Annotated in this window: 107 protein-coding genes, 2 tRNA genes and 4 pseudogenes (2 of these 113 cut by a window edge); 50 read left to right on the top strand and 63 right to left on the bottom strand. The window is 62.3% G+C overall.

The genetic code is table 11. From position 1 onward, the window contains the following. Positions 1 to 1551, bottom strand: the 5' portion of a protein-coding gene (locus tag FGD77_RS10990) for a lysine--tRNA ligase (protein ID WP_255009518.1). 24 nt of this gene lie to the left of the window's left edge; the window shows 1551 of its 1575 coding nt (coding positions 1-1551); the start codon lies at positions 1549 to 1551; its stop codon lies off the left edge, out of view. Between the two features lie 123 nt (positions 1552 to 1674). Between FGD77_RS10990 and FGD77_RS10985 the strand changes: the two genes are divergently transcribed. Genes FGD77_RS10985 through FGD77_RS10975 form a run of 3 tightly spaced genes read left to right on the top strand, consistent with a single transcriptional unit; the run spans position 1675 to position 3777 of the window. After that, a complete protein-coding gene (locus tag FGD77_RS10985; RefSeq protein ID WP_255009516.1) occupies positions 1675 to 2100 on the top strand; it encodes a tellurite resistance TerB family protein in 426 nt (141 codons plus the stop codon). Positions 2101 to 2130: 30 nt separating this feature from the next. Then, positions 2131 to 2367, top strand: coding sequence for an Lrp/AsnC ligand binding domain-containing protein (locus tag FGD77_RS10980; RefSeq protein WP_255009514.1), 237 nt, complete (start codon positions 2131 to 2133; stop codon positions 2365 to 2367). A gap of 3 nt (positions 2368 to 2370) precedes the next feature. Then, complete coding sequence (locus tag FGD77_RS10975) at positions 2371 to 3777, top strand: FAD-binding oxidoreductase (protein ID WP_255009511.1); 1407 nt, start codon at positions 2371 to 2373, stop codon at positions 3775 to 3777. Positions 3778 to 3847: 70 nt separating this feature from the next. Here FGD77_RS10975 and speB read toward each other — a convergent pair whose 3' ends face one another. The 4 genes from speB to FGD77_RS10955 all read right to left on the bottom strand — a co-directional run bounded on the left by speB (position 3848) and on the right by FGD77_RS10955 (position 7495). After that, positions 3848 to 4807 carry an agmatinase gene (gene speB, locus FGD77_RS10970; protein ID WP_255009509.1) on the bottom strand — a complete coding sequence of 320 codons (960 nt, stop codon included), beginning with the start codon at positions 4805 to 4807 and terminating at the stop codon, positions 3848 to 3850. Further along, positions 4804 to 5646, bottom strand: a complete 843-nt coding sequence (locus FGD77_RS10965) for an NlpC/P60 family protein (RefSeq protein ID WP_255009507.1) — start codon at positions 5644 to 5646, stop codon at positions 4804 to 4806. The genes speB and FGD77_RS10965 overlap by 4 nt, the downstream gene beginning before the upstream one ends. Continuing rightward, complete coding sequence (locus FGD77_RS10960; protein ID WP_255009505.1) at positions 5643 to 7046, bottom strand: M17 family metallopeptidase; 1404 nt, start codon at positions 7044 to 7046, stop codon at positions 5643 to 5645. Before FGD77_RS10960 ends, FGD77_RS10965 begins: the two co-directional genes overlap by 4 nt. An 83-nt stretch (positions 7047 to 7129) precedes the next feature. Beyond that, entirely contained in the window at positions 7130 to 7495 is a 366-nt protein-coding gene (locus FGD77_RS10955) for a hypothetical protein (RefSeq protein WP_255009503.1), read from the bottom strand. A gap of 188 nt (positions 7496 to 7683) precedes the next feature. Here FGD77_RS10955 and FGD77_RS10950 point away from each other — a divergent pair, with 188 nt between their 5' ends. Next, positions 7684 to 8334 carry a carbonic anhydrase gene (locus FGD77_RS10950; protein WP_255009501.1) on the top strand — a complete coding sequence of 217 codons (651 nt, stop codon included), beginning with the start codon at positions 7684 to 7686 and terminating at the stop codon, positions 8332 to 8334. 286 nt (positions 8335 to 8620) lie between these two features. Here the strand turns inward: FGD77_RS10950 and FGD77_RS10945 are convergent, their stop codons facing one another. The 5 genes from FGD77_RS10945 to FGD77_RS10925 form a co-directional block, all read right to left on the bottom strand. Further along, complete coding sequence (locus tag FGD77_RS10945; protein WP_255009498.1) at positions 8621 to 9496, bottom strand: 50S ribosomal protein L11 methyltransferase; 876 nt, start codon at positions 9494 to 9496, stop codon at positions 8621 to 8623. A 28-nt stretch (positions 9497 to 9524) separates the two neighbouring features. After that, entirely contained in the window at positions 9525 to 10757 is a 1233-nt protein-coding gene (locus tag FGD77_RS10940) for an MFS transporter (protein ID WP_255009495.1), read from the bottom strand. 350 nt (positions 10758 to 11107) lie between these two features. Continuing rightward, positions 11108 to 11374 carry a Hint domain-containing protein gene (locus FGD77_RS10935; RefSeq protein ID WP_255009492.1) on the bottom strand — a complete coding sequence of 89 codons (267 nt, stop codon included), beginning with the start codon at positions 11372 to 11374 and terminating at the stop codon, positions 11108 to 11110. A 30-nt stretch (positions 11375 to 11404) separates the two neighbouring features. Next, positions 11405 to 12655 carry an IS256 family transposase gene (locus FGD77_RS10930; protein WP_255009489.1) on the bottom strand — a complete coding sequence of 417 codons (1251 nt, stop codon included), beginning with the start codon at positions 12653 to 12655 and terminating at the stop codon, positions 11405 to 11407. Continuing rightward, positions 12562 to 13524: a Hint domain-containing protein gene (locus FGD77_RS10925; protein WP_255009487.1), complete on the bottom strand. Its 963-nt coding sequence runs from the start codon at positions 13522 to 13524 to the stop codon at positions 12562 to 12564. Before FGD77_RS10925 ends, FGD77_RS10930 begins: the two co-directional genes overlap by 94 nt. 123 nt (positions 13525 to 13647) lie before the next feature. On the opposite strand from FGD77_RS10925, the pseudogene FGD77_RS10920 reads away from it, so the two are divergent. Continuing rightward, a pseudogene (locus tag FGD77_RS10920) lies at positions 13648 to 14776 on the top strand (IS3 family transposase). A 345-nt stretch (positions 14777 to 15121) separates the two neighbouring features. Here FGD77_RS10920 and FGD77_RS10915 read toward each other — a convergent pair. Beyond that, a complete protein-coding gene (locus FGD77_RS10915) occupies positions 15122 to 17320 on the bottom strand; it encodes a primosomal protein N' (RefSeq protein WP_255009484.1) in 2199 nt (732 codons plus the stop codon). Positions 17321 to 17411: 91 nt separating this feature from the next. Here FGD77_RS10915 and fsa point away from each other — a divergent pair, with 91 nt between their 5' ends. From fsa to FGD77_RS10900, 3 genes and pseudogenes are all read left to right on the top strand, one after another. Beyond that, the gene (gene fsa / locus FGD77_RS10910) at positions 17412 to 18065 is read left to right on the top strand and encodes a fructose-6-phosphate aldolase (protein WP_255009482.1); all 654 of its coding nucleotides are present in this window, start codon (positions 17412 to 17414) and stop codon (positions 18063 to 18065) included. Between the two features lie 418 nt (positions 18066 to 18483). Then, entirely contained in the window at positions 18484 to 18966 is a 483-nt protein-coding gene (locus FGD77_RS10905) for a tyrosine-type recombinase/integrase (RefSeq protein ID WP_369682762.1), read from the top strand. A 6-nt stretch (positions 18967 to 18972) separates the two neighbouring features. Beyond that, a pseudogene (locus FGD77_RS10900) lies at positions 18973 to 19897 on the top strand (transposase); the annotation flags it as partial. A gap of 23 nt (positions 19898 to 19920) precedes the next feature. Here FGD77_RS10900 and FGD77_RS10895 read toward each other — a convergent pair. Then, entirely contained in the window at positions 19921 to 21165 is a 1245-nt protein-coding gene (locus tag FGD77_RS10895; protein WP_255008566.1) for an IS3 family transposase, read from the bottom strand. A gap of 52 nt (positions 21166 to 21217) precedes the next feature. Here FGD77_RS10895 and FGD77_RS10890 point away from each other — a divergent pair. The 5 genes and pseudogenes from FGD77_RS10890 to FGD77_RS10870 all read left to right on the top strand — a co-directional run. Next, positions 21218 to 21546: pseudogene (locus FGD77_RS10890) on the top strand (transposase); the annotation flags it as partial. A 1234-nt stretch (positions 21547 to 22780) separates the two neighbouring features. Then, positions 22781 to 23485 (top strand): DUF484 family protein, encoded by a 705-nt coding sequence (locus FGD77_RS10885; RefSeq protein WP_255009479.1) that lies wholly within the window; start codon positions 22781 to 22783, stop codon positions 23483 to 23485. Continuing rightward, on the top strand, positions 23482 to 24396 hold the full coding sequence (locus FGD77_RS10880) for a tyrosine recombinase XerC (RefSeq protein ID WP_255009477.1): 915 nt from the start codon (positions 23482 to 23484) through the stop codon (positions 24394 to 24396). The genes FGD77_RS10885 and FGD77_RS10880 overlap by 4 nt, the downstream gene beginning before the upstream one ends. Before the next feature lie 35 nt (positions 24397 to 24431). Further along, the gene (locus tag FGD77_RS10875; RefSeq protein ID WP_255009475.1) at positions 24432 to 25133 is read left to right on the top strand and encodes a phosphatidylcholine/phosphatidylserine synthase; all 702 of its coding nucleotides are present in this window, start codon (positions 24432 to 24434) and stop codon (positions 25131 to 25133) included. A 34-nt stretch (positions 25134 to 25167) separates the two neighbouring features. After that, the gene (locus FGD77_RS10870; RefSeq protein ID WP_369682718.1) at positions 25168 to 25656 is read left to right on the top strand and encodes a GFA family protein; all 489 of its coding nucleotides are present in this window, start codon (positions 25168 to 25170) and stop codon (positions 25654 to 25656) included. Positions 25657 to 25696: 40 nt separating this feature from the next. On the opposite strand, the gene FGD77_RS10865 is transcribed toward FGD77_RS10870, so the two are convergent. Next, positions 25697 to 26152, bottom strand: a complete 456-nt coding sequence (locus tag FGD77_RS10865; protein ID WP_255009470.1) for a methylated-DNA--[protein]-cysteine S-methyltransferase — start codon at positions 26150 to 26152, stop codon at positions 25697 to 25699. A 1-nt stretch (position 26153) separates the two neighbouring features. Further along, positions 26154 to 26945 (bottom strand): tryptophan synthase subunit alpha, encoded by a 792-nt coding sequence (trpA, locus tag FGD77_RS10860; protein ID WP_255009467.1) that lies wholly within the window; start codon positions 26943 to 26945, stop codon positions 26154 to 26156. A 120-nt stretch (positions 26946 to 27065) separates the two neighbouring features. Between trpA and ychF the strand changes: the two genes are divergently transcribed. The 5 genes from ychF (at position 27066) to FGD77_RS10835 (ending at position 32315) form a co-directional block, all read left to right on the top strand. Further along, on the top strand, positions 27066 to 28163 hold the full coding sequence (gene ychF / locus FGD77_RS10855; protein WP_255009463.1) for a redox-regulated ATPase YchF: 1098 nt from the start codon (positions 27066 to 27068) through the stop codon (positions 28161 to 28163). A 24-nt stretch (positions 28164 to 28187) separates the two neighbouring features. Next, complete coding sequence (locus FGD77_RS10850; RefSeq protein ID WP_255009461.1) at positions 28188 to 29120, top strand: glutaminase; 933 nt, start codon at positions 28188 to 28190, stop codon at positions 29118 to 29120. A 58-nt stretch (positions 29121 to 29178) separates the two neighbouring features. After that, positions 29179 to 30387 carry a pyridoxal phosphate-dependent aminotransferase gene (locus FGD77_RS10845; RefSeq protein WP_255009457.1) on the top strand — a complete coding sequence of 403 codons (1209 nt, stop codon included), beginning with the start codon at positions 29179 to 29181 and terminating at the stop codon, positions 30385 to 30387. A 105-nt stretch (positions 30388 to 30492) separates the two neighbouring features. Beyond that, the gene (locus FGD77_RS10840) at positions 30493 to 31197 is read left to right on the top strand and encodes a GntR family transcriptional regulator (RefSeq protein WP_255009455.1); all 705 of its coding nucleotides are present in this window, start codon (positions 30493 to 30495) and stop codon (positions 31195 to 31197) included. Between the two features lie 155 nt (positions 31198 to 31352). After that, the gene (locus FGD77_RS10835; RefSeq protein ID WP_255009453.1) at positions 31353 to 32315 is read left to right on the top strand and encodes a dihydrodipicolinate synthase family protein; all 963 of its coding nucleotides are present in this window, start codon (positions 31353 to 31355) and stop codon (positions 32313 to 32315) included. Between the two features lie 111 nt (positions 32316 to 32426). On the opposite strand, the gene FGD77_RS10830 is transcribed toward FGD77_RS10835, so the two are convergent. Beyond that, complete coding sequence (locus FGD77_RS10830; protein WP_255009451.1) at positions 32427 to 33461, bottom strand: Ldh family oxidoreductase; 1035 nt, start codon at positions 33459 to 33461, stop codon at positions 32427 to 32429. 126 nt (positions 33462 to 33587) lie between these two features. Here FGD77_RS10830 and FGD77_RS10825 point away from each other — a divergent pair, with 126 nt between their 5' ends. From FGD77_RS10825 to FGD77_RS10770, 12 genes are all read left to right on the top strand, one after another. Beyond that, a complete protein-coding gene (locus FGD77_RS10825; protein ID WP_255009449.1) occupies positions 33588 to 35111 on the top strand; it encodes an aldehyde dehydrogenase (NADP(+)) in 1524 nt (507 codons plus the stop codon). Between the two features lie 215 nt (positions 35112 to 35326). Next, positions 35327 to 36388 carry a TRAP transporter substrate-binding protein DctP gene (gene dctP, locus FGD77_RS10820; protein ID WP_255009446.1) on the top strand — a complete coding sequence of 354 codons (1062 nt, stop codon included), beginning with the start codon at positions 35327 to 35329 and terminating at the stop codon, positions 36386 to 36388. A gap of 16 nt (positions 36389 to 36404) precedes the next feature. Beyond that, positions 36405 to 36926: a TRAP transporter small permease subunit gene (locus FGD77_RS10815; protein WP_255009444.1), complete on the top strand. Its 522-nt coding sequence runs from the start codon at positions 36405 to 36407 to the stop codon at positions 36924 to 36926. A gap of 1 nt (position 36927) precedes the next feature. Then, positions 36928 to 38241, top strand: coding sequence for a TRAP transporter large permease subunit (locus FGD77_RS10810; protein WP_255009441.1), 1314 nt, complete (start codon positions 36928 to 36930; stop codon positions 38239 to 38241). 165 nt (positions 38242 to 38406) lie between these two features. Then, entirely contained in the window at positions 38407 to 39216 is an 810-nt protein-coding gene (locus FGD77_RS10805) for a transporter substrate-binding domain-containing protein (protein WP_255009439.1), read from the top strand. 75 nt (positions 39217 to 39291) lie between these two features. After that, positions 39292 to 39957 carry an amino acid ABC transporter permease gene (locus tag FGD77_RS10800; protein WP_255009437.1) on the top strand — a complete coding sequence of 222 codons (666 nt, stop codon included), beginning with the start codon at positions 39292 to 39294 and terminating at the stop codon, positions 39955 to 39957. A gap of 13 nt (positions 39958 to 39970) precedes the next feature. After that, entirely contained in the window at positions 39971 to 40624 is a 654-nt protein-coding gene (locus FGD77_RS10795; RefSeq protein ID WP_255009435.1) for an amino acid ABC transporter permease, read from the top strand. Next, a complete protein-coding gene (locus FGD77_RS10790; RefSeq protein WP_255009433.1) occupies positions 40617 to 41339 on the top strand; it encodes an amino acid ABC transporter ATP-binding protein in 723 nt (240 codons plus the stop codon). Before FGD77_RS10795 ends, FGD77_RS10790 begins: the two co-directional genes overlap by 8 nt. Next, on the top strand, positions 41339 to 42574 hold the full coding sequence (locus FGD77_RS10785; RefSeq protein ID WP_255009430.1) for an FAD-binding oxidoreductase: 1236 nt from the start codon (positions 41339 to 41341) through the stop codon (positions 42572 to 42574). Before FGD77_RS10790 ends, FGD77_RS10785 begins: the two co-directional genes overlap by 1 nt. Beyond that, positions 42571 to 43572, top strand: coding sequence for a 4-hydroxyproline epimerase (locus tag FGD77_RS10780; RefSeq protein WP_255009428.1), 1002 nt, complete (start codon positions 42571 to 42573; stop codon positions 43570 to 43572). The genes FGD77_RS10785 and FGD77_RS10780 overlap by 4 nt, the downstream gene beginning before the upstream one ends. Before the next feature lie 10 nt (positions 43573 to 43582). Then, positions 43583 to 45259: an aconitase X gene (locus FGD77_RS10775; protein ID WP_255009425.1), complete on the top strand. Its 1677-nt coding sequence runs from the start codon at positions 43583 to 43585 to the stop codon at positions 45257 to 45259. Positions 45260 to 45272: 13 nt separating this feature from the next. Beyond that, a complete protein-coding gene (locus FGD77_RS10770) occupies positions 45273 to 46301 on the top strand; it encodes a proline racemase family protein (protein ID WP_255009421.1) in 1029 nt (342 codons plus the stop codon). An 86-nt stretch (positions 46302 to 46387) separates the two neighbouring features. Here the strand turns inward: FGD77_RS10770 and FGD77_RS10765 are convergent, their stop codons facing one another. The 8 genes from FGD77_RS10765 to FGD77_RS10730 all read right to left on the bottom strand — a co-directional run bounded on the left by FGD77_RS10765 (position 46388) and on the right by FGD77_RS10730 (position 51404). Further along, on the bottom strand, positions 46388 to 46639 hold the full coding sequence (locus FGD77_RS10765) for a zf-HC2 domain-containing protein (protein ID WP_255009420.1): 252 nt from the start codon (positions 46637 to 46639) through the stop codon (positions 46388 to 46390). Positions 46640 to 46737: 98 nt separating this feature from the next. After that, positions 46738 to 47373: an RNA polymerase sigma factor gene (locus FGD77_RS10760; RefSeq protein WP_255009418.1), complete on the bottom strand. Its 636-nt coding sequence runs from the start codon at positions 47371 to 47373 to the stop codon at positions 46738 to 46740. Between the two features lie 59 nt (positions 47374 to 47432). Continuing rightward, on the bottom strand, positions 47433 to 47912 hold the full coding sequence (locus tag FGD77_RS10755; RefSeq protein WP_255009414.1) for a DoxX family protein: 480 nt from the start codon (positions 47910 to 47912) through the stop codon (positions 47433 to 47435). Positions 47913 to 47915: 3 nt separating this feature from the next. Further along, entirely contained in the window at positions 47916 to 48671 is a 756-nt protein-coding gene (locus FGD77_RS10750) for a DUF2063 domain-containing protein (RefSeq protein ID WP_255009411.1), read from the bottom strand. Next, positions 48655 to 49506 (bottom strand): DUF692 domain-containing protein, encoded by an 852-nt coding sequence (locus FGD77_RS10745; protein WP_255009407.1) that lies wholly within the window; start codon positions 49504 to 49506, stop codon positions 48655 to 48657. The genes FGD77_RS10750 and FGD77_RS10745 overlap by 17 nt, the downstream gene beginning before the upstream one ends. Positions 49507 to 49580: 74 nt before the next feature. Then, the gene (locus FGD77_RS10740; RefSeq protein ID WP_255009406.1) at positions 49581 to 49886 is read right to left on the bottom strand and encodes a DUF2282 domain-containing protein; all 306 of its coding nucleotides are present in this window, start codon (positions 49884 to 49886) and stop codon (positions 49581 to 49583) included. Between the two features lie 235 nt (positions 49887 to 50121). After that, entirely contained in the window at positions 50122 to 50673 is a 552-nt protein-coding gene (locus tag FGD77_RS10735) for a hypothetical protein (RefSeq protein ID WP_255009403.1), read from the bottom strand. 2 nt (positions 50674 to 50675) lie between these two features. Then, positions 50676 to 51404 carry a lysozyme inhibitor LprI family protein gene (locus FGD77_RS10730; RefSeq protein ID WP_255009400.1) on the bottom strand — a complete coding sequence of 243 codons (729 nt, stop codon included), beginning with the start codon at positions 51402 to 51404 and terminating at the stop codon, positions 50676 to 50678. 193 nt (positions 51405 to 51597) lie between these two features. Between FGD77_RS10730 and FGD77_RS10725 the strand changes: the two genes are divergently transcribed. Next, positions 51598 to 53040 (top strand): amidase, encoded by a 1443-nt coding sequence (locus FGD77_RS10725; RefSeq protein WP_255009398.1) that lies wholly within the window; start codon positions 51598 to 51600, stop codon positions 53038 to 53040. A 47-nt stretch (positions 53041 to 53087) separates the two neighbouring features. On the opposite strand, the gene FGD77_RS10720 is transcribed toward FGD77_RS10725, so the two are convergent. From FGD77_RS10720 to FGD77_RS10700, 5 genes are all read right to left on the bottom strand, one after another. Next, the gene (locus tag FGD77_RS10720) at positions 53088 to 53669 is read right to left on the bottom strand and encodes an HD domain-containing protein (protein WP_255009395.1); all 582 of its coding nucleotides are present in this window, start codon (positions 53667 to 53669) and stop codon (positions 53088 to 53090) included. Next, positions 53666 to 54808: a TauD/TfdA family dioxygenase gene (locus tag FGD77_RS10715; RefSeq protein WP_255009393.1), complete on the bottom strand. Its 1143-nt coding sequence runs from the start codon at positions 54806 to 54808 to the stop codon at positions 53666 to 53668. The genes FGD77_RS10720 and FGD77_RS10715 overlap by 4 nt, the downstream gene beginning before the upstream one ends. 192 nt (positions 54809 to 55000) lie before the next feature. Next, positions 55001 to 56977 carry a proline/glycine betaine ABC transporter permease gene (locus FGD77_RS10710; RefSeq protein WP_255009390.1) on the bottom strand — a complete coding sequence of 659 codons (1977 nt, stop codon included), beginning with the start codon at positions 56975 to 56977 and terminating at the stop codon, positions 55001 to 55003. Beyond that, entirely contained in the window at positions 56977 to 57996 is a 1020-nt protein-coding gene (locus FGD77_RS10705) for a glycine betaine/L-proline ABC transporter ATP-binding protein (RefSeq protein WP_255009388.1), read from the bottom strand. Before FGD77_RS10705 ends, FGD77_RS10710 begins: the two co-directional genes overlap by 1 nt. A 77-nt stretch (positions 57997 to 58073) precedes the next feature. Next, entirely contained in the window at positions 58074 to 59015 is a 942-nt protein-coding gene (locus FGD77_RS10700; RefSeq protein WP_255009385.1) for an ABC transporter substrate-binding protein, read from the bottom strand. 398 nt (positions 59016 to 59413) lie between these two features. Between FGD77_RS10700 and FGD77_RS10695 the strand changes: the two genes are divergently transcribed. Further along, positions 59414 to 60070, top strand: a complete 657-nt coding sequence (locus tag FGD77_RS10695; protein WP_255009382.1) for an XRE family transcriptional regulator — start codon at positions 59414 to 59416, stop codon at positions 60068 to 60070. A gap of 92 nt (positions 60071 to 60162) precedes the next feature. Here FGD77_RS10695 and glnT read toward each other — a convergent pair whose 3' ends face one another. From glnT to FGD77_RS10670, 5 genes are all read right to left on the bottom strand, one after another. After that, complete coding sequence (gene glnT / locus FGD77_RS10690; RefSeq protein WP_255009380.1) at positions 60163 to 61518, bottom strand: type III glutamate--ammonia ligase; 1356 nt, start codon at positions 61516 to 61518, stop codon at positions 60163 to 60165. A gap of 87 nt (positions 61519 to 61605) precedes the next feature. Continuing rightward, complete coding sequence (locus FGD77_RS10685) at positions 61606 to 62949, bottom strand: FMN-binding glutamate synthase family protein (RefSeq protein WP_255009377.1); 1344 nt, start codon at positions 62947 to 62949, stop codon at positions 61606 to 61608. Between the two features lie 9 nt (positions 62950 to 62958). Further along, entirely contained in the window at positions 62959 to 63636 is a 678-nt protein-coding gene (locus FGD77_RS10680) for a GXGXG domain-containing protein (RefSeq protein ID WP_255009375.1), read from the bottom strand. Further along, positions 63636 to 64565, bottom strand: a complete 930-nt coding sequence (locus FGD77_RS10675; RefSeq protein ID WP_255009372.1) for a glutamine amidotransferase family protein — start codon at positions 64563 to 64565, stop codon at positions 63636 to 63638. Before FGD77_RS10675 ends, FGD77_RS10680 begins: the two co-directional genes overlap by 1 nt. 179 nt (positions 64566 to 64744) lie before the next feature. Then, positions 64745 to 66349 carry an APC family permease gene (locus tag FGD77_RS10670; protein ID WP_255009369.1) on the bottom strand — a complete coding sequence of 535 codons (1605 nt, stop codon included), beginning with the start codon at positions 66347 to 66349 and terminating at the stop codon, positions 64745 to 64747. Positions 66350 to 66657: 308 nt separating this feature from the next. Between FGD77_RS10670 and FGD77_RS10665 the strand changes: the two genes are divergently transcribed. The 7 genes from FGD77_RS10665 to FGD77_RS10635 all read left to right on the top strand — a co-directional run bounded on the left by FGD77_RS10665 (position 66658) and on the right by FGD77_RS10635 (position 73969). After that, positions 66658 to 67806 (top strand): aminomethyltransferase family protein, encoded by a 1149-nt coding sequence (locus FGD77_RS10665; RefSeq protein ID WP_255009366.1) that lies wholly within the window; start codon positions 66658 to 66660, stop codon positions 67804 to 67806. An 89-nt stretch (positions 67807 to 67895) separates the two neighbouring features. Further along, on the top strand, positions 67896 to 68492 hold the full coding sequence (locus tag FGD77_RS10660) for a dimethylamine monooxygenase subunit DmmA family protein (RefSeq protein ID WP_255009364.1): 597 nt from the start codon (positions 67896 to 67898) through the stop codon (positions 68490 to 68492). After that, complete coding sequence (locus FGD77_RS10655) at positions 68489 to 69451, top strand: PDR/VanB family oxidoreductase (RefSeq protein WP_255009361.1); 963 nt, start codon at positions 68489 to 68491, stop codon at positions 69449 to 69451. The genes FGD77_RS10660 and FGD77_RS10655 overlap by 4 nt, the downstream gene beginning before the upstream one ends. Before the next feature lie 62 nt (positions 69452 to 69513). Beyond that, on the top strand, positions 69514 to 70581 hold the full coding sequence (locus FGD77_RS10650) for a DUF3445 domain-containing protein (protein WP_255009359.1): 1068 nt from the start codon (positions 69514 to 69516) through the stop codon (positions 70579 to 70581). Positions 70582 to 70798: 217 nt separating this feature from the next. Next, a complete protein-coding gene (locus FGD77_RS10645; protein ID WP_255009356.1) occupies positions 70799 to 71521 on the top strand; it encodes a FadR/GntR family transcriptional regulator in 723 nt (240 codons plus the stop codon). A gap of 133 nt (positions 71522 to 71654) precedes the next feature. Continuing rightward, entirely contained in the window at positions 71655 to 72989 is a 1335-nt protein-coding gene (locus FGD77_RS10640) for an NAD(P)-binding domain-containing protein (protein WP_255009354.1), read from the top strand. Between the two features lie 455 nt (positions 72990 to 73444). Next, positions 73445 to 73969: a flavodoxin domain-containing protein gene (locus FGD77_RS10635; protein ID WP_255009352.1), complete on the top strand. Its 525-nt coding sequence runs from the start codon at positions 73445 to 73447 to the stop codon at positions 73967 to 73969. 9 nt (positions 73970 to 73978) lie between these two features. Here FGD77_RS10635 and FGD77_RS10630 read toward each other — a convergent pair whose 3' ends face one another. Both FGD77_RS10630 and FGD77_RS10625 read right to left on the bottom strand, forming a co-directional pair. Next, positions 73979 to 74404 carry a group II truncated hemoglobin gene (locus FGD77_RS10630; RefSeq protein ID WP_255009350.1) on the bottom strand — a complete coding sequence of 142 codons (426 nt, stop codon included), beginning with the start codon at positions 74402 to 74404 and terminating at the stop codon, positions 73979 to 73981. After that, positions 74401 to 76770, bottom strand: a complete 2370-nt coding sequence (locus tag FGD77_RS10625) for a DUF1989 domain-containing protein (RefSeq protein ID WP_255009348.1) — start codon at positions 76768 to 76770, stop codon at positions 74401 to 74403. Before FGD77_RS10625 ends, FGD77_RS10630 begins: the two co-directional genes overlap by 4 nt. Before the next feature lie 271 nt (positions 76771 to 77041). Between FGD77_RS10625 and FGD77_RS10620 the strand changes: the two genes are divergently transcribed. Beyond that, a complete protein-coding gene (locus tag FGD77_RS10620) occupies positions 77042 to 77881 on the top strand; it encodes a DMT family transporter (protein ID WP_255009345.1) in 840 nt (279 codons plus the stop codon). A 70-nt stretch (positions 77882 to 77951) separates the two neighbouring features. Here the strand turns inward: FGD77_RS10620 and FGD77_RS10615 are convergent, their stop codons facing one another. The 15 genes from FGD77_RS10615 to ruvC form a co-directional block, all read right to left on the bottom strand. Further along, positions 77952 to 78536, bottom strand: coding sequence for an MOSC domain-containing protein (locus FGD77_RS10615; RefSeq protein ID WP_255009342.1), 585 nt, complete (start codon positions 78534 to 78536; stop codon positions 77952 to 77954). Between the two features lie 111 nt (positions 78537 to 78647). Then, on the bottom strand, positions 78648 to 79433 hold the full coding sequence (locus FGD77_RS10610; protein ID WP_255014179.1) for a methyltransferase domain-containing protein: 786 nt from the start codon (positions 79431 to 79433) through the stop codon (positions 78648 to 78650). 2 nt (positions 79434 to 79435) lie between these two features. After that, on the bottom strand, positions 79436 to 81355 hold the full coding sequence (gene ftsH / locus FGD77_RS10605) for an ATP-dependent zinc metalloprotease FtsH (RefSeq protein ID WP_255009340.1): 1920 nt from the start codon (positions 81353 to 81355) through the stop codon (positions 79436 to 79438). A 77-nt stretch (positions 81356 to 81432) separates the two neighbouring features. Continuing rightward, positions 81433 to 82677 (bottom strand): tRNA lysidine(34) synthetase TilS, encoded by a 1245-nt coding sequence (gene tilS / locus FGD77_RS10600; RefSeq protein ID WP_255009337.1) that lies wholly within the window; start codon positions 82675 to 82677, stop codon positions 81433 to 81435. Further along, positions 82674 to 83519, bottom strand: coding sequence for a tol-pal system protein YbgF (ybgF, locus tag FGD77_RS10595; protein WP_255009334.1), 846 nt, complete (start codon positions 83517 to 83519; stop codon positions 82674 to 82676). The genes tilS and ybgF overlap by 4 nt, the downstream gene beginning before the upstream one ends. Positions 83520 to 83552: 33 nt before the next feature. Next, entirely contained in the window at positions 83553 to 84065 is a 513-nt protein-coding gene (gene pal, locus FGD77_RS10590; protein ID WP_255014178.1) for a peptidoglycan-associated lipoprotein Pal, read from the bottom strand. A 108-nt stretch (positions 84066 to 84173) separates the two neighbouring features. After that, complete coding sequence (gene tolB, locus FGD77_RS10585; RefSeq protein ID WP_255009332.1) at positions 84174 to 85508, bottom strand: Tol-Pal system beta propeller repeat protein TolB; 1335 nt, start codon at positions 85506 to 85508, stop codon at positions 84174 to 84176. Next, complete coding sequence (locus tag FGD77_RS10580) at positions 85508 to 86656, bottom strand: energy transducer TonB (RefSeq protein ID WP_255009330.1); 1149 nt, start codon at positions 86654 to 86656, stop codon at positions 85508 to 85510. Before FGD77_RS10580 ends, tolB begins: the two co-directional genes overlap by 1 nt. 13 nt (positions 86657 to 86669) lie before the next feature. Continuing rightward, positions 86670 to 87140: a protein TolR gene (gene tolR, locus FGD77_RS10575; protein WP_255009328.1), complete on the bottom strand. Its 471-nt coding sequence runs from the start codon at positions 87138 to 87140 to the stop codon at positions 86670 to 86672. A gap of 3 nt (positions 87141 to 87143) precedes the next feature. After that, positions 87144 to 87839 carry a protein TolQ gene (tolQ, locus tag FGD77_RS10570; protein ID WP_255009325.1) on the bottom strand — a complete coding sequence of 232 codons (696 nt, stop codon included), beginning with the start codon at positions 87837 to 87839 and terminating at the stop codon, positions 87144 to 87146. A 114-nt stretch (positions 87840 to 87953) separates the two neighbouring features. Beyond that, positions 87954 to 88343, bottom strand: a complete 390-nt coding sequence (gene ybgC, locus FGD77_RS10565; RefSeq protein ID WP_255009322.1) for a tol-pal system-associated acyl-CoA thioesterase — start codon at positions 88341 to 88343, stop codon at positions 87954 to 87956. 151 nt (positions 88344 to 88494) lie between these two features. Then, the gene (locus FGD77_RS10560; protein ID WP_255009319.1) at positions 88495 to 89121 is read right to left on the bottom strand and encodes a hypothetical protein; all 627 of its coding nucleotides are present in this window, start codon (positions 89119 to 89121) and stop codon (positions 88495 to 88497) included. 190 nt (positions 89122 to 89311) lie between these two features. Then, positions 89312 to 90343 carry a Holliday junction branch migration DNA helicase RuvB gene (gene ruvB, locus FGD77_RS10555; RefSeq protein ID WP_255009316.1) on the bottom strand — a complete coding sequence of 344 codons (1032 nt, stop codon included), beginning with the start codon at positions 90341 to 90343 and terminating at the stop codon, positions 89312 to 89314. A gap of 10 nt (positions 90344 to 90353) precedes the next feature. Continuing rightward, positions 90354 to 91019, bottom strand: a complete 666-nt coding sequence (gene ruvA, locus FGD77_RS10550; protein WP_255009314.1) for a Holliday junction branch migration protein RuvA — start codon at positions 91017 to 91019, stop codon at positions 90354 to 90356. Then, on the bottom strand, positions 91016 to 91510 hold the full coding sequence (ruvC, locus tag FGD77_RS10545; RefSeq protein WP_255009312.1) for a crossover junction endodeoxyribonuclease RuvC: 495 nt from the start codon (positions 91508 to 91510) through the stop codon (positions 91016 to 91018). Before ruvC ends, ruvA begins: the two co-directional genes overlap by 4 nt. Before the next feature lie 346 nt (positions 91511 to 91856). On the opposite strand from ruvC, the gene FGD77_RS10540 reads away from it, so the two are divergent. Continuing rightward, on the top strand, positions 91857 to 92057 hold the full coding sequence (locus FGD77_RS10540) for a DUF1127 domain-containing protein (protein ID WP_255009309.1): 201 nt from the start codon (positions 91857 to 91859) through the stop codon (positions 92055 to 92057). 89 nt (positions 92058 to 92146) lie between these two features. On the opposite strand, the gene ribD is transcribed toward FGD77_RS10540, so the two are convergent. Both ribD and nrdR read right to left on the bottom strand, forming a co-directional pair. After that, a complete protein-coding gene (gene ribD / locus FGD77_RS10535) occupies positions 92147 to 93217 on the bottom strand; it encodes a bifunctional diaminohydroxyphosphoribosylaminopyrimidine deaminase/5-amino-6-(5-phosphoribosylamino)uracil reductase RibD (RefSeq protein ID WP_255014177.1) in 1071 nt (356 codons plus the stop codon). A gap of 23 nt (positions 93218 to 93240) precedes the next feature. Continuing rightward, a complete protein-coding gene (gene nrdR / locus FGD77_RS10530) occupies positions 93241 to 93723 on the bottom strand; it encodes a transcriptional regulator NrdR (protein WP_255009307.1) in 483 nt (160 codons plus the stop codon). A gap of 183 nt (positions 93724 to 93906) precedes the next feature. On the opposite strand from nrdR, the gene FGD77_RS10525 reads away from it, so the two are divergent. Together FGD77_RS10525 and FGD77_RS10520 are read left to right on the top strand one after the other, a co-directional pair. After that, on the top strand, positions 93907 to 94581 hold the full coding sequence (locus tag FGD77_RS10525; protein ID WP_255009304.1) for an SDR family oxidoreductase: 675 nt from the start codon (positions 93907 to 93909) through the stop codon (positions 94579 to 94581). A gap of 20 nt (positions 94582 to 94601) precedes the next feature. Then, entirely contained in the window at positions 94602 to 95189 is a 588-nt protein-coding gene (locus FGD77_RS10520; protein WP_255009302.1) for a 5-formyltetrahydrofolate cyclo-ligase, read from the top strand. Between the two features lie 90 nt (positions 95190 to 95279). On the opposite strand, the gene FGD77_RS10515 is transcribed toward FGD77_RS10520, so the two are convergent. The 7 genes and pseudogenes from FGD77_RS10515 to FGD77_RS10485 all read right to left on the bottom strand — a co-directional run bounded on the left by FGD77_RS10515 (position 95280) and on the right by FGD77_RS10485 (position 104794). After that, positions 95280 to 95528 carry a hypothetical protein gene (locus tag FGD77_RS10515; RefSeq protein WP_255009300.1) on the bottom strand — a complete coding sequence of 83 codons (249 nt, stop codon included), beginning with the start codon at positions 95526 to 95528 and terminating at the stop codon, positions 95280 to 95282. A 110-nt stretch (positions 95529 to 95638) separates the two neighbouring features. Continuing rightward, entirely contained in the window at positions 95639 to 97618 is a 1980-nt protein-coding gene (gene rpoD / locus FGD77_RS10510; RefSeq protein ID WP_255009297.1) for an RNA polymerase sigma factor RpoD, read from the bottom strand. Positions 97619 to 97732: 114 nt separating this feature from the next. Continuing rightward, the gene (gene dnaG, locus FGD77_RS10505; RefSeq protein WP_255009293.1) at positions 97733 to 99694 is read right to left on the bottom strand and encodes a DNA primase; all 1962 of its coding nucleotides are present in this window, start codon (positions 99692 to 99694) and stop codon (positions 97733 to 97735) included. A 154-nt stretch (positions 99695 to 99848) separates the two neighbouring features. After that, positions 99849 to 101051: pseudogene (locus tag FGD77_RS10500) on the bottom strand (transposase). Between the two features lie 118 nt (positions 101052 to 101169). Beyond that, entirely contained in the window at positions 101170 to 101469 is a 300-nt protein-coding gene (locus tag FGD77_RS10495) for a hypothetical protein (protein WP_255009290.1), read from the bottom strand. 204 nt (positions 101470 to 101673) lie between these two features. Next, positions 101674 to 103104 carry a Glu/Leu/Phe/Val dehydrogenase gene (locus tag FGD77_RS10490; RefSeq protein ID WP_255009288.1) on the bottom strand — a complete coding sequence of 477 codons (1431 nt, stop codon included), beginning with the start codon at positions 103102 to 103104 and terminating at the stop codon, positions 101674 to 101676. Between the two features lie 745 nt (positions 103105 to 103849). Continuing rightward, positions 103850 to 104794 carry an NAD(P)-dependent oxidoreductase gene (locus FGD77_RS10485; protein ID WP_255009285.1) on the bottom strand — a complete coding sequence of 315 codons (945 nt, stop codon included), beginning with the start codon at positions 104792 to 104794 and terminating at the stop codon, positions 103850 to 103852. 185 nt (positions 104795 to 104979) lie between these two features. Between FGD77_RS10485 and FGD77_RS10480 the strand changes: the two genes are divergently transcribed. From FGD77_RS10480 to FGD77_RS10455, 6 genes are all read left to right on the top strand, one after another. After that, positions 104980 to 105294 carry a hypothetical protein gene (locus tag FGD77_RS10480; RefSeq protein WP_255009283.1) on the top strand — a complete coding sequence of 105 codons (315 nt, stop codon included), beginning with the start codon at positions 104980 to 104982 and terminating at the stop codon, positions 105292 to 105294. Between the two features lie 102 nt (positions 105295 to 105396). Next, the gene (locus FGD77_RS10475) at positions 105397 to 106683 is read left to right on the top strand and encodes a homoserine dehydrogenase (protein ID WP_255009282.1); all 1287 of its coding nucleotides are present in this window, start codon (positions 105397 to 105399) and stop codon (positions 106681 to 106683) included. 85 nt (positions 106684 to 106768) lie between these two features. Next, the gene (glpX, locus tag FGD77_RS10470; protein WP_255009281.1) at positions 106769 to 107734 is read left to right on the top strand and encodes a class II fructose-bisphosphatase; all 966 of its coding nucleotides are present in this window, start codon (positions 106769 to 106771) and stop codon (positions 107732 to 107734) included. A 217-nt stretch (positions 107735 to 107951) separates the two neighbouring features. Next, positions 107952 to 109220 carry an NAD(P)/FAD-dependent oxidoreductase gene (locus FGD77_RS10465; RefSeq protein ID WP_255009280.1) on the top strand — a complete coding sequence of 423 codons (1269 nt, stop codon included), beginning with the start codon at positions 107952 to 107954 and terminating at the stop codon, positions 109218 to 109220. An 88-nt stretch (positions 109221 to 109308) separates the two neighbouring features. After that, complete coding sequence (gene recJ / locus FGD77_RS10460; RefSeq protein WP_255009279.1) at positions 109309 to 111051, top strand: single-stranded-DNA-specific exonuclease RecJ; 1743 nt, start codon at positions 109309 to 109311, stop codon at positions 111049 to 111051. A 113-nt stretch (positions 111052 to 111164) separates the two neighbouring features. Beyond that, positions 111165 to 111239 (top strand) — tRNA-Glu (locus FGD77_RS10455). Positions 111240 to 111563: 324 nt separating this feature from the next. Here FGD77_RS10455 and FGD77_RS10450 read toward each other — a convergent pair. After that, complete coding sequence (locus tag FGD77_RS10450) at positions 111564 to 111701, bottom strand: carboxymuconolactone decarboxylase family protein (RefSeq protein ID WP_255009278.1); 138 nt, start codon at positions 111699 to 111701, stop codon at positions 111564 to 111566. 194 nt (positions 111702 to 111895) lie between these two features. Next, positions 111896 to 112879, bottom strand: a complete 984-nt coding sequence (locus FGD77_RS10445; RefSeq protein WP_255009275.1) for an aldo/keto reductase — start codon at positions 112877 to 112879, stop codon at positions 111896 to 111898. A 155-nt stretch (positions 112880 to 113034) separates the two neighbouring features. On the opposite strand from FGD77_RS10445, the gene FGD77_RS10440 reads away from it, so the two are divergent. Beyond that, positions 113035 to 113880, top strand: a complete 846-nt coding sequence (locus FGD77_RS10440; protein ID WP_255009273.1) for a LysR family transcriptional regulator — start codon at positions 113035 to 113037, stop codon at positions 113878 to 113880. A gap of 270 nt (positions 113881 to 114150) precedes the next feature. Here the strand turns inward: FGD77_RS10440 and FGD77_RS10435 are convergent. Together FGD77_RS10435 and FGD77_RS10430 are read right to left on the bottom strand one after the other, a co-directional pair. Beyond that, a tRNA-Leu gene (locus FGD77_RS10435) sits at positions 114151 to 114236 on the bottom strand. Between the two features lie 99 nt (positions 114237 to 114335). Continuing rightward, positions 114336 to 115343 carry the 3' portion of a peptidoglycan-binding protein gene (locus tag FGD77_RS10430; protein ID WP_255009271.1) on the bottom strand. 303 nt of this gene lie beyond the right edge of the window, so the window shows 1008 of its 1311 coding nt (coding positions 304-1311); its start codon lies off the right edge, out of view — the gene reads right to left on this strand; its stop codon occupies positions 114336 to 114338.

The raw sequence follows: 115343 nt of genomic DNA, 5'->3' as shown, positions 1-115343 counted from the left end.
GTCATCGATCAACTGCACAGTTTCATCCACCCCGTAAAGCGCGATAAACCCGCCGAAGCGCGGCCCTTGCGACGCGCCCAGAAGCACCTCGTAGAGGGCTTTGAACCAGTCGCGCAGCGGATCGAAACGGTCGCGCCCCACGCCATACACCACAGATTGCAGCGCCTCGTCATCGCGCCGGCCGTCATAGGCTGCCAACTGGTCGCGCAGTTCCATAAGCGCCTCACGCTCCAGATCAGTCGGGGCGCGGTATACCTTGGCCGGTTTCACGAAATCGGCGTAGTAGCGCAACGCATGGCCCACGGCCTGATCCATGTCGGGATTCGCCTCGGCGCTAGCATCGGGCGCGTAGCGCTGAATGAACCCCCACAACTGGTCCTTACGCTCGGCCCCGGCGACCGAGGCGAGGTTGAGCAACATCGAGAACGGCACGACCATGCGGCTTTCCGGCACGCCGTCCGGGTGGATATGAAACACCGGGTTATTGACCCGCGCCGCCGCATCCTGCCCCGCATGGGCGCGCAATTGCTGATGATATTCATCCACCGCCTTGGGGATCACGTCGAAATGCATCCGCTTGGCCGTTTTCGGCTTGGCATACATGAAATAGCTCAGCGACTCCGTCGAGGCATAGGTCAGCCATTCGTCGATGCTGATGCCATTGCCCGAAGTTTTCGAGATTTTCTGACCATTCTCGTCCAGAAACAGCTCATACGTAAAATGCTCGGGCTTCTTGCCGCCCAGGATTTCGCAAATTCTGTCATAGATCGGCGTGTTGGTGCTGTGATCCTTGCCATACATTTCGAAATCGACGTCCAGCGCGGCCCAGCGGGCGCCGAAATCGGGCTTCCACTGCAATTTCACGTTGCCCCCCGTGACCGGCAGCGTCATTTCCTGCCCGTCTTCGGTGTCGAACGTGATCGTGCCATTGGCGGCATCGACATGTTTGATCGGCACGTACAGAACGCGCCCCGTTTCGGGGTGGATCGGCAGGAAGATCGAATAGGTCTGGCGGCGCTCGTCCCGCAGGGATTTCAGCATGACCTTCATCACGTCGTCATAGCGTTCGGCAGCGCGCAGCAGCACCTCGTCAAACTGGCCGGAGCGGTAGAATTCAGTCGCTGAAATGAATTCGTATTCGAACCCGAACGTATCCAGAAACCGCCGCAACATCGCGTTGTTATGCGCGCCAAAGCTGTCATGCGTGCCGAACGGATCGGGCACGGAGGTCAGCGGCTTTTGCAGATGCTCGGCCAGCGCCTCGCTGTCCGGCACGTTGCCGGGCACCTTGCGCATGCCGTCCAGATCGTCGGAAAAACAAATCAGGCGCGTGGGAATATCACTGATCAATTCGAACGCACGGCGGATCATCGTAGTGCGCAGCACTTCGCCGAAGGTGCCGATATGCGGCAAACCAGAGGGGCCATAGCCCGTCTCGAACAGCACGTAACCCTTCTCGGGGGCCTTCTTCTCATACCGTTTCAGCAGCCGGCGCGCTTCTTCGAACGGCCAGGCTTTCGAGGTCATTGCAGCGTCGCGCAAATCGGACATGAGATTCTCCAGGTATCAGGCCCCCGCGCGGATACGCGGATGGCATCGCCGCTTCCTATTGCCGAGGGGGGCGAAGGTCAATAATCTGCGCCCGAAGACCCCGCATTGCAAAGGATTATCCCAATGAACGAGACCGTGACGCACCCGCTGAGCGCGCAGGACTGCCTGGTGGCCGTCATGATCGCGGTTTCCGCCTCGGATGAACAGATTCGCACCGCCGAACTGATCAAGATCGAAAGCGCCGTGAACAACCTGCCGATCTTTGGCGATTATGACGAGGATCGCGTCCATATCGTGGCGCAGACGGTGTTCGATCTGTTCTCGGACGAGGATGGGCTGGACGCCCTGTTTGGCCTGATCCGCGACAACCTGCCCGAACGCCTGTTCGAAACCGCCTACGCGCTGGCCTGCGACGTGGCCGCCGCCGATGGCACGCTGGCCGACAGCGAACTGCGCTTGCTGGAGGAAATCCGCTACGAGCTGAACCTCGACCGCCTTCATGCCGCCGCGATCGAGCGCGGCGCGCGTGCCCGCCACATGAGCCTGTGACAGGCCGCCAAAACCAAAAGGATACCCCCAATGCACTGCGTTTTCGTAAACATCCGCTGCAAGCCCGGCACCTCCTACAAGGTGGCTGAAGAAATCACCCTGCGCGAGGTCCATTCCGAGCTGTACTCGACCTCTGGCCCGTTCGATCTGCTGCTGAAACTCTACATCCCCGACGCCGAGGACGTGGGCATATTCATCAACGAGAACCTGCTGAATATCCCGAATATCGAGCGCACTGAAACCACCCTCACCTTCAAGGCGTTCTAGGCCATGCTGGAGAAACTCCGCGATCTCATCGGCGCCGCCAATGTCCTGACCGGCAGCGACATGGACAGCTATGCGCGCGATTGGTCGGGCGCCCCGCAGGGCACGCCGCTGGCCGTGGCCCGCCCCGCATCGACCGTCGAGGTGTCGGCCATCGTCAAGCTGGCGAATGAGACCGGCACGACGATCGTGCCTATCTCGGGCAATACCGGCCTGACCGGCGCTACGTCAGCCGATGGCGCGCTGCTGCTGTCACTGGGGCGCATGTCGAAGATCCGCGAAATCCGCCCCTCCAGCCGCCTTGCCATTGTCGAGGCCGGCGCGATCCTGGCCAGCATCCACGACGCGGTGGCCGAACACGGGCTGATCTTTCCACTGTTTTTCGGGGCGCGCGGATCGGCCATGATCGGTGGTGCACTGTCAACCAACGCGGGCGGCTCGAACGTGCTACGCTATGGCAACACCCGCGATCTGTGTCTGGGGATCGAGGCGGTGTTGCCCACGGGCGAGGTGATCGACCTGATGCGCCAGCTGCACAAGGACAATTCCGGCTATGACCTGCGCCATCTGCTGATCGGGGCCGAGGGCACGCTGGGCATCATCACCGCCGCAGTGATCAAGCTCTTCCCCGCGCCGCTTGCCAATGCCACCGCGATGGTCGCCGTGCCGCGCGTGGGCGATGCGCTGACCCTTTTGAACCGATTGCAGCAGGAAACGGGCGGCGCCGTGCAGGCGTTCGAATACATGCCGCGCGCCTATATCGAAACGCATCTCAAGCAATCTCCGGGCGCGCGGGCGCCTTTTGACGACCGCTATGACGTCAACATCATGGTCGAGGTCGGTGCTACCGCGCCGCGCGATGCAGAGCCGGACGAAAATGGGCAGATTCCCATTGCCACCCATCTGGAAAACGTCCTTGCGGCCCTCTTCGAAGAGGGCGCGATTCTGGATGCCGTGGTCGCCCAGAACGAGGCGCAACGCCGCGAGATGTGGGCCCGGCGCGAGGCCGCAGCCGAGGTGATCACCTATCAGACGCCGCATGTGGACCGCGACATCGCCGTGCCAGTCGACCGCATGCAGGAGTTTCTGGACCGCATAGCCGAGATGATTGCCGAGCTTGATCCCGGCGCGCAGGACGTATCTGTCGCGCATCTGGGCGATGGAAACCTGCATCTTGGCGTGTTCCCCACCCGCGATGACGACGATCTGTGCCAACAGATCGGCGATTTGGCAGAAGACGCGGCCGTTGCGATGGGCGGCAGTTTTTCGGCCGAGCATGGCATCGGGCTGAAAAAGCGCGCCGCGATGGCGCGTCACAAGAACCCGGCCGCGATGGCCGCGATGCGCACGATCAAGGCGGCGCTCGATCCGAATGGGATTCTGAACCCTGGCAAGGTCCTGCCTGACGTCTGAGCGTTTTTTGAGTATTTGGAGAACATTGAAAGGGCGGGTGCAGGTATGTGCACCCGCTCTTCCTGATGAATCAGCCGTTGTCGGCAGCCATGACGCAGAGCAGCTCGAACAGGATAGTGGCGCCCAGAAGCGCGGTGCCGCCGGACGCGTCGAAGGGCGGTGAAACCTCGACCATATCGGCGCCGACAATGTCGAGCCCGGCCAACCCGCGCACCACCTCCAGCGCCTGGTGGCTGTTCGGGCCGCCCACCTCGGGCGTGCCGGTGCCGGGCGCAAAGGCCGGATCGACGAAGTCGATGTCGTAGGTGATGTAGGTCGGGCCGCTCCCTGCGATCTGCCGCGCTTCGGCCATGACATTCGCGGGGCCGCGCGCGTGAAACTCCTCGACCGGGATCAGGCGAATACCGTTTGCATCGGCGAAATCGCGATCCTCTGTGTCGTACATCGTGCCCCGTATGCCGATCTGGACCATACGGCGCGGATCGATCAATCCTTCCTCGATCGCGCGGCGGAAGGGGGTCCCATGCGTGTATTTCTGCCCGCCGAAATAGCTGTCGGTCAGGTCGGTGTGACTGTCGAACTGGATCAGGCCAACCGGACGGCGCGCCGCTACTGCGCGCAGGATCGGCAGCGTCGACAGGTGGTCGCCGCCTGCGGTCAACGGGGTGATGCCAGCGTCCAGCGTTGCGATGTAAAAGTCGGTGATGCGGGTCATGCTGTCGTCCAGATCCACCGGGTTCGGTGGCACGTCGCCCAGATCGGCGCAATTCAGCGCCTCGAACGGGCGGATGCCGGTGGCGCCGTTCTGGGCGCGCATCATGGTCGACGCATCGCGTACCTGGCGCGGACCGTGGCGCGCGCCGGGCCGGTTGCTCGTGCCGCTATCCCACGGCACACCGATCAGGCCCACATCCACATCGCCAAAGCGCGCGTGACCCGGCGGCACATGCGGCAGACGCATGAAGGTCGCCACCCCGGCAAAACGGGGCAGATCGGAGGCAGGCGGCGGGTGAAAGAAACTGTCGCTCATGGCGTGGCTCCGGGCTGGGTCAGACGCTTGCGCGCCGTCACCGCGCCGCCGCCCTCGGCTGTGATGCGGTCAATCGCGGGCTTCAGGCCCTCAATGCCGACGGCCATGTGGTGCGCGTTGGCGTGCAGGATGCGGCCTGCATCCAGCACCCAGGCGACATGGCCGCGCCAGAACAGCAGATCGCCGCGACGCAGGTCGGCATCGCCAGCCAGCGCATGGCCCAGCGTCGCCTCTTGCATGTCGCTATCGCCGGGACAGGCGATTCCGCAGGCACGGCAGCCCGCCTGCACGAGGCCAGAGCAGTCGATGCCGAAGGCTGAATTGCCGCCCCAGAGGTAGGGCGCATCGATATATCGCTCGGCCACGGCGACGGGATCGGCCTCGGCCATGGGGAGGGCGGCGAGGTGCTGCAACGGAATATGGCCCAGCGGGGTTTCGGCCCATTTGGCGGTCTGTGACAGAACAGCAACGCGCGACAGGTGGCTGAGGGATATGCGCTCGGGCGATTTGAGGTCGGGCGCGGCGTAGACGTGTGTGGCGCGGGCAGCGATCCAGTGGGTCGGAGCCGGGCCATCATGCAGTGTCCCCTCCGGCAGATAGCCGACATAGCCATCCTCGGCCCGCACAAAGGCCCAGCCGTCATGCGTCTCGAAACAGGTGACCGGGGCGCCCGTCAGCAACTGGCGCAATCGCTTGCCGTGCGGCGCGGGCAGCAGGTCGGCCACCGGCGCAGACACCAGACGCGCCGCGCCCTCCGTATAGCGCGAGGCGGCGACCTGCCCGCGTAGCGCCGCATCCGCGACGCGGGCATTGGCCGGGGTCAGGCGCGGATCGCTCACAGGTTCAGCGCGGCGGGCAGCGCCGCCAACAGCGCACGCGCGCCCATGCCGACGCCACCCTTGGGGCGGGCGGGCGCGGCGGTGGGGTTCCAGCCATAGATGTCGAAATGCGCGTAGCGCGCGGCGCCCGCAAAGCGGCGCAGAAAGAGCGCGGCGGTGATCGAACCGGCGAAACCGCCCGATGGGGCATTGTCCAAATCAGCGATGCCCGGCTCGATCATCGTCTCATAGGGCGTGTGAAATGGCATGCGCCAGACCGGATCGCTGGCGGCAACCGCGCCCGCTTCGATCGCCGTGACCAAATCTGCGTCATCTGTATAATAGGGCGCAAGGTCCGGCCCGACCGCGACCCGCGCGGCGCCCGTCAGCGTCGCCATCGAAATCATCAGATCCGGTGCGCCCTCGGCGCCCAGTGTCAGCGCGTCGGCCAGCACCAGACGCCCTTCGGCGTCGGTATTGTTGATCTCGATGGTCTTGCCGCTGCGCGCGGTCAGGATGTCGCCGGGGCGCATGGCATTCGCGCTGACCGAATTTTCAACGGCCGGGATCAGAACACGCAAGCGTACCGGTAAATCAAGCGCCATGATCATATGCGCAAGCCCAAGGACCGTCGCCGCGCCGCCCATATCCTTTTTCATCAGCCCCATGCTGGAGCCGGGTTTCAGGTTCAGCCCGCCGGTGTCAAAACAGACCCCCTTGCCGACCAGCGTCAGCGCCGGGCCGTCTGCCCCCCACGACATGTCGATCAGGCGGGGGGCACAGTCCGATGCGCGCCCGACAGCGTGAATGAGTGGCAGGTTTTGCGCCAGCAGATCGGCGCCGGCGGTTACGGTAATGTCGGCGCCGTGCTGCACAGCGAGGTCCGTGCAGGCGGCCTCCAGCGTGTCCGGACCCATGTCATTGGCGGGCGTGTTGATCAGATCGCGGGTCAGCGCCTCGCCCGCCGCGATCACCTCCAGCCGGGCGGCATCGACGCCATCGGGCGCAACCAGTCGGGCCGTGGGGCCCTTCTGTATATGGTAGCGGTCAAAGACGTAGGCGGCCAGGAGCCAGCCCAGCGCCTCCTCCTGCGCGCGGGCCGGATCGAGGCCCTCAAGGCGATAGACGCCCTCGGGCAGCGCCGCAGCAGCGGCGGCCAGATGGAATCGCCCGCGCGCGCGCGTCTCGGCGGTGCCATATCCGACCAGCGCCATTTCCGGCGTGCCATCCGCGCCCGGCACCATCAGCACCTTGCCCTGCGCGGCGGCAAAGCCGGTCGCGCGAACCCAATTGCGCAGCCCCTCGGGGCGGGTCTTCAACCACCCCTCCAGCCCGCCTGCGTCGATCACATGCAGCGCCAGCGCATCGCCCGGATCGCGCGCAAAGACCAAGGAGTGCGCGGGGAATGTGGCGTTGGGCATGTGACAGGACCTTTCTGGACGTGGCGCAGCGGCGCCGGAGATTTCCGGAACAGCCTAATCGCCCTGCACGTGCCTGCAAGCCATCAATTGGTCACATCCTGAAGATCCCTAACCTCGCTCAGACTACGCTCGCCTATGCGCAAAAGCCGCGACAGGGTCGCCGCGGTCGCCACCAGATCGCTGCCACCTGCGCAGGCCGCAACATCGGCGGCCACCCGCGACAGCATGTGCATGCCGATCTGATCGGCGATGGCCACCATACTGCGGGCCGATTTTCGCATCTCGGCCAAGCGCCCGTCACTGTAGTACCGCTCGGTGTGGGACAGGCGCACGGCCAGTTCCTCCAGCGCGCGGCAGACGATATTCTCTGCCCCCGCTTCGCCCAGTTGCGAATATAGCTCTTCCAGACGGTTCGAGTTCAAGCGCACCACCTCATTCTGTTTCAGCATCGTTATCTGTTCCACGGTCTCACCCCGATTTCGTGACAATCCGCCCGGCGGCCCCACAGCTCGCCCGGCACGCACAACCTGAGCCAAAGATATTCCCAAATGGTTTCGAGTCGCGCATTTTATCACTCGAATTCGAGGCGAATACGGTCTATTCCATGTCGGGACATGTTCGCCGAGAGGACCGGAAATTGCATCAAGCGCGCCCCCTGCCGCCCTACCTGATTCAACGTTATCATGGGTGGAAAGCGACCTCATACACCGAAAACGAAAGCTGGTATCGCACCCTCGCCCAAGAGGGCCAGCACCCGCGCGCGATGATGATTTCGTGCTGCGACAGCCGGGTGCATGTCACATCGATATTCGGCGCCGATCAGGGCGAATTTTTCATCCACCGCAATATCGCCAACCTGGTGCCCCCCTACACCACGGATGGCGGGCAGCACGGCACCTCGGCCGCGCTGGAATATGCCGTCAGCGTGCTGCACGTGGCGCATGTGATCGTCATGGGGCATTCCGGGTGCGGGGGCATCAAGGGCTGCGATGAAATGTGTTCGGGTAACGCGCCGTTGCTGGATTCGCCCGGCAGCTTTGTCGGGCGCTGGATCGACATTCTGCGCCCCGGCTACGAGCGCGTGGCAGGTATTGTCGACGATGACGAACGCGCCCGCGCGCTGGAGAAAGAAGCCGTGCTGGTATCGTTGGAAAATCTGACCAGCTTTCCCTTCGTCACCGAGGCGATGCAACGGGGCGTTCTGACGCTGCATGGTTTGTGGCTGGATATCGGCGAGGGCCGGGTGGAGCAGTATAATGCCGCCGCCAAGGGGTTTGCCCCGATCTGACAATAGGCGCGTGCCCTGCCCTCGTAACAAAAAAGCCCCTGTGCCGGACGGCGCAGGGGTTTTTTCAGCACAGGCGCCCCAAGTCACGGCTTAAAACACTGAGAAGCGGACCCGAGGGGCAATCCGCGCAAGCGCAGATCGGGCCTTTCGACGCCTTGGCCGGAGCACGATCAAACCACCGCGCTCCAGCTTGGCATCACAGCCACGCGCCAGATCACTCGTAAAACTTAGGTTTGAACTATGTCAATTTGAGGCAGATGCCTCACCCGGACTGCCTTTAGCCGCTTTATTCGACAATTTTTCGCAATGTGAGCGTTGTCCAGTCACCAATCTCCTGCCGTTCAGTCAGGCTGTTTCCGGCGCTGAGATAAACCGCGACCACCTCATCGGCCTGCTCGTTCAGGATGCCGGACAGAATCACGTGACCGCCGGGTGCCAGCCGCTGGGTCAGCCCCGGCGCGAGGTCGATCAGCGGACCCTTGAGGATATTGGCAAAGATCAGATCGAAGGGCGCGGCGGCCTCCAGCGTGGGATGATCCAGGCCCGTCGCCTCGATGCACGATACCCTGCCGTCCAGATCGTTGGCGGCGACATTGACGCGGGCGACGTCCACCGCGACCGGATCGATGTCGCTGGCCAGCATCACACCCGGCCAGCTACGCGCGGCGGCCATTGCCAGAACGGCGGTACCGCAGCCGATATCGGCCACAGACTTGGCGGTGACACCGGAACTGGCCAGATGGTCCAGCGCGCGCAGACAGCCCTGCGTCGTGCCGTGATGGCCGGTCCCAAAGGCCATCGCCGCCTCGATCAGCAGCGGCACGGCATCATCCGGCACCTGATCCGCGTCATGGCTGCCGTAGACGAAAAACCGGCCCGCCACGACTGGCGTCAACTCACGCTTGACATGGGCGACCCAGTCGGCGTCGGGCACCTGTGACACCGCGAAGGCGCGGGCGCCGTGGATTTCGGCCAGCAGGGCAAGGCCCGCGATATCGGGGTGCTCCTCGAAATAGGCGCCGACCTCCCATGTGCCGCTGCCGTCTTCGACCTCGAACGTGCCGATTCCCGTCGGCTCGGGGGTGATATCGTCCAACGCGTCGGCCAGCGCCTCAGCGGCGGTTTGCCCGTGCAGGGTGGTGAGGGCGGTGTAGGTGGTCATGCGGCTGGGCCTTCTGGCTTGGCGCGCCCTATTCGGCCAGAACCGGGGCAGAGCGCGACAGGATGGTCTCATAGCCCGGCGCCGGATGGCGCGGGATCAACAGCGCCAATAGCAGCGATATGCCCGCCATGCCAGCCGCCAGAACGAAGACCGCAGCAGGCGACACCAGCCACAGATACCCCAAAAGCGCGGGCAGGAACACGGCGGCAATGTGGTTGATCGTGAACGCTACCGCAGCGGTGGGCGCGATATCACCGGGATCCGCGATCTTCTGGAAATAGGTCTTCAGCGCCAGCGCCAGAGCGAACAGCATGTGGTCCACGACATAGAGCGTCGCGGCCAACAGCACGCCCCAGCCGAACATGTAGATACCGCCATAGGCCAGAAACACGATCATCAGGCCCGCATATTCAAAGATCAGCGTGCTACGCTCGCCAAACCGCGCAACAGCGCCGCCCATCAACGGCGCAAAGATCATGTTGGCGACAAGGTTTATCATAAACAGCGCCGTTACCTCATGCACGGCAAAGCCGAACTTTTCGACCATCATGAAACCCGCAAACACGACAAAGATCTGCCGCCGCGCGCCGGCCATGAATTGCAGCAGGTAATACAGCCAATAGCGGCGGCGCAGGATCATCTTTTTCAGCTGCGGATTGGGCGCCTCGAACTGCGGGTAGGCAATGAGGGCAAAGATTGCGATGGCTGCCGTCGTCCCCCCTGAAAGCATGTAGACAATGGTGTATGTCAGGCCCAATGGTTCCCACAGCAGCACGATGAGGCCATAGCACACCAGCGTCGCGCCAGATCCGGCGGCCAGCAACCAGCCCAGCACCTGGGGCGCGCGGGCGCGGTCAAGCCATTGCAGTTGCAGGCTTTGGTTGACCGTCTCGTAATAGTGAAAGCCGATCGAGCTGAGCATCGTGATCGTCAGGATGCCGCCCATACTGGGAAAATACGCGGTGAATGCAGTGGCAACGCCCAGCAGGATCAACGACACCAGCGCCAGCACCTGCTCGCGCACAAATATGATGATCGCGATGACCCCGATGGCCAAAAACCCGGGAATTTCGCGCACGGTGTGCAGCCAGCCGATATCATGCCCGTCGAACTGCGCCACCTCGATGACGAAGTTGTTCAGCAGCGCTGACCATGTCGCAAAGGCGATGGGCATCGCCGCCGCCATCAAGAACAGCAGCGTACGGGGACGCCGCCACAGGGGCATCTGGCGCGCTTCGCCTATGGGGACCGTGCGTGTCATGGATTTTCTTTACGCCAGCCCAATGGGTTTGGCGAGAGGCATTGAGCTGGGTCTGCGTGTCAGGCTACGGAGCAGTCGATTGACGTTTTTCGGCAGCGAGATGGGCGTGCGGCCCGAAATTCCATCGAAAACGTTCGTCTGCCGGGCCAAACCGTATGACGGCACTGCACGACAAAGCTGACCTTGATCTCGGATGGGCCAATGCCTGCGTTTGGGAAACGGACATCGGACCAACAGCAATGCCGGCATTCAGAAAACGATCGTTTTTGAGCCCGAATTTACAAGCACTCAGGCCAGTCCTGGTAGGTTTCGCAATGAAACAAGGTGAGATTTATATTTCGCACTTCAGTTCATATCCGATAGTTTTCCAACAGTGGTCTCTCATTAGCGATATGTCGCGATACGAGTTTCTTTTGCTGCTTGAGGGAAAGAATTGGCAGGGCTGACTTTGGAACGTAGTCCATGCATTCCAGTTCAGGAAAAAGGCTCAGTATCTCGGTGCGCGCCTCTGGTGAGACTGCCTTGAGAGCTTCTGGGCCAGTGTAAAGGCTCTCGGATGGTGCACCGTCAGCGAAGACAACTTCGTGCTGATCGAACAGCATATGGAAATATTCCACGAGATATGGGCGAAAGTTGGTGACGCTTGATCAGGCGGCAGTTTGAAGTTGGCGGATCCCATCGCGGAACTCAATCCCCTGGATGATCTCGGGCAGGCGGTTTTGACCGTCGAGCTTGCGCCATTTCTTCTGCGCCGACATCATCAGCTTGAAGGCCATGGCCAGACCGGTCTTGCGGCTGAGGCACCCCTTGGTGCGCTTTGTGCGATGCCTGACGGTGGCGAAGGTGCTCTCGATCGGGTTTGATGTCCGGATGTGTTTCCAGTGTTCCGCCGGATAATCGTAGAAGGTCAGCAGCGCGTCCCTGTCTTTGACCAGTTTGGCCACCGCCTTGTCCCATTTCACACCGTAGTTTTCGACGAAGAAATCGAAGGCGAGGTTGGCCTTGGCTTTTGTCTCGGCCTGCCAGATGTCATGGAGATGGCCTTTTGCCTTGGCTTGGATGGATTTCGGCATCGCATTCAGCACATTCATGGTTTTATGGACCCAGCAACGCTGTTCTCTGGTCGTGGCAAATACCTCGCGCAGCGCGGTCCAGAACCCCAGGGCACCGTCGCCAATGGCAAGCTTGGGATCCTGTTTCAGGCCGCGCCGCTTGAGATCGAGCAGCACTTCGCGCCAGCTTTGGGTGCTTTCGCGAAAGCCGTCGGTCATGGCCAGCAGTTCCTTGCGGCCATATTCATCCGCCCCGACGATCACCAGAACGCATTGCTTTTCCTCAGCCATGCGCGGTTTGAAATAGACGCCATCCGCCCAAATATAGAGAAAGCGGCGGTTGCCGAGATCGCGTTTCTGCCAAGCCTCGTAGTTTTTCCACCAGTCGGCCTTCAGCCGCGTGATAGTCTTGGCGGACAGACCCTTGGCATTCGGACCCAGCAGCGCCTCCAGCGCCTCAGTGAAATCGCCCGTGGACACCCCCTTGAGGTAGAGCCACGGCAGCAGATCTTCGACCGATTTCGCTTTGCGCAGATACCGCGGCAGGATGCTGGGCGTGAAGGTGATCTTGTCTTCGCCAGCGCCCCGATCCCGCACGCGCGGCACTTTCACCGGCACTGGACCAATGCCGGTCATCACCTCGCGTTCGGGTAAGTGACCATGGCGCACCAAGCGGGCCCGTCCGTCCGTGAGCCTTTCCTCGGAAAAGGCGTTCAAGAGCGTCGCCAGTTCCGCGTGTATCGCCTGTTCGATCAGCTTGCGTGCGCCATCACGGAGGACGTCGGTGAACGGATCGGATGAAAAACCCAATGGATCGGGCAGTTGGGTGATGGTATTCTCTGGCACGTGGCATATCCCTTTCTCGGTTGAGAATTGACGGCGACTCGACACCGCCATGATATGCCGCCCCTCAGGGCATCACCAACTTTCGCGCGGTTCTCATATTCCACCTCTTCCACACTGTCATCGACAAAGATGCCGGGCAGTTCCGTCAACTTGATAGCCGAGACCAACGCATCACCGTCACACATGCGATCTGCAATCCTCGAAGAGACGACCATGCGATGTTGGCGCGACACCCACATATCCCTTTTCGGCAGGCCCAAGCCCATAGCTTCTGCCATAATCCGAACCGGACGGAGCTTCGGATTGGTTGCCAGACAACGTGCCCGCACTTTCGTCGACCCGATCCAACGAACAGGCTGGAACCCGCGGTTCATTGTCCTAACCAAATCTCCTGCGGCAAGTGTCTCGATCGATACAGTTCCGGATTCTGTTTCGATCAAGGTTCCGCGGGTAAAGCAGGGAACAACCGATGAGTAGGACACTTGTCCGTTTCGGTTGAATGTTCCAAAGGTGTAGGTAACAGACGGGTTGAGAGGCGTGCTCGATAAAACCAAGGAGCCGTAATTATTGGCACCATTTGTCGCGAGAAAGTAAACGGTTCCACTGGACCCATCACTGCCGGTGAATGTGTAGGAATATCGGGAATCAAGAATGTCGGTGACACCGATCCCGGCGACGGTTGATGCGGTAACGTTCTGATCGGGAACATCGGATGCCCCCCCATCCGTGTTATCACCTAAGGTTGTATCGCCAGTTCCGTTTGAATCATCCACGGTGACCTGACCAGCAACCGTGACTGTGAAAGCCCCGCCATGTGGATAGGTTGTGTCACCTATCACATTGTAAACCAATAGATTTTCTAACGCCAACTCATCCACCCCGATCGATTTGCGGCTATATAGCAATTAGACTTGGAAAGGGGAAGTTGGAGTGCCCCCACTGAAGTGGTCCACCAACTGGGATAGTATTATCCCATTTCAGGAGGACCAGAGATGGCTGGAAAGAGAGATAAACCCGAAGAGATCGTGCTGAAGCTTCGGCAGGTTGAAGTGTTGCAAGGGCAAGGCAGTTCGATCGCTGATGCGGTTCGCCAGATTGGCGTGACGCAGCAGACCTATTATCGATGGCGCAAAGAATATGGCGGCATGAGCCGTGATCAGCTCAAACGGCTAAAGGAGTTGGAGGTTGAGAATACCCGGCTGAGGCGCGCCGTGTCGGATCTGACGCTGGACAAGATGATCCTGACCGAGGCCGCCCGGGGGAAACTTCTAAGCCCTTCCCGCCGCAGACAGTGCATTGACCATGTGCGGCAAACCCTCAGCGTATCTGAGCGCCGGGTTTGCCGCACATTGGGTCAGCATCGCTCGACACAGCGCAAGGTGCCCTGTGGCCCGCCGGACGAAGAGCGGCTGACCGATGACATCATCGCACTGACAGAAGAGTTTGGACGCTATGGGTATCGCATGATCACCGGGATGCTAAACAACAGCGGCTGGCATGTGAACCATAAAAGGGTCGAACGGATCTGGCGGCGGGAGGGGCTGAAAGTTCCGCAAAAAGCACCCCAAGAAGGGACGGCTCTGGCTGAACGACGGATCGTGCGTCCGGCTGCGGTAAGAGCGCCCGAACCATGTTTGGTCTTACGACTTTGTTCAGGATCGGACCCACGACGGGCGGGTTTTCCGCACGCTCAACATCATCGATGAATTCACGAAGGAGGCACTGGTGATCCGTGTCAAACGCAAGCTCAACTCAACCGATGTGGTTGACGCCCTGACCGACCTGTTCATCCTGCGCGGCCCGCCGGAATACATAAGGTCCGACAATGGCGCGGAATTCATCGCCAAGAAGGTGCGCGCCTGGATTGGCGCGGTTGGCGCGAAGACGGCCTTCATCGCACCAGGATCACCTTGGGAGAACGGCTACTGTGAGAGTTTCAATTCCCGGTTTCGGGACGAGCTGCTCAACGGCGAGGTCTTCTACACGCTACGCGAAGCCCAGATCCTGATCGAAAGATGGCGCCGCCACTATAACACGGTCAGGCCACATAGCGCTCTGGGCTACCGCCCTCCGGCGCCGAAAAGTATCATGCCAATAGACCAGAGGCCGACCATGCACTAACATTCAAACTGGACCACCCGATGGGGGCACTCCAAAGTCTACTCAGGATTGTCTTTTGCCGTTCCCATCTAAATCACGCAAAAGCGCTCGTTTGTGGAACTTGCGTCTGTGGAGCATACGTAAATCACCTCGCTTAGCGCCGCCAAAAACCTGTTCAAAAACCAGGTAGTTGTTGAGGCGTTTTACCTCTACAGCGATAGCAGTCGTTTCGTATTGCAGCATTCGACAATAATGGACCCGGCATGTCGCCTCTCTGGTTTGACCCCTGCGGTCAACAAATTTTCAGATTGGGCAAGAGAGCGGCTTTTGGCTTGGCTCATATCAATGCAAAAGAGTCGGGCGGTTTCAGTAAAAACTCTGCGGATCGATATCGACGCTCAGGCGCAGATTGTTCGGCGCGCGCACGCCTGCGATCCACTGCGCCAGCGCGGGCTGCAACGCCGCGCCCTTGGGGGCCTTGACCAGCAGGCGCACGCGGTGGCGGCCCCGCACGCGGGCGATGGGCGCGGGCGCCGGGCCGTAGACCTGCGCGCCGATCTGGCGCAGGGGGGCGTCTGTTCGCGCCAGCGCGGTGCCCAGATCGAAGGTCTGCTGCAAGTCCGGCCCGCTCAGGATAATGCCGGCCATACGCCCGAAGGGGGGCACGCCGGCCTGCCTGCGTTCGTCGGCCTCGGCGCGCCAGAACCCTTCCTCGTCGCCCGACAGGATCGCGCGGATCACAGGGTGTTCGGGCTGGAAGGTTTGCAGCATCGCCGTACCCGGCTTGTCCGCGCGCCCTGCCCGGCCCGCGACCTGCCGCATTAGCTGAAACGTGCGCTCGGCGGCACGCAGGTCGGACCCTTGCAGGCCCAGGTCGGCGTCGATCACGCCGACCAGCGTCAGCAGCGGGAAGTTATGCCCCTTCGCCACCAGTTGCGTGCCGATGATGATGTCGGCCTCGCCCTCCGCGATGGCGCGGATCTGTTCCTTGAGCGCGCGGGAACTGGCAAACATGTCCGAGCTAAGGGTGGCAACGCGCGCATCGGGGAACAGCGCCGTCGCCTCCTCCCCCAGCCTTTCCACACCGGGGCCGACCGGGGCCAGCTTGCCTTCGACCTCGCAGGAGGGGCATTTATCGGGGATCGGTTTCGTCTCGCCGCATTGGTGGCACATCAGGCGTTTCTGGAATCGGTGCTCGACCATCCGCGCGTCGCAGTGATCGCAGCCGATCTGATGCCCGCAGGCCCGGCAGATCGTAACCGGGGCATAGCCACGCCGGTTGATGAACAGCAGTGACTGTTCGCCCCTTTCAATGCGCCGGGTCACGGCCGATTGCAGCGTCGGGGAAATCCAGCGATTGCCGGGCAGATCCTCGGCGCGCATATCGATGGCGCGCACTTCGGGCATGACGGCGACGCCGAACCGCGCCTTCAGGTCCAGCCGCGTGTATTTGCCTGCCTCAGCGTTGACCCAACTCTCAAGGCTGGGCGTGGCCGAGGCCAGTACCACCTGCGCGCCGCAGATCGAGGCCCGCAGAACCGCCATATCGCGGGCGTTATACAGCACGCCGTCCTCCTGTTTGTAGGAGGTGTCATGCTCCTCATCCACGACGATCAGCCCCAGATCGCGGAACGGCAGAAACAGCGCCGATCGCGCTCCGACGACCAGCTGCGCGCCGCCCTGCCCCACCATGCGCCAGCAGCGGCGGCGTTCGGTCATGGTGACGCCGGAATGCCACTCGGCCGGTTTGGCACCGAAACGGGCCTGCACGCGGGTCAGAAATTCGGCCGTCAGCGCAATTTCGGGCAGCAGCACCAGCGCCTGACGGCCCATGCGCAGGGTGCTGGCAACGGCCTCGAGATACACTTCGGTCTTGCCCGACCCGGTGACGCCGCGCAGCAGGGTCGTGCCATAGGCACCGCTGCGGATCGCGGTATCCAGTGTCTCGGCACAACTCGCCTGATCCTCGGTCAGATCCTTGGACGGGATCGCCGGGTCCAGCCGCCGGTAGGGGGTGTCGCGCGGGGTATCCACCTCGTCCACCGCGCCCTGTTTCACCAGCCCCTTGACGACCGAGGACGTCACGCCCGCCTCCTCCGACAGCTCTTTCAGCGTGAACGCCTGATCGCCCTGCCCCTCCAGCACGTCCAGAACGCGCTGGCGCGCATCGGTCACGCGGGTCGGTGCGCCGTAGCCCAGCCGGTACACTTTCAGCATCGACGGTGGATCGCCCAGCCCCGGCGCGCGGGTGGCAAGGCGCAGCATCGCAGTCATGGGCGTCAGGGTGTAATCAGCGGCGCGCTGGAGGAAGCTGTGCATTTCCGCGGCCATCGGCGCCACGTCCAGCACGCGGATGATGGGGCGTACCTTTGCCAGATCATACCCCCCCTCGCCCGGCCCCCAGACGACGCCCAGCACCTTGCGCGGGCCCAGCGGCACCTCGACAAACGCGCCGGGAAAACAGCCGCCCTCGGGCGCGCGGTAGTCCAACACGCGGTCCAGCGGCTGCGCGGTCAACACGCCGACCAGCGCGCCTGCGTCATAGAATTCGGGGGCAGCGGTCACGCGCGCAGGATCCTTTCAGGGTTTCACGGGATACGCCCATGAGATAGACGTTCCGCTGACAAACTCCAATCCACCAAGAAGGGCTGCCGCCATGAAATTTTTCGTCGATACCGCCGAAGTCGATCAAATCGCCGAGCTGAACGATCTGGGCATGGTCGACGGGGTCACGACCAACCCGTCGCTGATCCTGAAATCGGGCCGCGATATTCTGGAAGTCACCAGGGAAATCGCCGAAATGGTCGATGGCCCCGTCAGCGCCGAAGTCGTCGCACTGGACGCGGATGCGATGATCACAGAGGGCCGCAAGCTGGCACAGATCGCGGGTAACATCGCGGTCAAGGTGCCGCTGACATGGGCCGGCCTCAAGGCGTGCAAGGTGCTGACGGACGAGGGCAACATGGTTAACGTGACGCTGTGTTTCTCGGCCAATCAGGCGCTGCTGGCGGCCAAGGCCGGCGCGACCTTCATCAGCCCCTTCATCGGGCGGCTGGACGATATCAACCTCGACGGAATGGAGCTGATTTCCGACATCCGCCAAATCTATGACAATTATGGGTACGAGACGCAGATCCTCGCCGCCTCGATCCGCACGGTGAACCACGCCTGTCAGGCCGCCCTGATCGGCGCCGACGTGATGACCGCGCCCCCCGCCGTGATCAAAAAGATGGCCGACCACCCGCTGACCGATGCCGGGTTGGACCAGTTCATGAAGGATTGGGCCAAGACGGGGCAGAAGATCGTCTGAAACCGTCCGTACATCAGCAGACCCTGCGCCCGGTGGAATGATCTGCCGGGCGTTTTGCGATTCACGATCGTTTGTGGAACTCACGAAAGCCACCCAGACTGACGCCACCAAAAATCTCATTCTAAATCGACAGGGTCGTCGAAGATTTTTGCCGTTCATGCGTAAGCGGACATCGGTGCATCATGCAGCGCCCGCTACTTTGCGCTCTTGCCCTACCTCGCTCCGCGATAGGGCGCCTGTTTGTTGCGTTGCGCTGGGATTTGTTTCGCGTTTTGAGATGTTGGGTGTGTGCTGTTGATCGAGGTGATTTTGCCTCGATTGACAGAGGACATTCCGATCAACATTCAACAATCGACACCGATGCCCCCCCTTCGCGCTCGCATGATCGCGGACATGACAGCGCGCACGCTTGAGCGTCGTGCGGCTCAAGGTTGGTGATATCGACAGCGCTCAGGAGATCATCCGGATTGTCCAGGCGAAGGGGTGTAAGGATCGCACCGTGGTGTTGCCAGCTGAGATTTCAGACCTGCTGCGTGCGTGGTGGAAAGAGCGGCCCATCAGTCAGGACAAGGATGTCCCTGAACCCGAGCGGGTCCTTTTTCCCGGCTATCGTGGGAGGCACCTTTCGGCGCGACAGAGATCGCGACTGTTCAGACAGACAGCGCAGGAGGCCGGGATCACCAAGCCGGTCACGCTGCACAGGTTACGCCATTCCTTTGCTACCCACCTGCTGGAACGCGGCGTCGATATCCGGGTGATCCAAGCCCTGCTTGGGCATACTAAACTGACGACCACCGCACGCTATGCCAGCGTGGCAACTGGTATGATTGCAGCCGCGGACGGCCCGCTGGACGATCTGAACCAAACCAAGCGCAAGAAGGGCAAGGCCGGGCCGTCATAAGCCGCCATGCCAGTTCAATCTCTGGAGGTCGCGGATATTTTCCGCGCCCATGGTGCTGCATGGCGTAGGGCGAATGCAGGGCACTTTAGCCTGAACCAGTTCAAAGTCATGAGTGCCATTGAGCGCTGCCGCACGGCGGCGCCTGGCGGTCATGTGGTGCGCTGCGCTGACTGCGCGCATGAGCACATCGCCTGTAATTCCTGCCGCAATCGTCACTGTCCCAAATGCCAATCCACTGCCGCAAAAGCATGGCTGGCGGCGCGCGAGGCGGAACTGCTGCCCGTGCGGTACTTCCACTTGGTCTTCACCTTGCCCAAACAGATTGCCGACATTGCATCCCAAAACAAACGAGAGATCCATAATCTGCTAATGCGGGCAAGTGCGGACACGGTGATCAAGATTGCCGCCGACCCCAAGCACCTTGGTGCCCGGGCCGGCATCATTTCCGTCCTCCATACCTGGGGCTCGGCATACCTGGGGCTCGGCAATGACCCACCACCCCCACGTCCACATGATCGTCCCGGGCGGGGGCTTGTCTGCGGATGGCACAAAGTGGATCGCCTGCCGCAAGACCTTCTTCCAGTCCGTCCGCGTGCTGTCCCGTCTGTATCGCCGTCACATTCAGGAAGGGCTGGGCAAGCTGCATGATGCCGGGAAACTGCAGTTCTTCGGCGATCATGCGGGCCTCATTGACCACAATACCTTCAACAACCTCCTGCAACCACCGCGCAAACTCGACCGGGTCGTCTACGCAAAGGAACCCTTCGCCGAGCCCAAAGCAGTATTGGCATATCTGTCGCGATACCCCCATCGTGTCGCCATCTCAAACAGTCGCCTGATCCGCATCGACGACCACCGCGTCACCTTCCGCGTCAAAGATTACCGTCTCAAAGGCGCGGGCCGCCACACCACCATGACCTTGGCCACTGATCTTGCCCCCTTTTCACCGGACACTCAGGCGGTTGCGGTTTGGGCTGCGATGAACTCGCGTGGTGAGCGCATCTTCAGCCCCGAATGCGGGTGGTTCTCATTGTAGTCTTCGAACCATCCGGCAATCAATCCAAGGACGGTGACGGCGTCTGGCAGCGGAGTGACGTTCACGTAGTCCCGCTTGAGCGTGTTCACGAATGCCTCGGATATCCCATTGCTCTGCGGGCTCTTCACCGGCGTATAGCAGGGTTTCAGGCCGAGCTGGCGGGCGAAGATGCAGGTTTCCTTGGCGATGTAGGGCGAACCGTTGTCGCTGAGCATCTCGACCTGGTGCGGCGCGCGATGGCCGCCAAACCGCGCCTCCACCGCCGCCAGCATCATGTCGCGCACGTCCGATCCGCTGATGCCTGCGTTCACCACGGCGCACCAGGCGATGATTTCACGGTCGTGGGCGTCGATGATGAATGCGCCACGCACGATGTCACCATTCCAGCATGTGAACTCGAAGCCGTCTGAGCACCATCGCAGGTTCGATCGCATAGTCACGATCTTGCCGTTGTGCGCGCGATCGGACCGTTCGGTGTAGCGACGCGCCAGCAGCAGGTTCTGGGCCTGCATGATCCGGTAGACGCGTTTGTGATTAACAGGCGATGCGCCGGTGGCACGCAACTGCCGGTTCAGGATGGCCGTGATGCGACGATACCCGTAGGTCGGTCGCGCCGCCACCAGCGCGGTGATGAGCGGCACCACCGCCGCGTCTTGCGCTTTATGATAGCGCCGACGCGGCTTCGCGCTTCCCGTCACGCGGGCGTGCAGGTTCGATCTGGAGACGCCCAGAGTTTCGGCCACGATGCTCATCCACTGCCCGGCAGGGCATGCCTGCATGCCCGAGAGGGGGGAACCGTCCTTGGGCTGCGATTGCACTTGCCACGTCAGTTTTTTTGAGCGTGACTTGTCGAGCGCCTCCTTGAGGATTTCGACTTCGAGGGTCTTTCGCCCCAGTTGGCGCTCCAGCTCGCGAATGCGATCCTCCATCTGCCGGACCGCGCGATTGCTTGTGACGTCATCGTCTCCAGATACGGCCACGGCCCCTCCCTCCAGCATCAGACGCCGCCAACGATACAGCAGGTTCGGCGCGACACCATTGCGGCGTGCAACGACCGAGATGCTGGCGGTCTCGTCCAGCGTCTCCTCCACGATGCGCAGCTTCTCGGACGACGACCAGCGACGCCGACGGCCGCCATCGGTGATAATCTCATAGTCAGACATAAGCACGTGCTTAGGGCTCCCCTAAGCCTCCATGGTTATGCCCGAGTCTCCGGTCGAAAGGGGGGCCAGTTCAGCCACAAATGAGTTCATCCGCCGGTTCCTGATCCATGTCCTGCCAAAAGCCCAACACCGCATCCGTCACTACGGCTTTATGGCAATGGTAATCGTGCCGCCAATATCGCGCGGATCAGGCAACTGCCTGGGGCCAACCGATCAGACAAAGATCGCGCTGATGAGGGCCGTCCCAGCGATACCAATGAGCCGCCCCGTGTCCTGGCATTGCCTTGTCCATGTTGTGGCGGACAGTTGATCATCGTTGAGACAATCGCACCAGCACAGCACTCCAGAGCACCGCCAAAACCACAAAGGGCCGCAGCATGACCCGCGTGCCGTACAATACGAACGATATCCTCAGCCGCAGGCTATATCTCCTGCGAACCAATCGTCATGCACAGCTCAAGGTATCAACTCCGCGAAAGCGGATAATATCGACAAGAAACAGCACGAATAGGCCAGGTGTTGGCAAAACCGGCACCGTGCTTAGCCTAACAAACCACGGTCAACGGGTCTGTCAGATCGGATCCGAGACAAGCCCGCCGCCCAAATCCCCATGACAACAAACGACCCACCAAGCCCAACCCCGCGATTTCCCGCCTGAGCGCCTCTCCGACGACAGGCAACGTCCCGCGTCACACAAACGTCCCGCAGCGCGCCAGAAAAACCTACATCAAAGGAGCCATTGAGTGCTCCGATCGATATCTGTGAAAAACTTCGTCGCAACTTGCGCCGGGTCTCAAAATGCGAACAGCGTTCCAACCTGTTGGTCGTTTAACCCGGATGCGGGCCTATCGGGCGACTTGGAAGAACAGCATTTTCATAACGGCGCTTCAAAACCGCATGGGCGAGTTCTTCATCGATATCGAGCGTTTTCGGAACATGCCTGGTGGAGAATTGTAATTTGCCGAACCCAGCGCAACCTTTGGGCTGTTGCGACGAATCTAAAACCGGCCGATAAGGTTTTTTGTAAGGCTGATTTGATGTAGCCTTGCGCGACTCTGATTTTTCTCAACTTTGTTTCCGAAAGGCTCATCGAATGTGCTTCAAACTCGTAACTCTTGCCGCCGCTGTTCTGGCCCTCTCCGCTTGTGTCTCCCCAGAGAACTATGAAAGCACTCCTGTACAGGTCGCCACAGCTCAGGGTGCAGTGACCTGCCAACTCTATACGCAAAACAGGCTGGACTGGGATCGTTCTATAGACCGGCCCGCAAACATGAGCGTCGAGACCGCAGATACCATATGCCGCAACGAAGGCGCGCGCCGCCAATAAAGGTAGAGACAGCCAATATCCTCACGCAAGCAGTTACTGGGTGCGTGAGGATAGAGGGAATTTAAAAACTCTAAAAATAACCGTTTGTTGCACGGTTCCCCCCAAACCGGGCTTTGGCGCAGCCGCAGCGAACTGGCGCTTTGCCCCGCACAGCAGACATGAAGCGCTATATGACTGCCTGGATAACCTTCGTCGCCCGGCATTTTCCCACCGCTCCCCAAATCAGATGAAGATTTTCCCGCAACCTCATGCTATACCACCTCAAAATCAAAAAAAGCGAGCATGAGCATGAGCAGCAAACCCAAGATGGATGACCACCTGCGCGAGCGGATCATCAGTCAACCCGATGTTATCCTTGAAGATCAGGATGTTATGCACGCCCTCATCGCCGCAAATGAACGCGCGATGGGCAGCAATATCGTCGACCTGCGCGGTGTCGCGATGGACCGGCTGGAGGCGCGGCTTGATCAGTTGGAGGACACGCATCGTAGCGTGATTGCCGCTGCCTATGACAATCTGGCCGGCACAAATCAGGTGCATCGCGCCATTCTGCGGATGCTGGACCCGACGGAATTCGAGGCGTTCCTGCACAATCTGGGCGGCGAGGTGGCACAAATCCTGCGCGTCGCCTCGGTGCGCCTGATCCTCGAAACGGTGCAGGACGATGCTGATCCGGCCGTGCAACGGCTGGGCGATGTCCTGACGGTGGCCGAACCGGGATTCATCGCGCGCTACATCGAAAACGGGCGCGGCGGAGAACGTCAGGTGACGTTGCGCCAGTTGACCGGCAGGGAGTCCACGCTCCATGCAGGCGCGGCGGCACACATCCGCTCCGAGGCGTGTCTGCGGCTGGATTTTGGCGGCGGGCGCCTGCCCGGCATGCTGGTTCTGGGGGCCGAGGATCAGCATCAGTTTACCCCCCAGCAGGGCACCGATCTGCTGACCTTCTTTGCCGGCGTGTTTGAAAGGGCAATGCGCCGCTGGCTGTCATGATCTCGCCCGCAGCCAGCGGCGCGCTGGCGCACTGGCTGGACCAGCAGCGCGCGCTGCACGGCGCAGCGGAGAACACGATCACCGCCTATTGCGCCGATGTCACCGGATTTCTGGCCTTTATCACCCAGCACAAGGGCGGCCCGCAGGGCCTGGGCGCGCTGGCCGAGATAACCACCTCCGACATGCGCGCCTGGATGGCGCATACGCGCGGCGATGATGTCGGTCCCCGGTCGCTTGCGCGCAAGCTGTCGGCGGTGAAATCGTTCTACCGCTGGCTGGCCGAGCGCGAGGGGTTCGAGCCAACCGCCGTGCTGGCCACGCGCAGCCCGAAATTCCAGCGCAAACTGCCCCGCCCCCTCAGCGTCGAGGCCGCGCGCAATGTGATCGACACCGCCGAATTCCAGTCACTGACCCCGTGGATCGCCGCGCGCGATCAGGCCGTGATCACCGTGCTCTATGGCTGCGGGCTACGCATTTCCGAGGCCCTGTCGCTGACCGGCGCCGACGCGCCCCTCCCCCCCAGCTTGCGCATCATCGGCAAGGGCGGCAAGGAACGCATGGTGCCGGTCCTGCCCGCCGCGCAGCAGGCCGTGGCCGAATACACACGCGCCTGCCCGCATCCGTTTGAGGCAGATGGCCCGCTCTTCATGGGCGCGCGCGGCGGCAAACTGGCCCCCCGCACCGTGCAAAAGCTGATGGAGCAGGTGCGCGGCCAACTGGGCCTGCCCGCCACAGCGACGCCCCACGCGCTGCGCCACAGCTTTGCCACGCATCTGCTGAATGCGGGCGGCGATCTACGGGCGATACAGGAATTGTTGGGCCACGCGTCCTTGTCCACCACGCAGGCCTATACCGGCGTCGATACCGCCCGCCTGATGGAAGTCTACGCGCGCGCCCACCCCAAAGCCTGATTGCCCACCCCCGCCCAAGGGCCTATAGGGACGCCATGACACGCGAAATCAAAGCTCTCTCCGTCCATCTTTTCACCGCGACAGGCATCGTTTTTGCCATGCTGGCCATGCTGGCTGCCGCAGACGAAAAATGGGATCTCATGTTCATCTGGCTGGTCGTCGCCTTCGCTGTCGACGGGGCGGACGGCCCGCTGGCGCGCAAATACCACGTCGACAAATACGCACCGCGTTTCGATGGCGTGCTGCTGGACATGATCATCGATTTCATCACCTACGCGTTCATTCCGGCCTTTGCCCTGTTCAAATCGGGGCTGCTGCCGGGCTGGACGGGCTGGGCGGCGATCATCCTGATCACCTTTGCCAGCGCGATGTATTTCTGTGATCGCGGCATGAAAACCGCCGACAAATCCTTCTCCGGCTTTCCCGGCTGCTGGAACATGCTGGTGCTGGTGCTGTTCGCGACCGAGCCACCTTTCTGGTTCACGCTGGGTCTGGTGGCCGTGCTGGCGGTGGCCATGTTCCTGCCCCTGAAATTCATTCACCCCGTGCGCACCAAGCGCTGGCGCGCGATATCCCTGCCGATGATCTTTATCTGGACGTTCTTCGCCGGCTGGGCCGCATGGGTCGATTTCCACCCCGAAAGCTGGGCACATTGGGGGCTGGTGGTGACGTCGGTCTACCTGCTGGGCGCCGGGATCGTGCAGCAGATCGTGCCGGAGCGTGGCGCTAAGGGCTGAAACTGGGTCGGTTTGAGCGTGATCAATATCCGCTATGCGGATCTGCTTGTCGTCGCAAACACACTCAAGCTTACCGCTATTGAACACAAACCGTCGAGCTTTGGAAATAGTATGGACCTACGCAATTCCGGAGGTGCCAATGCGTGGAAGTTGTTTGTGTGGCCAAGTCAGATATCGAATTCAGGATGAACCCAGATCGGTGGTGGCGTGCCACTGCACGCAATGTCGAAAAGCCTCTGGCCACTATGTTGCGGCCACCCAAGCGCTCACTGAAAGTATTGAAATAGAAGGTATTTCAAACGTAACTTGGTATCACTCGTCAGATTCAGCCAAGCGAGGGTTTTGCAAAATATGCGGTAGCCAACTCTTTTGGACCGAGCTGTCCGGCGATTTCACATCGGTGATGGCCGGAACGATCGACGGCAACACCGGACTCAAAATGGATAGGCAGCTATACCCGGAGTCAAAGGGCGACTACTACGATCTTCCCGATGTGCAGCCAGTCGACCAATCAACGCTTTGAACGGGTTCGCTTTGAGTTCAACATCGCCGCGGGCCGCCATCTAAATCAGCAGCCCTCCGGCGCCCTCATGGCGCAGCAGCCAGACCTTGGTCTCGACCCCGCCCTTGCCCGAGAACCCGCCCAGACCATGTGTGCCTAGCACCCTGTGGCAGGGGATTATGATCGGAATCGGATTGCCGCCACATCCCGTTCCGACAGCCTGCGCGGGCACTTTCAGCGCCTTCGCCAGATCCCCGTAGCTGCGCGTTTCGCCAAGAGGGATGGTGGCAATGGCATCGCAGACGCTGCGCTGAAAATCGGTGCCGCGTATGCGGAGAGGCAGATCGAACTGCTGCAAATCACCCGCGAAATAGGCGCGAAGCTGCTCCAATGCGCGGCGCAGCAGGGGCGTGTCTTCGGGCAGGAACGCGTCGTGCCAGTCGAGCGCGGTAATCGCGCCATGCTCTTCGGTGACGCAGATCGGCCCCAGCGGCGTGGGCAGCGAGGCGCTGGCCATATCAGGCCGAATGCGCGCCGTCCGCCAGCCCCTTGACGAAACCCAGCACATCGGCCGGGCTGCCGCCATTCGCGATCTTGCCGACGATGGCCGAGCCGACGACGGCCCCGTCTGCCACGCCAGCTATTGCGCGCGACGTTTCCGGCGTGCGGATGCCAAAGCCGACGATGACGGGCAGATCGGTCTGCGCCTTGATCCGCGCGACCTCGGGGGCGACATCGCCCGCCTCGGCGGCGGCGGCGCCGGTTACGCCGGTGATCGACACGTAATAAACGAAGCCCGAGGTGTTCTGCATGACCTTCGGCAGACGCTTGTCATCTGTGGTCGGCGTCGCCAGCCGGATGAAATTCAGGCCCGCCGCCTGCGCCGGGATGCACAGTTCCTCGTCCTCTTCGGGGGGCAGATCGACGACGATCAGCCCGTCAATGCCGGCCTCCTTGGCGTCGATCAGGAACTGCGGAACACCGTGGTTATAAATCGGATTGTAATACCCCATCAGCACGATCGGCGTGGTGTCGTCGCCCTTGCGAAATTCGCGCGCCATCTGCAGCGTGCGCTTCAGCGTCATACCGCCCTTCAGCGCCCGCTGCCCCGCCAGCTGGATCGTCACGCCGTCGGCCATCGGATCGGTAAATGGCAGGCCCAGCTCGATGATGTCGACGCCCGCACCGGGCAGACCGCGCACGATTTCCAGCGATGTGTCGAAATCGGGGTCGCCTGCCATGACATAGGCCACGAACGCCTTTTTGCCGGCGGCTTTCAACTGGTCGAATTTGGCGTCGATACGGCTCATGGCGGTCCCCTGTTTGATCAAGGCGGGTTTGGCCCAATGGGGCGCGGAAATCAATGGTCTGCTTGACCTTGAGCGCCCCGGTGCCATAGATGCCGTGACTTTTCACCAAGGAGCGGCGTCATGGGGTTCAAAATGGGTATCGTTGGACTGCCCAACGTGGGCAAATCGACGCTCTTCAATGCGCTGACGCGCACGGCAGCGGCGCAGGCGGCCAATTTTCCGTTCTGCACGATCGAGCCGAACGTCGGCGACGTGGCCGTACCCGATGCGCGGCTGGACAAACTGGCGCAGATCGCCGGTAGCAAACAGACGATCCCGACGCGCATGACTTTTGTCGATATCGCCGGGCTGGTGAAGGGCGCCAGCAAGGGCGAGGGGCTGGGCAACCAGTTTCTGGCCAATATCCGCGAGGTCGACGCGATTGCGCATGTGGTGCGTTGCTTTGAGGATAGCGACGTCACCCATGTCGAGAACCGCATCGATCCCGTCGCAGACGCGGAAACCATCGAAACCGAACTCATGCTGGCCGATATCGAAAGCATCGAAAAACGCATGCAGAATATCACCCGCAAGGTACGCGGCGGCGACAAGGAGGCGGTGCAGCAGGAACGCCTGCTGAAGGCCGCGCTGGCCGCGCTGGAAGAGGGCAAACCCGCCCGGACGGTCGAGGTGGATGACGAGGATCGCCGCGCGTGGAAACTGCTGCAACTGCTGACGACCAAGCCGGTCCTGTATGTCTGCAACGTCGGCGAATCGGACGCGGCAGATGGCAATGCCCTGTCGGCCAGGGTTGGCGAAATGGCCGCCGCCGAGGGCAATTCGCACGTCATCATCAGCGCCCAGATCGAAGAGGAAATCAGCCAGCTGGACGCCGATGAGGCCGAGATGTTCCTGACCGAAATGGGTCTGGATGAGGCCGGTCTGAGCCGCCTGATCAAGGCCGGCTATGAGCTGCTGCACCTTGAGACATATTTCACCGTCGGCCCCAAGGAGGCGCGCGCCTGGACGATCCGCGCCGGCACGTCGGCGCCCAAAGCCGCCGGCGTGATTCACGGCGATTTCGAGCGCGGCTTCATCCGCGCCGAAACCATCGCCTATGACGATTTCACCGCTCTGGGCGGCGAACAGGCCGCGAAAGAAGCAGGCAAGATGCGCGCCGAGGGAAAAGCGTATATCGTCAAGGATGGCGACGTGCTGCACTTCCTGTTCAACACCTGAGGCACGCACCGCACCGGAGATCGCATGAGTCCCACCTTCCCCGAAGGCCTGCAAGAGTTCCTGCACCAGTTGGACCGCGACATCCACGCGATGGGCGACTGGGGCACGCCCGCCTCCTACATCCCGGAACTGGCGGCAGTGGACCCGGCGCAATTTGCCATTTCCGTCGCGATGGCCGACGGGCGCATCCTTTCGGCGGGCAATCATACAAAACGGTTCTCGATCCAGAGCGTGAGCAAGGTCTTCACCCTCGCCGCCGCCCTTGGCCGCATCGGTGATGCACTTTGGGCACGCGTGGGCCGTGAACCCTCGGGTACAGCCTTCAACTCCATCGCGCTGCTGGAGCAGGACAAGGGGCGCCCGCGCAATCCGTTCATCAACGCCGGTGCAATCGTGACCACCGATGCGCTGCTGGACGGGCGCCAGCCGCGCGAGGCGCTGGCCGAGCTGATCCAGTTCATCCGCGCCGCTGCCGAGGACGATGACATCCACATCGACAAGCACGTCGCCGCCTCGGAGGAGGCGACAGGCCATCGCAACGCGGCGCTGGCGCATTACCTTTATTCTTTCGACAACCTGGCGAACGAGCCTGATCTGACGCTGGGCACCTACATGCACCAATGCGCCATCGCCATGACCACCGATCAACTGGCGCAATCGGGCCGGATGCTGGCCGGGCTGGAAGGCGCGCCGCGCCTGATATCCGCGCGGCGGGCGCGGCGGATCAATGCGCTGATGATGACCTGCGGGCATTACGACGGCTCGGGTGATTTTGCGTATCGCGTCGGCCTGCCCGGTAAAAGCGGCGTGGGCGGCGGCATCCTGATGATCGCCCCCGGCAAGGCATCGATCGCAGTCTGGTCGCCCGGCCTGAACCACTACGGTAATTCGCTGGCCGGGACCGAGGCCGCGCACAGGCTGGCCAATTTCACCGGCTGGTCGGTCTTCGGCGGTTAGGCGACTTGCACTTGGGCCAAAGGCGCCTAATGTCGGCGTAACTTCCGAAAGGCCAGCCATGACCCAGTTTCGCAAATCCGCCGCCTTGTCGCGCATCCAGCCCGCCGCGACCATCGCCATCACGCAAAAGGCCCGCGATCTGCGCAGCCAGGGCCATGACATCATATCGCTGTCCATCGGCGAGCCGGATTTCGACACGCCCGATCACGTCAAGACCGCCGCCGCCGAGGCAGTGGCGCGCGGCGCCACCAAATACCCCCCCATTCCCGGCATCCCCGAATTGCGGCAGGCCATCGCAGACAAGTTCGCGCGCGAAAACGGGCTGGAATACGCGCCCTCGCAAACCATCGTCTGCACCGGCGGCAAGCAGGTCATCGCCAACGCCCTGTTGGCCACTCTGGACGAAGGTGACGAGGTGATCATCCCCGCGCCCTACTGGGTCAGCTATACCCAGATGGTCGCGATGACCGGCGCCGCGCCCGTCGTGGTGCAGACCACGCCCGAGGACGGCTTCCTGCTGACCCCGGCCGCGCTGGAGGCGGCAATCACGCCGAAAACCCGCTGGCTGATCCTGAATTCGCCCTCCAATCCAACAGGCGCCGTCTATTCCACCGACACCCTGCGCGCACTGGCCGATGTGCTGGAACGCCATCCCCACGTCTGGGTATTATCCGACGACATGTATGAACATCTGATTTACGGCGCCACGCCATTCGCCACCATGGCCGCCGCCGCGCCCAATCTGAAGGACCGCACGCTGACGATGAACGGCGTCTCCAAGGCCTACGCGATGACCGGCTGGCGCATCGGCTATGCCGCCGGGCCGCAGCCCCTGATTGACGCGATGGTGCTGGCGCAGGGGCAGCTGACCAGTGGCGCAGCCCAGCCCAGCCAATGGGCCGCCCTCGCCGCGCTGACCGGACCACAGGACGCGTTGGAGGTGCAGCGCAAGGCGTTCCAGCAGCGCCGCGATCTGGTAGTCGCGCGGCTGAACGCCATCCCTGGCATGGACTGCCCGACGCCGCCCGGTGCCTTCTATGTCTTCCCCTCCTGCGCCGCGTTTCTGGGGCGCCACACACCCGCAGGCAAGCGTATCGAGACGGACGAAGATTTCTGCATCGCCCTGATGGAAGAAGGCGGCGTCGCAACCGTCCACGGCGCGGCCTTCGGCCAAAGCCCGTTCTTCCGCCTCAGCTATGCCGCGTCCGAGGCCCAACTGACCGAGGCGATGAACCGCATCACCACATTCTGCGCCACCCTGGAATAGCGCCACCCGTCAGCATCACGCGGTTGCGCGTGACAAATTGCGCATGCACAGATTGTTTTTGCCGCATCGATTCCGTATCTACCATGTCGACATACAGGATATCCGATGACACAGAAATCACCTGCTCACACCCCCGAACGCAAGCGCGGCTCTGGTGTGCAATACGTCTACAAGGTGCTGCGCGACGAGATACTCGATCTTACGCTCGCCCCCGGCAGCCCCATCGACGAGATCATGCTGTCCGAGCGGCTGTCGATGTCGCGCACCCCCATCCGCGAAGCGCTGGTGCGGCTGGCCAGTGAAGGTCTGGTGACGGCATTGCCCAACCGCTCGACCGTTGTGTCCAGCATCGACTTTCTCAACCTGCACACATTCTTTGACGCGATGACGCTGATGTATCGCGTTACCACCCGGCTGGCGGCGGAAAACCACACGCCTGCCGATCTGGAGCTGATGTCCCACTGGCACCAGGAATATGCCAAGGCGGTCGCGGCCGAGGATGCGCTGGCGATGATCGCCACCAACCGCGAATTTCACGCCACTATCGCGACCGCAGGGCGCAACCCGTATTACGAGGGGCTGTGTCACCGCCTGCTGGACGAGGGGCGGCGCCTGCTACGCCTCTATTACTATTCGTTCGAGGACCGCGTGCCCTATCGCTATGTGCAGGAACATGCCGACATGATCGCCGCCATCGAGGCGCGCGATGTTGCCCGCTCCGACGCACTGGCCCAAGCCCATGCCGACCAGATTGTCGAGCAGATCCAGACCATGATCGCCCGCGACCGGCGCCAGCACGTCGCGCTCTGACAGGGGCCACCGGAAGCACTGCGTTCCTCGTTGTGCTGAAAATTCCTGTCGACAAGAAAAATACAAATGATATTGTCACTGTATCCCGGGTAGAATTCAGGCGCAGGCGCGCCGATCCACCGCGCGGAAGAGATTGGCTTTCAAAGGAGAACGACATGGAATCCAACATTTTCTCCGGGTGCATCCCGGCCCTGATGACCCCCTGCAACACGGACCGCAGCCCCGATTTCGATTCGCTCGTGAAAAAGGGCAAAGAGCTGATCGCCACGGGCATGCACGCCGTCGTCTATTGCGGCTCGATGGGGGACTGGCCGCTGCTGACCGATGCGCAGCGCATGGAGGGCGTGGAGCGTCTGGTGAAGGCGGGCGTGCCTGTCATCGTCGGCACCGGCGCCGTCAACACTGCCATGGCCGTCGCCCATGCCGCACATGCGCAGAAGGTCGGCGCGCATGGCCTGATGGTCATCCCGCGGGTTCTGTCGCGCGGCCTGTCGGCCACCGCCCAGCGCGCGCATTTCAAGGCGGTTCTGGCCGCAGCGCCCGATCTGCCCGCCGTGATCTACAACAGCCCCTATTACGGCTTTGCCACACGCGCGGACCTGTTTTTTGCACTGCGGGCCGAGCATGCGAACCTTGTCGGTTTCAAGGAATTCGGCGGCGCCGCCGATCTGACCTATGCGGCCGAGCATATCACCAGCGGCGATGACGATATCAAGCTGATGATCGGCGTCGACACCACCGTGGTGCATGGGTTCGTCAAATGCGGCGCCTATGGCGCAATCACCGGCATCGGCAACGTGCTGCCCCGCGAGGTTCTGCACCTTGTCGCGCTCAGTCAGGCCGCCGCCAAGGGCGACGCCGACGCATATTTGCGCGCGCAGGAACTGGACGAGGCGCTGGCCGTGCTGTCATCCTTTGATGAAGGCCCGGATCTGGTGCTGTATTACAAGCACATGATGGTGCTGAACGGCGACGCGGAATACACGCTCCACTTTAACGAAAGCGATAAACTGACCGACAGCCAGCGCGGCTATGCCGAGGCGCAGTTGAAGCTGTTCCAGAACTGGTATGCCGACTGGAGCAAGCTGCCCGGCGCGGTCAGTAAATACGCGGCGTGAGGTCTGCACCCAGATGTTGAGGAAGGAGGGCGGTCCGATTGGGCCGCCCTTTTGGGCTCGGTCAGACGCCCTGCCGTTCGGGACAAAGGCGAAGCCACGAAAGAGCGCCTGTCAGACCAGATCCACCGCCTCCAACCCCTGATCGCGCAGCTTCTCCATCAATGCCATCTCCGCCTCGGTCAGCGTGATCCCATTCCTCTCGGTCTCGGCCCGCGCGGCGAAACGGCGCTGTGACGGCAGGCGCGCGCCCTGCCCGGCAATCGCCTCGAACAGCGTTTCGGCGCGGGCCAGCGGGTCGCCCCGTCCGGCGGCGAAACGCGCGGGATCGAAGGCCAAGATTAATTCGCCGTGCTTGGGGGCCAGCGTGGTCGTGCCCAGAAGATCCAGCGCCTCGGGGCTGGTCAAATCACCGATCATCACGCCGGCCAGCAGCTCGATCATGGTCGAGATGGCCGACCCCTTATGCGCGCCAAAAGGCAGCATCGCGCCATTCAGCGCCGCCTCGGGGTCGGTCGTGGGCACGCCGTCCTTGTCCAGCGCCCAGCCTTCGGGCAGCGGTTTGCCGGCGCGGCGGTGCAGCTCGATCTCGCCGCGCGCGGCAACGCTGGTGGCAAAATCAAAGACGTAGGGCGCGCCGTCCGGGCGCGGCCAGCCGAATGCAAACGGGTTGGTCCCCATCAGCGGGGCGGTGCCGCCGGTGGGCGCGACGCTGGCATAGCTGGGGCACATGGCCATCGCGGCCAGCCCCATGTCCGTCAGCATCTCGATCTCGGGCCAGAGGGCGGCGAAGTGAACGCAGTCGTTGATCACCAGCGCTGCCATGCCCAACTCGCGCGCGCGCGCAGCCAGCGCAGGCGCGCCCAGCTCGAACGCGGCGTTGGAAAAGCCGCCTTTGGCATCCACACGCAGGATTGCGCCCGCCGTGTCGTCCAGCGCGGGCACGGCATCCGGCGCGACCTTGCCTGCCTTGACGGTGCGCAGGCAGCCCTCGATCCGGTAGACGCCGTGCGATTTGCAATTGTCCCGTTCGCCCGCGACAATCGCGCGGCCCAACGCCTCGGCATGCTGCTGCGACAGCCCTCCGCGCTGGAATATCTCGGTCACAAGGGCCATCAGGGCACGGGCTGTCACTGTCGTCTGCGGCATCGGGCTGTCCTTTCTTGGAGTGGATCGGGTTGAAATCTTGCATACTTGATGTATGCATACCTTCATCTAGGAAACATTCAAGGCGCCGGTGCACTATCGCGCGGGCGCAAGGAAAGGACCACACCCATGACTTTCAATCCCCATGGCAACCACCTGATCGCGGGCGAATGGATCGCCGGCGATGATACATTCGACTCCAGCCCGGCGCACGGCCCGACGCACGCGTTTTCCGTCGGCACCGTTGATCTGGTGGATCGCGCTTGCAAGGCCGCCGAAGACACATTCGACGCCTACGCAACAACGTCGCGCGCAGATCGCGCCGCGTTCCTGAACGCCATCGCTGATGAAATCGACGCACGTGGCGACGCGATCACCCAGATCGGCACGCAGGAAACCGGCCTGCCCGAAGGCCGCCTTCAGGGCGAGCGTGGCCGCACCGTGGGCCAGCTGCGCCTGTTCGCGGATCACATCGTCAAGGGCGACTATCTGGACCACCGGTTCGACGCCGCGATGCCGGATCGCGCCCCGGCGCCGCGCCCCGAAATCGTCATGGTGCAGCGCCCCATCGGTCCGGTCGCCGTCTTTGGTGCGTCCAACTTCCCGCTCGCCTTCTCCACTGCCGGGGGCGATACCGCTGCGGCACTGGCCGCCGGTTGCCCGGTTGTGGTCAAGGGGCACTCGGCCCATCCCGGCACCGGCGAGATCGTCGCCGAGGCGATCCATGCCGCAATCGAGAAATGCGCCATGCCCAAGGGCATCTTTTCGCTGATCCAGGGGGGCGACCGCGCCGTGGGTCAGGCGCTGGTGCAACATCCGTTGATCAAGGCGGTCGGCTTTACCGGATCGCTGGCCGGGGGCCGGGCGCTGTTCGATCTGTGCGCCCAGCGCCCCGAGCCGATCCCGTTCTTTGGCGAACTCGGCTCGGTCAATCCGATGTTCCTGATGCCCGAGGCGACCAAGGCGCGCGGCGCCGATCTGGGCCGCGCCTGGGCCGGATCGCTGACCATGGGCGCCGGTCAGTTCTGCACCAACCCCGGCATCGCCGTGGTGCTGGACGGCGCCGACGCGGACGCCTTCGTGTCGGCAGCGGCGGGCGCGCTGCAAGAGGTCGCCCCCCAGACCATGCTGACCGACGGCATCGCCAAGGCCTATTGCGACGGCGCTGACCGCATCAAAGCGCTGAATGGCGTGCGCCCCGTGGTGTCCGCGCCGTCCGAAGGACGCACTGCCGCGCCTGCCCTGTTCGAAACGACAGCAGCCGAATTCAAAGCCGACCCGGCGCTGCACGAGGAGGTCTTTGGCCCTCTGGGGCTGGTCGTGCGGGCCGCGTCACTGGACGAGATGCGCGATCTGGCCAGTGGCTTTCAGGGTCAGCTGACGGCCACGCTGCACATGGACGATGGCGATATGGACGCCGCGCGCAGCCTGCGCCCGGTGCTGGAGCGCAAGGCCGGCCGGGTGCTGGTCAACGGCTTCCCCACCGGGGTCGAGGTGGTCGATTCGATGGTCCATGGCGGACCGTATCCGGCCAGCACCAACTTTGGCGCAACCAGCGTCGGGACATTGTCGATCCGCCGCTTTCTGCGCCCGGTCAGCTATCAAAACATGCCCGAGGCGCTGCTGCCCGAAGACGCGGTGAAGCAGAACTGAAGCGGATCAGCAAGGGGCGGTCAATGGATCGCCCCTTTTGCCTCGCGGGCGAAAACGCCCGGATCGCGTGGGCCTGAGTATCTGTCACGAATTTTCCAGTCCTCTTTGTATTTTTTATGTCGACACGAATAACTCTAATTGTATACCCTAGGAGTCGCCAACCACGCCTCAGCGTGGACCGCGACGCCCAACAGAACAAACCGGAGGTGTTACACATGAATTCCCCAATCAAATCCCTGGCCCTCGCCAGCGCGCTGTCACTGGTCGCGCTCAGCGCAGCCGCGCAGGACGTCACTTGGCGCGTGCCGACATCCGTCCCCGAAGGGTCACCGTTTTACGTCAATTTCCTTGGGCGTTTCGCCGACAATACCGAGCTGCTGACCGATGGCGCAGTCGAAATCCAGCCCTTCGGTGCGGGCATCCTCGTTCCGGCGCTGCAAGTCTATGACGGCGTGCGTGATGGCATCACCGAGGCGGGCCACTCGACCCCCAGCTATCTGGTCAACCAGAACCCGATCAACGCCATCTTCTCGGGCTTTCCCGGCGGCATGGGCCCCGAGGCCTATGCAACCTGGATCTATGAGGGCGGCGGGCGCGAACTGCTTCAGGAGATCCGCGCCGAGGAGGGCTTCAAGACGCTCATCGTCGGCATCGGCTCGTCCGAGATCATGGCGCACGCCAACAAGCCGATCAAAACCGCCGAAGACCTCAAGGGCCTGAAATACCGCACGTCCGGCCCCTGGGCCGAAGTGATGCGCGACTATTTCGGCGCCGTCCCCACCGTGGTTCCGCCGGGCGAGATCTATACCCTGCTGGAGCGCAAGGGCGTCGACGCCATCGAATGGGCGCCCCCCTCGGCCAACCTTCCCGAAGGCTTTCACGAGGCCGCGCCCTATATCATCACCCCCGGCGTGCATCAGCCCACTTTCCTGTGGGAAGTCGTGGTCAAGCAAGAGACGTGGGATGCGCTGGACGACGCGCTCAAGCCCAAGCTGGAGGCGGCAGCCGAGCTGACAACGCTGCAATCGCTGATGAACTTCTACGACAACGACATGAAGGCGATGGAGACGTTCCGTGCCTCCAAGGCCGAAGTGATCGAGCTGGACCCTGCCTTTCAGGACGAGCTTGAGGCCGCTGGCGTCGACTGGATCAAGAAGCAGGCCGAGGCCGAAAAAGAGGCCGGGCGCGGGCGCATGGCGGACATCCTCGAAGGCTATCTGGCCTACGAGGATCGCTGGACCCAGCAGAGCGGGTATCTGATCCGCAACGGCAAGTAAGCCACCGGAGGCGATGATGAAACGGATCTTTCTTGGCCTCGCGGACGGCATATCAGCCGGTCTTGGATATTTGGCACAGGCCATGGTCCTGATCCTCATCGCCTCCATGCTTTACGAGGTGGTGGCGCGCTACGGATTTGGCGCGCCGACGATTTGGGCGTTCGACATCGCCTACATGAGCACGGGCGTGCTGTTCGTCCTCGGCGCCGCGCAGGCGCTGCGCGAGGATGCGCATGTGCGTATCGATTTCCTGTCGTCGCGCATGCCGCGCCGTATGCGCGGCGCGATCGACGGTATCGCGTTTCTCTTCATCCTCTGCCCCATCTTCGCCAAGCTGGCATGGATCGGCGGCGAACGGGCGCTGCGCGCGTTCCACTCGGGCGAGGTCGAGCATGTCAGCCCGTGGGCGCCGCTGATGTGGCCCTTTTACACCGCGCTGACCATCGGACTGGCCGCCCTTTCGCTACAACTGGCCGCCGAGGGCATACGCGCGCTGCTGAATCCGCGCGCCGACGACACATTCAAGATCGAGACCTGATATGCTGACCGCCGGACTGATGTTTCCCGCGCTATTCGCGCTGATCCTCCTGGGCTTGCCCGTTGCCTTTTCGCTGGTGATCGTATCGGTCGGGGCGGGGCTGGTCGCCTTTGGGCCGGTCGGGTTCAACCAGCTATACGGCTCGTTCTATTCGGCCTCGACCAACTTCATCCTGTCGGCGATCCCGATGTTCATCCTGATGGGCGCATTGCTGGAACGCTCGGGCATCGCCGAGCGGCTGTTTCGCGTGATGAACATGTGGCTGGGGCGTCTGCCCGGCGGGCTTGCGCTGGCCACCATCGCGATGGGCGCCGTTTTCGCGGCCGCTGCCGGCGTCGTCGGCGCGGTCGAGGTGATGATCGGCATGATGGCGATTCCGGCCATGCAAAAGGCACGCTATGACAATTCGCTGATCGCCGGGACGATCTGCGCCGGCGGATCGCTGGGCACGATGATCCCGCCGTCGGTCATTGCGGTGATGTATGCCTCCCTCGCGCAGATGTCCGTGGGCAAGCTGCTGGCCGGGATGATGATCCCCGGCCTGCTGATGGTGGTGCTGTTTCTGGGCTATATCGCCGTGCAGGGCATCCGCAATCCGGCCATCCCCCTGCCCGGCGATGCGCCGGAAGAGGAATTCACCTTGGGCGAGAAACTGCGCGCGACCGTGCTGACGCTGGTCCCTGTGTTCCTACTGATCTTTGCGGTCCTCGGCTCGATCCTGGGCGGCGTCGCCTCCCCTACCGAGGCGGCGGCTGTGGGTGCGGCAGGTGCGCTGGTCCTGTGTATCGCCAACCGCCGGTTCAACTGGATCGTTCTGCGCGAATCGCTGGCGATAACGGTGCGCATCTCGGCGATGATCCTGCTGATCGTGGCCGCGGGCACGATGTTCATGGGGGTCTTTGCGGCCAACGGCGGCGCCAGCCTGATCCGCGGCTTCATCGAAGGCGCGGGTCTGGGCACCACGGGCATGATCGTGTTCTTCCTGCTGGTCGTCTTCGTGCTGGGATTCGTGCTGGACTGGACGGCCAACGTACTGATCTGCGTGCCGCTGTTCACGCCCTTCATCCGCTCGTCCGGGATTGATCCGATCTGGTTCGCGACGATGGTGCTGATCGTGATTCAGACCGGGTATCTAACGCCGCCCATGGCCTCGTCCATATTCTACCTGAAATCCATCGCGCCACCCGATATGACCTATGGGCAGATGTGCCGTGGCGTCGTGCCGTTCATCGTGCTTCAAGTGTTGACGCTGGCGCTGATCGCGACCTTTCCGGCACTGGTGACTTGGCTGCCCGACCGCATCGTGGGCTTTTGATCCGATGGTTGGACGGAGGACAGGAATATATAACCCAACCGCCGCACCTGACCCAAAATACTTCTTGTATTTTCGCAGGATTCATTGTTGCCTGACCCTACCGACTCGTCCCCACTGAGCGGACGAGCGACGGGTCTGACCCAAAAACATGACAGGGAGTCATACATGAAATTCGGATATATCGCCGGTACCGCACTGGCCGCCGCCATCGCCGCGCCCGCCGCGCAGGCTGACAAACTGGACGACATCGTCGCTTCGGGCACGCTGCGCTGCGCCGTGGTTCTGGACTTCCCGCCGATGGGATCGCGGGATGCGGACAACAACCCGATCGGCTTTGACGTCGATTACTGCAACGATCTGGCCGCCGCACTGGGCGTTGAGGCCGAGATTGTCGAAACCCCGTTCCCCGACCGTATTCCGGCGCTGGTGTCGGGGCGCGTCGACGTGGGCGTGGCGTCCACATCGGACACGCTGGAGCGGGCCAAGACGGCGGGGTTCACGGTGCCTTACTTTGCCTTCACCAACGTCGTGCTGACGCGCGAAGACACCGGAATCGACGGGTATGACTCGCTGGCCACCCACACTGTCGGGTCGGTCGCGGGCACCTACGAGGGCATCGCGCTGGACGACGACATCACCAAATGGGACCAGGGCGGCAGCTTCCGCCCCTATCAGAGCCAGGCAGACGTGTTTCTGGCATTGTCGCAGGGTCAGATCGACGCGACTGTCGTCACATCGACCGTGGCATCGTCCATCGTTGCCGGCGGTAAATACGAGGGCCTGACCATTGCGGGCGACGCACCTTACCTGCCCGACTATGTCGGCCTGATCGCGCTGCGTCAGGAATACGGCCTGCTGAACTACCTTGACCTTTTCATCAATCAGCAGGTCCGCACCGGCCGCTACCAGGAACTTTATGAAGAGTGGGTCGGCGGCGACGCACCGGATCTGACCGTCGATAAAGTCTATCGTTGATCGTCACCATCTGGTGACATGGGCGGGGGCCAATCGGCCCCCGCCCTTTCCGTAAAGCGGCAGGAGCCAAGCCGAATGGGCAACTACACCTTCCAATGGCGACAGGCACTGCGCGCGCTGCCGGATATGCTGGACGGCGCGCTGGTCACGATGCAGATCGCGATCCTGTCGATGCTGATCGGCATCACCATCGCCGTGTTTCTGGCCGTCGCGCGCAATTCGAAATCGCGCTGGCTGCGGGCGCCTGCGACCGCATGGGTCGAATTGGCACGCAACACGCCCGCCCTGTTCCAGATTTACATGGCACATTTCGGCCTTGGCTCCTTTGGCATCTACCTCAGCCCCTACGTGGCGCTGCTGGCCGGGATCGCATTCAACAACGCCGGCTACCTGTGCGAGACGTTCCGCGGCTCGCTGCGCGCCATTCCCGACACGCAGATTCGCGCGGGCCGGTCGCTGGGCATGAGCGCGCCCAAGGCGTTCCGCCTGATCGTCATGCCGCAGATGTTCCGCATCGCGTTCCTGCCGACGATGAACCAGATGGTCTGGGCCATCCTGATGACGTCGCTGGGCGTCACCGTGGGCATGTCGACCGACCTGACCGGGGTCACGCAGGATCTGAACGCGCGCAGCTTCCGCACGTTCGAGTTCTTCGCGCTGGCGGCGGTCATCTACTACCTCATCACCAAGGCCGTGATGCTGGCGGCGCGCCTGCTGGCGTGGCGCCTGTTCCGGTATTGAAGGGAAGATCCAGATGTTTGAGACTTCCCTGACCTTCAACGACCTGCTGTTCATGCTCAAGGGCGCGGGCATGACGCTGGCGGTGACGTTCTTTGCCGTCGTAGGCGGCACGGCGCTGGGCCTGCTGTTCGGCGTGATCCGTGCGCAGATCAAACCGTGGATGGCCCTGCCGCTGACCTTCGTACTGGATATTTTTCGATCCGTCCCGCTGCTGATCCAGCTGATCCTGGCGAACGCGTTTCAGGCCATCGCGGGCTTTGGCATATCGCCATTCGTGACGTCCTGCATCGTGCTGGCGCTCTATACTTCTGCCTATTGCACCGAGATCGTGCGCGGCGCGATCGAGGCGGTACCGATGGTCACGCGCCGCGCCGCACGCTCGCTGGGGCTGACATGGGGGCAGGACATGACGCAGATCGTGTTCCCCATGGCCCTGCGCGTCGCCCTGCCCAGCTGGATCGGCCTGACGCTGGGCGTGATGAAGGACAGCGCGCTGGTGCTGTGGCTGGGTATCATCGAGCTGCTGCGCGCCAGCCAGATTCTGGTCACGCGCCTGCAAGAGCCGATGTTCATCCTGCTGGTCGCCGGGGCGATTTACTTCCTGCTCAGCTTCCCCATCGCCCGGCTGGGCAGCCAATTGGAGAAAAGGTGGAAAGAGAATGATTGAGATCGAGAACGTCCACAAATCCTTTGGCCAGTTGCAGGTGCTCAAGGGCATCGACCTGACCGTCGCCAAGGGCGAAGTGGTGTCGGTGATCGGGGGCTCGGGGTCGGGTAAGTCGACGCTGCTGACCTGCATCAACGGGCTGGAGCCTATCGACAGCGGCCGTATTCTGGTGGACGGAACCGAAGTTCACGCCCGCAGCACCGACCTGAACAAGCTGCGCCGCAAGATCGGCATCGTGTTCCAGCAGTTCAACGCGTTTCCGCACCTGACCGTTCTGGAAAACGTCACCCTCGCCCCCCGCAAGGTCAAGGGCATGTCAAAAAGTGACGCCGAGGAAGTCGCGGTCAAGCAGTTGACCCATGTGGGCCTCGCCGACAAGCTGAAGGTCTATCCCGGCCGTCTGTCCGGCGGCCAACAGCAACGCATGGCCATCGCCCGCGCGCTGGCGATGGCGCCCGACTACATCCTGTTCGACGAGGTGACATCGGCACTGGATCCGCAATTGGTGGGCGAGGTTCTGGATACGCTGAAACTGCTGGCCGATGACGGCATGACGATGATCTGCGTCACCCACGAAATGCATTTCGCGCGCGACGTATCCAATCGCGTGGCGTTCTTTCATCAGGGTGTCATGTGCGAGATCGGGCCGCCCGAGCAGATCTTTGACGCGCCGCAGGACGGCGAAACGCAGAAATTCCTGTCGAACGTGCGCTGATGGACGCCCCCGATGTGATCATCGTGGGGGCCGGTGTCGTCGGCCTGTCCGCCGCGCTGGAGGCGCAGGCGCAAGGGCTGAGGGTGCGCGTGATCGACAGGGTCGGTCCGGTGGCGGGTGCGTCGGCGGGCAACGCGGGCGCGTTCGCCTTCACCGATATCCTGCCGCTGGCGTCGCCCCGGATCATCCGGCAGGCGCCCAGATGGCTGCTGGACCCGCTCGGCCCGCTCAGCGTGCCGCCTGCCTATGCGCTGAAGATCGCACCATGGATGCTGCGCTTCTGGCGCGCCAGTTGGCCTGCGCAGGTTCGTGCATCGACCCTTGCGCAGACGGCGATGATGAATCTCTCCAAGGCGACGCTCGATCCGTTTCTGGAGCGCGCCGGACTGGCCCACATGCTGCGGCGTGAAGGGAATTTGCAGGTCTACGAGGGCGTGCGCGAATTCAACGCATCGCTGCCGGGATGGGAGACGCGCGCGGCTGCGGGCATCGAATTCACCCACCTCAAAGGCGACGGGATCGCCGCCTATCAGCCCGGCCTCGCGCCGCGCTTTACCCACGCGACCTTTACCCCCGGCTGGTTCACGATCAACGATCCCAAGGATTATACGCTGGCGCTGGCAGACCGCGTGCGGGAAAATGGCGGCGAGATCGTCATCGCCGAGGCGACCGCGCTGACCCAAGGCGGCGTTCAGACCAGCATAGGCCCGATGCAGGGCCGCGTCGTACTGGCTGCCGGTGCCCATTCGCACCATCTGGCGCGCACCGCAAACGTGCGCATCCCGCTGGAGGCCGAGCGCGGCTATAACACCACCCTGCCCCCCGGCGCGTTCGATCTGCGCTGTCAGGTGACGTTCGGCGGGCACGGCTTTGTCGTGGTCAGCCTTGGTTCGGGCCTGCGCGTTGGCGGCGCTGTCGAACTGGGCGGACTGGATCTGCCGCCGAACTACGCCCGCGCCGACGCGATGCTGAAAAAGGCCGCCGATTTCCTTCCGGGGCTGAAAACCACAGGCGGCGTGCAATGGATGGGGCTGCGCCCCTCCCTGCCCGACAGCCTGCCTGCCATCGGGCCCCTGCCCGGCGATACAGGCGCGATCTGCGCCTTTGGTCATGGCCATCTGGGCCTGACGCAATCAACCGGCACCGCGCGGATCGTCGCCGACCTTCTGACCGGGCAGACGCCACAGATCAACCTTGCGCCGTTTTCCCCGGCGCGTTTCACGAGAGCGACATGACCCAATACACCTTCCCCTGCATCGACGGTCACACCTGCGGCAATCCCGTCCGTCTCGTCACCGGGGGCGCGCCCCTGCTCAAGGGCGCGAACATGCTGGAAAAGCGCGCGCATTTCCTGTCCGAATACGATTGGATCCGCACCGGCCTGATGTTCGAGCCGCGCGGCCACGACCAGATGTCGGGCGCGATCCTCTATCCGCCGACGCGCGACGATTGTGACATTGCCGTCCTCTTTATCGAAACGTCCGGCTGCCTGCCAATGTGCGGGCATGGCACCATCGGCACCGTCACCATAGCGCTGGAAAACGGCCTGATCCGGCCCGAAACCCCCGGCCAGTTGCGGCTGGAAACGCCCGCCGGCCGGGTCGATGTGACCTATGTGCAGGAGGGTCGCTTTGTCGAAGAGGTCCGCCTGACCAACGTGCCGGGGTTCCTGCATTCCGAGGGGTTGACGGCGCATCTGGAGGGCATCGGCGAGATCAGCGTCGACGTCGCCTATGGCGGCAATTTCTATGCCATCGTCGAGCCGCAGGCGAATTTCGGCGATATGGCGGATTTCAGCGCGGCGCGGCTGGTGGACCTCAGCCCGAAGCTGCGCGCGGCGCTCAATGCAAAGTACGAGTTCATCCACCCCGAATTTCCCGCTATCAACGGCCTTAGCCACATCCTGTGGACCGGCGCGCCGCGCAATCCGGCCGCCCATGCACGCAACGCGGTGTTCTATGGCGACAAGGCGATCGACCGTTCGCCCTGCGGCACCGGCACTTCGGCGCGCATGGCGCAACTGGCAGCCAAGGGACGGCTGGCGCCGGGCGACGAGTTCATCCATGAATCCATCATCGGCACGCTTTTCAAAGGCCGCGTCGAAGCTGCGGCAGAGGTGGGCGGCAAGGCCGCCATCATCCCCTCCATCGCCGGCTGGGCGCGGGTGACGGGGATCAACACCATCTTCATCGACGACCGTGATCCATTGGCGCACGGTTTCGTCGTCACCTGAAAGGGCCAACATGGCGCATCTCATCGTTCCCGCCGAGGCTGCGGGCCCGGTTCTGGCCCTGCCCGAGGGCCTCAGCTTCTGGGGCGGGATCGACCCGGCCACCGGCACGGTGATCGACGCACACCACCCGGCCTGCGGTCAGTCCCTTGCCGGCAAACTGGTGATGATGCCGACCAGCCGGGGCTCCTGCACCGGGTCCGGTGTGCTGCTGGAGTTGGCCCTGAACGGCCACGCACCCGCCGCGCTGATATTCCGCGAGGCCGAGGACATCCTGACGCTTGGCGCGCTGCTGGCCGGGCGGATGTTCGACCGGCCCTTGGCCGTGCTGCGACTGGAGCCGGATGACTATGAGGTGCTGGCCGCCCTCCCCGACGCGCGTATCACGGCCACCCACCTGGAGGCCGATGGCCTGTCACTGACGCTGGAGCCGCTCAGCGCCGATCAGTTGGACCTGAGCGAGGCCGACCGCGCCATGCTGGATGGGCGCGAGGGCGATGTGGCGCAACTGGCCATGCAGACGATCTGCACCATGGGCACGTCGCAAGGCGCCACGAGCCTGATAGACGTCACCCGCGCGCATATCGACGGCTGCATCTATGCCAGCCCCGCCAACCTGCGCTTCGCCCAAAAGATGGCCGATATGGGCGCGCAGGTGCGCATTCCGACCACGATGAACGCCATTTCCGTCGATCACGTCAACTGGCGCAGTCAAGGCGTGCCGCCAATCTTCGGCAACCCGGCGCAGCAACTGGCCGATGCCTATGTCCAGATGGGCGCGCGCCCCAGCTTCACCTGCGCGCCGTACCTGTTGATGGACCCGCCAAAGAAGGGCGAGGCAATTGCATGGGCCGAATCCAACGCCGTCGTCTATGCCAACACCGTGCTGGGCGCGCGCACGGTCAAGCATCCGGATTTTCTGGACCTGTGCATCGCCTTGACCGGCCGCGCGCCCCTGTCCGGTGTCTACCTCGACGCCCCCCGCGCCGCGCGCCGGGTGATCGAGATTGATCTGCCGGACGCCCATGACGATGCCCTCTGGCCCATGCTGGGCTGGTTGGCCGGGCGCCTGTCGCCCGACCGCATCCCGCTGTTGCGGGGGCTTGAAGGAACCACCCCTTCCGAGGACGATCTCAAGGCGCTTTGCGCCGCGTTCGGCACCACCTCTGCGGCGCCGATGCTGCACGTCGCGGGCATTACGCCCGAGGCCGACGGGGCGCTGGCGCCCGGCGCGGACATATTCCGCGCAGGCCGCGCCGATCTGGCCGAGGTCTGGCAGGGCTTCAACGCAGGCAGTGCCAAGGTCGATCTGATCGCCTTTGGCAGTCCGCATTTCTCGCATACTGAATGCCGCGCTCTGGCTGCCGCGCTAGACGGACGCCGCCGCCACGACGGCACCCACGTCATCGTCACCGTGGGCCAGAACGTGCTGGACGCGATCCGCGCGGATGGCACATTAACGGCGCTTGAAACCTCTGGCGTGCAGGTCGTTCCCGACATCTGCTGGTGTTCGATTTCCGAGCCGGTCTTTCCGCCCAAGGCGCGCACCGTTCTTACCAATTCCGGCAAATACGCCCATTACGGGCCGGGCCTGTCGGGCCGCAAGGTCCGTTTCGGCAGCCTGCAGGATTGCACAGAAGCTGCTGTTATAGGGAAAGCACCCACCAATTTACCCATCTGGCTTGTCTAAAAGGAATAAACACATGCGTAGCAGCAAAACCATCCATGTCATCTCGGCCCATGCCGAGGGCGAGGTGGGCGATGTCATCGTTGGCGGCGTTGCGCCTCCGCCCGGCGACACGATCTGGGAGCAGAGCCGCTGGATCGCGCGCGATAACACCTTGCGCAACTTCGTCCTGAACGAACCGCGCGGCGGCGTTTTCCGCCACGTCAACCTGCTGGTCCCGCCCAAGAACCCCGATGCCGACGCCGCCTTCATCATCATGGAGCCGGAGGATACCCCACCCATGAGCGGGTCCAATTCCATCTGCGTGGCGACCGTTCTACTGGACGGTGGCATCCTGCCCATGACCGAGCCTGAAACCCACCTGACGCTCGAGGCGCCCGGTGGGCTGGTCGCTGTCCGGGCCGAGTGCAAGGACGGCAAGGCGCAGCGCATTTTCGTGCAGAACCTGCCCAGCTTTGCCGCCGATCTGGATGTGCCGCTGGAGGTCGACGGGCTGGGCACGCTGACCGTCGATACCGCCTATGGCGGCGATAGTTTCGTGATCGTCGACGCCACGGCGATGGGGCTGAAACTGGACACATCCGAAGCGCATGAGATCGCACGGATGGGCGTGCGCATCACCAATGCCGCGAACAAGGCGCTGACATTCCGCCACCCGGAAAACCCGGATTGGACTCACTTCTCGTTCTGTCTTTTCGCCGGGCCGGTAACGCGCGACGGAAGCGATCTGCGCGCGGGCGCTGCCGTCGCGGTCCAGCCGGGCAAGGTCGACCGTTCGCCCACCGGCACGGCGCTGTGCGCGCGGATGGCGGTGCTGCATGCGCGTGGACAAATGGGGATGGACGACCGCCTGACCACCGTTTCCATCATCGGGTCCGAGTTTACCGGGCGTATTCTGGGCGAGACGACAGTGGGCGAGCGCCCCGCCATTCACCCCGAACTATCGGGGCGCGGCTGGATCACCGGCATTCACCAGCACATGCTGGACCCGGGCGACCCCTGGCCCGAAGGCTACCGTCTGCCGGACACCTGGGGCGCGCGCTGATACCCAGAGGCGAGGGGTCATATTGCGCGAGGGAGAGACCTGAAAACTGCGCGACGGGGCCAGGTTTCACAACGGGAGGACCGGCGTCAGCTGCCTGAGTGCATTTTTTTGTGAACGCGGGACAGGATGTCCAGCATACGCTCATCATCCGCTGACTCGTCAGGCAATGTGTTGGCCGCAGCCTCTGTGATGCGTGCGGTCGCGCGCATCTGCGCGATAAACGCGCCGCAGCCTTTGCACATCGCCAAATGAAATCGCATCTGAAGGGCTGCCCATATCGACAGATCGTCGTCGATCAGCGCGCTTGCACGTTCCACAACTTCCTTACAGCTTAGCATCCGGGTCACCCTTGTTTCGGCCCTCGTATTAGTGGGACCGCCGATTCAGAAAAGTGTTACAGGTAAAATTCAAAACCTCGTCAGCACTCCTGAAATTCCTATGGTCTTTGCAGATCATCTAGTGTCTTTCGCATGGCAAGGCGCGCGCGATGCAGCAGGACGCGCATGTTCCCTTCGGTGATATCCAGAATCTCGCATACCTCGATCGGGTCCAGATCTTTCTGGCTGCGCAGGATCAGCACGGCGCGCTGCGCCGTCGGCAGTGTTTCAATCGCGTCTGCGATATGGGCCACAACGGCCCTGCCCGCGACAATGCGCTCTGGTGTCAGTTCGTCCCATAGCTCGGGCAGGTTTTTCCAACGCCCTTTCCCGTCAAACGCGGCCTGTAGCCCGCCATCGTCGCCGTGTTCGTCAAAGGAAATGCTACGGCCATCGCGTTTGAGCCGTGTCCGCGATTTGTTTACCAATATGGAATATATCCAGCCCGCCAGCGACGAGCGGCCCTCGAATTTCGAAATGTTCGTCAGTACCGCAACCCAGGTATCTTGCGCGATCTCTTCGGCGGTTGCGTGGTTTTTCACGATGCTGCCACACAGACGCAGCATTGATCCGTTGTACCTTCGATAGACTGTCTCAAAGGCGTCGGGATCAGCCGTGGCCAACAGCGCAACAATCTGCGTTTCCTGATCAATGTCTCGCGTCACACTCATCGCCGAAGTAAACAGAACAAACATTCCATGTGTCCAGTTGAAAGCGCGCAGATCACCGGAATATTTGGTTTCCAGCGTATAGCCTACCTTGCGACAGCCTGGCTTTTCCTCCGGCTGCCGCGGGGCCTGGATTGCGGATCGAGCCCCAAAAGATGATCCAGCGACAGCCGCCCCGGACCATAGGCCACCGTGGGCAACAGCGCCGCCGCCCAGAGCCCGTGGGTGATCCACGCACCGGGATAGACGAATGTCTGGATCACCAATGTCATGCCCAGCAGCCCAAGGGCCGAAAAACGGGCCAACAGGCCGACGATCAGCAGCACCGGCAGGGCATGCTCGGCCACGGTTCCCATCACGGCGGCCAATTGATGCGGAACAACTGGCAACGCATATTCATGCTGAAACAGGAAATAGGTCGAGTCCTTGATCGAGAACAGCCCGTCGACCTTGGTGCGCCCGGACTGGAAAAAGACCATCGCCGGAAAGACACGTAGGGCCAGTGCGACCACATCGCCCGGAATGTGGCTGAGCAGGCCGTTCAAACGTCGGATAAGCGTTTTCATGGATCAGGTTCCTTCCCGTTTTATGAATGCGCCCGCCTGCATCAAGCGGATGAGAATGGGCTGCGGGTCATGATCGGTATCTGCCCAGTTCGCAAGCTCGGCAGCGACTTGCAGAGTGGCGCCGGTTGATAGATGCTCCACAAAGATCGCATCACCCTCGCAGATCGCGAGGACCGGAACCCTGAATTTCTGATCGCGCAGGACCAGCCCGATTTCCCCGCCCTGCGGCAGGGCGCGACCGGATTCGGAGCCGGGCTGGTTCGCGAGCCAGATCGATACGGCGGGCGTCTTGAGCCGCAGAACCTGAACCGATGGGTGAAAGCGCAAAACCAGATCGGACGGGTTCGCTTGCGCAAAAGCCACAGGATCAAGCGGCGCGGAATCAGCCGCGTGATAGGCGCGCCCCCGCACCCATTCGATCCGCGCGACATCGCGCATATAAGGGTAGCCTGCCAGCGGTTCGAAGGCGGCCAGAAAAGCGGCGAAATCATCGCCCCAGTCAATAAGGACGGGCGTGCGCGGCCGGCTAGATTCCGCATAGACGCGCGCCATCGCGCCAAAGAACTCATCCCCCACGAGCCGCCGGATGACCGGAAAGCGCGCGCCGAGCGCCTCGGTCAGGCTGTGGGCAACGTTGTTTTGATAAACGGCGAAACGCCGCGCTGTTTCCGCTGGGTCACGTGCGGTGGCGCCTTCGGGGACAGCGCCTGTCTTCAGGCCCATGTCAAAATGACGCGTGAGGTCATGATGCGCGGCCATATTCCACCCCTTTCGCGGCCAGCAATGCCTGCGCGCGCACGGCTTCGGCCTGTAGCACGGGCCATGCGGGCACGTCATTATCCCATTCGACCAGCGTCGGGCGCGGCCCGTAGGCCGCGATCACCTCGGCGTAGAGCGACCAGACCGGATCGGCCACGGCGGTTCTGTGTGCGTCAATCAGCAGCGGACCAGAGGGCAGGTCTTCGGTATCGTGCCCGCCAAGATGAATTTCACCCACGGCCCCCATTGGAAAACCGGCAAGATAAGCGCGCGGATCATTGCGGTGATTGGTCGCCGTGACAAAGACATTATTGATATCCAGCAGCAGCCCGCAGCCCGTGCGCCGCGTGATTTCGCGCAGGAATTCGGTTTCTTCGATGCTCGATTGCTCAAACAGGATGTAGGTCGACGGATTTTCAAGCAGCATCGGACGCCCCAGCGCCTCCTGCACCTCGTCGATATGATCGCAGACCAGCGCGAGCGTTTCGGGCGTATAAGGCAATGGCAACAGATCGTTGAGATAATCCACCCCGTGGCTCGACCATGCCAGATGTTCGGAAAAGCTTTCGGGTTCGTAGCGATCGCATAGCGTGCGCAGCCGCCCAAGATGATCGCGGTCAATCGGACCGGACCCGCCGATCGACAAACCGACCCCGTGGATGGAAAGCGCAAAGTCATTTCGCAAAGCGGTCAGATGTGCATGGGGCTGGCCACCGGCGCCCATGTAATTTTCGGCGTGAACCTCGAAAAAACCGACAGGATCCGCGCGCGCGTGAATTTCGTCAAAATGCTCCGGCTTGAACCCGACGCCAACTGTATTCGGTAGGTTCGTCATCGTTTCCTCCCTGTGGGGTCAATTCCAAACCCGGACGGGACTGTGCTGCCCCGTCCGGTCCGGCGAGGTCCGGCCTATGCGGGGACGTCGCGCTCCAACGCTTCGAGAGAGCCCGAGCGCGCGGTTTCGTCGTCCATGGCGGGCAGCTCGATATCGGCGCAAGTGCCAGCGGGAACCAGGCTCCAGGCGTTGCCTTGATAATCCACTTTCGACGTACCGGCGCAGGTTGTGCCGGGCCCTGCGGCACAGTCATTTTCGCCTGCAAGGGCGACGCCAAAGCATTTTTCCATGTCTTGTGCTTGTGCCGGTGCAGCCGCCATCACGCTCAGCGCGCAGGCCAGAGAAGCACCAAGACCGAGGGTCGTTTTCATAGCTGTCATAATCTCACTCCATGTCGGTTTAAACGAGGGTATTTCTTTCACCCACGTCAAAGGGTCTCTTCAGGAGTGACAATGTTACGTACCTCGCGAACCTGTGATGCCGGGGATGACCCGCACGATTGGCCATCATTTGCATCAACCGCTGGCGGGATTGGCCGGACCACTTCATTTCATGGCGTCGCACAATCGATTTTCCGGGAAGGGTCCGCGATCTGACCCCCGGTCCCGTCACGTCTTAGAACGTGTCGAAAACCGGGTAGACATAGATCAGGTACATATAGAAAAACAGCAATGATATCATCAGGATGATCACGCCCAGCACGGGCGAGGACACCTTGATCCCGGTCTTGGTGGCCTCCAGTGTCGTGACATGGTCCGATATCTTTTCGTCCTTGTGAAACTGCACCCAGGAAAAATACAGCCCCAGCAAGACGATACCGATCACCACGCCGAAAATGATCATCGACGACGTGTGCTGCCAGTCAAACAGCCGGTTGCGGTGACCAAAGGCCGTCACGCGGTACTGGTAATACTGGCGCACCGCCTGCTGGATCGCCTCAAGCGTTTGCGCGTCCGGTTCAAAATTGTCGGGCAGCTGCGGGAAAAACGTTTCATTGCCCGCACCCTGCGCTGCGCTGGCGACGTTCGTGGTCTGACTTTCCGCACCCTGCTCAAAGGCGCTCTGGACACCGCCCATCGGCGTGGCTTCATCCTCCTGTCCCGCCACTGCCATTGGCATCAGCAGGGCGCTCAGGATCACGATCAGTCTGCGCAGCACATTCAGCATTCTCAACGCCCCGCCAGATGGCCGATGACGCTGATATGCCCCAGCACCCGGTCGGTGATCGGCTTGCTCTGGACAATGCCGCGATACTCCGCCTGATCCTCAGCCGACAACCAGCTGTCGATCATGCTGAGCAGGCTGATTTCAACCGTATCGGCCCATTGCTGATTGGCTGCCGGCAAGGAGGGAAACCCGGGGCCCGGCGAATGTGCAAAGGCTGATACCGTACTGGTTCCGTCGGGAAAAACCGTACCCAGCGACCCACCGTCCACCGAATACCATTCGATCCGACCGTCGCCGTACACGGTCTCATATTTGTTGTCCGTGATCCGCCGTTCCACGATCACTCCGCTGCCTGCTGGCCCGCTCGCGGCATCGCCGCCGGACGCGCCGCTATCCCCGGTCAGATCAGCGATGCGCTGTTCGTATCTGCGCCTCAGGCACGGGCTTTGCTGGTCACAGGCGTTGCGCCAACGCAGCCACACAAGCTGTTGCTCTTTCAATCTGGCCTGCCCCCGCGCCGTGAGCCCGGCAAGGGCGCGCCGGAAGTGGCCTACCATTTTCCTGTCCAGCGTGGACAACACCGGATCATCACAAATCCGTTTCTCCGAAGCATTCAGCCGCCCGTCACAGGAATAGCTCGGGCCACCGTTGATACTGACCTGCGCCTGAGCCGACCCTGTCAAAGCCGCGCTAACGCAAATGGCAAAAACCGAAACAATGCCTGTCCGCATATCAGTATCCCTTCCAAAAACTCCTTAAAAACCTACATTCGTCTAATAAAATGCTAACTCTTATACATTGTCGTTGTTTTGCGCCCCGATCAAGCTTCTTGGACACGCTGCGCCGCGCTCACTTGCACCTTGCCACGTCCCCTGAGTACTCTGGCACAAGCGCCGCGTCGGCGCGCCGGAGCCGGAGAATGCCATGAATTCAAACGCATCCCCGCCGTTCACCGGGCCGGACCTGTGCGCGCGTGAAGCGCATGAGATCGTCGCCCTTCTGCGCAAGCGCGACATCGCGCCGCGTGATCTGGTGGGCGCATCGCGTGCCCGCACCGACGCGGTCGAGCCGCAGATCAATGCGATGCCGACCACCTGCTGGGACTGGGCCGAGGCGGCCATTGCTGCGCTGGAGGGCGGCGATAGGGCTGCGCCCGGCTGGCTGGGCGGACTGCCCATCGGCATCAAGGATCTGACCCCGGTCGCCGGTGTACGCACCACCTTCGGCACCAAGGGCCTGCGCGATTTCTTCCCCGCCACCAGCGACCCCTTGGTCGATCGGCTGGAGACGCGCGGCGCGCTGGTGGTGGGCAAAACCAACACGCCAGAAATGGGCGCCGGGGCCAATACGTTCAACGATGTGTTTGGCCCGACGCTGAACCCATGGAATACCAGACTGAACGCCGGCGGCTCTTCGGGCGGGGCCGCGGCGGGGCTGGCAACGGGCGAGGTGTGGCTGAGCCACGGGTCCGACCACGGCGGATCGTTGCGCACGCCTGCGGCCTATTGCGGGATCGTCGGACTGCGCCCCACACCGGGCCGCGCGGGCGGCGCATCACCGAATGCGGGATATCTGATCGAGAGCGCGCAGGGGCCGATGGCCCGCTCTGTCACCGATTGCGCACTGTTTCTGGACACGATGGCGGGGTTCGAGCCACGTTTTCCCATCTCATACCCGGCACCGGACGCACCATTTCAAGAGGCCGTGCGCCGCGCGAGTGGCAGGCTGCGCATCGGATACGCGCCCGATCTGGGCGGCTTCAGTCCCGTCGATGCAGAAATGGCGACCCACCTGAACGATGCCATGGCGCAGCTGGAACGCAGCGGCGCGAACGTCGAAGAGGCCTGCCCCGATGTCACCGGGTTGGAGCGGACCTATCATATCCTGCGCGGTATCAGCTGGGTCACCGCAGCGCGCACGATGGACCCGGCGGTGCGCCGGCATTTCAAGCCCACGCTGGAGGAAAACACCCGTTTTGGCGAAGGCCTGACAATTCAAGACGTGGCCGACGCACAGGTCGGGCGCACGGCAATCTTCAACGCGATGCTGGCGTTCTTTGACCGGTTCGACGTGCTGGCCCTGCCCGTGGTCGGCTGCATGCCGCACCCCCAATCCGAGGAATGGGTGCGCGAGATAGATGGCCAGACACTGACCGGCTACATGGACTGGCTGCGCTTTGCCTTCCTTGCTACGACGGCGGGCTTGCCTGCGATATCGGTGCCGGTGGGGCTGGGTCCGCGCGGCATGCCGGTGGGCCTGCAACTGGTCGGCAAACCGCGCGGCGAGGCCGACCTGCTGGCCGCCGCGCGCTTTGTCGAGATGGTGATGGGCGGCCCGCTGGGGCCGATTGATCCGGTGGCGGGCTAAAGCAGGATCGCCGCCAAAGCAATCCCCTCCCCAGTTTCGCAAGGCCCCTACGTCACCCCGCAATGCGCATCGACAACGCGCTGCACCATCGGCGCGTAATGCGAGAATCCTGGCGTTTCCATATCCGCATCCTTGCCCGCGTCGTCCAGATATCGGACCTGAATGATCTCCTCCAGATTGGGATTACGCTCGAACTGGGCCACCTCATCCGCACTCATGGGGCCACCCTGAAGGTTCAGCGTATGGACCGATGCGGCGGACAGGCGCCCGAAATACTCGGGCTTTGTCGCGCAAAGATACCGCTTGGCCGCCACATGGTAGCGCACGCAATCGGTGACGACGGTGGGAAAGAACGCCTCCAGCACCCGGGCTCCGGCCTCCTCGTGGTGGCGGTCATGGGTGTCATCGGGGTGATAGGTGCCGAATTCGGACGTGAAGTGGCCGATATCGTGCAACAGGGCGGCAACGATGATCCGCTCGGGCATGGCGCCCTGCTCGGCCAGTGCGGCGCCTTGCAGCATGTGCTGGGCCATCGTCACCGGCTCGCCCAGATATTCCTCGCCGCCGCGCCGCTCGAAAATGCCCGCCAGAAACGGCACAATTGTCTGGGAAGTCAGTTGATCCGTCATTCCGCAGCCTCCGGCCGGCGGTCCTGCAACGCGGCCAATGTCGAGCGCACGCCATCCATATCGGCGTAGCAGCCCTGAAACCATCGGGTTCCGGCGCCCGAATACGCCTTGCGCGCATGCAGCACGCGGGTGTTGTCGACCAGGAAACTTTCGCCGGGTTTCAGCCGGAACGATACCTCCATACCCGGATCGTCGATAATCTGCCCGAGGCGGCGGTAGGCGGCGTAGTAGCTGGGCATCACGTCAAACGGCACATCCGTGATCGCCGCCGCCGAGCGATTGTTGAACCGCACGGCATGCAGGGCGCCATCGGGGTCCAACTCGATCATGGGACGGCGCGATGTCAGCCGCACGCCGGCCTCCCCGGCATATTCGAACCGCGCGCAATGCTGACTGAGTACATCGAACCAGTCGGCATTCTCATCGCGCAGCCGCCGGGCGGCGGCAAAGCCGTCGACAACCATGTTCTCGCCGCCCTCGGCGGTGGATTCGAGGCAATAGAGCACCTGAACCGTCGGCACCGGATCGCGGTAGGGGTTGTCGGTATGCGCCTGCAACCCAAGGCCGGTATAGGCCAGATTGGTCGGGTTCACCTCGGTGCGCACCTCGAACTTGCGGCCATAATTCGTCTCACGGATATGACCGAACAGATCGACCACCTTGAACAACGCGCCATCTTCGACGGGGCCATTTTCCAGCTTGGCAAAGCCATAGCGCGCAATCTGGGCCAACCATGCGAACCGCGCGGCAGGGTCGCTCCGGACCGTGGCGAAATCGCCGGTCGGGACATGGTCCATCAGGCGCCCATCCCACGTTTCGACCCCGCGAGGCAACCAACCAGCGGTGCGGTCGTGGCTGCGGTCATACCGGTGCGTCATCAGCCATTCAGGATCATAGACAATGCTGCGCCCCTCTGGGGCAAAAGTGAGATGCAACTGCCCGTCGGCAAAACGCGCATCGGTGATGTGCGTGCGCGCATCGATATCGCGCAGCGCGATCAGGCGCTGGCCGTTGCCAGGCGCGCGCGTTTCCGGATCCCACGCATTATCGCGCAGCCATATGGCATGAAATCGCGCGCGCTGGTCGCCGCGGATCAGGGTGACTATGTCGCCGTCCGGCGACACTGTGGTTTGGAACATGGCGGCCTCTGGGCTAAGCAGGATCGATGCGGCCGACTGTGCCACAGGCAGAAAAAATCTCAACCATGATTGTCAGCGCCTGTGATCAGGTGCTGCCGATGCCGGAAAAAGCACTGGACCGGAGTCCACTAGATTAAGTGCGCGCCGCCACTGGCGACGCGGGTTGTTAGATGATCGCCGGTTGCGGCGGCGCTATTCGCCCAGACCCAGCATCCTCTTTTGATCGTTCGCCCATTTCAGGATCGTCAGATCGAACGTCAGCGCCATCAGCGACACACAGATACCCAGAACGAAATTCTTGCCCATGTCGGTGCCGGCCAGCGTGCGCTGCAATTCCTGCCCCAGATCCTGCGTGCCGATGAAGGCCGCGATGATCACCATGAAGAACGCAAACATGATCGCCTGATTGAACCCCACGGCCATGGTGGGAAGGGCCAGCGGCAGCTGCACCTTCCACAGCTTTTGCATCCGCGTGGCACCTGCCATGTCGGCGGCCTCGGTCATTTCCTCAGGGACCGTGCGCAGCCCTTCGATGGTGTAGCGCGTCAGCGGCACCATGGCAAAGATCAGGATCGAGAAGATGACGGCCACATCGGTGATACCAAACAGCATGATCGCCGGGATCAGGTAGATAAAGCTGGGAAAGGTCTGCGCGGTATCGCAGGCCAGCAGCACCCGGCGCGACCATTTTTCGCTGCGCGAGGCCAGGATGCCCAACGGCAGGCCAAATATCATGGCCAGCGTCACCGCCGAAATCACCGAATAAAGCGTGATGACCGATCGATCCCACCAGCCCGACAGCGCCACGAGGCTGAAAAACAACGCCGCCAGCAACGCCTGTTTGCGCCCGCCCAGCCACATCGCAAAGGCCGCGATGAGCAGGATAAACGCAGGTGTCGGAATACTGAGCATGAAGTTACGGAAGGGGATCAGCACCTTGACGTTCAGGAAGTAGCGGATCGAACCAGTGATCGCGTTGACCCAGTCCAACCCCAGGAAACCCTTCATCAGATCGTCGATTTCCCTGCCTTGGCTGAAATTCTGCTTGCGCCCGATATCGGTGGCGACCTCGACGAACTGGCCGACGACGCAGAAGAAAACAAAGACACCTATGCCGGTCAGCAACAGGATGTGCCGCTTCCACCAAGGGGTGCCGCGCACGAAATGCTCGGGCTGCTTGATCACCCATGCCTTGGACATGCGATCCAGCATGACGGCGATCAACACGATGGTCACGCCGATCTCGAACGAACGGCCCAGCTTGAAACTGCCCATCATCGCCAGCAATTTCGCGCCAAGGCCGGGCATGCCGATAAAGGCGGTCAGAACGACCATGGCAAGGCTCAGCATGATGACCTGATTGACGCCAACCAATATCTCGCGCCGCGCCGAGGGCAGATAGACGTGGCGCAAAAGCTGCCAACGAGAACAGCCGCTCATATGGCCGGCCTCGACCACCTCGTGCGGGACTTTTTGCAGGCCCAGCGTCGTCATCAGGATCATCGGCGGGATGGCGTAGATCGTGGTGGCCACGGCGCCCGCCGTCGGCCCGACCTTGAAGAAGATGACCGCCGGGAGCAGGTAGGTGAAAAATGGCAGTGTTTGCAACACCGACAGCACCGGCTTGATCGCGCGGCTGACCCATGCGTATTTCCACGCGGCAATGCCGAGGCCAAGGCCGATGACAAACGCAAGCGGCGCCGCGACGACCAGCACCGACGCGGTCTGCATCGCGATCTTCCACTGGCCGATCAGTGCAGTCCAGACGAACACGCCCCCGCCCAGCAGGGCCATGCGCCAGCCGCCCAGATAATAGCCGACCACGGCGGCGACGGCGGCAATGGCCGTCCATGGGATCGGGCCAAGGTATGGCCAGCGACGCTGACCGAAAAAGAGGTTCGCGGTGATATCCAGCAACCATTCCAGGCCCTGCGTCAAAAACCGCGTCAGCGCCAGCAGGCCCAGATCATCCTTGACGAAATTAAACGCCACATCCAGCCATTTGGCAAAGGGCGGAATCATCGTTTCGGGCAGGCGGTACAGGACATCAGGCAAGACACCGACGTAATGCAACGCCGTCAGGACCACGGCGAGCGCCACCATGATCAACGCCGCGCGCGGGCGGGTCAAACCGGGGTCTGCAGCCGCATTGGTGGTCAGTACCGCCATCAATTCGACCCCACGAGAATGTCCAGCGCGTCACTGCGGCGAAAGGCGCCGATGACCACGCCATCGCGCGCCACCGGGATCGCCTCGCGCGTGTCCTGAACCAGCAATTGCGCCAGTTGGTGGACGGTAGCGCCCGCATCGACAGGATCGCCGCTGCCGGTGATCTCTGGATTGGCCAGCACCTTGGCATGCACGACGCGGGCCTTGTCGATCTCTTCGGTAAATTTGCGCACATATTCGGTGGCCGGATGCAGCACGATCTGGTCGGGGGTATCACATTGCTCGACCGCGCCATTTTTCATGATGGCGATGCGGTCGGCGAGGCGCAGCGCCTCGTCAAAATCATGGGTGATGAACACGATCGTTTTCGCCAGCATCGACTGAAGCCGCAGGAATTCGTCCTGCATTTCACGCCGGATCAGCGGGTCCAGCGCGCTGAACGGCTCGTCCAGAAACCAGATGTCAGGCTCGATCGCGAGCGAGCGGGCGATGCCGACCCGCTGCTGCTGGCCGCCGGACATCTCGCGCGGGAAATAGTCTTCGCGCCCCTCAAGACCCACCAGCTTGATGACTTCCATCGCGCGCTCGCGGCGCTTGTGGCGATCCTGCCCCCGCATTTCCAGCGGGAAGGCGACATTGTCCAGCACCGTTCGGTGCGGCAGCAGCCCGAAGGACTGGAAAACCATGCCCATTTTCGAACGGCGCAGCTCGATCAGTTCGCGCTCGGACAGCTTCATCACGTCCTGCCCTTCGACGGTGATGATACCGCCGGTAATGTCGTGCAGGCGGCTGAAACAGCGCACCAGCGTGGATTTCCCCGACCCCGACAGACCCATGATCACCAGCATCTCGCCGCGATGCACCTCGATGCTGACATCCTTGACGCCGGCGATATAGCCATCGGCGTGGATTTCCTCGTAGCCGCGTCCGGCGGGAAGTGTGGCAAGATATGTCTCGGGGTCACGGCCGAACAGTTTCCAGACATTCTGGCAAGAGATGACAGGTGTGTTTTGGGTCATTGTCTACCTTTGGCAAAACGGCCCCGTTCGATCTGGTCGAGCGGGGCCTGAGACGTGTCAGATCGAAACGGCAAGGATCAGCTGATCCAGGGCTGCCAGACATCCTGATTTGCGTCCAGCCACTCGGCTGCGGCCTCCTCGGGCTCCATGTCCTCGACGTCGACCAGCTTGGCCATCTCCGCGATCTGCGGGTTGGTAAAGGAAATTTTGGTCAGCGTGTCGAACGCACCGGGCCATTTTTCCTCCATGCCGTCCCATGCCGCCTTTTTCAGGTAGCCGTCGGCGGGATTGCCGCAGTCATACATCGCGTCGGGGTTCGGCCCGACGGCGGGATCGGTGTCACAGCCTTCTTCCCACGCGGGGAATTCGACGAATTCGCCCGGCCACACAGCCTCGGCAAAGTTGGGGGTCCAGTTGAACACGACGATCGGCTTCTTGTCGGCCTCGGCCGCGCCGATTTCAGCCCAGAGCGCTGCGGCAGAGCCCGCGTTGATCACGGTGAAGTTCATGTCCAGCGCCTCGACCCGCTCCTTGCCGTGCTTCAGCCAGTCAACGGGGCCGTCCAGATAGCGGCCCTGATCGCCGGTTTCAACGGTCGCGAAAACCTCGGCGCAGTCGTTCAGCGCCTCCCAACTGGGCAGGCCCGGGCAGGCCTCTTTGGTCCACAACGGATACCACCAATCCTCGCGCGTGACGGCGTCGTGATCGCCGGCATCGACGATGCCGCCCTTCTCCATCGCCGCACGATAGGAGGCCCCGAACGCGCCCTCCCACACTTCCATCTCAAGCGTCACATCGCCTACGCGGATCGATTCGTAGACGGCCTGACTGTCGGTGGTGACGTATTCGACGTAATTTCCACGCTCTTGCAGGATCTGCCCGACGACATTCGACATGACGATCTGCGAGGACCAGTTATGAATCGGAATGACGATGGGGTCGCTGCTGTCCTCGGCCATGGCCGTGATCGGCGCACAAACGAGTAGTGCGGCCGCGAGGGCCGTTGTGGTGTATTTCATTCTAATCTCCCAGTTGGCGCAGCGTATGATCGCCGCATCGGTGACACCCATTTGTCGGGCGCCGTTTCATTATCTTTGGTCCGACAGGATTCGTATTGACCCTTTTCAGTGCGGACCGGGGGGTTAGTTTTGCAGGTTTTCACTCTGGGTCAAGTTTTTTTCTGCGACGCTGGCAACGCCTGTCCATTGCCCCTGCCCGAACTGACCTCATGAAGCGAGAGGTATGTCGAACGATATCCTGTCGGGAGTCCTTGTGCGACCTCGGTAAAAAATTTTTACTGTGTTGCAAAGTTCTTGTCCTGTCAGTGAAATTTCACGTACCCTGCAAAGGCCCGCAGAAGGGCCCCGAAGACAACGCCACCGCGAAGGATCCGCAGCCTGCTACATCGGAAAGCTGAATGAACATTGAAAAGATTACGCCCGCCCGCGCGACAAAGTTGACGCAAGACCCCCATCGCGGCCCCAAGGAAGACCGCGAAAACGTTCTGGAAATCGCCATTGGCCGCGAATTGCGTGCGCATCGCCGCAAGCAGGAGATCACGGTCGCCGAATTGTCGGCCCGGACCGGTCTCAGCATCGGCATGTTGTCCAAGATCGAGAACGGCAACACATCGCCGTCACTGACCACGCTTCAGACATTGGCGAACGCGTTGCGGGTGCCGATCACCGGATTCTTCCGCCGCTTCGAAGAGACGCGCGAATGCGTGCATACCAAATCCGGCGAAGGGGTCGAACTGGAGCGCGACGGCACGCGCGCGGGGCATCAATACAACCTCCTGGGGCATATCGGATCGAATGGGTCGGGCGTCATCGTCGAACCATACCTGATCACGCTGACCGATACGTCGGACACTTTTCCCACGTTCCAGCATGGCGGGATCGAGACGATATATATGCTGGAGGGCGCTGTGGACTATAGGCACGGCGATGCCGTCGTGCCCCTGCGGCCCGGCGATACACTGTTTTTTGACGCCGATGCCGCGCACGGGCCGGAGCGGCTGGTGACCCTGCCCTGCCGCTACCTGTCGATCATCAGCTACCCGCAAAACACCTGAGTTCGAAACACCGGAGTTCAAAACGAGCTGGACGAAACACAAAGGAGCGGACCTTTCGGCCCGCTCCTGCGTCGTGGTGACAATGTCGCCGGTCAGATGTCCAGCGTGTTGTCGCGCTCCCACTGGGTGAAATGGGTCATGTAGTTTTCCCACTCGCGGTGCTTCAGCTTGAGGAAAGACTTCGAGAACTCTTCGCCCATCGTCTCGGTCAGCTGGGTGTCCGCCTCATAGCTGCGCAGCCCGTCCAGCATGTTCTGCGGCAGTTTCGCAGGCTCGACCACCTTGTCGGCATCGACGACCCTGTCCATGTCGTGGGTGTCGCCGGGATCGATCTTGTTGCGGACACCGTCAAGACCTGCGGCCATGATCACGGCAGGCATCAGATAGGGGTTCGTCGCGCCATCGGGCAGACGCAGCTCCATACGGCCGCCGCCGGGGACACGCACCAGATGGACGCGGTTGTCGCCCGCCCAGGTGATATCCTTGGGTGCCCATGTCGCCCCGGACGCTGTGCTGGGGGCGCCGATTCGCTTGTAGCTGTTGACTGTCGGGCAGCAGATGACGGTCATGCCAGTGCCGTGCTTGAGCATACCGCCCAGGAAATGCGCGGCGGTTTCCGACAGGCCGTGACGCCCGGCAGGTGTATCGCCTGACCCGGCAAAGAGGTTCGTCTTGGCGTCCTTGCCGGTGCCGTCCCACGCAGAAATATGCGCGTGCAGGCCATTGCCCGTCAGCGTCGGCAGCGGCTTGGGCATGAAGCTGGCGCGCATGCCATGCTTTTCCGCGACGTATTTGATCATGAACTTGAAGAAGCTCAGCTGATCGGCCATCCGCAGAACATCGTCAAAGTCCCAGTTCATTTCCCACTGGCCGTTGGCGTCCTCGTGGTCGGCCTGATAGCAGCCCCAGCCCATCTCCAGCATGTAGTCGCTGACTTCGCTGATGATGTGGTAGTTACGCATCATCGATTGCTGGTCATAGCAAGGCTTCGTGCGGCTATCCAAAACGTCGGAGACCGACGTGCCATCGGCGTTCAGCAGAGAGAACTCCGGCTCAACGCCAATCTTGAAGTGCAGGCCCAGTTCGGCCGCGTCGGCGATCTGCTTGCGCAGGACGTTGCGCGGCGCCTGTGCGGAATATTCATTCTTCATGACCGGGTTACCGGGAACCCATGCCAGATCCTTCTGCCACGGAATCTGAACGACGGCATCGGCGTCGGGCATCACCAGCATGTCGGGATGGGACGGCATGTAATCCATGCCACCTGCAAAGCCGGCGAACCCTGCACCGCCCTTTTGCATTCTGCCGATTGCGCGGATCGGGACCAGCTTGGTGCGCTGCATGCCCAGAATATCCGTGAAGTTAACCATGAATTGCTTGATGCCGCGTTCTTTGCCCCAGCTTTCAAGGTTGATCTGCGAGTCTTGAACAAGTTGATCTGTTGTCATGTTCGGGTATCCCTGTTGATTATCTTTTGGATATCTATGGCAAAAAGGGCGCGCCACATTGTGCGCGCCCCCCTTGGCCGGTTCCAATCAGTAGCTGGTGCCCGGCTTGCCGGGGTACCAGTTGGTTCCCGCCAGCGGGATTTTCGTCATTGCGGCGGCTTCCATCGTCAGCGCCACAAGATCCTCGGGCTCGAGGTTGTGCAGGTGGTTGTGCCCGCACGCCCGCGCAATCGTCTGCGCCTCCAGCGTCATCACCTTGAGGAAGTTGTTCAGGTGACGGCCGCCCGCGATCGGGTCGAACCGCTTCATCAGCTCGGCGTCCTGCGTGGTGATACCCGCAGGGTCCTTGCCCTCGTGCCAGTCGTCATAGGCGCCCGCAGTGGTGCCGAGCGCGTTATACTCGTCCTCCCAGCGGGGGTCGTTGTCACCCAGCGCGATCATGGCAGCCGTGCCGATGGCAACCGCATCGGCGCCCATGGCAAGTGCCTTGGCCACGTCCGCGCCGCCACGGATACCGCCCGAGACGATCAGCTGCACTTCGCGGTGCAGATCCATGTCCTGAAGCGCGCGAACGGCCTCGCCGATGCAGGAGATGATCGGCAGACCGACATGTTCGATGAACACGTCCTGCGTGGCGGCGGTGCCACCCTGCATGCCGTCCAGAACGACAACGTCCGCACCGGCCTTGATCGCCAGCATGGTATCGAAATAGGGCCGTGTGCCACCGATCTTGACGTAGATCGGCTTTTCCCACGCGGTGATTTCGCGCAGTTCCATGATCTTGATTTCCAGATCATCGGGGCCGGTCCAGTCGGGGTGGCGGCAGGCGCTACGCTGGTCGATGCCCTTGGGCAGGTTGCGCATCTGTGCGACGCGGTCGCTGATCTTCTGGCCCAGCAGCATACCGCCGCCGCCCGGCTTGGCGCCTTGGCCAACCACGACTTCGATGGCGTCGCAACGGCGCAGGTCATCGGGGTTCATGCCGTAGCGCGAAGGCAGGACCTGATAGACCAGCTTGCTGGAATGGCCGCGCTCTTCCTCGGTCATGCCGCCGTCACCGGTGGTCGTCGAGGTGCCGGCCATGGATGCGCCACGGCCCAGTGCCTCTTTGGCGGGGCCAGACAGCGCGCCAAAGGACATGCCTGCGATCGTCACCGGGATGTCCAGCTCGATCGGCTTCTTGGCGTAACGGGTGCCCAGCACGACCTTGGTGTCGCACTTCTCACGGTAGCCTTCCAGCGCGTAGCGCGAGATGGACGCGCCGAGAAACAGCAGATCGTCGAAATGCGGCAGCTTGCGCTTGGAGCCACCGCCCCGGATGTCATAGATGCCGGTCGCTGCGGCACGGCGGATTTCCGCATTCGTCGGGTTCGAGAAAGTGGCCGACTGGATCGGAACGGTGCGCGGAACGCTATGTGTATCGTCTTTCATGTCAGCCCCTTAATATGCGTTGTCGATGTCGAAGTTATACAGCTTGCGGGCCGACCCGTAGCGCTTGAACTCTTCGGGCTTGGCGTCGCATTCGCCGCGCTCCAGCAGATCCTTGAGGATCTCAAGATGCTCGGGGCGCATTTCCTTTTCGATGCAGTCGGCGCCCAGCGATTTGACCGAACCGCGCACGAACAGGCGCGCCTCGTAAATGCTGTCGCCCAGCGCATCGCCTGCGTCGCCGCACACAACCATGTTGCCCGACTGCGCCATGAAGGCACTCATGTGGCCGACATTGCCGTGCACGATGATGTCGACGCCCTTCATCGAGATACCGCAGCGCGAGCTGGCGTTACCTTTGATGATCAGCGTGCCGCCATTGGCGGTCGCGCCGGCGTACTGGCTGGCGTCCCCATCAATGATGACCGTGCCGCTCATCATGTTCTCGGCAACGCCGGGACCGGCCGAGCCGTGGATGCGCACGGTCGCCTGCTTGTTCATGCCGGCGCAGTAATAGCCGGTGGACCCCTTGACGGTCACCTCGATGGGGGCGTCCAGACCGACGGCGATGGCGTGGCTGCCCTTGGCGTTCACGACTTCCCAGGCGGTCTGGTTCGTCTCTTTGGACTGTGCCTGAAGCGCAGCGTTGAGATTGCGCAGGCCCTGCGCTTCTAGATCAAACGTTTGCATTATGCAGCCTTCTCTGTAGCGGTCGGAGCTGCTTTGTGGCTCCAGAAATAGACGGTTGCCGGCTCGGGCTCCCAGACGCGGGCGTGATCGATGCCCGGAAGGTTCACGAACGCACGGTATTCGCTGGCGAACGCGACATACTGATCGGTTTCGGCCATGACGGCGGGCTTGCACGCGATGGGGTCACGCACGACGCCAAAGCCATCCTTGGTGCCGACGACGAAGTTGAAGAACCCGTCCAGATCGTCAATGCTCGAGGCCAGCGCCTCACCCAAGGTGGAGCCGTTCTGCATCTTCCACGAGACGTAGGCGGCGCCAACTTCAGTGTCGTTTTCGGTCTCGATATGCATGCCTGCCTTGCGCAGCTTGCGGCGCAGGCTGGCATGGTTCGACAGCGATCCGTTATGCACCAGGCACTGATCGCGACCGGTGTTGAAAGGGTGCGCGCCCATCGTGGTCACCGCCGATTCGGTCGCCATGCGGGTGTGCCCGATGCCATGGCTGCCTGACATCGACGAGACGTCAAAGCGTGCCGCGACGTTTTTCGGCAGGCCGACTTCCTTGTAGATTTCCAGCGTTTCGCCGGTGCTCATGATGCGCACGTCGGGGCGAAGCTCTGCCAGAACGGTGCGCCCTGCAGCAGCCCATGCTGTGTCGATTTCGATCACGGCATGCGTGTCGTTGACGCGGATGGTGACATCACCGCCCAGCGCCTTTTGCAGATCCTTGTCGAGGCCTGCAAAATCGCGGTCGGGATGATCCGACTGCACGGTCAGCTTGACCTTGCCTTTGTGTTCGGTGCCATAGATGGCGATGCCCGCGCTATCGGGGCCACGATCCGTCATCGTGATCAACATGTCCGTCAGCATACGGCCTAGATTAGGCTCAAGCGACGTGTCCTTCAGAAAAAGTCCTACGATCCCGCACATCTGTTGTGATCCTTCTGTGATATCGATTCTAACGCTAGCAGCAAAGCTATATTCACTCAACTATCAAGAAACAAATTTTCATCTAAGGCAAGACTTGTTTTTCCAAGCCTGCGCTGTATAAGCCGCCCCATTCTGGGGCGGCTTCGGTCTTTTTCAAGCGTTATGAGCAGGATGTAGGCTCACAGGTGGAACACTTGATTCGCAATGATCACCACGGTCACACCAGCAACCAGCGTGATATAAGGTAACATTCCCGCCTTGCGCACCGACAGGTCGGTGTTGCCGCCGACCGACAGGTCATCCAGCATCTTGGACGGAAACTGGCCCTTGTCAGTGACATAGTGGCGATACCAGAACACCGGCAGAATCAGCGCAATCGCAATGATGGCCGAGCGCAGCGTGCCCTCGCCCCACACATTTGCACCCGCGCCCAGCAGCATGGCGTTAACGAAGGCCAGCGATCCACCAATCCACAGCATGATGGTGGGCGCCTTCCACGGACGGTTGGCATTTGCGTTATCGATTCGGTGAATCCAGCCCGAATGAAGGTTCAGGAAGTTGAACACCAGGTAGCAGCAGTTCGATACCGCCAGAACGAACAGATAGTCTGACATCAACAGCAGGATCAGGTTGAACCCCAGATCCGACCACATGCCCGCCACCGGCGCGCCATGTTCGTTCGTGCGCGACAGGAACTTGGGCAGCCAGCCATCGACCGACCCTTGGTACAAGGTACGTGAAGAGCCCGCCATCGACGTCATGATCGCCAGCACCAGAGCAAGGAACAGCATCACGACCATGATCTTGGCGATGATACTGCCGCCGCCGACCATGCCCGCCATGACACCCGCGACAGCCGATCCGTCGACGATGCCCGGCTGAAGCATGCCCTCGACACCCAGAACCCCCTGAAAGCTGAGAGGAACCAGCGTATAGACCACGACGCAGACAACGCCGGCGGCGATGATGGCGCGCACGGTGTCACGCTGCGGGTCGCGGAATTCGGACGTGTAGCAGATCGCCGTCTCGAACGCGTAGGCAGACCATGCGGCGATGAACAGACCGCCAAGGAACAGTGTCGTGCCTTCGATGTTCCACGTTCCATCGATCACGTTGCCCGCATCATCGTAGGCCACCGGCACCAGAGGCAGCAGATTCTCCGACAGCACGTCCCCGGTCAGCAGCGGCACAAGGCCGACGACAAGCAGCGGGATCAGCACGGCAAGGCCGATGATCGACTGCAATTTGGCGGCAGCCGAGATGCCCTTGTGCTGGGCGATGAACACGCACAGCAGGATGGCCGAACCGACAATCGACGTCGCATTGATACGCAGCGTCAGGCCCGCATTCAGGAAATCCAGCGGCAGCAGGGTGATTTCCCAGCTGTTGATCGCCGAATCAGCACCAAAGAGCGACGTCAGAACATACCCGGCGGCCAATCCGCCGCCGATCGCCAGAACCGGCGTCCAGGCCAGCCAGTTACACCAGACCGACAGCGGCGCGATGATCTTGGAATAGCGCACCCAGGCTGCGGCGCCATAGATCGACGCGCCGCCGGATTTGTTCGGAAAAAGGCCCGCGATTTCCGCATAAACGAACGCCTGAAGAAAGCCGAACGTCACTGACAGCATCCAGATCACCCATGACGGGTTGCCGATTGTCGCCGCGATTCCACCGATCGAAAACAGCACCAGCGCGGGTACGCCCGATGCCATCCAGAATGCATCCTTCCAGCCGATAGACCTTTGTAGACTGGCCCCGCCACCACCACTTGATGTCGCCATGCGTAAATCTCCCTTGTTGGTTTTCCTGCTTCGTCAGGCATTTTTTGCCCAGCAGGAATAATTTATTATTGGTGCGGCATTGGGCCGCGTTTTCGACCACTTGTCAATTGCGCAAAGGCTGCCCATCTTGGATGTGAATAATTGCATCGTCAAAATTCGAAGCTGATGCACGCTATGGCTGTATGGTCGGCGGATCTCTGCGCGCCTATCCTGTGAGGAAAAATTATTGCATGGCGTTCTTGCTTTTTAAAATTGCCTGATGCTCAATACCCCGATGAATTCTGACAAAGAGAACAGGGGGCCACATCATGGCGATTATCTGGAGACACTCCGCGCTGGCACACCGCCATGCCGAAATCGGCGGCGAGCTGGAGGATTGGAATGGCATGGGAACCGCCTGGTTCTATGACCACAGCGAAGAACGCGCACAGGCCGATTACGAGGCGGTACGCACCAAGGCCGGCCTGATGGACGTGTCCGGCCTGAAGAAGGTTCACCTGACAGGCCCGGATGCGGCGCATGTCATCGACCGCACCACCACCCGCAACGTAGAAAAGCTGATGCCGGGCCGCGCGGTCTATGCCGCGATGCTGAACGAGGCGGGCATGTTCATCGACGATTGCGTGATTTATCGTCTGTCCGTCAACACTTGGCTGGTCGTTCACGGCACCGGCGCCGGTATGGAATCGATGACCACCGTTGCTGCTGGCAAGAACGTCACGATCACCTTCGACGACGATTTGCACGACATCTCGCTGCAAGGCCCCGTCGCGGTCGATTTCCTGGCCGATCATGTGCCCGGCATCCGTGATCTGGCCTATTTCGGCATCCTGCAGACCAAGCTGTTCGGCTGCCCGGTGATGATCTCGCGCACCGGCTACACCGGCGAGCGCGGCTATGAGATTTTCTGCCAGAAAAAGCATGTCGTGCAGCTGTGGGATCAGATCCTGGACGGCGGCAAGGACATGGGCATCCGCCCGGTGCAGTTCAGCACGCTGGACCGTCTGCGCACCGAATCATATCTGCTGTTCTTCCCCGGCGACAACTCGGAGACCTACCCGCACGAGAACGGCGATCCGGCGGGCGACACCCTGTGGGAGCTGGGCCTCGAATTCGTCGTCTCGCCCGGCAAGATCGGCTTTATCGGCGCGGAAAACCACTATGCGCTGGAGGGCCGCGAGCGGTTCAAGATCTACGGTGTCCAGCTGGAGGGTGACACACCCGCCGATGAGGGCGCAGATCTGCTACAGGACGGCGAAAAGGTTGGCACTGTGACCTATGGCATGGTGTCGAAGGTCAACAACCACAACGTCGGCATCGCCCGCATGCCCGTCGACGCGGCCAAGCCGGGAACCAAGCTGACCGTGCGCAACGCGGATGGCACCGAAATCCCGGCGGTCGCCGCGGAAATGCCATTCTACGACAAAGACAAGAAGATCCGCACAGCCAAGGGCTGATGCGTTATAAAAGCATGCGGCGGGCTGGTTCCGCCGCATGCCAACCATAAAATCGACCCACGACATCCCAACAGGAGACGAAGGCGCACATGTCGAAGTTTGAATTCCCCCCCTCGATCACCAGCCGCCCGGTCTGGGGCCGGCTCGAGGCGCGCGCGGGCAAGCATCACCTGATGATCGCCGAGGCCGAAGGTGCCGAATCGATCATCGACATCGCCACGCCCGAATTAATGGCGAAAAGCCACATCATCTATATCCCCAAAGGCACCGATTTCGAAGGCCAGCTGAGGGATCTGAACCCGGCGATCCTGCATGTCGGGCCCAGCTACTCTGCATCGCTTCAGCGGATTCGCCGTGTCCTGCTGGATGCCCATATGGGCCTTCAGGTTTACCTGACCGGCACCGAAAGCATGATGGGCCAGGCCATGAACGAGGCGGTGAATGCGGGTATCCCGCATACCGCCATCCAGACCGAACATCGCGGATCGACAGCGCGGCGGATGCAATGTGTGCACTGCAAGGGCATCACCGAGGATGTCGAGGTTGACCCCTATGTCTGTGCCCATTGCGGCCTGCACCTGTTCGTGCGCGATCACTATTCGCGCCGCCACGCCGCCTATCAGGGCGTCTGCGTCGACGCCGAGGATCCGGGTAACATCCCCGAACAGAAGAGGATTTACGAATGAGCGGAGCCACCAAGATAAAGGTGCGTGTCACCGACATCGTCCCCCTGAACGATCTGGTCACGCGGTTCCAGTTCGAGCCGGTCGATGGCAGCCTCCTGCCCACATTCTCGGGCGGCGCACATACCGTCGTCGAAATGAAGGATGGCGACCGCACCCGCCTGAACCCCTATTCGCTGATGTCCGACCCCGCCAATCGGGGTGCCTACACGATTTCGGTGCGCCGCGACGATGAGGGACGCGGCGGATCACTGTTTTTGCACAAGAAGGTCAAAGTCGGGGACGAGATGGTCATCTCGAACCCCGTCAACCTGTTCAGCCTCGATTTGCGCGCGAAGAAACACCTGATGATCGCGGGCGGCATCGGCATCACGCCGTTCATGGCGCAGATCAAGCAACTGGACCGCACCCACGGCAAGTGGGAACTGCACTATGCCGCGCGCAGCGAAGATCTGGCCAGCTACGCGCGCGAATTGACGTCCGAGCATCCCAATGACGTGCATGTCTACTATGACGTCAAGGGCGAGGCCATCGATCTGGAAACCCTTCTGGATGGTCAGCCGCTGGGCACGCATATTTACATCTGCGGCCCCAAGGGCATGATCAACTGGGTGCGCAGCACCGCCGCCGATCTGGGATGGCCCCGAGAGGCCGTGCATTTCGAGGAATTCCTTGCGCCCAAGCCCGGCAAACCGTTCGAGGTGAAGCTCGCCGTGTCCAACAAGGTGATCCAGGTCGGCGAACACGAAAGCCTGCTGGAGGCGATCGAGCGCGCCGGCGTCGATGCGCCCTATCTGTGCCGCGGCGGTGCCTGCGGACAGTGCGAGACGAACGTGCTGGAATGCGATGGCAAGCTTCTGCATCAAGATCACTGGCTGGACCCCGAGGAACACGCCTCGAACGAAAAGATCATGCCGTGCGTCAGCCGATTCGAGGGCAAGACGCTGGTTCTGGACCGCTGACATTCACGCCCCGTCCCAAGGCGGAGGAGCCTTGGGACGCAAGGGCGATAGGGAGAACTGACATGACGATACAATTCAACGACGAGACGTTCCGCGACGATTATTCGTTCCGCAATTCAGCCTGGGCAATCAAACGATTCCCGTTCCCGTTCGACAAGGACGACTACATGTATTCGGTCAACATGGAGCCGCATGAAGGCGGACCCGAGGGGTCGATTTTCAACAACCGGTTCGACGTGGACGAACATTACGTCAGCGAAATGCGCGACCGCGCGCTGGTGCTGGATCAGGACCCGCTGCGCTGCCAGTCGCTGCCCCACATGACCTTGGCGGGCTGGGACCTGCTGGAACTGATCATGGTGGCCAAGTCCGAGGATTACCCGGACCTGTTCGAGCTGCACCGCGACGGCAACAAATGGCGCTGGATCAACAAACCGCTGGGCATCGACGACAGCTTTACCTTCCTGGACGAGGCCACCCTGCCCTACGGCCCGATGGAATACATCACCCGCCAGACGCAGGGCGATTTCGCGATGCTGGATCAGCGCGACGATAATCTGTGGATGGACGCGGGCATGATCACGACGCAGGCTGACTGGAGCCTGGATTTCGACATCGGCATGAATTTCTTTGAATGGCACGCGCCGGTGCCGCTGGCCGCCGAAAAGGGTATCTTCGTGCGCGCGCTGAAGTTCCTGCTGAACATTCAGCAGGGCAGCCCTGCGCGGCGCCTGAACTGGACCATGACGGTCAACCCGCTGCTGGATACCAGCCCCGAAAACTACCACAAATGGGGTGTGCAAAAGACAACTCTGACGCCCGAGAACATCGGATCGAAACAGCATCTGCGCGTCGAATTGCAGACCTTCTTCAGGTTGCCGCGCTCGAACGCGATGGTGTTCCCGATTCGTTGCTATCTGTGCGCGTTTCAGGATCTGATGACCGTGCCGAAATGGGGCCGCCGCCTGCATCGCGTGATCCGCGACCTGCCAGACGAATTGGCCGAATATAAGGGCTTTATCGCGAACAAGCCCATGATGCTGGACTACCTGTCGAAATTCGACGACGGCCTGCCCACGTCGCCCGGCATCTGGCCCGAAATCGAGACCGAGCCGCCGCTGCAAAAGTAAGCAGCCGACATCGAAGGAATAGAAGCGGGCCGATCGGTCCGCTTCTATTCATTTGGGCAGTCATCCAAATTGCGACAGGGCCGCGGGCCGCCTCTTGGGTCTTTACCGCAGGTTTCTCTCCACGTCTTTGTGCCGCGTCAATATTGCCCTCGAAATTGGCGATGCGTGGGCGTGCCACTTTGTGTAAACTGCACGGGACTCTCGCGAAAGGACGCCCATGTCGCTGGCCCAGACCACAGCTGCCTTCACCGCCCAGACGCCGATGAGCGCGACGGTTCAGGCCGTCGTCGACACCATCTTCGGGCGCATCCGCAGCGGCGAGTACGCGGTGGACGAACGCCTGCCATCCGAACGCACGCTGTCCTCCGATCTCGGCGTTGCGCGCAACACGGTGCGCGAGGCGCTGGAGGTGCTGGAGAGTCACGGCCTGATCCGGCGCCGCGCCGGCAGCGGCAGTTTCGTCAATCCGCAGACCAAGGGCGCCCCCGAATCATCGCACAGCGAGATCGCGGCGTCGTCCAGCCCGCTGGACCTTCAGGTGATCCGCGGCATTCTGGAGCCGGACATGGTGCGACTTGCCGTGGTCAACATGCCCCCCCGCGACATCGAGGCATTGGGCGAGATCCTCAGCCGCATGGAAGCGGTCCATACCGATGCAGACGCCTTTGTGCGCATGGAAGAGGCGTTCTATCGCCAGATCGCGGTCGGTACGGCTAACCCCTTGATTGCAGGCTGCTACGACCTGGTGATGGACGCGGGCCGCCAGAGCTTTCGCACCGCGCAACTGCGCCGCCACCTGACGCCGGCGCGGATCGAAGACTATCAAAAACGCTATAACAGCCTGTTCAACGCCATCGCGTCACGCGATACCGATGCGGCAGTGGAATACATAAAGCTTCATTTGATCGAGGAGCAGCGGCAACTCCTTCAAGAGGCCTGAGCACGCGTCCTGATTGTCCAAAAACGTCCCTTGGGATGCCAAAATTCTTGACAGAAGGCCGACCGCTCGATTGAATTGGTCCAAACCAATAGAACCGGGTGATGAAATCGGTTTGAACCAACGGGAGCTATCTATGACAAAACGTATCGCAATTCTGGGTGCCGGCCCCTCGGGCCTTGCGCAAATGCGCGCTTTCCACTCTGCCAAACAGAAGGGCGAGGAAATCCCGGAAATTGTCTGCTTTGAAAAGCAGGACGATTGGGGCGGCCTCTGGAACTACACGTGGCGCACCGGCGTCGATCAATATGGCGAGCCTGTCCATGGCTCGATGTATCGCTACCTGTGGTCGAACGGCCCCAAGGAGGGTCTGGAATTTGCCGACTATTCCTTTGAGGAGCATTTCGGCAAGCAGATCGCCAGCTATCCGCCCCGCGAAGTCCTGTTCGACTATATCAAGGGCCGCGTCGAAAAGACCGACGTGCGCGATCTGATCCGCTTTGAAACGGTCGTGCGGCATGTCAAAAAGGTCGACGGCAAATTTCAGGTCACAGTCTGCGATCTGCCCAAGGACCACGTCTATACCGAGGAATTCGACCACGTCATCTGTGCAACCGGCCACTTCTCCACGCCGAACGTGCCCGAGTTCAAGGGCTTCGACAAATTTCCGGGCCGTATCCTGCATGCCCATGATTTCCGCGATGCGGTGGAGTTCAAGGATCAGGATCTGCTGATCATCGGCACGTCCTACTCGGCCGAGGATATCGGTAGCCAGTGCTGGAAATACGGCTGCAAATCCATCACCGTCAGCCACCGCACCCAGCCGATGGGCTTCAAATGGCCCGACAACTGGCAGGAAGTCCCGCTGCTGACGCATGTCGACGGCAAAACCGCGCATTTCAAGGACGGCACGTCCAAGGACGTGGACGCCATCCTGCTGTGCACCGGCTATCAGCACAACTTCCCCTTCCTGGTGGACGGGCTGTGCCTGGCTACCGCCAACCGTCTGGCGACGGCCGATCTCTACAAGGGTGTCGTGTGGGTGCATGATCCGGACATGTTCTATCTGGGCATGCAGGACCAGTGGTTCACCTTCAACATGTTCGACGCCCAAGCCTGGTGGGTCCGCGACGCGATCATGGGCAAGATCCAGATCCCCAGCAAAGCCGAGATGGAAAAGGACGTGGCCGATCGCATCGCCCTCGAGGACAAGGGCGAGGATGATTACGACGCGATCCGGTATCAAGGCAACTATGTCCAAGAGCTGATCGGCGAAACCGACTATCCCAGCTTCGATGTCGACGGCGCGTGCGATGCGTTCTTTGCGTGGAAAAAGCACAAGAAGGAAAACATCATGACCTTCCGCAACCACAGCTACAAGTCGGTCATCACCGGCACCATGGCACCCGCACACCACACCCCTTGGAAGGATGCCCTGGACGATAGCCTTGAGGCCTATCTGCAAAACTGATCCGGTCTGCTTGACTGAGACGACAAAGCGCGGTGGGAATCCATCGCGCTTTTCTATTCAAAGCCTTTTGCGTTTTTCCTGAATCAGGGAAAGTGGCAAAGGCCCACGCCCCCTCAATGGAGTGGGCGTTTTGCATCGAATCCGCGCTTCAGATCAAATTCAAAGCGCTTTCAGCATCAATTTTCGACTCTTCCACAGAGTGCACGGCTTTGGCTGGTCACGTGGATCACCCTTTCACGGGCGGGCCTCCGGCCCACCCAGTGCCGTGACCCTGTATGCAACTGCCGAAGTGACTGTTTGACCTAAAACAACGACGCCAGAACTCCTTTGACGTATTTGTGAATCAGATGCCAAAGGCAAATACGGGCGCTCACGGTTCCAGGAGCCAACATTTTTTGCAATCTGCGTCGGCAAACGCGACCTTGCGGCTCTGCCCCTGACAGGAGAAGATTGAGATGAATATACTCATCATTTACGCGACGGTTGAGGGGCAAACCTTCAAGATCGCCCGTTTCACCGCCGAGCATGTCAAAGAACTGGGGCATGATGTTGTGCTGGTCAATGCTGACGACCCCACCAAGATCGCTTTCGAGGGGATCGATGCCGTTATTCTCGCCGCGCCAGTCCACCAGCGGCGCCATCCCAAGACGCTTGAGGCGCTTATCGAAGCGTCAAGAAGCGCATTGGAACAGTGCAGAACGCTTCTGATGTCAGTCAGCCTGAGCGCCGCGTTTCCCGAAGGTCTGGAAGACGCCAAGGCTTACGTAAATGAAATGAAAACACGCGAGAGCTTCAGCCCTGATACCGAAATGTTGGTCGCCGGCGCGATTCGCACCGGCGAGTATGACTACTTTGCCACGCAATTCGTACAGCATGTCGTTCTTCGTGACAGGGGCTACGACTTCAGTACCGGAGAGCACGAGTTCACGGATTGGCAAGCGGTCGCATCAGGGGTTTCCGGGTTTCTCGAGACGGTATAGCAAAGAACCTCAGCTATTCGCCAGCCGCTTGCTATCCGCGCCGACAACTTCACCATCGTTGACCAGAACCAGCGCCACCCGGCGCAACGTCGCGCGAATACGCTCGACATGGGCGCCCGAATGACCCAGATCGGCCAGCGCGCGGTCCATCAGGGTCAGCCAATCCTCGGCGTCCTTTTGCAGGATCGGAATATGTTCGTGGATGAGCTTCACGTTCATATGCCCGTGCAGTTCCTTGTAGTATTGACGCCCGCCAAAGAAGCCGCAGAGAAAATTGAACTGCTGCGCCCGCGTCGCTGCCAGACCATGCCCATCCATATGCAGGCGGACGATCTGCGCGCCCTCGGGGCGCGCTTCGACCAGATCATAGAAATGCTCGACAAGCTCTCTGAGCGCGTCTTCACCACCGAGTTTGTCGAGCACTGTCTGTGTCATGAGCGTGGGCGTTCCTTTTTGGGATCATATGCCGCGAAGGGTACGATAGTTGCCGGCAGGCGTTTTTGATGTCCATCAAGTTTGCCGACTTCTACTTCGGTCCCGAATTCGGCATGCGTCACGTCCACCCGGGCCAAGGCGATATTCTTGCCCAAGAGTGGCGAGATCATCGATGATGTCACCTCACCGATCTGCGCGCGTCCGATGTGGATGCAATCGCCGTGCCCAACCTGAACTTTGCTGTCGATTTCCAGTCCGACCATCTTGCGCACCGGATGCTCCTTGCGGCGGATCAGGGCGTCACGGCCGATGAAATCATCCTCTTTGGACTTCAGCGGCACGGTAAAGCCGACGCCTGCCTCGAACGGATCGGTCTGGTCGCTGAAATCGTACCCGGCAAAGATCAGCCCGGCTTCGATGCGCACCATATCCAGCGCCTCCAGCCCCATCGGTTTGATCCCGAATTCCTGACCGGCCTCCCAGATGGCGTTGAAGATTTCGTGGCAATCCTTGGGGTGGCACATCACCTCATAGCCCAGTTCGCCGGTATATCCCGTGCGCGACACGACAAAGGCCGTGCCCGTTTCCCCGTGCAGGCGCGCGGGGGTCGAACGGAACCAGCCCAGTTGATCGAACTCGGGGTTATGCGGGGCGGTCCAGACCAGCTTGCGCAGCAGATCCCGGCTGTTCGGGCCCTGAACGGCGACATTATGCAGCTGATCGGTGGACGAGCGGACCAGCACCTTCAGCTCCAGCTTTTCGGCAATCTCGCGAATCCACTCTCCGCCATAATCGGTGCCGCCGATCCAGCGGAAATTGTCCTGTCCAAGCCGGAAAACGGTGCCATCGTCGATCATCCCGCCATGCTCATAGCACATCGCGGTATAGACCACGCCGCCGATGGCCAGCGTCTTCATGTTGCGGGTGAACACATACTGGCACAGCTTTTCGGCATCAGGGCCGGTGATCTCGAACTTGCGCAGTGGGCTGAGGTCCATAATCGCGACCTTCTTACGGCAGGCCCAGTATTCCTCGATTGGCCCCGTTTCCGCAAAGCAGCTGGCCAGCCAATAGCCGTTATATTCGATGAAGTTGCGCGTCAGCTTGGCGAAATTATCGTGAAATCCGGTTTCTTTGGTCATCTTCGCCTCTGCATTGGGTGTCGCACGGTACGCTATAGACCGCGAGAATTTCTCTTCTCCGCTATAGGTGCGGATGTGAATGTCGGTCGGGTTCCAGCCATTGGCAGCGGTGGTGTCGTCGGGACAGGCCGAGCTGACGCAGACGATATCGGTCAGCGCGCGCAGCAGCACGTAATCGCCAGGCCGCGACCACGGCTCGTCCGTGTAGAGAACGCCGTGATCGTCAATGTTGGTGTTGAAGAAGAAGTTGATCGCCATCCAGCCCGGACGCCCTGTGACGTTGTACGCGCTGAGTGCATTGTTGAAGTTGGTCGAGCAGTTTACGTGACCCGGATAGCCGATGTCGTTGTAATACTTCTCGGAGCAGGCCATCGCAAAGGCGTCGTGACGGCCGCAGGTGTCCTGAATGACCTCGACCAGCGGCAACATTTCTTGGTCATAGTATTTCGCATGCAGGCCGGGCATCGGGTAGGAATGGTGCATCAGGGTGCGCGTGGTCGTCACGTCCAGCGCGTGTTCGATCCCCTTGTCCAGTTTTGAGGCCGAAAAACACTCGAAATCGGTGCATTGGCGGCCATCGACATCCTGAATCTGGATATAATCGCCCGCCTTGACGAAATACGCCTCGGCGGTGGCGCTGTGTACCCGGATGCTTTGCAACGGATCGGCCAGCGGATCGGGCAGCTCGAACTTGGCGAGACGTTTGATCACTGCGCGCGTCACCATCACGGTCAGCGGCGTCAGCGTATCTTGCGCCTCGAGATCCATCGCGCCGCCCGGTGCGGCAACGATCAGCACGCCGTCACGTTCGACGGCAAAGCTTTGTTCGGCCTTGGCAGGCGTGCCGCCGTCCCAGAACCGATGCGCCCGCGCCTTGGACAGATCCAGCCCGCGGGCCTCCAACCCCATGCGCAGACCGCGTAGCGACTGATCGCTGCCCGACAGCAGCCCCTTGAGCCCTGCCGCGTCGCCGTTGGGCGCACCGCCTATCATGCCGGGGTCGATACGCCCCGTCTCATCAGCCGCGATCACCTCGCAAGGCTGGCCGCCCTCCTGATTGGTGATGGTAAAGCGGTCGCCTGCCTCAATGCGAATCAGGATCGCGCCGCCGCCCTCGACGACGTAACGCTCGACGCCGGGAGGCATCGAAAAGACCCTCGGTTCGATGACTTTACTGGGGCGGGGCGGACCGGGCTGGACCCTTGCGTAAATATCGTCGAGCATCTCAAATCCTCGTGCATCGATGCAGGCATTGCATCTGTGGAATAATTATTTAACTCCGAGAATAACTTGAAAAGCAATCCCAAACAGTGTGAGCCTGCACGATTATGAGCGACCATCAAATAAATTTTACCGGCTGTGCCCTTTTCGTGATCTCAACGGCCGGATTCTTCACTGCCCATCTCCGGCATTTCCGGGCCATGTTCGGGTCTCTCTTCCTTCTGGTGGCCTGTCTGATCTATCTGATCCCCGTTTTCCCCGAACCGCAGCAATGATGTCGCTGGCCTTCGGTCTGATCGCGGCGCTGTGCTGGGGGTTTCATGACATCTGCGTGCGCTACGTCTCGCAGCGCGGCGGAATCCTGCCTGCGCTGACCACGGTCCTGATTATCGGCACCGTGATTCTGACGCCCGCCGCTGTCGCGATCAGTGGCTGGGATGCGATGAACATGCGCGCCGCCGCCCTCGCCGTCGCTGCCGGAGTCGTGTTTTTCCTGGCCTATATCGGCCTTTACCACGCGTTCGAAATCGGCCCTGTACGTCTGGTCGCGCCGATCATCGGCGCCTATCCGGTGCTGTCGGTGGGCTGGGCGGCGCTGTCGGGCCAGCCCGTGACATTCGATCAATGGTTGGCGGTCGGCGCCGTCATTGCCGGGGTCGCAATCGTCGGCCTTCTGACCGGCGCCGGCGAGAGCAGCGGAAACAAAAATGCGGCGATCCTGTGGGCCATACTCGGCGGCGCCTCCTTTGCCGCAACCTTTGCATTGGGCCAGGCGGCAGCCCATGCGGGCGCCGAGATGCCGGTGATCTTTGTCTCGCGGCTGACCGCCGCACTGGTGGCTATCGCAGTGATGATTGCCACAACCGGCCTGTGCCTGCCCGCACGCGGCGCGCTGCCGCTACTCGGCCTGATGGGCGTGCTGGACTGTGCCGCACTGGCGATCATCATCGCAGCCGCAGGCATGGCACGGCCCGAATTTGCATCTGTCGCCGCGTCCACCTTTGGCATGATCACCATCATCCTCGCATGGGTCATCCTGCGCGAAAGGATGAGCGGCGGCCAGTGGCTCGGGGTGCTGCTGACCTTCGCCGCCATTGGCTATCTGGCATTGTAGTGAGGCATGCGCCGCAGATTATCCGAAGCGACAGGATGCTCGATATGTTCCAAGTCACGGCGGGACCGCATCAGCCCTGCAGCGCCCAGGCCCTCTGGTCGGGAATGAACAGCCGCACGGTATCGCCCAGGGCAAGCCGCCCCTCGCGTTCGACCCAGGCGGTCACACCGCGCCGCCCCTCGGCGGCGCGCTTGAACGCGCGGCCCTTGCCGGGGCACTCCGCCTCGATCACCTTGGCGGGCAACAGGCAGGGCCGGTTCTGCATATCGACCACCATCGACGCACCATCCGGCCCTTGCAGGCGCGATGAGGGCGGCAGATGGCTGAAATCCGCGATTCCCTCAACCACCATTGACGCACCAATCCATCGCGGGTCCAGCGCCTCCAACCCCATGTCCTGCGCGATCTGCGCCAACTCCTCGGTCGATACGATCGACAATTGCCGCGTATTGGCGATCACCGTACCGCGCGGATAAAGCGCCGCAACCCGGCTACAGGCGGGGCGTGTCTCACCGCCGTGAAATTCGCCGGGCATTCCGGCAAAAGTCAGCGCCGTATCTTGCAGCGAGGCAGAGCGCAAATCAGCCGTGCTGTCTGCAACGCGGCCCAACCACGTTATGCGGGCGGTATGTTCGGTTGAGGTAAGGGCAGGCATATTTGCGCTCCGGGGCTGCGGATGCCCCTTGAGGGGCGATTGCCGCATATCACGGCGTGGACGCATCAAAGTCAAACGTGCGGGCGTGATGCACGCCACACGACCCCGGCATCAGACCGTCAGCGTAAAGAACAGCCGCCGGAAGGGAAACAGGACCGACCCGTCCGGACGGGCGGGATAGGCGGTGTTCATCACCTCCTCATAGCGCGCGATCAGCACTGCGCGCTCGTCCGGCTCCAGCAGGTTCAGAACGGGGCGCGCATAGGTGGCTTCGGTATAGCGGCGGACAGGGTGGCTGTCGGCCTCGGCGCTCAGGCGCTGGTAATATTCGGTCTCCCACATGCGAAACCGGCCCTTGGGCGCCAGCAGCGTGTCGTATTCGACAGGGGTCAGGATACCCGGCCCGCCATGTGTATCGATACGACCGGGGAACAGATCATCCGCCAGCGTCAGCCAGACACGGTGCGAAGGCGCATTGTTCTGATGCGGCAACTGCACCGCCAGCGTGCCCCCCTTGCGCAGCATCCCGGCAAGGCCCGGCATCAGCCGCCTGTGGTCGCCCAGCCAATGAAGTGCGGCATTGGAGTAAATCAGCCCCGGTGCGCGGCGCGGGTGCCAGTCGCGGATATCGGCCTGTTGCAGACTCGCATACCCCTTGGAGGCGTGCGCCTTTTCCAGCATCGCGGGAGAGGCATCTACGCCAATCACGTCGCGCCCCATCGCCCGCTTGGACAGCGCTGCCCCCATCTGACCCGCACCGCAGCCCAGATCGATCACATCGCCCGGGCCGATCTGGTCCACGGCATTCAGCAGGTCCATCGCGGGGCGCAGGCGCAGATCCTGAAACCGCGCGTAGGCGCGCGGATTCCAGTCCGAGTTTCGGGGGCTTTCTGCCATCGTCACGCTGTCGGTTCCGGCTCCATCTCGCCGTCACTCCCGCGTGGCGTCTTGGGTTTGGTTTTGGGTATTGCCGTGACGGACGGTGCACTGCCGGAATCCGCGTCATCATCATCGTCGCTGGCCCGCGGAGCCTCGCCACGGGCGACGCGCTGGATTTCCTCGCCGGTCAGCGTCTCGTATTCCAGCAGGCCCTCGGCCAGCCGCGTCCAGTCGTCCTTTTTCTCCGTCAGGATGCGGTGTGCAGTGGTATAAGCCTCGTCGATCAGGCGTTTGACCTCGGCCTCGATCAGTTCCTTGGTCGCGGCCGAGATTGAGAAGCTGCCCGCACCGTTGCCCATATAGCCCTCATGCGCCTGCTGATAATCGATATTACCGACCTTTTCAGACATACCCCAGCGCAAGACCATCGCGCGGGCAAGGCCGCTGGCCTGCTGAATATCACCGGCCGGACCGTTCGATACGTCCTCGGGGCCGTACTTGATGATTTCCGCAGCCTTCCCGGCCATCGTCATCGCCAGCTTTTGCTCGCATTCCGATTTGTGCCAGTTCAGACGGTCGATCTCGGGCAGGGAGACAACCATACCCAGCGCGCCGCCGCGCGGGATGATCGTGGCCTTATAGACCGTATCGCATTTCGGCAGGGCCAGACCGACGATGGCGTGACCGGCCTCGTGGTAGGCGGTCTTTTCCTTCTGGTCCTGTGTCAGGACCATGCTGCGCCGTTCGGCGCCCATCATGACCTTGTCCTTGGCCATCTCGAAATCGTCCATGGTCACAAAGCGGCGTCCCAGACGCGCCGCCATCAGCGCGGCCTCGTTCACCAAGTTCGCCAGATCGGCACCGGAAAACCCTGGCGAGCCACGCGCAATGATGCGCAGATCAACGTCGGGGCCCAGCGGCGTCTTGCGCGCGTGAACGCCCAGAATCTTTTCACGGCCCTTGATGTCCGGATTCGGCACGGTCACCTGACGGTCAAAGCGACCGGGGCGCAGCAGCGCGGGGTCCAGCACGTCCTTGCGGTTGGTGGCGGCAACGATGATCACGCCCTCATTGGCCTCGAAACCGTCCATTTCCACCAGCAGCTGGTTCAGTGTCTGCTCGCGTTCGTCGTTGCCGCCCCCATAGCCCGCGCCACGATGGCGGCCAACCGCGTCAATCTCGTCGATGAACACGATGCAGGGCGCGTTTTTCTTGGCCTGCTCGAACATATCGCGCACGCGGGATGCGCCGACACCCACGAACATCTCGACAAAATCCGAACCGGAAATGGTGAAGAACGGCACGCCCGCCTCGCCCGCGATGGCGCGCGCCAGCAGTGTCTTACCGGTGCCCGGAGGGCCGACCAGCAGCGCACCCTTGGGAATCTGCCCGCCAAGCCGCGAAAATTTCTGCGGGTTGCGCAGGAATTCGACAATCTCTTCCAGTTCTTCCTTGGCCTCGTCGATACCGGCGACGTCATCAAATGTCACGCGGCCGCTCTTCTCGGTCAGCATCTTGGCCTTGGATTTACCAAAGCCCATGGCGCCGCCTTTGCCGCCACCCTGCATGCGGTTCATGAAATAGATCCACACGCCGATCAGCAGAAGGAAGGGCAGCAGCGACAGCAAGAAGGTCTGAAAGCCCGACTGCTGCTGTGCCTTGGCCGTGACCGGAATGCCCTTGTCGATCAGGAGTTGCGTGATGTCCGCATCGCCCGGCTTGACCGAGCTGTAATCCTTGCCGTCGGTCCTGCGGAAGGTCACGTTTTCGCCATCCAGCGTCACGTTGGTCACGGCGTCGTCTTTTATCGCAGCGACGAACTCGGAATATTTGACCGTTTGGCTCTGCAACGCGCCGCCCGAGCCACTGAAGAGGTTGAACAGCGCCAAAACCAGCAGGAACAGGACCAGCCAGAAGGCGATATTGCGTGCGTTGCCCAAGGAAATTCTCCCAATCTACGTCTCCCGGCGCATAGCACGCGGGGCTTATCCTTTAAATAGAGATCATGGGCCTATCTTCAATGCGATAATAACATCGACTGCAAATCAGTCGCGCTGCGGCAGAGTTGGGCAGACCATCCGTTCGGGTATCCGGCGATGGGCGCGGCGACCAGATCGCCCCCTTGCCAGACAGCCGGCGTTGTCTCGACAGAATGCAGCGGAAGGCCGGTTTCGCGCCAGTCCGGGCAGGCTGCGCGCCCTTCCGGCCCCAGCGCGCGGATGCGTGCGCCGGGGGTATCCGGGCCACTCAAACACCAGCGCCCGTCCCACAGCGCGCCGGGCGCGGCGGCGGCGTTCCGGACTGCGGCGAATTCACGCGCAAGCCGGATGGTGCCCGCCGACGCCGTCACACGGCACCCGGCCAGCGTGCCGCCCTGCCCGGTGGCCAGCCCGGCCATCAGCCGGTCCAGATCCGGGCCGCGCGCGCCATATCCCGCCCCAGTGATCCAGCGTAGCCCGGCCGACAGAATGCGGCGTGCGATGTCAGGGCGTAGCGCGGCGAAGGGTTCGGACGGAATCAGCAGATCGCCCTGCTGAACCTGCACCAACGCGCGCGCCTCGCTGGCGGCGTAATGGCCCAGCGTTGCGCGCGCCTCTGCCATGTGCCGCGCCACATCGGCCAGCGCATCGGGCGTCACGCCAACCGGCGCCAGCGCATTCAGCGCGCAGCGCGCCTGCGTCCGGCGATAGCGGCCATCGGCATTGCTGGGGTCGTCAATCCACTGCGCCCCGCGCGTCGCCAGATAGCTGCACAGATCAGCCCGACTGGCAGACAAAAGCGGGCGGTGCAGCGTCACGCGCCCCTCGGACCGGCGCGCGGGCATGGCGGCCAGCCCATCCACCCCGGCGCGGCGGGCAAGGCGCATCAGCAGCGTCTCGGCAACATCATCCTGCGTATGGCCCAGCGCAATGCCGGGCAAACCCTGCGACGCCGCCCAGCGGGCCATAAGCGCATATCGCGCGCGGCGCGCCTCGGCAGCCAGATTGCCCTGCCCGTCCCAGCCATCCCATGCCAGCGTGTCATGTTTAATGCCCAGCCCGGCACACACGGCCGCGACCTGCGCCGCTTCGCCAGCAGATTCAAGCCGCAGGCGGTGGTCGACGGTAACGCAGCGCAACGGTGCACCGCCCCACTCGGCCACCAGGTGCAACAGGGCCAGAGAATCGCTACCGCCCGACACGGCAATACCCAGCGGACGTGTATCATTTTGAAAATGCTGCGCGATCAGCGCGGCGGGACTGGTCGCAGGCGGCGCCGTCACTGACAGCTGATATCTTGCATCTCGCTGCGCGCCTCATTGCCGACGGGATCACCCGGAAAACGCGTTTCGACCTCGGCCAGCGTCTGGCATGCGGCGTCGGTCTGGCCCAACTGGCCCAGCGCGCGGCCCAGACGGAACAGCGCGCCCGGGGCCTGCGGCCCGGTCTTGTCCGCCGAAAACGCGTCGAGATAGGATTTTGCCGATGCCTTGGTATCGCCAGCCCCCTCAAATGCCTGCCCCCGCATCAAATGCGCGCGCGCGCTCAGCGGGCTGCCGGGATAGGTCTGCAGAAAGGTGCCGAACTGATCTGCCGCAAGGGTATTGTCGCCTGCGGCAAAGGCCGCCTCGGCCGCGTCGAAATCGGCCCGCTCGCCCACGGCCAGCGGCTCGGATGGCTCCTGCACCGTCTCGGTCGGCTGAATGGCGGGGGTAATGGCACTGCCACCCGACTCGGGCATCGCGCCGCCACCCAGCGTCGTCGTCTCGCCCAGCTTGGAGGTGTCGCCACCCTCCAGCTCAACCAGGCGAAACTCCAGATCGCCGATGCGGTTGGTTCCGTCCCGCACGACGCTGTCGATGCGCTGCTGCATCTCTTCGGTGCGGGCGGTCATGCGCTGCAGTTCGCTTTCGATCGCCCCGACCCGGTCAAGGACCGAGCCGGACGTATTCAACTGCCCGCTCGCCCCTGTCGTGCTCAGCTCGCGCTTGAGCTTTTGCACCTCGACATAGAGCACCGACATCTCTTGGCGGATGTCGGCCAGCGTCGTTGACCGGTCCTGCGCAATGGCAGGCATGGTCAGGGCAAGCGTGGCGGTCAGGATCAGGGCGGCGAGGCGGCGCATCGGCGAACTCCGGTCAAGTGGTGTTGAAACGCTTTAGCTGTTCGCACCGACCGAAATGACGGTCACGGCGCGGCGGTTCTGGGTATAGCAAGCCTCGTTGCTGCAAATCTCGATCGGGCGTTCCTTGCCATAGCTGACGGTCCGCAGGCGGTTTGCCGAAACACCCTGCCCGATCAGATATTCCTCGACCGAGTTGGCGCGGCGCGCACCCAGCGCGAGGTTGTATTCGCGCGTGCCCTGCTCATCGGCGTGGCCTTCGATCACGGCGTTATAGTCGCGGTTGGTCATCAGCCACTGCGCCTGTCCGTCCAGCGTGCGCTGGCCCTCGGGCGTCAGGGTGTAGGTGTCGATGACAAACAGCACGCGGTCGCCCACGGTCTGCTGAAAATAGGCCGTCGACCGGGGATCGGAAGCCGATCCATCCATGCCAGCGCCGACGCCACCATTCAGACCTGCGGCGCTATCATCGCCGAAACGGTCCGGGCTGGTGCAGGCGGCCAGCGCCAATGCGGCGCAAAGAAGTGTCGTGGTCTTCAGGAAGGTCATCGTCATGCCTCGCTCGATAATGTTGTGCGCCGGTTCGCGCGTGTTTTGCGGTGTTCTACCACAGCAAACGAGCCAAGGGAAACGCCCCGAGAGCCCGCTTGGCGAAAACTATTGCAGCGGCGACCACGACGGATCACTGGCGCCGCCGCCGGTGGTCACGGCGCGCAGATTGCGCCCGGTGATGTCCACCGAATAAAGGCCTGCCTGCCCGCTGGCGCCCTGCGTTTCGCGCGTGAACATGATCACGCGGCCATTGGGCGCCCATGTCGGCCCCTCATCCAGAAAGGACGCGGTCAGCAGCCGCTCTTCGCTGCCATCGACGCGCATGACGCCGATGTGAAAGCGGCTTTTGCTTTGCTTGGTAAAGGCGATCAGATCTCCGCGCGGCGACCAGACGGGCGTGCCATAATTGCCCTCGCCGTTCGAGATGCGCCGCGCCTCGCCACCGCCCGCGCTCATCACATAGAGCTGGCTGCGCCCGGTGCGGTCGCTTTGGAACACGATCTGACTGCCATCGGGGCTGTAGCTGGGGGCGGTTTCGATCGACGGCGCGCTGGTCAGGCGCTGGCTGGCGCCCGAATTGACGTCCATCGTGTAGATGTCGGTATTACCGCCGGACTCGACCGAATAGACCACCGTCTGCCCGTTGGGGGAAAAGCGGGGCGCAAAGCTCATCGTGCCATCCTGCGCAGGCAGTGACCGGCGGTTCACGCTGGCGACGTCCAGCACGTAGATCCGGGGAAAGCCGCTCTCGTAGCTGGTATAGAGGATGCGATCACCGGTGGGCGAAAAGCGCGGCGCCAGCACCAGCGATGCAGAATCGGTCAGGTAGGTGATGTTCGCGCCATCGTAGTCCATGATCGCCAGCCGCTTGGCGCGGTTGTCCTTGGGACCGGTTTCCGAGACATAGACGACACGGCTGTCGAAATAGCCACCCTCGCCGGTGATGCGGCTGTAAACTTGATCGGCGATCTTGTGCGCGATGCGGCGCCAACCGTCCGCGGTGCCGACAAATTGCTGCCCTGCGCCCAACTCCTGGCCCGAAAACACATCCCAGACGCGAAACTGCACGGTCAGGCGCCCCGAGGAATCCGTATCAACCGCGCCCGTCACCAGCGCCTGCGCATTCACGGCCTTCCAGTCCGCGAATTGCACGGGGCTGGAAAAGCTGGTCACGCGGCTGATATGCGCGCTGGCCGGAATTTCGCGAAACAGCCCGGTGCCACTGAGATCGGCGGCGATGAGGCCGGAAATGTCCTGCGCCATCTGCCCGCTGGTGCCGCCACCGGGCACGAAGGTCGGCACGGCGAACGGCATCGGCTCGATCACGCCTTCGGTGATTTCCAGCCGCAACGGGCCGTTCTGCGCAAACGCAGATGGGGCGAGAAAACTTGAGCAAAGGGCCAGCAGGGCCAGGAATCGCAGGGCCGAAAGACGCACCATTATTTGATCCTCATATTCTCGGGGTTAAATACCAGTTCCACATTGCGCCATGACGCATATTTTTCAACCGGCAAGGCGAAACCGCGTGCGCCGCAGCGGATGATTGCCCGCCGCGCCGCCTCATACGCCTGTTTCGCCGCACCCGAAGTGCCGCCGGTGGACTCGATCATGCGGATCGTGCTGTCGATGGGCTTTGCATCCTCGGTCATCTCAAACGCGACGGTGACGGTGGTGGCCAGCGCGTCCGAACTGAGCGAGCCGACGTTCCAGCAGTTTTGCACGGCGATGCGCATGCCGTCCTTTTCGCCCGACGTCAGCGGCGGGCCTGCCGACGCGGACGGCGTTGCGGGCGCGGGCGCGTCCGCTGCGGCGCCAAGCGCTGCGGCCAGCGCGTCCTCGATCCCGGCACTGTCGGCAGTGGGCGCTGGCTCATCAACGGGGCTGGCCTCGGCAGCCTGGGTTTCAGGCTCGGCTTCGGGCTGAGCCTCAGGCGCGGGCGCGGGACGGTTCGGGCGCGCCTTGGGGCGCACCGATTTTGACGGCGTGGCCTGCTCGGCCTCGGTCACGATCTCTGTCGCGGCGGCCTCGGGGGCGGTTGCTTCCGCTTCCTCGCGCGGGGTCTCGGCGGCCTCGTCCGGCACGGCCTCTTCACGCACGACGTCGTCGACCTGGGTGTCGGGTTCCGGCGGGTCGACCTGCTGAGGCGCCACACGTTCCGCCGGGCGCTGTTGCGGGCGCAGCGCTGTGTCGGGCACCAGCGCCGCCATATCTTCGGCTGGTGTCTGGATGGTCGGCGCCTCGTCCGACACTTCGGTCTCGGCGGGGGGGATGGGGGGCTGGGGCGCCGGATCGGGTGCCGTTTCCGGTGCGGAATCCGGCACCGGAGTTGCCGGCGCGGCGTCGGCGGCGCTGCTCATGTCCGGCGCGTCCTGCGGCAATTCAGGCTCCAGCAGGGCGGGCGGCGCGATCTCGGCTGACTCGTCCGGCGCGGTGGCGCCAGACAGGATGGCGGCGTATTCCTCGGAACTGACGGCCGTCACCTGAGTTACCTGGAAATCCAGCGGTTCGGGCGCGAACCAGCCGCCAAACAGCAGCCAGCCGATCAGGCCGATATGGCCCGCCCCCGATATGATCTGACCTGTGTTCACCGCGCTGCGCGCCTCAGCCTTCGGGCGCGTCCAGCGACGGGCCGCCTGCGTCCGTCACCAGACCAATATTGTCAAAACCGCCCTTGTTGAGGGCACCCATGATCTGCACCACGTCCGAATAGGGCACCGCGCCGTCAGCGCGCAGATACACGCGGTTGCCATCACGCTCGGCGGCAATGGCCCGCAGACGCCCGATCAGATCGGCCCGGTCCACTTCGGTCGTCTGGATCGATACGGCGCCATCCGCGGCAAGCGTGATCGTCAGCGGTTCTTCCTGTTCGCCAGGCAGCGCATTGGCCGCCGTCTTGGGCAGTTCAATCGGGATGCCGACCGTCATCAGCGGCGCCGCCACCATAAAGATAATCAGCAGCACCAGCATCACGTCGACAAAGGGCGTGACGTTGATTTCGGACATCGCCCGGGCGCGGCTGCGGTTCCGCCTGCGCCGCTTGCCGCCGCCTGAATTGTGAACGGCTGCCCCCATGACCTAGCTGTCCAACTGGCGGCTGAGGATCGTCGCGAATTCATCGGCGAAGGCCTCGTAGCCTGCAACGATGCGGTCGCTGTCCGCGCTCAGCTTGTTATAGAATATGACGGCGGGTATAGCCGCCAGCAGGCCCAGCGCCGTGGCCAGAAGCGCCTCGGCGATGCCCGGCGCCACGACAGCAAGGCTGGTATTCTGCGACGCGGCAATACCGATAAACGCGTGCATGATGCCCCAGACCGTGCCGAACAACCCGACGAAGGGCGCGGTGCTGCCCACGGTTGCCAGAACCGGCAGACCCGATTGCATGGCCTCGGTTTCCTTGGCGATAGCCACGTCCATGCTGCGATCGATACGCGCGGTCGCGCCTGCGATCATGCCCCCATCGGTACGGTGGCTGCGGCGCCATTCCATCATGCCGGACGCAAAGATGCGCTGCGATTGCCCATCCGGCTCGGTCCCAATCTGTTCGAACAGCTCATCCAGCGGCTCGCCCGACCAGAATTGCCGGTCAAAGGCCTCGGCCTCGGCCCGCGCCTTGCGATACATGATCAGCTTTTGCACGATGATCGACCACGCCCAAAAGGACGCGAGGATCAGCATCAGCATCACCAATTTCACGATGAACGTCGCTTGGGCAAACATGCCCCACATGGAAAAATCCATGTCCTGCGCCAATGCGAGGGTTTCTGCTTCCATCTGCCTGCTCTTTTTTTGTGGCCCGCCTCTAGATAGGCCCTGTTTCGCCGGACGCTAGCCTAAACCGCAGACAAAATCCAATGACATCGCCGGACGGCGCGCAAATTTTAGCGATCAGTGCAAAAGCAGGCGGATATTTGCCGGAAGGCGTACCGGATGACCCGTATCGGTCAGGCAGACGATAGTGACGACCGCCGTAAACACCGCTGCGCCGTCCCGGCTGACCTGCTGGTGCAGCACAAGGCGCGCACCGGTGACCGATTGCACCTCGGTCTGCACCTCCAGCTGGTCGTCGAACCGGGCGGCCATCAGATAGTCGCACTCAACACGGCGTACGGCAAATACAGTGCCGTCCTCTTCCTTCATCGCGCGCTGGTCGATGCCCGTGCCGCGCACCCAGTCACTGCGCGCGCGCTCGATGAATTTGAGATAGTTGGCGTGATAGACGATACCGCCCATGTCGGTATCTTCGTAATAGACGCGGATCGGAAATACATGGCTCATAAGGCGCAACTTAGGCCCGGCATCGCGGCGCCGCAAGCAAGCCCGGCGCCATTTTCAGCAACTACCGAACAGGGCCATGACCCTGATCTTTGCCGCGCCGGGAAAGCGGCTGATCTGTGCTGATGTCGTCGCATCATCGAAGGCCCCGGACTCAGACCTCCCGCATTCGCGCCGCCAGCCGCAGCGCGTGCGATGCGTCCTGCGCACATGGCGGCAGCACCGGATCATAGGCCGCCCGGATCAACGCCGAAATATCGGGGCGCAGCAGCGCGGCCTCCTGCCCCGGAACACGACCCAACGGCGACCGGTCCCGAAACGCGGTATCCGACCACAGAAGGATCGTCTGAGCCGCCTGACTGAGCGCCAGCGTCTCGGCCGGAACGGAGTCAAGATGTGTGTCCATGCGCAGGAACACGAAGGCAGCCTTGATCGCACCGCCTGCGTCGAAACGGAACACGCGGTACTGGTTCGCATTCGCGTCTTTTAGGCGGCCTACCAACGGCTCCAGGTCAGGGATCATCCGCCCCAGATCCGGCAGGTCCAACAGCTCGTCCCAAGTTCGAAAGAAGAACACCATCATGTTGGCGCCCAGCTCAGGATCGGTCTCGGCCGTATCGTGCCCTGCCAGCGCCGCGACTGCCTCGATCGCGCCCTTGATGATCGGCAAGGTCACATCGTCCACACCGAACACGACCGGCGCGATGGGCCGCCCCCAACGCGCGCACAGATAGCTGCCATCGCTTCGCGTGAAATGCGCCTCGATTTCATCGGGATTCATGCCTGCCTCCTGCCTTGTGCCACGGGCTGTCTAACGAAGAGTTCAGACGCCCGAAACGCCGATCTTTCACACCACATGCAAGGCCGACATGCGGTGGCGGCCAAGCATTGGGTATTTTCCCCCATAAAAAACAAGCGGCAGCACTTTCATCGTTCTTCAAATACTCAAATTTCGCCGCCCGCCACGCGCGTCACCCTTTGAACAGATCGGTTTGCCCCGCAGCTTTTGGCGGCGCGAGGCCCAAATGCGTCCAGGCGCGCTGTGCCAGCATCCGTCCACGCGGCGTGCGTTGGATCAGACCTTGTTGCAGCAGGTAAGGCTCAATCACCTCTTCCAGCGCGTCGCGCGATTCCGACAATGCGGCGCTCAGCGTCTCGATGCCGACGGGGCCGCCCTGATACGCCTCGGCGATCAGCGTCAGGTAGCGCCGGTCGGCGCTGTCGAGCCCCAGATGATCAACCCCCAGCCGCGTCAACGCCGAGTCGGCCAGGGCGCGCGTGATCGTGCCATCTCCATCGACCAGCGCAAAATCCACCACGCGGCGCAGCAGCCGCCCGGCGATACGCGGCGTGCCGCGCGCGCGCAGGGCGATCTCGCGGGCGCCATCCGTTGCGCAGGGAATGGACAACAGCGCCGCATTGCGCACAACGATTTCGTGCAGTTCGTCCACCGTGTAGAATTGGAGCCGCGTCGGGATGCCAAAGCGGTCACGCAGCGGTGTCGTCAGAAGGCCCAGCCGCGTGGTGGCGCCGACAAGGGTAAAGGGCGCCAGTTCGATCCGAACGGTACGTGCAGCCGGCCCCTCGCCAATGACGAGGTCCAGTTCGAAATCCTCCAGCGCCGGGTAGAGCACTTCTTCGACCGCCGGATTCAGGCGGTGGATTTCATCGATAAACAGCACATCGTTGCGTTCCAGATTGGTCAGGATGGCTGCCAGATCCCCCGCCTTGGCCAGCACCGGCCCGGACGTCATGCGAAACCCTACGCCCAGTTCACGCGCCATGATCTGCGCCAGCGTCGTCTTGCCCAGGCCGGGCGGACCATGGAACAGGGTGTGATCCATCGCCTGATTACGCTGGCGCGCAGACTGGATGAAGACGCGCAAATTCGCGCGCGCCTCGGCCTGGCCGATGAATTCGCTGAGCGCCTGCGGTCGCAGGCTGCGCCCTTCATCCTCGGCCAGTTTTTCGGGGCGCAGGGTGGGATCAGGATCGATCGTCATCGGGGAAACCTCATCCCTTGGGCGCGAGCAGCTTGAGCGCGGCGCGGATCAGGGCGGCAACGTCCGCCTCTGGCGCGTCGCCAGCGGCCTGTGCAACCGCGCCCGAGGCCTCGCCGGGCGCATAGCCCAGATTTGTCAGCGCCGACAGTGCCTCGGCCTGCGGGCCGGGGCCGGACGGCATGGCGCGTGGCGGCGGGGCGGGGCTGTCTGCCTCGATCAACTCGCCGCCGGGCTCTGATGCGGCGACGGTCGGGCCTGCGCCCATCGCCATGATTTCGGGCGCCTTATCCTTCAGCTCGTTCACGACGCGTTGCGCGGTCTTGGGGCCGATCCCCTTTGCCGCCTTGACCGAGTTCCAGTCGCCCAGCGCGATGGCGCGCCCCACGCCATCCGGGCCGAGCGTGCCCAGAATTGCAAGGCTGGCCTTGGCGCCGACGCCCTGAACGCTCATCAACAGGCGGTGCCATTCCTTTTCGACCAGCGTGGTGAAACCGAAAAGTTGCAGCACATCCTCGCGCACCAGCAGATCGGTATAAAGCGCCGCATGTTCACCGGCGCGGGGCAACGCCTGCATCGTGCGCTCCGAGCAGAACACCAGATAGCCGACACCGCGCACGTCGATCAGCACGTGATCAATGGCGCGATAATCGATGCGCCCCGCAATACGCCCGATCATGCCAGCGCCCTGGCGATACGTGCCCGGCTGGCCGCGTGATGCGCATGGCAGATTGCGACGGCCAGCGCATCAGCGGCATCCGGCCCTGTCAGAACCGCGCCGGGCAACTGCATCTTTACCATATGGGCGATCTGATCCTTGGTCGCGTGGCCGACGCCCACCACCGTCTTTTTCACCGTGTTGGGCGCATATTCACCCACCTCTATGCCGTATTGCGCGGGCGCCAGCAGGGCAATACCGCGCGCCTGCCCCAGCTTGAGCGTACCGGCGCCGTCCTTGTTCACAAATGTCTGCTCGACCGCTGAGGTCTGCGGCGCGTATTGGGTCAATATCGCGCTGAGCTGCTGAAACAGCGACAATAGCCGCGCAGGCAGGCCGTCACCCACCGAATGAAGCGTGCCATTGGCAACATGGCTCAGCCGACTGCCGTTGACATCAATCAGCCCCCAGCCCAAATTTCGCAATCCCGGATCGATGCCTAGAACCCGCATGATATCTTGCCCCTGCTCGCCCATGTTTATCCGGCGCTTTGCGATGCCTAGCACGAAACGGGAACACCTTCCAAGGAGAATACGCAGACAGGCAGAGGCCGCGCAACTTTTGTCTGACCCAGACTGCATCGCGGCAACAAAGTCTCGCCAGTGATCTGGGACCGGTCAGCTGTCTCAAACCCCTTAAAAAAAAGGTTGATGAGACCTTCGCCGACCTATGCAGCCGGCGCATGGTGACTATGCGCAAAGTGCCATTGTCAGAATGATCGGGGCTGTCTATCTGAGCGGCATCAGCAAGACACTTCCTGCCATGACACGCCGTCATGCAACCCAAAGGACGATTACAATGGCCGCTATCGACACCACCCGCTCTGCCCAGTTTCAGACCGCATCCGTCGGCCTGAACATCAGCCGCTTTGTGGCTGCCTTCACCGCATGGAAAGACGCTCGCGCAACACGCAAGGCGCTGTCAGTCCTGTCGGATCGCGAACTGGACGACATCGGGCTGACCCGGTCGGACATCGCCAAGTTCAGCGCACGCGGATGAGCGTGCAGCGCACCGCCGAACCGATCAGCACATTTTTCTAGAACGCGCGCACCAGACATGGGGCGCGCGTTTTGCTTTTGGCACCGGGTTCAGACGCGTCGCCACAGATGCAGCGCATCTCCGTCCACGGCCTGCACGTCCTCCAGCGAAAATCGAGGCGCATCGCTTAGCACATCCAGCCCCAGCGCCCCTATCGCAGCCCGGCCATCCGCGCCCAGTGCCAGCCCGGCAGTGAATCCGGCCAGCCTGTCCACCACATCCGCCTTCAGCAGCGATGCGGCCAGCGCACCGCCGCCCTCGCAAAAGATGCGCGTCAGCCCGGCGGCGCCCAGCGCCTGCATTGCGGCCATCATATCCAGCCCGGCATCGCGCAGCGGGCAGGCGATCAGATGCGCGCCGACACTTTCCCATGCCGCGATCGCCGCCGCATCCGCGTCTGGCCCGTGGATCAGCCAGACCGGCACATCGCGCGCGGTCTGCGCAAATTGCGACATGAGCGGCAGAGTCAGCCGCCGCGACACCGCGATGCGCACTGGCTGATACCGCGCGCCCATGCCGCGCACCGTCAGCATCGGATCGTCGGCGCGCACGGTGCCCGCCCCCACCATCACGGCGTCATGTCGTGCGCGCATCGCATGGACGGCGCGGCGCGCGCCCGGCCCGGTGATCCATTTCGACTGGCCGCCCGCCGTGGCAATGCGCCCGTCAAAGGACGTCGCCAGCTTCAGCAGCAGCTCGGGTCGCCCCCGTTGAACGCGGCTGAGGAACCCGCCCAGATCGCGCGCGGCCTCTTTGGCCAGAACGCCGACGGTGACCTGAATGCCGGCGCCGCGCAGCATCGAAAAGCCGCGCCCTGACACCCGCGGGTCCGGATCATCTGCCGCCACGACAACCCGCGCGATGCCTGCGGCAATCAGCGCTTCGCTGCAAGGCGGGGTGCGGCCATGATGCGCGCAAGGTTCCAGCGTGACATAAGCGGTGGCGCCGTGCGCCGCCGCGCCCGCCTGCGCCAACGCCTGCGTTTCGGCATGGGGCCGCCCGCCCGGCTGCGTCCAGCCGCGCCCGACGATGCGCTCGCCATGGGCGATGACGCAGCCAACGGCAGGATTGGGCCAGGTATTGCCCTGCCCGCGCCGTCCCAGCCCGAGGGCCACGCGCATAAAGCGGATGTCGGCGCGATCCCTCACGTCTTGGGCGGCTCGGTCCCGGTAAGGGTTTCAGGGCGCAGTTCGCTCACGAACTTGTCGAAATCGTCGGCGGCCTGAAAATTCTTGTAGACGCTGGCAAAGCGCACATACGCGACCGTATCGATCCGCGCGAGGCTTTCCATCACGATCTCGCCCACTGTTTTCGAGGCGATGTCGGTGTCGCCCATGCTTTCGAGGCGGCGCACGATGCCGGAAATCATCTGCTCGATCCGCTCTGGCTCGACCGGGCGTTTTTGCAAGGCGATGCGGATCGACCGCTCCAGCTTGTCGCGGTCGAAATCCTCGCGACGGCCATTGGTCTTGACCACAACCAGATCGCGCAACTGCACACGTTCATAGGTGGTGAAACGTCCGCCGCACGCCGGACACAATCGCCGTCGCCGGATCGAGACATGCTCCTCGGCGGGGCGTGAATCCTTGACCTGGGTTTCGATATTTCCGCAAAACGGGCAGCGCATAGGCCTGTCCTTTTATTGTCTCTGCCTCTCGGGCTTTGGGTCTGTGGCCCAATTATCCACAGCCACTATAGGACAGCCTCAAAGTTTTGGGTAGATGGGAAATCGCACCCCCAGATACAGCGTCACGGACCTTTGTCGCCCCTCGCACGTTGGGTGCGATAACGCTTTCAAAGGAATTCACACATGACGGACAAGGTTCTTTTCATCACGGGTGCCTCCTCGGGCATCGGCGCCGAAACGGCACGCCGCGCGGTAGATGCGGGATGGCGCGTCGCCCTTTTTGCGCGCAGCGAGGACAAGCTGAACACGCTCGCGGGCGAGATCGGTGATGGGGCGCTCGCCCTGCCCGGCGACGTTACTGACCTCAAGGCGCTGACGGATGCCATTGCAAAAACGGTCGCGCATTTTGGGCAGGTTGATGCGGTCTATGCCAATGCCGGCACCGGGCTGGACATACCGGGCGTCGAGGATGGCGATCCCGAAGAATGGCGCAGCCTGATCGACATCAACGTGACGGGTGTACTGCTGACCCTCAAAGCGGCCTATCCTGAACTGAAGAAAACCAAAGGGCATCTGATCCTGACCGGATCCGTCGCGGGCCGCGTGCACATTTCGGGCTCGATCTACGGCGCGTCGAAATGGTTTGTTCACGGGCTGGCGGGTAATTTGGCGCAGGACATGCGTGAATGGGGCGGGCGCTGCACCGTGATCGCGCCGGGCATGGTCGATACGCCGTTTTTTGACACGCCGAAACCTGACAAACTCAAGCCGCTGGACGTTGCCAATGCCGTTGTCTACGCTTTGAACCAACCATCCCACGCCAACGTGCAAGAGGTCGTGGTAATGCCTACGGGCTGACAAATGGCAGGAGCGACATGATGCAGGAAACCCCCGGAACAGCCCAGTGGCGCAAGGCGATGCGCCAAGAGCTGATAGAAGCCCGGCAGGCCATCCCGGTCGCCGCCCGGCAAAAGGCCGACGCGCAATTGGCAAATCGTCTGGACGCCCTGATTGGCGATGTCCAAGGGCGGACCATATCGCTGTACTGGCCGTTCCGGGGCGAACCTGACCTGCGCGCTTGGGCCGCTGCCTGCCGGGACCGGGGCGCGGCGCTGGCATTGCCCGTCGTCGTGGCCAAGGCTACGCCACTGGAGTTCCGCCGCTGGGTGCCCGGCGACAAATTGGAAAAAGGCGTCTGGAACATCCCCATTCCGCCGGACAGTTCCGAAGTTGTCGCGCCTGATATCGTCCTGTCCCCCGTGGTGGGTCTGGACGCGGCTAATTTCAGACTGGGATATGGCGGCGGTTTTTTTGACCGCACGATCGCGGCCCTACGCGAGAGCGGCCATACCGCAAGGGTCATCGGCGTCGGGTATGCGCAACAAAAGATGGACACAATCCATTCGCATGAATTCGACATTCCGATGGATGATGCCGTCCTGATAGACACGACAGACCCAGTGTAAACAGACCCAGAGTAACAAGCGCGCCAACCCCAGTGGCAGACACGCTTTCAATCTGGTTTTTACCAGACATGATATCATGCAGGATCGGCCCTAAGCCCCCACGACACAAACCGAACGGGGAAGGTCATCATCCCGCATGAAGGATGGCAGGGCCAAGCCGCCATCAGTGACAACCGGTTTCTGGCGCAACTCACGCAGTGTTGCCTCGCATTCCGCAAGCTCGTCCTGAGCCACTTCGATCTGAAAAACTTCAGCCTGACCAGTGTCCACGATATCAAAAGTCGTCGCCAGTCCGGCAACAGGGGCACTCAGGGCGGCGATGATGATAAGGCGTTTCATTGCATTCTCCTTTGACTTGGAGAAACAACGCCTTAGCGCCGAAATAGTTCGCTTTGGACAAACTGCGCCGCGAAAAAATTTTCATACTTTCGCGGCGCGGGATGGTTTTCCTACTGATCCAGGAAAGAACGCAGCTTGCGCGAGCGGCTGGGGTGCTTGAGCTTGCGCAGGGCCTTGGCCTCGATCTGGCGAATACGTTCGCGCGTGACCGAGAACTGCTGACCGACCTCCTCCAGCGTGTGATCGGTGTTCATGCCGATGCCAAAGCGCATACGCAGCACGCGCTCCTCGCGCGGGGTCAGCGAGGACAGAACGCGTGTCGTCGTTTCCTTGAGGTTGTCCTGAATGGCAGAATCGAGCGGCAGGACGGCGTTCTTATCCTCAATGAAATCGCCCAGCTGGCTGTCTTCCTCGTCGCCGATGGGCGTCTCAAGGCTGATCGGCTCCTTGGCGATCTTCATCACCTTGCGCACCTTTTCCAGCGGCATTTGCAGCTTTTCGGCCAGCTCTTCCGGCGTCGGCTCGCGGCCAATCTCGTGCAGCATCTGGCGCCCGGTGCGCACCAGCTTGTTGATGGTTTCGATCATGTGGACAGGGATACGGATGGTGCGCGCCTGATCGGCGATGCTGCGGGTGATGGCCTGACGGATCCACCATGTCGCATAGGTGCTGAACTTGTAGCCGCGGCGATACTCGAACTTGTCGACCGCCTTCATCAGACCGATATTGCCCTCCTGGATCAGGTCCAGGAATTGCAGGCCACGGTTGGTATATTTCTTGGCGATCGAGATGACCAGACGCAGGTTCGCCTCGACCATCTCCTTTTTGGCCAGTCGCGCTTCCTGCTCGCCCTTCTGGACCTGACCGACAATCCGGCGGAATTCGGAAATGTCGAGGCCGACATACTGACCCACCTGCGCCATTTCAGAGCGCAGTTCCGTCACCTTGTCGTTCGAGCGTTCGATCAGCATCTGCCAGCCACGCCCGGATTTCTGTGCCATGTCGTCCAGCCAGTTCGGATCCAGCTCGCGGCCGCGATATTCATCGATGAATTCGCGCCGGTTGATGCGGGCCTGGTCGGCCAGCTTCACCATGGCGCCATCGATCATCATGATGCGCTGGTTGATACCGTATAGCTGGTCAATCAGCGCCTCGATGCGGTTGTTGTGCAGGTGCAGCGAATTGACCAGAACGACGATCTCGCTGCGCAGGACCTGATATGTGTCCTCCTGCTTGGACGAAAACGTGCCGTCCTCGTTCAGAGTGGCGGAAATGCGGCTATCCTGCATCTCGGCCAGCTTGAGGTAATCGTCGGCGATATGGTCGAGCGTTTCCAGAACGGACGGCTTCAGCGCCGCCTCCATCGCGGCAAGGCTCATGTTGGCCTGATCGTCCTCGTCATCGTCGTCATCGTCGGCGATCGGGTTGCCGTCGGCGTCCAGCTCGGGCTTGGACTCGTCCTTGGCGGACGTGGGCGCACCGGCCACGTTGGCGGCGTCGACGACGGATTCGCCCTCGCCCTCCAGCTGATTGCCGAATGTCGTCTCAAGGTCGATCACGTCGCGCAGCAGAATGTCCTCGGTGACCAATTCGTCGCGCCAGATGGTGATCGCCTGAAATGTCAGCGGGCTTTCGCACAGGCCCGCGATCATCGTGTTGCGCCCGGCCTCGATCCGTTTGGCGATGGCGATCTCGCCCTCGCGGGACAGCAATTCGACGCTGCCCATCTCGCGCAGGTACATGCGCACCGGATCGTCGGTGCGATCCAGCTTTTCCTCCTTGCCCGAGCCCAGAGTGATTTCGCCCCGGCGGCCGACCTCGGCCACGGCGGTGCCGCGCTGCTCTTCTTCCTCGACCTCGTCGTTTTCAATGATGTTGATGCCCATTTCGGACAGCATCGACATCACATCCTCGATCTGCTCCGAACTGACCTGATCGGGCGGCAACACTTTGTTCAGCTGGTCGTAGGTGATGAAACCCTTCTCGCGCGCCTCCGAGATCATCTTCTTGATGGCGGCCTGGCTCATGTCCAGCGACATCTCGGCGTCCTGATCGTCGGGCTTCTGGTCGTCGGTGTCTTTGGCGGCCATGTAAGTCTCCTGAATGACGGGCGAGTGATTCGCTGATCTCGAATCATCCCTACGCAGAAGTGATTCGCAACCCGTTTACCTGTTTTTGTTTACCCGGACCTCACCAAAATCCATTTATCGGCGTGGCTTCGAGAATGAAATCTTGTCCAGCAGCGCATCAAACTGCTCGCGTTCACCGCGATTGATTCGCGCTCCGTTATCGGCGAGGTCGTATTCGGCCCGATCTTCGTGCTCGCTGCGCACGGCGCGGTTGCGGGCCTCGGCGGCCTGCCCCAGGCGCCAGGTCATGGCCTCATCCGCGACGCCCAGCATATCTTCGGCGGCGTCTACAATCTCGGCCCGCAGGCCTTGGGTCGCTGCAATTTTGGCCAGCTCCTCGGCCACGGTCATCTGCGCCAGCGCGGCGTCGCCCGGATGGCGCACCGGTGGCGTTAACGCGACGTGGGGTAGCGACAGCAGCTTTTCAAGGGCGTGCCCCCCCATCGTGGCGGTTATCGCATCGCGCAACGCATCAGCGCCGTTCGGGCCATGGCCCGCAATCAGATCGCGCATTTGGGCATGGTCCGGGTCGAAACAATCCAACCGCTCCAGCGCCGCCTCGAAATCAGTCAGAATGGCAGGGGTCGAAATGAAGGCCGCCAGAATGACCGCCTCGCGCATCTGATCATGCTGGCGTGCGTCGGACCGGGCAAGCGGCGATGATTTGGTACTGGCACGCGCTGATTGATCGGGTTTCACCCAGCGCCCCTTGCCCGAACCGCCACCGGCAGGGCGGGCCTGCCCGCCCCCGCGCGGCCGGAAAAGCTGCCAGCGCAGGTCCTTGATCGCCTGCCCGTAATGGCCGCGAATGGACGGATCAGCGATCCGGCCGATCGCCGCGCGCAAGGATTTATCCAGCGCGGCGCGACGTTCCGGGCTGTCAAAATCGCGCCCCTCGGTTTCGCGTTGCCACAGCAACTGGACCATGGGCTGCGCGCCCTCGATCAATGCCTGCACCGCCCCCGCCCCTTGGGCGCGCAGGATATCATCGGGATCCTGCCCCTCGGGCATCAGCGCGAAACGCAGGCCTTTGCCCGCCTCCAGCAGCGGCAGCGCCAGATCGATCACCCGCTGCGCCGCAGCCAGCCCCGCGCGGTCTCCGTCCAGCGCCATGACCGGCTCGTCCACCGCGCGCCACATCAGTTGCAGCTGCGTTTCCGTCACCGCCGTGCCCAGCGGCGCGACCGCGCCCTGAAATCCGGCCTGCGCCAGCGCAATCACGTCCATGTACCCTTCGGCCACGATCAGGGGCTGGCCCTTGCCGGCCGCTTCGCGCGCGGGGGCATAATTGTATAGCGTGCGGGATTTGTCGAAAAGCTCGGTCTCGGGCGAGTTCAGATATTTGGCATTATCGTTCGGGTCCATCGCCCGCCCGCCAAAGGCAATGACGCGGCCGCGCGCGTCATGAATGGGAAACATGATCCGGCCGCGAAACACGTCATAAGGCGTACCGCCCTTCTGAGACGGGCGCGCAAGGCCGCAGCCAAGGATCAGATCGGCGGCGACATTCTTGCCCGTCAGATGATCCCAAAGGCCCTGCCACGCCTGCGGCGCAAAGCCGATGCCGAACCGTTCCTGCGTCGCCTCATCAAGCCCGCGCCGCGCCAGATACGCACGCGCATCCGCCCCGGCGCCGGTTTTCAGCATCAGGCGAAAATGCTGCTGGGCCTGGTCCATGACCTCAGCCAGTTGCGTGCGGCGATCCGACTTGGCCTGCGCCTGCGGGTCACGTTCGGGCATCTGCATGCCCGCCTCGGCGGCCAGAATGCGGACCGCTTCCATGAAGTCCACGTTTTCGCTCTCGCGAACAAAGCTGATGGCGTCCCCTTTGGCATGACAGCCAAAGCAGTAGTAGAATCCCTTGCGGTCATCGACATGAAAGCTGGCGGATTTTTCCTGATGGAACGGGCATGGCGCCCACATATCGCCCTTCCCCTGGTTCGACTTGCGATTATCCCACATCACCTTGCGCCCGACCACTTGGGTCAGCGACGTGCGCGTGCGCAATTCTTCGAGGAAACCGGGAGGCAAGGACATGGGTGCAATATGGGCCGAGTCGCGCCCGGCGCCAAGGGCAACCGCCGCGACAGACCGCGTTTAGGGGATGTCGTTGAAAAACTCGTTGGTTTTGGCGGCATGCCCGAGATTAATGGTCTGATTTTTCGCGTTAAATTATGGCAATGCCGCCATTCTACGGTGCGGCTGGCACCATCGGCTTGAGCTTGGCCAATTTCCGGAGATTTTGGCCGATGGCTGCGAGGGTGAACTCATCTTGGACGCCGCATGGCCCTCGCAATCGCAGGCGTGTCAACCCGAGGATGCGTTTGAGATGGGCGAAGAGCGTCTCGACCTTTTTTCGCCGCCTCTGAGTGGTGGGATTGAAATCGGAGGCTGTGCACAGCCGCGCAAAATCTCTGACGATTTCGTATTCTTCTCGGTTGATGTAGCGCGTAACGGTGTTAGGGCAGCATTTGGGCTTCGATGGGCAAGCCTGACAATCGAGTTTCAGGCTGCGATACTGACGTCGACCAGGTTTGGGTTGGTGTCTTTTCGGATCAGCGTAATTTCGACGGGTGTGACGAAGCTCTTTCCCTTCCGGGCAAATGTATAGATCATTGTCTTCGTCCCAGGGGAAGTCGGACCGCGACCAGGTGCCATCCTTGCGCTTTGAGTGATCAAAGACAGGGATGAACGGAAGGATTTTCCGTTTGAGCGTTAGCCAAACGGGATTGTCAGAAGACCCGTAAGCCGTATCCGCCGCCACCCAATCCGGCTTCAGGCCAAAGCGGTCTTCGGTGCGATCAATCAGTTTGCGCATCGCGCCCACCTCTGCCTGCCGGGGCGACCTGCTGGCCTCCACATGGACGATGATCCCGTGATCTGTGTCGATCAGGTAATTATCAGAATAGGTAAAGAATGCAGGCTCTTTTCGGGCAGCAGTCCATTGGCTGGCTGGGTCAGCGCGGGCGGTGAACTTAGGCTTTACCTCGCTAGCCGCACCAAAGGCTGCGTCTTCAAGAACGTCGAGGCATTCACGCACCGCCCTCAGTGCATCTGCTGCTTTGACCTCCCGAGCCGCCCAGTCGTGTGGGTTGCTGGAGTTCTGCTTCTGGACATCCGCGAAGATCAAACTGGCGCCGACAGCGAAGCCTTCGCCACCAACAAGGCTCTCTTCTCTACAGCGCGCAACGATCGTCTCGAAAACATGGCGCAGCAGGTCACTCTCGCGGAAACGACCATGGCGGTTCTTCGAAAAAGTAGAATGATCTGGAATGCGGTCCGCCAGATCGAGATGCCGATCAATCAACCGCAGCAGATGACCTTTCGGGACATGATCTTACAGCGAGAAATCGTAGAACAGCGCCGCTTGCGCTTCCTGCTTCGGTCCTATCATCGCTAACCCTCCCGCTCAATACAGGATTTGAATCAGCGACCTGCCTACGGATCAAGGAATAGTTCTTCAACAAAATCAGTGCAGCTTAATGTTTCGCGGCAGTGCAGCGATCAACCGCTTAGCCCGCCTGCTGGAGGCAAGCCGCCTTGAAGGCGGCGGCAGCCTCCCCCGTCAGCTGATCGGATGGCAGGGTGTAGACCCAGTCGACCAGCGGCTGGATCGCGGGAACGAACCGCGCGTCGAGATCGCCCGCCGTAAGCGCGGCAATCGTGTCAGCCTGCGCACTGCCCTTTGCGCGCAGCGCGACAGCATCGTCGACGATACCAGAGGTGACTGCACAATTTTTGGCGGCGCTGTCCGCAGCCAGCGTGGGCGCAGCGGTCAGGATCAAAAGGGCTACAAGCGGAGAGCGGAACATATCGGCCTTTCGGGTCAGTGAAACTGCGCCGTGCCTAGCAGCGCAGATGCATCTTGAACATCCAGTTTGCTGTCTGACGTGTAGGTTGCGCAGGTTTCTGCGCAACAAATGCATTTGCAAGCGATCCGCGGCTATGCGGTCGAAAACCGAGACTTTCCGGAGCCGGAATTCAAATGAATCCCGGCATCCCGTTCTCGGTCAGGGTCACAGACCCAAGGCGCGATAGCTGGCCGCGACTTTGCCGATTGATACCAGATAGGCCGCCGTGCGCAGGTCCGTCACCTCATCATGCCCATGCCAGACATCGCGCATCGACTGGTAGGCCGCGCGCATCGTGTCGTCCAGACCCGAGCGTACCAGCTCCAGCTCGCCCGCACCGCGCAGGTAGCGCTGCTTGAAGTCAGGGCTGAGCGTCCAGCCCAGATTCTTGTCGCCGCTCAGGCGCTCCAACTCGTCCACGACCAACTGGTGGCGCGACTCTTCCTGACGGCGCCCCATGCGGCCAAAGCGGATATGGCCAAGGTTCTTTACCCACTCGAAATAGGATACCGTCACGCCGCCCGCGTTGGCGAACATGTCCGGGATGATGACGCAGCCCTTTTCACGCAGGATCTGGTCGGCGCCGGCAGTGACGGGACCATTCGCCGCCTCGATGATCAAGGCCGCGCTGATATTGGCGGCGTTCGACATGTTGATCACGGCCTCCATCGCGGCCGGGATCAGGATATCGCACTCCTTTTCCAGCACCTTTGCGCCATCGGTGACATACTCGGCGCCCGGAAAACCCTTGACGCCGTTATGCTTGGCGATCCAGTTGCGGACCTCTTCGACGTGCAGACCCTTGTCGCTGATCAGCGCGCCATCACGCTCGACGATGGCGGTGATGATGCAACCATCCTCTTCGGACAGGAATTTAGCTGCGTGATAGCCCACGTTGCCAAGGCCCTGAACCACGACACGCTTGCCATCCAGCCCGCCGCTGAGGTTTGCCATCTTGACGTCATCGGGATGGCGGAAAAACTCCTGAAGCGCATATTGCACGCCCCGCCCGGTTGCCTCGGTCCTGCCCTGAATACCGCCCGCGTTGATCGGCTTGCCGGTGACGCAGGCGCGCCCGCTGATATCGGTGGTGTTCATGCGCCTGTACTGGTCGGCAATCCAAGCCATTTCACGCTCACCCGTGCCCATGTCGGGGGCCGGAACGTTTTGGCTGGGGTGGATCAGATCACGTTTGATCAGCTCGTAGGCAAAGCGGCGCGTGATCCGCTCAAGCTCATTTTCGTCCCACTCGCGGGGATCAATGCGCAGGCCACCTTTCGAGCCGCCGAACGGCGCCTCGACCAGCGCACATTTGTAGGTCATCAGCGCCGCCAGCGCCTCGACCTCGTCCTGGTTTACGCCCATGGCAAAGCGAATGCCGCCCTTGACCGGCTCCAAATGTTCCGAATGAACGCTTCGGTACCCGGTGAATGTATGGATCTGGCCGCGCAGGCGCACGCCAAAGCGCACGGTGTAGGTGGCGTTGCAGACGCGGATCTTCTCTTCCAGTCCCGGCTCAAGATCCATCAGGGAGACCGCCCGATTAAACATCAGGTCTACGGAATCGCGGAAACTCGGTTCTTTTACGGCAGTCATCGCCATCCTCCATCGCGCGGCGGGCATAGGCCGACCACTTCTATTTATGATGTAATTGCAAATACATCGTTAAACCTTGTGGCGTTTTTGTCCAGCCAAGCCTGCCAAGCCCACCAGCTGCCGCGACACCGCGCCAGGCTGTCGCGGGTACGACGACACTGCAACAAAACGCGTTTAACTATTGGGATCACTTCTTAATTTCCGTCATCATACTGCGTTCAAGGTCCGAATTCGGCCACGGTGGTCGACCATAGAACCCGTGACAAAAACCTGACCGACACCACCGTTTCCGGCATCGTGAGGTATCATCGTGGAGTATCACAGTGGCGCGCACGAGGTCGAAATCAGCCCCCCCGGCGCGGGCGGCACACGTCTGGGCCGGGCCGTCATGACGGCCAAATCCTAACCCCGGACGCGTTCCGCAACGATGATGCAAAATGCCCGAAGAAGGACTGGAGATGCATCTACGAATCCGCTCTGGCATCTGCCTACGACTTCTATGATCCGGGCAGGCCAGTACCTGAACTACAACAAAGACCGGACGATCCCGGCGTCAGGATTCGACTGGCCGCCTGACGATCTGGACGGGTTTCAATCCAGCAAACCGCTGAGCCGGGAAGTAGCCCAGAGTATATCAAACTGGCGTGACAACGACGCGCTTCGCTCCTATTTCTAAACATTCAGCTCGGCAAGTTTTGCTCCATTTCAGAAACTGCTCCGGCGCTCTCGTGCATCCCGGCGCCTCTCACCGCCGCGCAGCCACCTCTGCGCCCCGCTCCTCGGGCTCGGTATCCACCAGCCGATCCGGAAATCCCGGCGCGGTGATATCGAGGCCGGTCGCTTCCTCCAGCCGCTCGATGAGGCGGTCCGATTGCGCGCGCTCTCCGAAACGGCGCTGGCCGTCGGTCAGGATGTCGATGATCAGCGGTGATATCTCCAGCGGGACGTCGTGCAGATCGGCCAGTTTTTGGAACAGGCCGACATCCTTCTGGACCAGATCCAACGTGAAATTGACGTCACGCGCCCCCGACAGGATCAACTGGCTTTCTGTTTCGTGCACAAAGGAATTGCCCGACGAAATCGCGATCGCGTCGAATGTGGTGCCCAGATCCGCCCCCGCCGCCTTCATGACGGTCAGCGCCTCGCACAGGGTCAGCAGGTTGGCGGTGGCCAGATAGTTCGTCATCACCTTCAGCACCGATGCGCTGCCCAGATCGCCAGTGTGCAGAATCTTGCGCCCCATGACCGTAAGCAACGGCAGGACACGCTCGAATGTGGGGCGATCGCAGCCCGCATAGATACTGATATTGCCGGTATCGGCGCGATGACAGCCGCCCGACACCGGACAATCGGCGACAGCGGCGCCCTGCGCCATGACCTCGGCCCCGAGGCGCTGGACCTCGGCGGCGTCGGTCGTCGACATCTCGATCCATGTCTTGCCGGGGCCCATATGCGTCAGCATTTGCGCAACGACGGCGGCGCTTGCGGCGGGGCTGGGCAGGCAGGTGATGACGGTGTCGCAATCCTGCATCATCTGCGCGGGATCGCCGCCATCCTCGGCGCCTCGGGCTACGAAGCCCGCGACCAGATCCGCGTCCAGATCGTGCACCATGAGCGGCACACCGCCGCGCAGCAGGCTCCCTGCCAGCTTGCCGCCGACATTGCCCAATCCGATAAACCCGGTTTTCATGCGTCCCTCCTGTTGTCCTCACGTGGGGCAGCCTCGCCCGCGCCACCTGCGCCGTCTGGACAAAAAGCGACATCCCAGGCACGAATTGCCGCCGTATCGATGCAAACGCGCGCCGCGCTTGCCCATGACCGGCGAAAAGTGGCATCAAGCGCGCAGCACGTCACGCAAACCACCGGATGGCCCGCATGCGCCACAGCTTCGCCCTTGCCCTTATCGCTGCCCTCGGGGCGGGCAGTCTGCTGCCGGGTTGCGCACAATTTCCCCAGTTGGACGCCACCCTGACAGACCAGTCGCGCCGCGCGCCCTATCCCGATCTGGTCCCGCTCAGCGGATTGCAGGCGCGCATCAACGACACGGACACGAACGCGGGCGCGGCGCCTGCCATCGAGGCCCGTATCGCCCGGCTGAAATCACGCGCCGCACGCCTGCGCGGCACGGTGATCGATAGCGACACGCGCACGCGGATGCAGGCCGGGGTACGGGCCGGCGTGCAGCAATAACGCCGCCGCGCAGTTGCCAAAACCCGCGTTGCACCCTCGGCGCTTTGCCTGTAGATCGCCAGTGAACGTCCAGACCCAGCCCTACAGCCCGGAGACAGCCCCATGAACGACCCCTTGCGCCTTGGCATCGCCGGACTGGGTACCGTCGGCACCGGCGTCGTGCGCATCATCCGCCAGAAGGCAAGCCTGCTGGCGGAACGGGCCGGGCGCCCCGTCACGATCAGCGCCGTTTCGGCACGTTCGCGCGGCAAGAAACGCGGCGTTCCCCTGGAGGATTACGCGTGGGAGGATGACCCGGTCGCCTTGGCGCAACGCGATGACGTCGACGTTTTCGTCGAACTGATGGGGGGCCATAACGGCCCGGCCAAGGCCGCGACCGAGGCCGCGATTGCAGCGGGCAAGGATGTCGTGACAGCCAACAAGGCGCTGCTGGCCCATCACGGCCACGCTCTGGCGCTGACGGCCGAGGCTGCGGGCCGCGTCATCCGCTTTGAGGCGGCCGTCGCCGGCGGCATCCCCGTCATCAAGGCCCTGACCGAGGGGCTGGCCGGCAACGACATGACCCGCGTCATGGGCGTGATGAACGGCACCTGCAACTATATCCTGACACGGATGCAATCAGCCGGCCTGCCTTACGCGGATGTCTTTCAGGAGGCGTCCGATCTGGGCTATCTGGAGGCCGATCCGCAGCTGGACGTGGGCGGCATTGATGCCGCGCACAAGCTGTCGCTGCTGGCCGCCATCGCCTTTGGCACGCAGGTCGATTTCGGCTCGGTCCAGATGGAGGGAATCGGGGCGATCGCGATCGAGGATATCAACCACGCCGCCGACATGGGCTACCGGATCAAGCTGCTGGGCGTCGCGCAGATGACAGGCCGTGGGCTGGAGCAGCGCATGACGCCCTGTCTGGTGCCGGCCACCAGCCCACTGGGACAACTGGATGGCGGGACCAACATGGTCGTGCTGGAGGGGGACAATGTCGAGCAGATCGTGCTGCGCGGCCCCGGTGCCGGCATGGGCCCCACCGCAAGCGCCGTGATGGGCGACGTCATGGATATCGCGCGCGGCTTTCGGCTGCCCGTCTTCGGGCGCCCTGCAACCGGATTGAAACAGGCCCAGCCCGCACAGGGCGGCACACCTGCACCTTACTATCTGCGCATGTCGCTCACCGATAAGCCCGGCGCGCTGGCCAAGGTGGCGACGGCACTGGGCGATGCCGGAATTTCGATCGACCGCATGCGCCAATACGACCATGACGGCCCCGACGCGCCAGTGCTGATCGTCACGCACAAGGCAAGCCGCGCCGATCTGGACCGCGCACTGGCTGCGATGCCCGCCCTCGGCGTCGTGACCGACACCCCTATCGCCCTGCGCATCGAAACCGCCTGAAGCATTCCCTTGTGCGGCCTGCCGCCTGCCGATAAATCTGACCTTACTCTTGTCCCAACCCGTTTTCCCGCAAAAGGATCTTGCAATGACCGATACCGCCGACTTCAACGACCGCATGCTGTCGCTCGGACTGGCCCGCGTCTCCGAGGCGGCCGCACTGGCCTGTGCTGACCTGATCGGGCGCGGCGATGAAAAGGCAGCGGACCAGATGGCCGTCAACGCCATGCGCGAGCAGCTGAACAAGCTGGCGATCAAGGGCGTAGTCGTCATCGGCGAGGGCGAGCGCGACGAGGCGCCGATGCTGTTCATCGGCGAAGAGGTCGGCACCGGCGACGGCCCCGGCGTGGATATCGCGCTGGACCCGCTGGAGGGCACGACCCTGACCGCCAAGGCGATGCCAAACGCGCTGACCGTGATTTCGATGGCGCAGCGCGGCAGCCTGCTGCACGCGCCGGACGTCTATATGGAAAAACTGGCCATCGGCCCGGGCTATGACAAGAACGTCGTCGCGCTGGACATGTCGCCGCGCGAACGGGTTCAGGCATTGGCCAAGGCCAAGGGCTGCAAGCCGTCCGAAGTGACCGTCTGCATCCTTGAGCGTCCCCGCCACCAGGAAATGATCGAAGAAGTACGCGCCACCGGCGCCGCCGTCTATCTGATCCCCGACGGCGACGTCGCCGGAGTCATCCACTGCGCCGAGGCCGAACTGACCGGCATCGACATGTATATGGGGTCCGGCGGGGCGCCCGAGGGCGTGTTGGCCGCATCCGCGCTGAAATGCATGGGGGGCCAGATCTGGGGCCGCTTGCTGTTCCGCAACGATGACGAGAAGGGCCGCGCGGCCAAGGCCGGCATCACAGACCTGAACCGGATCTATGCGCGCGACGACATGGTAACGGGCGACGTGATCTTTGCCGCCACCGGCGTCACCGACGGATCGCTGGTCAAGGGCGTCAAGCGCCGCCAGACCTATGTCGAAACCGAAACCGTGCTGATGCGCTCGAAAACCGGCTCATTGCGCCGGATGACGTACCGCAACCCGGTGAAGTGACCAAAGGTCAGCTCCGCCGGGCTACCCTGCGCCCACAAGGCCGGGCACCGCTGATCCCTGCTGAGAATACCCGCAGATATAGAAGGCGCGCCGATTTGACCGACGCGCTTTTTTGCGTGGCTCATCAAGAAAACCCAAGCACTGCATCGACAAATCATGTTTCACCAATTCCGACCTGTCGCATAGGGTCCGCCTGATCCACGGGAAAGGGCGCAAAATGACAGTTGAAACAATCGACACGGTCGTCGTAGGCGGCGGACAGGCAGGCATCGCGATGAGCGAGCATCTGACCAGCCACGCCATCCCCCATATCGTCCTTGAGCGTCATCGCATCGCCGAGCGCTGGCGCTCGGAGCGGTGGGATTCGCTGGTTGCCAACGGCCCCGCATGGCACGACCGCTTTCCCGGTCTGAAATTCGACGATCTCGATCCCGACGCCTTTGCCCCGAAGGAGAGGGTGGCAGATTACTTTGTCCAATATGCCGAAAAGATTGGCGCGCCCGTCCGTACCGGTGTCGAAGTGAACAGCGTCACGCGTCTGGACGGACGCCCCGGCTTTCGCGTGGAAACATCCCGAGGCGTGATAGAGGCCCGCAATATCGTCGCTGCGACCGGCCCGTTCCAGAAACCCGTTATTCCGCAAATCGTGCCCGAAGACGCGGACATTTTCCAGATCCACTCGAACCGGTATCGCAACCCCGAACAGCTGCCCGAAGGCGCGGTTCTGGTGGTCGGCGCAGGCGCATCAGGCGCCCAGATCGGGGCCGAGCTGATGCGCACCGGACGCCGGGTCTATCTGGCCGCCGGGCCGCATGATCGCCCGCCACGCAGCTACCGGGGCCGCGATTTCTGCTGGTGGCTGGGTGTCCTGGGCAAATGGGATCTGGCCGCGCCTGCCCCCGGCACCGAGCATGTCAGCATCGCCGTCAGCGGCGCCAATGGCGGTGAGACCGTCGATTTCCGCGCCCTTGCGCGCGAGGGCCTGACACTGGTCGGCCGCGCCGAGAGATATGCAAACGGCATACTTTACTTCGGCGCGGGCCTTGTGCAGAGCATCCGCCACGGCGATGCCAATTACCTTTCGGTCCTTGACGAGGCAGACGCCTATATCGCCCGCAACGGTCTGGACCTCCCCGAAGAGCCGGAGGCACGCGATTTCGGGTCCGAACCCGAGTGCCTGACCGCGCCGATCCGCGCGCTGGATCTGGCCGATGCCGGGATCACGTCGATCATCTGGGCGACCGGCTATGCGCTGGATTACAGCTGGCTGGACGTAGACGCCTTTGACGAGATGGGCCGCCCGGCGCATCAACGCGGCAAATCAACGGAACCCGGCGTCTATTTTCTGGGCCTGCCATGGCAATCACGGCGCGGATCGTCATTTATCTGGGGTGTCTGGCACGATGCACGGCACGTCGCCGATTCGATCGCCACCCAGCGCAGCTATCTGGAGTATCACGCCCAGGCCGAGGCACGCAGCGCCTGAGGTGGCGGCAATTCTTCGGGACATTCGCGCGCACGCGCGGTAATCGGCGTGTCATGAGTATTTTTGGAACATTGAAAGCCGGGCGCGCATGACTGCCTTCCTGGATGTCGAGGCGTCACTGACCGGGCGGCGCTGGATCGGGCCGACATCTGCGCTGGACCGTGCCGCCGAGGCGATGGCGCAGGAAACGGGACTGCCCTACCCGGTCTGTCTGGTGCTGGCGCGTCGCGGGGTCGCGCCCGAGGGCGCCGAAGGATATCTGGCGCCCGCGCTGCGCGACCTGCTGCCAGATCCCCGCTCGCTGTTGGATATGGAAAAGGCGGCATCACGGTTTCTGACAGCTGTGGAGCGGCGCGAGCGCATCGCGATCTTTGCCGATTACGATGTCGACGGCGGCACCAGCGCCGCGCTGCTGATCGACTGGCTGCGCCAAATGGGACGCGGGGCAACGCTCTATGTGCCCGACCGGATCGACGAAGGCTATGGCCCGAATGACGAGGCTATGGCAGCGCTGGCCGCGGCGCATGATCTGATCATCTGCGTCGATTGCGGCACGCTGAGCCACGGGCCGGTGGCCGCCGCCAAGGGGGCCGATGTCGTCATCCTCGACCACCACCTCGGCGGCGAGACATTGCCGGGCGCGCTCGCTGTGGTAAACCCGAACCGCCAGGATGAAAGCGGCGATCTGGCGCATCTTTGTGCTGCCGCTGTCGTGTTCCTGATGCTGGTCGAGACGGGCCGCCAACTGCGCGAGGCGGGACGCAAGGGGCCGGATTTGATGGCGATGCTGGATCTGGTGGCGCTGGCGACGGTGGCCGACGTGGCGCCACTGATCGGGGTCAACCGCGCCTTTGTGCGGCAGGGCCTGCGCGTCATGGCCCGGCGCGACCGTCCGGGGCTGGTGGCGCTGGCCGATGTGGCGCGCATGGACAGCGCCCCGGCGGCCTATCACCTTGGCTTTCTCATGGGACCGCGCATCAACGCCGGCGGGCGCATCGGGCGCGCCGATCTGGGCGCGCGGCTGCTGGCCTGTGATAATCCGCACGAGGCGCAGGCGATGGCCCAACGACTGGACCAGTTGAACGGCGAGCGGCGCGAGATCGAGGCAGGCGTGCAGGCCGCCGCCATGGCGCAGGCCGAGGCACGCGGACTGGACGCGCCGCTGGTCTGGGCGGCGAGCGACGGCTGGCACCCTGGCGTTGTTGGCATCGTCGCCAGCCGCCTGAAGGAAGCGGCGAATCGCCCCGCCATCGTGATCGGCTTTGACGGCGATATCGGCAAGGGATCCGGCCGCTCGATCACGGGTGTCGATCTGGGCGCCGCGATCCAGCGTCTAGCCGCCGAAGGCCTGCTGATGAAGGGCGGCGGGCACAAGATGGCCGCCGGTCTGACAGTGGCGCGCGATCTGCTGGAGCCCGCGATGGCACGTCTGTCCGAACTGCTGGCGAAACAGGGCGCCGGGACGGGTGGCGCGGCCGATCTGGCGCTGGACGGGTTGCTGATGCCGGGCGCCGCCACCCCCGATCTGATCACGCAGCTGGACGCCGTCGGCCCCTTCGGCGCCGGGGCCGCCGCACCACGCCATGTCTTTGCCCAGATGCAGATCACTTTTGCCAAGCGGGTCGGGGAACGCCACCTCAAGATCCGCTTTGGCGACGGCACCGGCCCGCAGCTGGACGCCATCGCCTTCGGCGCCTTTGATGGTCCTATAGGCGCCGCGCTGGAAGGGCATGGCGGCAAGCGTTTCCACTTGGCCGGGCGGTTGGAATTGAACGTCTGGCGCGGCCGCCAGAGCGCGCAACTGCGCCTCGAGGATGCCGCGCCGGCGTGACCGCGCCCGCCACCGGGACACCTCTCGAAGTTTTCCACGCGCCAAGTGCGAAAGATGTAAAAATCCCCTTGCGCAGGCCGCCAGATTTGCCTAGGAACCGCCACACAGCGCATGGCCCGTTCGTCTATCGGTTAGGACGCCAGGTTTTCAACCTGGAAAGAGGGGTTCGATTCCCCTACGGGCTGCCACTTCTATGTATAGCCTTGTTATTCCTCACCGTTCTTAGGATTGACGTCCGACCGGTTAGCAAGGTTTATTCCGCTTTCGTGCGATCCAACCGTGCTATTCCACTGGCATCGACTAGCGAGCGATTTGCTTTGTTCGCGTATTTTGCCGTCTATTTCCCATCCTCACGGGCGAGGTATGCTGCGTTTCTACATTCACTCGCACTGTGATGTGCGAAACGCGTGGCACCAGATTTTCCGAGCCATGGATGTTTGCCCCATGCCCCGCCACACCTGCCACTACCGCCCGGTCCCTGAGCCAATTTCCGAAAGTGGTCGCCTTTCAGATCAAGCCGCCAGCCCCCCTGCATAGACCGACACCTTTAGACCGATCTCGACGATCCTCTCCCGTGTCACGCCGGTGGTCACCGCCGCCCGAACGTGGAATTCCAACTGGTCAGGGGCAGCGCCCGTTGCGGACAACATGGCGACGTCAGCATTTCGCGGATTCGCAAGCCGATCCCCTCGCGACCTACGATATCCGCGATATGTGAACCCCAAAAGCAGCTGGGCTGCATCGGTTGAGAAGGCGCCAAGGTTGGTCTCCACATGGGTGGGCGCGCCCGATTCCAGGCTTTACAGAAGGGTCATGACGATCGTCAGCGATTTGGCGCCCCTGCTCATGCGTCCACTCCCTTCATGCCTTCGTCGGTATAGCGCGCCCCGGCGACCGGAAGGGTCGCCAGACCCTGATTGATCTCCTGAAGCTCTGCGCCACTGAGGGTCACGTCCACGGCACCAGCATTGTCGCGCAAATATCTGATCCGCTTTGTGCCGGGGATAGGAACGATGTCGTCGCCCTGCGCCAGAAGCCAAGCCAGCGAGAGTTGGGCCGGTGTGCAGCCCTTTCGCGTGGCGATCCGGCTTACGAGGTCGGCGATACGACGGTTGGAGGCCACGGCCTCTGCTTGGAATCGAGGTAACAATGCACGGAAATCACCATCCTCGAAGTCCGTCTTATCCTGAAAACGCCCGGTCAGAAAGCCGCGCCCGAGAGGGGAATAGGGTACGAAGCCGATATTCAATTCGCGGCAAGCGGGCAGAACTTCGGCCTCGACCCCGCGCGACCACAGGGAATATTCCGTCTGCACAGCCGTGACCGGATGCACCGCATGGGCGCGGCGCAGCGTCTCGGCGCTGACTTCGCATAAGCCGATCCGGTTGATCTTGCCTTCCTCGACAAGGCGCGAGAGACCACCCATGGTCTCCTCGATGCTCTGATCCCGGTTGATCCGATGGACATAGTAGAGATCAATCCGCTCCACACCGAGGCGTTTCAGCGACCCCTCGCAGGCCGACCGTGCGTATTTCGGTCCGTTGTCTAGGCTGCGCAGGTATTCTCCTGGCGCACGGACGATCCCGAACTTGGTGGCGATTTTCATCGGGGTTTTGGTCTGCGTCAAAAACGTGCCGATAAGATCTTCGTTGTGGTGCGGCCCATACATGTCTGCAGTGTCGAGAAAATCGATCCCCAGATGGGCCGCCTCATGCAACACCTGCATCGACTTCTCGTCGTCGCGGGGACCGTAGAACTCGCTCATGCCCATACAGCCCAGACCGATGGCCGAGACCTCGAAACCTTTCGTCAACGTCCTGCGTTTCATGGTGTTCTCCTTTTACTGATTGTCTTGTTTTCCGGTGCAATAGATGGCATTTTCGGATATCGAAAAACACAGTCAAAACTGGCAAGGAGATTTCCGAAATCGGAAATAGGCTCATCAACGACTTCATCTGGGACGACATTCGCGCCTTCCTGGCCGTGGCGCGCACCGGCACGCTGAGCGGTGCGGCCGGGAATATGGGTGTGGGCCTTGCCACCGTCTCGCGTCGGATCGAGCGACTGGAAGCGGCGGTCGCCCAACCGCTTTTCCTGCGCCAGCAATCAGGCTACCGGTTGACCGAAGACGGCACGGCCCTGGTGGAACGGGCCGAGGAGATGGAAGCGGCCGCCCTGTCGCTCACGTCGGGGCTGCGACAGGATGCAGAGGTTTCGGGCACCGTGCGGCTAGCCACGGCGGAAAACCTCGCGACCGGCCTGATCATGCCGGAACTTGCGCGGCTCCGGCAGGAATATCCGCGACTGACGCTGGAGATCGTGACCGACATCGCCACTGTCAACCTGCACCGTCGCGATGCCGATATCGCACTCAGGATGGTGAAGCCCGAGCGCGGGAACGTCTCGCTGCAACGGCTGGGGACCTTGGGCTTCGGTCTCTATGGGGCCCCCGGCTATATCGCGGGGCGAGGCCAAGCGGCGGATACCGGGAACTTCGATAGCGACGACTTCATCGGCTGGTCAGGGGCCCATGCAAATCTGCCCGCGGCTCAATGGATAGAACGCATACTGAGAGGCCGCGCCGCCGCGATCACAACCACTTCGCTCGGCTCGCAGCTCGTAGCCTGCGTCAGCGGCCTCGGGCTCGCTCTCCTGCCGCATTTCCTCGCCCGGCCAAGGGGTCTCGTATGCCTCGATGCGGATCTCGGGATCGATCAGTCGATCTGGCTCGTAACTCAATCCGACCTCGCCCAGTCCCGCCGCATATATGCGGTTGCCGATTTCCTCCGTGATCTGGTCAGGCGGCACGCAGCGGCATTGAATGGATGAGAGTTGACTGACGGAAAGCGCGCCTGATGTTCAAGTTTCAGGGGGGGATGGAGTGATCGCATGATACCCACCGCGCCCAGCTTCTTGTCCCGCCAGCTTTCTGACGCTCGCCAACCCGATTTCCCTCTCAACGCAACTTGCGCGAAATTTGCGTAAAGGGTTGTCACCTTCTGACTGACAGGCATGGCCTGTGCAAATCGGGAACGCCTGCAAGATACAGGTGTTTTGTCCTGTTTTGGTTGGGTTATCGCATCATGCTATGTCAGTATATGGTGCGGTCGAGAAGACTCGAACTTCCACGGGTTTAACCCCACAGCGACCTCAACGCTGCGCGTCTACCATTCCGCCACGACCGCACATGATCAGGTAGGTCCGCGCCGTATAAGCAAACTGGTGGCGCTTGTGAAGGGGCAAAACACATCGCCCCTTCGGTTTGTCATGTCAAAATCTCCGGCTCAGTCGAGCTTGAAGGTCGGCAAGGTCGAAGCTGGTTGAACCGTCTCCGGCTTACCCGTGGTATTTGCACCATGAGAGGGGAACGCCGCCTTGCGAATAAGGCCTGTGCGCCCTTCGTTGCCGGGGGCAAAGACCGGCTCCGCGCCCCGTTCGACCGCCTCGACCGCGCCTTGATACCACGCCAGCGCAAGGTCCGGGCGTCGCGTCGTGCCAAAACCCTCGTTCAGGTGATGACCCATCACTTCGGAATAGACTTCCTCGCCAACCGCCGTCAGCAACAACGCAGAGCCAAGCGCGACATCCATGTTGTCGATCCGGTACCCGACCGACAAACAGATCTTGGCCGTACCCGCCAGTTGTGCGGGCGATTGCCCTGATTCAAGCACGAATTCACGCACTTCGCCTATGACCTTGTCCTTGGGGCTGAGCGACAGTGCCGCCACGTATTCGCGCATCGCCGGGCCAAAGGCACGGCACTGTTCCTCCAGTTGCGCAGACGTCACCCCCTTGAGGCTCGTGGCCATGCTCTCGCCCTCGGCAATCGCATAGGTCCGCGCCAGACAGAATTGTTCGTTCAGCGCAAAGCGTGGATCAGTCAATGACGCTTCGGTCACGAAACCGCCGTTGGAATTGGTCAGAAGGCTGATCTGATTGCAATGCGAGGCAAGCGATGGGCCATCCCCGCCCGAGGCCATCAGATTGGGCAACGCCGCCAGCCCGACTTCAGGCTTTTCCGCCTCTGGCTTTTGCGGAACCGCCGCCATTACGGGCGATTGCGCCTTCGGGGCAGGTGCAGGAGTCGCGGCATAGGTCTGTGGCGCACCCACGACCTCGTCGCGATAGGCAAGCAGCAAACCGCGCGTGCCCTGCCCGCGCTGTGCAATCAATTGCGCGGTCGCCGCGCCGCTGCTTTGCGCACGGTAATAGGAACTGATCAGGAACTGGCGTTCGTAATCGGCCAGATAGCCGGTCGCCGGATAGCCCATATACGCCTGAAACTGAGACGC

Source organism: Roseovarius sp. M141, assembly GCF_024355225.1.
Taxonomy (GTDB): Bacteria; Pseudomonadota; Alphaproteobacteria; order Rhodobacterales; family Rhodobacteraceae; genus Roseovarius.
The sequence above is the reverse complement of the archived record's forward strand: the minus strand, read 5'-3'. Positions and strand labels throughout refer to the sequence as shown.

Coding starts and splice junctions, on each gene's coding strand:
- FGD77_RS10985 (WP_255009516.1), top strand. CDS start 1,675: ATGAACGAGACCGTGACGCACCCGCTGAGCGCGCAGGACTGCCTGGTG.
- FGD77_RS10980 (WP_255009514.1), top strand. CDS start 2,131: ATGCACTGCGTTTTCGTAAACATCCGCTGCAAGCCCGGCACCTCCTAC.
- FGD77_RS10975 (WP_255009511.1), top strand. CDS start 2,371: ATGCTGGAGAAACTCCGCGATCTCATCGGCGCCGCCAATGTCCTGACC.
- speB (WP_255009509.1), bottom strand. CDS start 4,807: ATGAGCGACAGTTTCTTTCACCCGCCGCCTGCCTCCGATCTGCCCCGT.
- FGD77_RS10960 (WP_255009505.1), bottom strand. CDS start 7,046: ATGCCCAACGCCACATTCCCCGCGCACTCCTTGGTCTTTGCGCGCGAT.
- FGD77_RS10955 (WP_255009503.1), bottom strand. CDS start 7,495: ATGCTGAAACAGAATGAGGTGGTGCGCTTGAACTCGAACCGTCTGGAA.
- FGD77_RS10945 (WP_255009498.1), bottom strand. CDS start 9,496: ATGACCACCTACACCGCCCTCACCACCCTGCACGGGCAAACCGCCGCT.
- FGD77_RS10940 (WP_255009495.1), bottom strand. CDS start 10,757: ATGACACGCACGGTCCCCATAGGCGAAGCGCGCCAGATGCCCCTGTGG.
- fsa (WP_255009482.1), top strand. CDS start 17,412: ATGAAATTTTTCGTCGATACCGCCGAAGTCGATCAAATCGCCGAGCTG.
- FGD77_RS10895 (WP_255008566.1), bottom strand. CDS start 21,165: ATGTCTGACTATGAGATTATCACCGATGGCGGCCGTCGGCGTCGCTGG.
- FGD77_RS10885 (WP_255009479.1), top strand. CDS start 22,781: ATGAGCAGCAAACCCAAGATGGATGACCACCTGCGCGAGCGGATCATC.
- FGD77_RS10880 (WP_255009477.1), top strand. CDS start 23,482: ATGATCTCGCCCGCAGCCAGCGGCGCGCTGGCGCACTGGCTGGACCAG.
- FGD77_RS10875 (WP_255009475.1), top strand. CDS start 24,432: ATGACACGCGAAATCAAAGCTCTCTCCGTCCATCTTTTCACCGCGACA.
- FGD77_RS10870 (WP_369682718.1), top strand. CDS start 25,168: ATGCGGATCTGCTTGTCGTCGCAAACACACTCAAGCTTACCGCTATTG.
- FGD77_RS10865 (WP_255009470.1), bottom strand. CDS start 26,152: ATGGCCAGCGCCTCGCTGCCCACGCCGCTGGGGCCGATCTGCGTCACC.
- trpA (WP_255009467.1), bottom strand. CDS start 26,945: ATGAGCCGTATCGACGCCAAATTCGACCAGTTGAAAGCCGCCGGCAAA.
- ychF (WP_255009463.1), top strand. CDS start 27,066: ATGGGGTTCAAAATGGGTATCGTTGGACTGCCCAACGTGGGCAAATCG.
- FGD77_RS10850 (WP_255009461.1), top strand. CDS start 28,188: ATGAGTCCCACCTTCCCCGAAGGCCTGCAAGAGTTCCTGCACCAGTTG.
- FGD77_RS10845 (WP_255009457.1), top strand. CDS start 29,179: ATGACCCAGTTTCGCAAATCCGCCGCCTTGTCGCGCATCCAGCCCGCC.
- FGD77_RS10840 (WP_255009455.1), top strand. CDS start 30,493: ATGACACAGAAATCACCTGCTCACACCCCCGAACGCAAGCGCGGCTCT.
- FGD77_RS10835 (WP_255009453.1), top strand. CDS start 31,353: ATGGAATCCAACATTTTCTCCGGGTGCATCCCGGCCCTGATGACCCCC.
- FGD77_RS10830 (WP_255009451.1), bottom strand. CDS start 33,461: ATGCCGCAGACGACAGTGACAGCCCGTGCCCTGATGGCCCTTGTGACC.
- FGD77_RS10825 (WP_255009449.1), top strand. CDS start 33,588: ATGACTTTCAATCCCCATGGCAACCACCTGATCGCGGGCGAATGGATC.
- dctP (WP_255009446.1), top strand. CDS start 35,327: ATGAATTCCCCAATCAAATCCCTGGCCCTCGCCAGCGCGCTGTCACTG.
- FGD77_RS10815 (WP_255009444.1), top strand. CDS start 36,405: ATGAAACGGATCTTTCTTGGCCTCGCGGACGGCATATCAGCCGGTCTT.
- FGD77_RS10810 (WP_255009441.1), top strand. CDS start 36,928: ATGCTGACCGCCGGACTGATGTTTCCCGCGCTATTCGCGCTGATCCTC.
- FGD77_RS10805 (WP_255009439.1), top strand. CDS start 38,407: ATGAAATTCGGATATATCGCCGGTACCGCACTGGCCGCCGCCATCGCC.
- FGD77_RS10800 (WP_255009437.1), top strand. CDS start 39,292: ATGGGCAACTACACCTTCCAATGGCGACAGGCACTGCGCGCGCTGCCG.
- FGD77_RS10795 (WP_255009435.1), top strand. CDS start 39,971: ATGTTTGAGACTTCCCTGACCTTCAACGACCTGCTGTTCATGCTCAAG.
- FGD77_RS10790 (WP_255009433.1), top strand. CDS start 40,617: ATGATTGAGATCGAGAACGTCCACAAATCCTTTGGCCAGTTGCAGGTG.
- FGD77_RS10785 (WP_255009430.1), top strand. CDS start 41,339: ATGGACGCCCCCGATGTGATCATCGTGGGGGCCGGTGTCGTCGGCCTG.
- FGD77_RS10780 (WP_255009428.1), top strand. CDS start 42,571: ATGACCCAATACACCTTCCCCTGCATCGACGGTCACACCTGCGGCAAT.
- FGD77_RS10775 (WP_255009425.1), top strand. CDS start 43,583: ATGGCGCATCTCATCGTTCCCGCCGAGGCTGCGGGCCCGGTTCTGGCC.
- FGD77_RS10770 (WP_255009421.1), top strand. CDS start 45,273: ATGCGTAGCAGCAAAACCATCCATGTCATCTCGGCCCATGCCGAGGGC.
- FGD77_RS10765 (WP_255009420.1), bottom strand. CDS start 46,639: ATGCTAAGCTGTAAGGAAGTTGTGGAACGTGCAAGCGCGCTGATCGAC.
- FGD77_RS10760 (WP_255009418.1), bottom strand. CDS start 47,373: ATGTTTGTTCTGTTTACTTCGGCGATGAGTGTGACGCGAGACATTGAT.
- FGD77_RS10755 (WP_255009414.1), bottom strand. CDS start 47,912: ATGAAAACGCTTATCCGACGTTTGAACGGCCTGCTCAGCCACATTCCG.
- FGD77_RS10750 (WP_255009411.1), bottom strand. CDS start 48,671: ATGGCCGCGCATCATGACCTCACGCGTCATTTTGACATGGGCCTGAAG.
- FGD77_RS10745 (WP_255009407.1), bottom strand. CDS start 49,506: ATGACGAACCTACCGAATACAGTTGGCGTCGGGTTCAAGCCGGAGCAT.
- FGD77_RS10740 (WP_255009406.1), bottom strand. CDS start 49,886: ATGACAGCTATGAAAACGACCCTCGGTCTTGGTGCTTCTCTGGCCTGC.
- FGD77_RS10735 (WP_255009403.1), bottom strand. CDS start 50,673: ATGCTGAATGTGCTGCGCAGACTGATCGTGATCCTGAGCGCCCTGCTG.
- FGD77_RS10730 (WP_255009400.1), bottom strand. CDS start 51,404: ATGCGGACAGGCATTGTTTCGGTTTTTGCCATTTGCGTTAGCGCGGCT.
- FGD77_RS10725 (WP_255009398.1), top strand. CDS start 51,598: ATGAATTCAAACGCATCCCCGCCGTTCACCGGGCCGGACCTGTGCGCG.
- FGD77_RS10720 (WP_255009395.1), bottom strand. CDS start 53,669: ATGACGGATCAACTGACTTCCCAGACAATTGTGCCGTTTCTGGCGGGC.
- FGD77_RS10715 (WP_255009393.1), bottom strand. CDS start 54,808: ATGTTCCAAACCACAGTGTCGCCGGACGGCGACATAGTCACCCTGATC.
- FGD77_RS10710 (WP_255009390.1), bottom strand. CDS start 56,977: ATGGCGGTACTGACCACCAATGCGGCTGCAGACCCCGGTTTGACCCGC.
- FGD77_RS10705 (WP_255009388.1), bottom strand. CDS start 57,996: ATGACCCAAAACACACCTGTCATCTCTTGCCAGAATGTCTGGAAACTG.
- FGD77_RS10700 (WP_255009385.1), bottom strand. CDS start 59,015: ATGAAATACACCACAACGGCCCTCGCGGCCGCACTACTCGTTTGTGCG.
- FGD77_RS10695 (WP_255009382.1), top strand. CDS start 59,414: ATGAACATTGAAAAGATTACGCCCGCCCGCGCGACAAAGTTGACGCAA.
- glnT (WP_255009380.1), bottom strand. CDS start 61,518: ATGACAACAGATCAACTTGTTCAAGACTCGCAGATCAACCTTGAAAGC.
- FGD77_RS10685 (WP_255009377.1), bottom strand. CDS start 62,949: ATGAAAGACGATACACATAGCGTTCCGCGCACCGTTCCGATCCAGTCG.
- FGD77_RS10680 (WP_255009375.1), bottom strand. CDS start 63,636: ATGCAAACGTTTGATCTAGAAGCGCAGGGCCTGCGCAATCTCAACGCT.
- FGD77_RS10675 (WP_255009372.1), bottom strand. CDS start 64,565: ATGTGCGGGATCGTAGGACTTTTTCTGAAGGACACGTCGCTTGAGCCT.
- FGD77_RS10670 (WP_255009369.1), bottom strand. CDS start 66,349: ATGGCGACATCAAGTGGTGGTGGCGGGGCCAGTCTACAAAGGTCTATC.
- FGD77_RS10665 (WP_255009366.1), top strand. CDS start 66,658: ATGGCGATTATCTGGAGACACTCCGCGCTGGCACACCGCCATGCCGAA.
- FGD77_RS10660 (WP_255009364.1), top strand. CDS start 67,896: ATGTCGAAGTTTGAATTCCCCCCCTCGATCACCAGCCGCCCGGTCTGG.
- FGD77_RS10655 (WP_255009361.1), top strand. CDS start 68,489: ATGAGCGGAGCCACCAAGATAAAGGTGCGTGTCACCGACATCGTCCCC.
- FGD77_RS10650 (WP_255009359.1), top strand. CDS start 69,514: ATGACGATACAATTCAACGACGAGACGTTCCGCGACGATTATTCGTTC.
- FGD77_RS10645 (WP_255009356.1), top strand. CDS start 70,799: ATGTCGCTGGCCCAGACCACAGCTGCCTTCACCGCCCAGACGCCGATG.
- FGD77_RS10640 (WP_255009354.1), top strand. CDS start 71,655: ATGACAAAACGTATCGCAATTCTGGGTGCCGGCCCCTCGGGCCTTGCG.
- FGD77_RS10635 (WP_255009352.1), top strand. CDS start 73,445: ATGAATATACTCATCATTTACGCGACGGTTGAGGGGCAAACCTTCAAG.
- FGD77_RS10630 (WP_255009350.1), bottom strand. CDS start 74,404: ATGACACAGACAGTGCTCGACAAACTCGGTGGTGAAGACGCGCTCAGA.
- FGD77_RS10625 (WP_255009348.1), bottom strand. CDS start 76,770: ATGCTCGACGATATTTACGCAAGGGTCCAGCCCGGTCCGCCCCGCCCC.
- FGD77_RS10620 (WP_255009345.1), top strand. CDS start 77,042: ATGTCGCTGGCCTTCGGTCTGATCGCGGCGCTGTGCTGGGGGTTTCAT.
- FGD77_RS10615 (WP_255009342.1), bottom strand. CDS start 78,536: ATGCCTGCCCTTACCTCAACCGAACATACCGCCCGCATAACGTGGTTG.
- FGD77_RS10610 (WP_255014179.1), bottom strand. CDS start 79,433: ATGGCAGAAAGCCCCCGAAACTCGGACTGGAATCCGCGCGCCTACGCG.
- ybgF (WP_255009334.1), bottom strand. CDS start 83,519: ATGCGCCGCCTCGCCGCCCTGATCCTGACCGCCACGCTTGCCCTGACC.
- pal (WP_255014178.1), bottom strand. CDS start 84,065: ATGACCTTCCTGAAGACCACGACACTTCTTTGCGCCGCATTGGCGCTG.
- tolB (WP_255009332.1), bottom strand. CDS start 85,508: ATGGTGCGTCTTTCGGCCCTGCGATTCCTGGCCCTGCTGGCCCTTTGC.
- tolR (WP_255009328.1), bottom strand. CDS start 87,140: ATGGGGGCAGCCGTTCACAATTCAGGCGGCGGCAAGCGGCGCAGGCGG.
- tolQ (WP_255009325.1), bottom strand. CDS start 87,839: ATGGAAGCAGAAACCCTCGCATTGGCGCAGGACATGGATTTTTCCATG.
- ybgC (WP_255009322.1), bottom strand. CDS start 88,343: ATGAGCCATGTATTTCCGATCCGCGTCTATTACGAAGATACCGACATG.
- FGD77_RS10560 (WP_255009319.1), bottom strand. CDS start 89,121: ATGAATCCCGATGAAATCGAGGCGCATTTCACGCGAAGCGATGGCAGC.
- ruvB (WP_255009316.1), bottom strand. CDS start 90,343: ATGACGATCGATCCTGATCCCACCCTGCGCCCCGAAAAACTGGCCGAG.
- ruvA (WP_255009314.1), bottom strand. CDS start 91,019: ATGATCGGGCGTATTGCGGGGCGCATCGATTATCGCGCCATTGATCAC.
- ruvC (WP_255009312.1), bottom strand. CDS start 91,510: ATGCGGGTTCTAGGCATCGATCCGGGATTGCGAAATTTGGGCTGGGGG.
- FGD77_RS10540 (WP_255009309.1), top strand. CDS start 91,857: ATGGCCGCTATCGACACCACCCGCTCTGCCCAGTTTCAGACCGCATCC.
- ribD (WP_255014177.1), bottom strand. CDS start 93,217: ATGCGCGTGGCCCTCGGGCTGGGACGGCGCGGGCAGGGCAATACCTGG.
- nrdR (WP_255009307.1), bottom strand. CDS start 93,723: ATGCGCTGCCCGTTTTGCGGAAATATCGAAACCCAGGTCAAGGATTCA.
- FGD77_RS10525 (WP_255009304.1), top strand. CDS start 93,907: ATGACGGACAAGGTTCTTTTCATCACGGGTGCCTCCTCGGGCATCGGC.
- FGD77_RS10520 (WP_255009302.1), top strand. CDS start 94,602: ATGCAGGAAACCCCCGGAACAGCCCAGTGGCGCAAGGCGATGCGCCAA.
- FGD77_RS10515 (WP_255009300.1), bottom strand. CDS start 95,528: ATGAAACGCCTTATCATCATCGCCGCCCTGAGTGCCCCTGTTGCCGGA.
- rpoD (WP_255009297.1), bottom strand. CDS start 97,618: ATGGCCGCCAAAGACACCGACGACCAGAAGCCCGACGATCAGGACGCC.
- dnaG (WP_255009293.1), bottom strand. CDS start 99,694: ATGTCCTTGCCTCCCGGTTTCCTCGAAGAATTGCGCACGCGCACGTCG.
- FGD77_RS10495 (WP_255009290.1), bottom strand. CDS start 101,469: ATGTTCCGCTCTCCGCTTGTAGCCCTTTTGATCCTGACCGCTGCGCCC.
- FGD77_RS10490 (WP_255009288.1), bottom strand. CDS start 103,104: ATGACTGCCGTAAAAGAACCGAGTTTCCGCGATTCCGTAGACCTGATG.
- FGD77_RS10485 (WP_255009285.1), bottom strand. CDS start 104,794: ATGAAAACCGGGTTTATCGGATTGGGCAATGTCGGCGGCAAGCTGGCA.
- FGD77_RS10480 (WP_255009283.1), top strand. CDS start 104,980: ATGCGCCACAGCTTCGCCCTTGCCCTTATCGCTGCCCTCGGGGCGGGC.
- FGD77_RS10475 (WP_255009282.1), top strand. CDS start 105,397: ATGAACGACCCCTTGCGCCTTGGCATCGCCGGACTGGGTACCGTCGGC.
- glpX (WP_255009281.1), top strand. CDS start 106,769: ATGACCGATACCGCCGACTTCAACGACCGCATGCTGTCGCTCGGACTG.
- FGD77_RS10465 (WP_255009280.1), top strand. CDS start 107,952: ATGACAGTTGAAACAATCGACACGGTCGTCGTAGGCGGCGGACAGGCA.
- recJ (WP_255009279.1), top strand. CDS start 109,309: ATGACTGCCTTCCTGGATGTCGAGGCGTCACTGACCGGGCGGCGCTGG.
- FGD77_RS10450 (WP_255009278.1), bottom strand. CDS start 111,701: ATGTTGTCCGCAACGGGCGCTGCCCCTGACCAGTTGGAATTCCACGTT.
- FGD77_RS10445 (WP_255009275.1), bottom strand. CDS start 112,879: ATGAAACGCAGGACGTTGACGAAAGGTTTCGAGGTCTCGGCCATCGGT.